Genomic DNA, 113170 nt, shown 5'->3' with positions numbered 1-113170 from the left:
CGGACCTGCTGGAGGCTCTGCGCGCGGCGGGGCTGCGGGTGCTGCTGCCGGTGGTGAACCGCCGCCAGCCGCTGGAGTGGGCCGACTACACCGGCCCGGACTCGCTGCGCGAGGCGGGTTTCAACCTGCTGGAACCCGCAGGTCAGCGGCTCGGCGCCGCCGCCGTCGGCGAGGCCGGGGCGCTGCTGGTCCCGGCGCTGGCCGTGGACCGGCGGGGCGTGCGGCTGGGGCGCGGCGCGGGCTACTACGACCGGTCGCTGCCGATGGCCGATCCGGCGGCGCCGCTGATCGCGGTGGTCCGGGACGAGGAGTTCGTGCCCGAGCTGCCCGGGGAGCCGCACGACGTGCGGATGACCGGGGTGCTGACCCCGCAGCGCGGTGTCGTGTCGCTACCCGTGTGACACAGGCCTGTTTGCGCTGGACACCTCTTCTGAAGCATTATCGGGTTAGCACTCTTGTAGTTCGAGTGCCAGGACGAGATGCCGGAGGTTCGCGGCCGTGCCCACTTACCAGTACGCCTGCACCGAGTGTGACCACCGTTTCGAGCAGGTGCAGTCGTTCAGCGAGGACTCCCTCACCGAGTGCCCGAAGTGCACCGGTCGGCTCCGGAAGCTGTTCAACGCCGTGGGCATCGTGTTCAAGGGCTCCGGCTTCTACCGCACCGACAACCGGTCGTCGAACTCGTCGAGCTCGACCAGCAGCAGCTCGACCTCGTCGAGCAGCTCGTCGTCCGACTCGTCGTCGAGCAGCTCCTCGGCCACGACGGCCGCCGCTTCCTGAGCCCACCGATCTCCGCTCGCCGACCGCCCCGCCGCGGTCGGCGATTTTCGTGTGCGCGGCGAGTGATCACCGGAATTTCGTTCGAGTGATCCGAGTTGTCCACAACGGACCGGTTTGTGCACAGATTTTCGAATCCCCCTCCCGCAGCGGCGAAAAGCTCCCTAACTTCGGACGAGTTCGATCCCCCCGGAGAAGCGGAGCCGACCATGACGCCGAAAGACCGCCTCAGCGCGAGGCCGCACGACCGCATCGCCGCCCTCTTCCGCGCCCGGCGCGGGGTCCTGCTGCTGCGCAGATCCGCCGCAGTCGCCCTGCTGCTGCTCGCGGCCGCGCTGGCCGTCCAGCACCACGGTCCGCCGCAGGCCGGGGTGCCGGTGCTCGTCGCCGCGCGCGACCTGCCGCCCGGCCGCGCCCTGTCCGAAGTGGACGTGACGCGCCGCGAGCTGCCGGTCGAGCTGGTGCCGGACGGGGCGCTGCGGGACTCCCCCGCCGCGCTCGGCCGGGTGCTCAGCGCCGCCGCCCGGCGCGGTGAACCGCTGACCGACGCGCGCTTCAACGGGCCGACCGCGGCCTCCGGCGGCGGGACGGTGTCCGCGCCGATCCGGCTCGCCGATCCGGAGGTGGCCGACTTCCTCGCCCCCGGCAGGCGGGTGGACATCGTCACAGCCGCCGCCCGGTCGGAGGGCGGTTCGGTGCTCGCCGAGAACACCCCGGTGATCGCGGTCCAACCCGAGCAGGACCGCCGCGACCAGGGCAGACTCGTCTTCGTCGGACTTCCGGAGCGGCTCGCGGGCGAGGTGGCCGCAGCATCCCTCAACCAGACGGTCACCGTTACGCTGCGCTGAGTAGCATCCTTACGCCGATTACCCCATCGATTCGGCGTTCATCCGTCCGTGAGCGTCGGATCACCCCTGACTTCGAGAGGAGCATCAAGCGTGTTCAAGGGCTTCAAGGACTTCCTGATGCGCGGCAACGTGATCGACCTGGCCGTCGCCGTCGTGGTCGGCAGCGCCTTCACCGCACTGGTCACGTCCTTCACCAGCAGCATCATCAAGCCGATCATCGCGGCCACCGGCGGCGGCAACGTCACCGGCCTGAGCATCCAGCTACGCGAGGGCAACCAGGCGTCGATCATCGACTTCGCCGCGGTGATCAACGCGGTGATCACCTTCCTCATCACCGCCGCGGTGGTGTACTTCCTGTTCGTGCTGCCCATGAAGACGATCAACGAGCGGCGCAAGAAGGGCAAGGAGGAGACCCCGGAGGACCCGACCGACGTCGAGCTGCTGCTGGAGATCCGCGACCTGCTGCGCCGCGAGCAGGGCCTGCCCGCGGTCAAGGGCCTGGCCAGCCAGCTGGAGAAGGCCAAGGTCTCCGGCGACGGCCACAAGAAGTAGGCAGCAGCACGGCCCTGCGGCCGCCAGCGCCCCGGCGGATCAGCGCGGGTCGTGGTGCGGTGGCCGGTTCTCGCGGTACCAGCGCTCGTCGTCCTCGGCGGGCGTCCGGTCCGGCCGGTCGTCCGAGGTGGTCTCCGGCAGGACGTCGCCGAAGATCTCCGCGAGCTTGCGCCGCCGCTCCCGCTCGTCCCGACCTGTGTCGCCGTTCAACTCCAGTCCTCCCGCCGGCTCCGCGCCCGATCTTCGCAGGTGGCGCACCTCCATCATCCCGCACTCGGGGAGCCGGGCGGGGATACCGCCGACCTCGGGTGTGATGTCGACTACAGTTGAGGGCACGAGGTCCGCAATGCCGCGGGAGCGGCGCCAGGCGTTGGCTCACCGGGCGTCAGCCGCGGGAGGCGAGAAGATGGGATTCCTGGACAAGGCCAAGGAACTGGCGAACCAGGCCAGGGGCAAGGCGGAGGAGCTCGCCGAGAAGGCGGGTCCGAGCGCTGCGAAGGGACTCGACGCCGCAAAGTCGAGCCTGGACAAGGCGACCGGCGGCAAGTACCACGACAAGATCGAGACCGTCAGCGGCAAGGTCGAGGGCATGCTCAAGCGCGACCACCACGACGGCCAACCGCCGAAGGCCACCGACGACAAGGGCCCGGAGCAGCCCGGTTCCCCCGAGGACAAGGGCCCCGGCGAGACCGGCCAGCCACCGAAGACCCCCTGACCGAACAAGAAGCGGTGGCGGCTCCGCCCGGAGCCGCCACCGCTTCTTGTTGTCGGGTCAGCACCGAGTCATGCCGCGCCAGCGACGTCCAACCGCTGGAGGATCCGCCCGTAGTAGTCACCGGCCACCCACTGGACCGATTGCGGCCGCTGGCCCCCGCTCCGGCAGAAATCGCGCAGCGCTTCACGCGCCTGCTCGAAATCGATGACCGTGAACCGGTCGTGGAAGTGCTCGGTGTCGTAGTCGCTGGCCAACAGCGGCGCCTCGAGCGGGGACTCCGGGTTGAACGTGACCCACAAGTGCTGGGCCAGTTCATCGTCATCAGCTTCCTCGGGGGCCACGTTGATGAACCACAGCAACGCAGCGCAGCCCGCGTCGGGATCGGCCACCACTCGCAGCTGGAAGTCCCCGGGCTCGCCGGTCTCGAGATCCCGACCGACCTGCAACCACCCCGGCGTATTTCGATCTCCCCTGTCCAGCGCGGCACCGATCATGCTCTCCACCTCGGCCCACGAGGCGGCATGGCGCCACCCATCGCCGCCGTAAGCAGGCAGATCAGCGCTGAGCATCGTCATGATGTCGGGCTCCCTCCGTGCAGCTCGCATGGTACGGCGGCACCGGGTACCCATACCGTGATCGAGTGCCCACGCGGCAGGATAGCCCGAACAGCCGGAATGCATCCCCAATCACCGCGGCAGATCCCTCGCGGATTGTTGATCACCAGGGTGATGTGCCTGATGCCTCGTTTGCGCATCTCCATCGCGACCTTCATCTCAACGTGGGCAGCTGCAGCTACCGGTACATCCGGTCGACGCTGCTTCGGAAAGTCCGGGCTGTCCCGCAGGAATCGATCGATCTCACGAGCCTCGCCGTCCTGCTTGCTCCGCAGATCGCGATCGGCCAGCGCTCGTCTCCCCTCCTCATCGAATGCAAGACCCACTGTCGGCTTGAGGTGCGCGATTTCCACTGAGGTTTTTCCAACCTCGTTCTGGGTGGCGGTGCCGGTGCCCTTCGCAGCTGCGGTCCACGGCCAGGATGAAAAAGGCTCACTCGTACCGAATCGGCCCATTGAGCAGTGTTGAAGTCGTCCGGGGATAGCTCGTCAACAGGCTTCGAGCGCACGAGCGGAAGGCGGCCACTTTCGCACTGGCCCCCATCCCCCGGGGCACTCGTCCCAGCAACCGACTGACGCCACCCCAGAACGATCTCTCGGACCCTCTCCAGCGCTTGGTGAGCCAGAACGAGATCGTTCGCTGCCTGATCCGCGCAGGGCAGGGCGGACCGAGCAGCATCGTCGACGGAGCCGAGGAGGACTCCCGGGCCCGCTGGTTGTCCCGCTTCATCCAAGCACTCGTGAGCTTGAACGACTCTGTCCTGACCTGCCCTGAGCTTCTCGAGCGCCTCGTCCACGCGCGCGAGGACGAGGCGCTACGGCCGAGACCATCGAACCAGCCTCTTAACTGACCGCAGATCAATCATGACTGTCAGTATTCGCCGGGGTGCAGACAAAAGCGGTGGCGGCTCCGCCCGGAGCCGCCACCGCTTCTTGTTGTCGGGTCAGGCCGTTTCGAGGCCGGACAGCTGTTCGATCACGTGGGTCACCAGGGGCGTCAGGGTGGCCATGCCGTCGCGGATCGACGCACGCGAGCCCGCGAGGTTGACCACCAGCGTGCTGCCGGAGACCCCGACCAGGCCTCGCGAGACACCCGCCTCGACCGCGCCCGCCGCCAGGCCGGAGGCCCGCAGGGCTTCCGCGATGCCCGGGATCGGCCGGTCCAGGACACCGGCCGTGGCGTCCGGGGTGACGTCCCGCGGCGACACACCGGTGCCGCCGACGGTGATCACCACGTCCACGCCGCCGATCACCGCGGTGTTCAGCGCGTTGCGGATGTCCACCGTTTCACCGGCCACCGCGACGGTGCCGTCGACGATGAAGCCGGCCTCCTCCAACAACTCGGTCACCAGCGGACCGATGTTGTCCTCCTGCTCGCCCTGTGCGACCCGGTCGTCCACCACGACCACCAGGGCCCGTCCCAAACGCTGCGCGCTGCGTTCCATGCCGGTAACCGTAGTCCCCAGGGGCGGGCCGGTCAGATCCAGCGAGCCGGTGAGTTCGGCCAACCGGCGCCGCTGCACCACGCCTGTTCCGTCGGACATGTTCCTCCTCATCACGAAGAAGCCGAGCTCCGGCGGGGATTCCCGCCCCGCCCTCGCGAGCTGCAACCGCCACGCAAGTCCAAGCTTCCCGCCGTCGACCGCTCCGGGGGCGCGGAGGGGGCAGGGCCAGCCCGGTGGGCGGCCGACGGCGGGGAACGCGGCCCGGCGGTGCCGGGCCGCGCGTCCGGTCACCCCTGCCCGGCGAGCGTGGCGTCCACGGTGCGATCCCCGCCGCTCCCGCTGATGGTGATCGTGACGCGGTCGCCCGGAGCGTGCGAGCGGACCGCGGCCACCAGCGAATCGGGATCCAGGATCGGCCGGGTGTCCACCTTGGTGATCAGGTCACCGGTGCGGATCCCGGCCTGTTCGGCGGGGCCACCGGGCACGACGTTGCGAACCAGTGCTCCCGGCTGGTTGCCGACGCCGATCAGCACGCCGAGGGTGGTCTGGGTGGCCGAACCTCGGTCCTTGAGCTCGGTGGCGATGCGCCGGGCCTGGTCGATCGGGATCGCGAACCCGAGACCGACCGAACCCGCCTGCCCCTGCCCGTTGCCGGGGCTGTAGATCGCCGAGTTGATGCCGACCACGTTGCCGTCCATGTCGACCAGCGGACCGCCGGAGTTGCCCGGGTTGATCGCCGCGTCGGTCTGCAGCGCGTTGAGCACGGTGTCCTCGCTGCCGGACTCGCCGCCCGCGCGCACCGGGCGGTCCTTGGCGCTGACGATCCCGCTGGTCACGGTGCCGGACAGGCCGAACGGCGAACCGATGGCCACCACCGGGGCGCCGACCGGCAGGTCGTCGCTGCGGCCCAGCTCGGCCGGGGTCAGCCCGGTGATGTCGGCCTTGACCACCGCGAGGTCGGACTTCGGGTCGGTGCCGATCACCCGGACCGGCGCGGAGCGGCCGTCCTGGAACTGCGCGGTGATCTGGCCGCGCGAACCGCCGCCGTCCACCACGTGGTTGTTGGTCAGGATGTAGCCGTCGCTGCTCAGCACGATGCCGGAGCCCTCGCCGGACCCGCGCGCGGTGACCAGCTGCAGCTGGACGACGCTGGGCAGCACCCGCTCGGCGACCTGCTGCACCGAGCCCTGCGGCGCGGTGCTGACGCTGCGCGCCGGGCGCGACTCGTCCAGCGAGGTGACGCCGGGCGCCCGGTCCCCGAACTGGTAACCCACGTACCCGCCGACCCCGCCGCCGACCAGACCGCACACCAGGGCGAGCGCGGCCACGCCCGCGACGAGCCCGCCGCGGCGCCCGTGCGACTGCTGCTGCGTCGGCGGCACGGCGGTGTGCCCGCCCGCCGACGGCCAAGGTGCGTGCGGGAACTGCTGCGTCGAATGCGGCTGCGCTCCCTGCGCCGCGTACGACTGCTGCCCCTCCGACTGGGCCGCGTACGGGTGCGGTGCCTCGGACGGCCTCGCGTACGGCTGCTGCCCCTCGGCCGCGGCGAACGACTGCTGGCCCTCGGACTGCTGCGCCGCGTACGGCTGCGCCGGATCGGGCTGCTGCGCCTGCTGGGACTGCTGCGGCGACACCCCGGCTGGTGGCGTGTCGCCGGTGCCCGCCGGGGTGCCTTCCGGCCGCGGCGTCGGTTCTTCCGGCTGGTTGCCGGAACCCGGGGTGTGATCGGTCATGTCCCCACTCTGCTCCACGCGGCTGAGAACCGCCTGAGACCCCCCTGTGGAGCCACCAATCAAAACCCGCCAGGCCTGTGACCTTCACCGCACAACCGAAGGTCGGTCCGCTGACCTGGCGATGGGTGGCGAGACCGGGGGCGGCCTTGCGATCGGTGGCGAGACCGGGGCGACCCGGCGATCGGTGGTGAGACCGGGGCGGCCTTGCGAGGAGGGGTGACGTTGCGTGGGGGGTTGCTTTTGGGTTCAAAGCGGTGGGTGGTTGCTTTGCGCGGTGTTGCAATTTCAATCGAAATTGCCGTCGTTCTCGACGGAACCTCCAGTGGCGAGGTGAGGCAATTTCAATCGAAATTGCGGACGTCACCACCCCTCGCACGGCCGTGGTCGCGGCGGCGCGGGGGGCGTGGTGAGCCGCCACCGTCAGGCAAGCGGCGCCAGCCGCTGGAGCTCAGGTACTCCGGAGGCGGTCGGCGATTTGTTCCGGGGTTACGTCGTTGATCCAGACGCCCATTCCTGACTCCGAGCCCGCGAGGTACTTCAGCTTGTCCGCGGAGCGGCGGACCGAGAAGACCTCCAGGCGCAGCCAGGACAGGTCGCGTCCTACTCGGACCGGGGCTTGGTGCCAGGCCGCGATGTAGGGGAGGGGGCGTTCGTAGAGGCCGTCCAGGCGGCGCAGGACGTCGAGGTAGGTCTGCGCGAAGTCGTCGCGCTCGGTGTCGGTGAGGGCCGCGATGTCCGGGACCTTGCGGTGCGGCACGAGGTGGACTTCGACCGGCCAGCGCGCGGCGGCCGGGACGTACGCCGTCCAGTGCTCCGAGTCGACGACCACGCGCCGCCCGGCCGCTCGTTCGGCCGCCAGCACGTCGCCCTGCACGTGGCGGCCGTGCTGGGCGAGGTACTCCTCCGCGACCCGCAGCATCTTCCCGGTCTTCGGCGTGACGAACGGGTAGCCGTAGATCTGGCCGTGCGGGTGGTGCAGCGTGACGCCGATCTCCTCGCCGCGGTTCTCGAAGCAGAAGACCTGCTCCACGCCGGGGGTTTCGGCCAGCGCGGCGGTCCGGTCCGCCCAGACGTCCACGACGCTGCGGGCCTGGGCCGGGCTCAGCGCGCTGAACGAGGAGTTGTGGTCGGAGGTGAAGCAGACGACCTCGCACCGGCCGCGCGCGGGCGCGGACGGCACCATCGGCACGCCCTCCACCGCGGAGTCCTCGCCGGGGATCCCCTGCGCGAACGACGGGAACTGGTTCTCGAAGACCACCACGTCGTAGTCGGCTTCCGGGATCTCGGTGGGCCGCCCCGGGGTGCTGGGGCACAGCGGGCAGAGCTCGGCCGGGGGCTTGTAGGTGCGCGACTGCCGGTGCGCGGCGATCGCCACCCACTCGCCGGTCAGCGGGTCCCGCCGCATCTCCGAGGCCGGTGCCTGCGGCGGCAGCTCGCGGGTGTCCTCGGCCTCCCGGACCTTCGCCGGGTCGGCGTCGAAATAGATGATCTCCCGGCCATCGGCCAGCTTCCGCGCTGTGCGCTTCGCTGTTCCGCCTCTCCGCGATTCACGGTGGTGGCCGCGTTCGGCGTTCATCTCGTGCTTCGAGGTTTCTCGTGGCTGAGCTGCGTCGCGGTCCCCTGAGGCGCGGTTGAGATGTGCTGGGGTTGAGTCGAAAGAATCGCGCATCAGTCCTCCTCAGCGCCTTCCTGATCCGCGAGCAGCAGCTCTACGTGCTCGCCCAGCAGCTGCCGGGCTTCGGCGGGCAGGCCCTGGTCGCTGATCAGCAGATCGACCTCGTCGAAGTCGACGATCGTGGAGATCCCGACGGTCGACCACTTGGAGCTGTCGGCGACCACCACCAACCGACCGGCCGCCTCGGCCAGCGCCCGGTTCGTCTCGCCCTCGTTGAGGTTGGGCGTGGTGAAGCCCGCGCGGGGCGCCATCCCGTGCACGCCGAGGAACACCATGTCCAGGTGCAGCGAGCGCAGCGCCTGCACCGCGACCGGTCCGACCAGCGCGTCCGACGGGGTCCGCACACCGCCGGTGAGCACCACCGTGCGGTCGGTGCGCCCGCGCCGCTGCAGGGCGTCGGCGACGCGGACCGAGTTGGTCACCGCGGTCAGGTCCGCGACGTCGTCGAGGTGGCGGGCCAGCGTCCAGGTGGTGGTGCCCGCGGACAGCCCGATCGCGGTCCCCGGCCGGACCTGCTGGGCGGCGAGCGCGGCGATGGCCTCCTTCTCGGCGAGCTGGCGCACCGACTTGGCCTCGAAGCCCGGCTCGTCGGTGCTGCGGCCGACCACCGAGGTCGCGCCGCCGTAGACCTTCTCCACCAGGCCGCGGCGGGACAGCGCGTCGAGGTCGCGGCGGATGGTCATGTCCGAGACGCCCAGGCGCAGCACCAGGTCGCCGACCTGCACCGCACCGGTGCGCCGCACTTCGTCGAGGATCACTTCCTGGCGTTGCCGTGCGAGCACACTCGTCCCCTCAGATCAGCGAAGCGAACAAGAACCAACACTACCCGAACGGGTGATACGCAGAAGTGTGGCGCACGCCTACCACTTTTGGCGCATGGTGTTCATTGCTGTTCGGTTTGCGGAGTGCTGCCCGGGAGGGACATGCGCAGCAGTGCGCCGCCCTCCGGTGCTTCACCCGCCCACACCGATCCGCCGTGCCGCTCCGCGACCTGCTTGACGATCGACAGGCCCAGCCCGGAGCCCGGCAGCGTCCGGGCGTCCGAGGACCGGTAGAAGCGCTCGAAGACGTACGGGCGGTCCACCGGCGCGATGCCGGGGCCGCTGTCGGCGACCTCCAGGAGGATCTGCCCGGAACCGGGGTCCGGCACCAGGTCCACCCGCACCCGGCCCCCGTCCGGGCTCCACTTCGCGGCGTTGTCCAGCAGGTTCAGCACCGCCCGCTCCAGCGCGGTGGCGTCGCCCATCATCACCCAGGGCTGCAGCCGCACGTCGAACTCGATGCGCGGGGCGCGCCGCCGCGCCCGGCTCAGCGCGCGCTCCACCACGTCCACCAGGTCCACCGGCTCGTGCACCGCCTGCGGGGTGTCCTCCCTGGCCAGCTCCACCAGGTCGCCGACCAGCGCGGACAGCTCGGTGACCTGCGCCTGGACGTCGGCGAACATCTCCCGCCGGTCCTCCTCGGCCAGGTTCGGCGCGTCCGGCCGGGCCGAGGCCATCAGCAGCTCCAGGTTGGTGCGCAGCGAGGTCAGCGGGGTGCGCAGCTCGTGCCCGGCGTCGGCGACCAGCCGCCGCTGCCGCTCCTGCGACTCGGCCAGCGCGCTGAGCATGCCGTTGAAGCTGGTCGTCAGGCGGGAGAGCTCGTCGTCGCCGTCGACCGGGATCGGCCGCAGGTCACCGGTCAGCGCCACGCGCTCGGTCGCGGCGGTCAGCCGCTGCACCGGGCGCAGCCCGGCCCGCGCCACCGCCGTCCCGGCCGCCGCGGCGAGCAGGATCCCGGCGCCGCCCATCACCACCAGCACCACGCTGAGCTGGGCGAGCGTGCGCTGGGTGGGGTCCAGCGAGGTGGACATCACCAGCGCGGCGTTCTGCCCGGTCGGCACCGCCACCACGCGGCTGTTGGTGCGCTGGTCGGTGCGCCGCGACTGCGGCACGTCGCCGCGCGCCACCGCGAGTTCCGCGTAGCTCAGCGGCGGCCGCTGGTCCTTCGGGCCGAACTCGGAGCCGTCCGCGCCCAGCACGCTGATCTTGAAGTTCGTCGCGGTGAAGAACGCCACCGGCACCTGCTGCAGGTCGGCGGTGCGCACCAGCGGGCCCTCGGCGGCCTCCACCGCGCGTTCGGTCAGGCTGTCGTCCAGCTGCTGGTAGAGGCTGTCGCGCACGGTGACGAACGCCGCGACCGACACCAGCGCGACCGCACCCGCCACGCAGATCGCGGCCAGCCAGGTGACGCGGTTGCGCAGCGAGACCCGCTGGAACCTGCCCCGGGGGCGGGGCGGGCCCAGGTCCGGCGGGGGCGGAGCGGGGACCGTCACGGCGGGGTCTCCCGGAGCACGTAGCCGACGCCGCGGACCGTGTGGATCAGCCGCGGCTCACCCTCGGCCTCGGTCTTGCGGCGCAGGTAGCCGATGTAGACCTCCAGGGCGTTGCCCGAGGTCGGGAAGTCGTAGCCCCACACGTCCTCCAGCAGGCGGCTGCGGGTCAGCACCTGCTTGGGGTGCGCCATCAGCAGTTCGAGCAGGGCGAACTCGGTGCGGGTGAGGCTGATCGGGCGCTCGCCGCGGCGGACCTCGCGGGTGCCGGGGTCCAGCTCCAGGTCGGCGAAGCGCAGCGCGGCCGGGTGCTCGTCCGGACCGGCCTCCGGCGGGCTGGCGCGGCGCAGCAGCGCGCGCAGCCGGGCGAGCAGCTCCTCCAGCGCGAAGGGCTTGGGCAGGTAGTCGTCGGCGCCCGCGTCGAGCCCGGCGACCCGGTCGGAGACCGCGTCGCGGGCGGTGAGCACCAGGATCGGCAGGTCGTCGCCGGTGCTGCGGAGCCGCCGGGCGACCTCCAGCCCGTCGAGCCGGGGCATCATCACGTCGAGCACCATGGCGTCGGGGCGGCTGGCGGCCAGCTGGTCCAGGGCCTGTTGACCGTCCGCGGCGAGCTCCACCTGGTACCCGTTGAACTGCAAGGACCGGCGCAGGGATTCCCGCACGGCACGATCGTCGTCGACGACGAGGATGCGCATGAGCACAGTCTTACCCGCGGCCCTGAGAACGAGCTGAGAACCTCACCCGTCGTCGCGGACCACCGTGACGACGGTCTCACCTCCGGGCGCGGGCTGATCACCGCGGGTGATCGGCCCGCGCCGAACGGGTCACCGCTGGTGGAAGTGCCGGATGAGGGCGCGCGGCACCAGCTGGCGCTTCCCGTCCACGACGATCGGCACCAGGTCCGGCGCCGCCGCCTTCCACTGCGACCTCCGGTGCCGCGTGTTGGCCCGCGACATCTTCCGCTTCGGGACTGCCATTCCTCGAACTCCTCCTTCGTCGGGGCGGGATCAGCGGGTGCGACCGCCGTAGCGGCGGCGGAACTTCTCCACCCGGCCCTGGGTGTCGAGCACCCGCTGGTTGCCGGTCCAGAACGGGTGCGAGTACGCCGTCACGTCGATCACGATCAGCGGGTAGGAGTTGCCGTCCTCCCACTCGATGCGCGCGTCGGACGTCGCGGTGGACCTGGTCAGGAAGCTCTGCCCGGTGGTGCGGTCCTGGAACACGACCGGCCGGTACTCGGGGTGGATTCCGGGTTTCACGATGTCTCCTCGCGGTGTCGGGGTCGTGCGCTCACGACCGGTTGCCCCGCTCGCCCGCGGCGTCGGCGGAGCGCTCCGCCGGGTCGTCGCCGCAGGGATCGGTGTGCCACTCGCCGAACGGGTCGGCGTACTGCGCCCAGACCTGCTCGCCGGCGGCGAGCTCGTCGTCGGTGAGCAGGGCGCGGCGGAGGGCGCTGACGATGTGCTGCGGGTCGGCCTCGTGGGCGATCACGACCAGCTCCTGCATCCGGTCGCCGTAGTAGTCGTCCCAGTTCAGCGAGGCCCTGACCTGGCGCTCCGGGGAGATCTCGGCCCACTGCTCGGGCGCCAGCGAGGCCAACCACGGGCCGCCGTGCGCGACGCCGAGCCCACCCCCGGCGGACTCGACCCACAGCGCCACGTCGGGCTGGCTGGCCACCCAGACCCGGCCGCGGGTGCGCACCACGCCGTCCAGCAGCACGTCGATGGCCTCGTGCAGGCGTTCCGGGTGGAACGGCCGCCGCTCCTCGAACAGCACCGTCGACACCCCGGCGTCGGTGTCCAGCGACGGCTGGCCGCGCAGCAGCTGGCCGTGCGGCCCGTCGATCTCGCCGCGCCGCGCCCCGGCGGGAATGCGGGCCAGCAGCGCCGGGACGTCCAGGTCGTCGAACCGCGCGGTCGGCGCGGTCGCGGTCAGCCTGGCGATCACGGCCTCGGTGCGCACCTGCGTCCAGCGGTCCTCGGCCTCGCCCAGCAGCACGATCGCGTCGGCGAACTCGACCTGGCCGACCGCGACCTGGGCCACCGTGCGCTCGTCGTCGGGGCTGCCGCCGATGCCGCGCTCGACCAGCTCGTCCTCGCCGGTCGCGTCGGCCAGCCAGCTCGCCGCGTCGACCGCGGTGATCACGGCCTCGACGCGGACGTCGGCGGTGAGCGGGCGGCCGTCCACCTCGACGTGCTGCAGCGCCCAGCAGATCGTGTCCGGTTCCAGGGCCTGGTCGAGCTGCACGACCACCCCGGTCACGTCCGGCGCGGCGGTCAGCCTGCGCAGCAGCGGCAGCAGGTCCTCCCGCAGGGTGCAGGACACGCAACCGTGCGCCAGCTCCAGCACCTCGACCTGCTCGGTGCCGCCGTGGCGGATCAGCCGCCGGACCACGCCCTGGGCGACTTCGCGCAGGTCGTGGTGCACGAGCGCGGTGCCCGCCGGATCGCTGCGCCGGACCGCCTCGGCGGTCGACGCGACCTGGTCCGCGCGGATCCCGGCCACCATGATCAGCGGCATCGCGGACGACTCGGTTTCCATCCCCACCTCAATCGACAACGGTTTTCATCTACGCCGGGCACACGGTACCCTCGGTCGCGTCGTTTTGAAAATGGATGTCATTATCGAGAGGTAGGTCATGTCCATCCGATGCCAGGTGACCGGGATGCAGCCCGGTTACGGCAACCAGGTCTCCCACTCGAACCACCGCACCCGGCGCCGCTGGCTGCCCAACGTCCAGCGCAAGCGCTACTGGCTGCCCTCCGAGGGCCGCTGGGTCCGGCTGCGGGTGTCGACGAAGGGGATGAAGACGATCGAGAAGCGCGGCATCGAGGCGGTCGTCGCCGAGATGCGCGCCCGGGGGGAGCGGTTCTGATGGCCAAGAGCACCGACACCCGGCCGGTGATCAAGCTGCGCTCCACCGCGGGCACCGGCTTCACCTACGTGACGACCAAGAACCGCCGCAACGACCCGGACCGGCTGGTCCTGCGCAAGTACGACCCGGTCGCGCGCAAGCACGTGGAGTTCCGCGAGGAGCGCTGATCGGTCGGCGCTCGTTTCCGCAGCTCAGGAGTCGTGAGTGTGTTGCGGCGCCAGAGCACCCGAAAACACTCACGGGCACCTGCCAGGCAAAACGAGCCCACCGCGGATCGCTTCCCCGTTCTCCTGGAACACGAGAGGAAAGGCCCAGTGGCCAAGAAGTCCAAGATCGCCCGCAACGAGCAGCGGAGGGCGGTCGTCGCCCGGTACGCCGAGCGGCGGGCGGAGCTGAAGAAGATCATCGCCGCTCCGGGCAGCAGCCCGGAGGAGCGCAGCGCGGCCCAGCTCGAGCTGCAGCGCCAGCCGCGCGACGCGAGCCCGGTCCGGGTGCGCAACCGGGACGCCGTCGACGGGCGGCCCCGCGGGTACTTCCGCAAGTTCGGCGTCTCCCGGGTGCGGCTGCGCGAGCTGGCGCACTCCGGTGAGCTGCCCGGCGTGACGAAGTCGAGCTGGTGAGCCGTGCCGAACACCGACCGCCGCAACTTCCGGCGCAAGCCCAACCTGCTCCAGCGCGAAGGAGTCGTCCAGGTGGACTGGAAGGACACCGCGCTGCTGCGCAAGTTCCTGTCCGACCGGGGCAAGATCCGGTCCCGCCGGGTCACCGGCCTGACCGTGCAGGAGCAGCGCGAGGTCGCCAAGGCGATCAAGAACGCCCGCGAGATGGCGCTGCTGCCGTACCCGAGCAACGGCCGCAAGTGAGCCACCGGGGCGGCGGTTCCGCGCGAAAACCGCCGCCCCGGCCGCTCTCCTCACCCTGCCCGCCGCCGCACCGGCCCGGCGGGCAGGATGGACGGCGATGACGATCGCCGGAACCTCCAAGTTGACCGACACCGCCCCCGCCGCCGACCTCTACGAGGTGATCAACCGACGCCGCGACGTGCGCCGCGAGTTCACCGGCGCCGAGATCCCCGAGCCGGTGCTGCGCCGGGTGCTCACCGCCGCGCACAGCGCGCCCAGCGTCGGGCTGTCCCAGCCCTGGGACTTCGTGCTGGTCCGCGACGAGGCCACCCGCCGCGCCTTCCGCGAGCACGTGCTCGCCGAGCGCAGCGTGTTCGCCTCCCAGCTCGACGGGGAGCGCGCCGGGACGTTCGCCAAGATCAAGGTCGAGGGCATCGCGGAGTCCACGCTCGGCATCGCCGTCACCTACGACCCCGGACGCGGCGCGCCGCAGGTGCTCGGCCGCCACGCGATCGCCGACGCCGGGCTGTACTCGGTGTGCCTGGCCATCCAGAACCTGTGGCTGGCGGCCACCGCCGAGGGCCTGGGCGTGGGCTGGGTCAGCTTCTACCGCGAGGAGTTCCTGCGCCGCCTGCTCGGCATCCCGAGCGGGGTGCGCCCGGTCGCCTGGCTGTGCGTGGGCCCGGTGCGCTCGCTGGCCGACGTGCCCGACCTGGAGCGGCACGGCTGGCGGCAGCGGCTGCCGCTGGACGACGTCCTGCACTACGACAAGTACGGGAACGGCCGCAGCCGGTAGCCTGTAGCGCGACAAGACCGCCCGCTCGCGGTTCCACGACGAGGTGCGCCCCCTGCGAGGAAGCGGTGCAGCACGATGACCCGCTGATGGTCGGCCACATCCCGGCCCAGGACCGCCAGGTGCGGTCCCTGCTGGACTCCGGCCGCTTCACCGAGGCCGAGGCGGCTTTCGAGGAGCTGGTCTCGACCGGGGCGAACCGGGTCTCGGAGCAGTGGAACCGCTCCGCGGTGCTGGTGCACCGGGCGTCCCTGGCCTGGCGCTTGAAGCACATCCCGGTCGCGCTGGAGCTGCTCGCCGAGGGCTGGACCGACCTGGACGTGGACCGGCCCGAGGGGGCGGCGGCCGCGCACACCGTCAGCATGCTCGGCTACCTGCTGGAGACCATCGGCCACCGCGGCCCGGCGCTGGAGATGATGGCGCTGTCGGTGCAGCTGGCCCGCGACTGCGACGACACGGCGGCGCTGGCGCACTGCCTGTGCCGCGAGGGCAACGCCCGGATCTTCCGCGCCGCGACGCTGCCGGAGGACGAGCGGTTCGTGCAGTTCTCCCTGGCCCGCGACCTGTTCGAGGAGGCGCGGACGCTGGCCTGGCCGGGCCAGGTGAAGCGCTCGGCGATGGCGGGGCTGGCACGGGCGCTGGTCGGCATCGGCCGCCGGGACGCCGCCGAGCACGTCGCGCAGGAGGCCCTCGCGCTGGCCCGCGCGGCGGACGACTGGTTCACCTCGTCGGTGGCGAACTGGGTGCTGGCGGTGGTGCGCCGCCAGCAGAACCGGCTGGAGGAGGCCCGGACGCTGGCCAGCCGGGCGCTCGACGCCGCGGAGACCATCCGCGACACGATGCTGATGATGCAGTTCTCCCTCGACCTGGCGGCGATCTGCGAGGCGCTGTCCGACCCGGTGGGTGAGTCCGCCGCGCTGCGCCGGACGGTCTCGGCGAGCCGGATGGCGGTCGACGCGCTGCGCGAAGGGCTGGGCCAGGCTCTGGAGCAGCGCCGCGTCGCGGTGCAGGCCCAGCGGATGGCGATGGCCGCCCGCGAGGCCGCGCTCCGCGACCCGCTGACCGGCCTCACCAACCGCCTCGGCTTGGAGCGCCGCGCGCCCCTGCTGCTGGAGCAGACCGCGTCCGCAGGACGGGTGCCGTGGCTGGTGCTGCTGGACGTCGACTGGTTCAAGGACGTCAACGACCTGGCCGGGCACACGGCGGGCGACGTCGTGCTCCAGGAGGTGGCGCACCTGCTGCGCCGCGAGTGCCGCGCCGACGACCTGATCTGCCGCTGGGCCGGGGACGAGTTCGTGGTCCTGCTGGTCGGCTCCAGCGAGGAGTCCCGCGACGCCGGGCCGGTGGTCGCCGAGCGCATCCGCGCGGCGGTGCACAACCACGACTGGCGCCTGGTGCTGGGCCGGATCACCAAAGCGCCGACGGTGAGCATCGGCGTCGCGGCTGGCCCGGCGAACCTGGAGCACCTGTTCGCGGCCGCGGACATCGCCCTGTACCGGGCGAAACGAGCTGGCCGCAACCGCGTGGAGATAGACGAGAGCCCGGCGACGGACCCGTCGACCACGGCGTGAGCGCCCCCGGTACCGGCGCCGCCGCGTACTAGGATGGACCGTCATGCGCACCGCGCGAGAGCACCACCGGGACCCGGGAGAACCCGACCTGACCAGCTACAACGAGCCCGGAAGCCCGGAAGCCCGGAAGCCCGGAAGCCCGGAAGCCCGGAAGCCCGGAAGCCCGGAAGCCCGGAAGCCCGGAAGCCCGGAAGCGGCGGAGCGCGCCGGTCGCTGGGACAGCGCGCCGATCGAGCGACGGGTGCTGGGCGTCGTCCGCACCCTGACGGCGCTGGACCGCCTGCTCGACGTCCTCCCGCTGCTGGCCGACGACATGCGCGTGGAAACCCGCTTCGCGGTCGCGGCCGGATCCGAGTTCGCGGCGAACCTCACCGAACAGCTGCACCTGACCGGAGCCCAGGTGGTCGACTGGGAGACCGCCCTCGGCAAGGACTTCGACTTCGCCGTCTCCCCCAGCGGCAACGGCCCCCTGCACGAGCTCGAAATGCCCGTCCTGACGCTCCCGCACGGCGCTGGCCACAACAAGCTGCGAGCCACCGAATCCGGCGTCGCCGCAGAGGTTTCCGGCCTCTCCCGCACCCAGCTGGTGCACGAGGACCGGGTCGTCCCGGCGGTCGTCGGCCTGTCCCACCCGAGCCAGCTCGCCCAGCTCCGGAGCCAGTGCCCGGAAGCGGCACCGCGCGCCGAGGTGATCGGCGACCCCTGCTACGCGCGCCTGCGCGCCAGCCTGCCGATGCGCGAGCAGTACCGCAGCGCCCTGGCCGGTGACCGCGAGCTGGTGGTGGTGGCGTCGACGTGGGGCCCGGAGTCGCTGTTCGCCAGGTGGGGCGACCTGCCGAAGCGGCTGACCGCCGAACTGCCGGACCACCGGATCGCCCTGGTCCTGCACCCGAACATCTGGCAGAAGTACGAAAGCCTGCAACTGGAAACCTGGCTCAGCACGGCCCTGCACAACGACCTGATCCTGGTCCCCCGCCTGCGGAAGTGGCAGGCAGCCCTGGTCGCCGCGGACGTCGTGATCACCGACCACGGCTCCCTGGCCCTCTACGCCGCAGCCCTGGGAAAACCCCTGCTGCTAGCGGCATTCGGCAACACCGAGGTGGTCCCGAACTCCCCGATGGCGCTCCTCGGCGCCCGAGCCCGACGCCTGGACCCGACAGCCGACATCCGCCCCCAGGTCGAAGCGGCAACCCCGCTCCCGGACCACCAACAACTAGCCGACCTGACCTTCGAGACCAACCCCCACGAACGCCTCCGAGGACTGATCTACCGCCACCTGGAACTCCCCGAACCCCCGTGGCCAGCCCGCCCAGAACCGGTGGAGCTGTTCACCCCTCGCTGAGCTTCCGCCGCACCCGGTCGGCCTTGGGGCTTTGGGCCTGTTCGTAGATCTCCAGGGCTTCTTCGAGGCATTCCCGCGCGCCCGGGCGGCGGAGGGCGGTCAGGGAATCCGCCAGCAGTTCCAGGGGTTCTGCCAGGTCGAAGGACGAGCGCTCGCGCGTTGCCGAGATCGCCTCGCGGAGCAGGGAGACCGCCTGGTCGTGCTGGTCGAGCGCTTGGTGGGCGCGGGCCGCGGCGACGCGGATGCGGCTCGGCGTGCGCTTGTCCTCGGGGAATCCGGCGATGCGGTCCAGCGCTTCGGCCAGCACCTGCAGCGCCTCGTCGTGCCGACCGAGCGCGGAGAGCGATTTGCCGATCAGGTACTCCTGCAACGCCATGCCGCGCTGACGTCCCAGTTCCTCGTTGAGCTGGCGCGCCCGCTCGAAGTTCCCGAGGGCCGCGTCGAACTCCCCGCTGGCGTGCAGTGCCTTGCCCTGGAACTCCAGCGCTGACGCCAGGATCCGCCGGTGCCCGGCGCGTTCGGCGACCGCGACGGCCTCCGCGCACTCCGCGCGCGCTTCGTCCAGCTCACCGCACTCCACCAGCAGGTGGCCGCGCAGGCTGCGCATGCGGGCTTCGGCGACCAGGTCTTCGATCGCCACCGCCGAGGCGATCGCCGCCACCAGGGCGGCCAGGGTGTCGGAGTAGTGCTTGTCCTGGTTGTGCAGCGCCCACAGTGGACCGTCGCAGAGCGCGATCACGTCGACGTGCCAACCGCTCTCGGCGGCCAGCCGGACCATGCCGAGCAGGTTGACGCGCTCGCTGCGCAGCCACTCCAGCGCCCGCTCACGGGTGAACGGGTTCTCCCCGGCGAGGTCGTCGTCGACGACGCGGAGGCGGCTCGGCTCCATCACCGCCCGGTCCGCGAACGCGCCCTGCTGCCGGTACCACGCGACGAGGCGCCTAACCGCGTCGTCGGACGACACGTCGGACATGCCGAGGGTTTCGGCGGCGTGCTCGGCCACCAGGTCGTGGAGCAGGAACTGCTCCTGATCGTTCTCTTCCACCAGACAAATCCTGTGCAGCTGTTCGAGATGGTCTTCGGCGTCGAGCTCGGTGAGGTCGGCTAACGCCGCGACCGCCCCGACAGGCAGCGCCAGCGCGACCCGCCCGAGCAGTCCGTACACCTGCGCTTCGGCCCGCGTCAGCTGTTCGACGGCCAGGTCCAGCTCGGCGAACGCCTTGCGGAAGTGCTTCCGCCGCCTGCGCTTCTCGGACAGCTCCTGCACGGCACGCGCGATGGTCCACGACGTCCGGGTCTTCAGCAGGCCGACCATCACGTTGAGCGCGATCGGGAACCCGCCGGTCCTGGCCACCAGCTCCGCCGCGGCCTCGGGCTCGGCGTCCACGCGTTCCCGCAGGTCTTCCCGCCGCAGGCAGTCGATGGCGTGCTCCGATTCGAGCGGTGTCAACCTGATCGGCTGAGCTCCGTCCGCCGCGAGCTCAGCCCCGTCCTGATGGCTCGTGCACAGCACGACGCTCGCGCCGGAGGCAGGCACCAGCTCCAGGACGTGGTCCAGCACAGCCACGTTCTCGAAGATGAACAGCTGCCTGCGGTCCTTCGTCCAGGTCCGCAGCATCGCCACCTTGTCACCGGTCGCCGGTGGGATCCATTCCGGCTCGACGCCGATCGAGCGCAAGCAGTGCTCTGCGGCGTCACCCAGGCTCCGCTCGCCGCGTTCGAAGTCGAACACGATCTGCCCGTCCGGGAACCTCTGCTGGACCTGATGCGACCACTGCGCGATCAACGCGCTCTTCCCGATGCCGCTGGCCCCGCTGATCACCGCCAGCCCGGCCCGCCCCACCCGGGGCTCGTCGAGCAGATCGTTCAGCACGTCCACCGCAGGATCCCGGTCGACGAAGTGGTCGGAGACGGCGAGCAGCTGCCCCGGAACCTTGAGCAGCTTCTGCTGCGGCGCAGCTTCCGCGTAGAAGTGAATGCCGCCGTGCACCGCCCCGGCCTGCACCAGCTTGTCCGCAGACCCGTGGTTCTCGTTGCCCATACCCACCCCAGTGGCGCCGAACGGTAACGATCACCTGACGATACGCGACGACCCCGACCACCGACCGGTGCCGACGCGCCCCGACCGGCCAGGTACGCTCCAACCAGGCCCTCGTAGCTCAGGGGATAGAGCACCGCTCTCCTAAAGCGGGTGTCGCAGGTTCGAATCCTGCCGGGGGCGCCACCATCGACAGCCGTTCCGGCCTGCGGAAACGCACTGCTTCCGCGTCGGGACCCGGCGGGCGAACTCCTTTCTGGATCAGGCCCGGTGACCGGCAGTAGCGTGTGCGCCGGGAGGCGAACATGCGTCATGAGAGCACCGTGGTGATCTCCGCGTCACCGGGCGAGGTGTGGGCCGTGCTGGCCGACGTGCCCGGCTGGCCCGGGTGGACACCCACCGTCAGCTCGGTCGCGGCGTTGGACGGGGAGCTCCGGGTCGGGCACCGGTTCCGGGTCAAGCAGCCCGGGGTGGCCGCGGCCGTGTGGGACGTGGTCGAGGTCGAGCCCGGCTCGTCGTTCAGCTGGGCCACCCGCTTCGCGGGCGGCCGGATGGTCGCCTCGCACTGGATCCGCCCCGCCGACAGCGGCAGCGAAGTCCGCTTGCAGATCGACTACTCCGGCGGCCTCGCCCCGCTGCTCACGCCCCTGGTGTCGGGCCGCATCCGACGGTTCGTCGAGGCGGAGGCCGCAGCCCTGAAGCGAGAATGCGAATCGCCGACCAGGAACGATCGCTGACACCGGTACCCGGGACCGCGTCGTCTGCTGGACCGTTGGAGAAGCAGGTCAGCGGGAAGATGGTCGGGCAGTCCGAGCGGTGCGAGCTGACCGCTGGTGACGACCGGCTCGGGCTGACCGTCACCTCCGTCGAGGGCAGCAACGTCGACGACGTGCCGATGCCGTGACTCCGGGGTTGCCGGGCGGGAGGTCGCTCGGCGATCATGCCGGGGTGGCAGAGCACGGGCCGGATCCGCTGGTCGAGATGGACGTCGAGTCGCCGAACGCGGCGCGGATGTACGACTACTACCTCGGCGGGAACGCGAACTTCGCGGCCGACCGGGAGGCCGCCGAGCGGTTCCTCGCCGTCGTGCCCACCGGTCGGCAGTGGGCCTACGCCAACCGCTCGTTCCTCGGGCGCGCGGTGCGGTTCATGATCTCGCAGGGCGTGGACCAGTTCCTCGACCTCGGGTCGGGCATCCCGACCGTCGGCAACGTGCACGAGATCGCCCACGACGCCGATCCGAACGCACGCGTCGCCTACGTGGACCGCGAGCCGGTCGCGGTCGCGCACGCCCAGGCGCTGCTCGCCGACACCCCGCGGGTGACCATCACGCAGGCCGACATCCGCGACCCCGAGGCCGTGCTGAGCGCCCCAGGGGTCGCCGGGCTGCTGGACTTCACCCGCCCGGTCGGCGTGCTGGCCGTGGCGATCCTGCACTTCGTGCCCGACGAGGACGACCCGGTGGGCATCATGGGCCGCTACCGCGCGGCGTGCGTCCCGGGCAGCTACCTGGCGCTGTCGCACCTGTCCCCGGTGACCTTCACCGACGACCAGCTCAGCGGCGGCCACGAGATCTACAACCGCACCTCCACGCCCGGCACCCTGCGCCCCCGCGACCAGATCGCCGACCTGCTCACCGGCTACGACCTCGTCGACCCGGGCCTGGTCCTGCTCCCCGACTGGCGCCCGGACGACCCGGTCGACCCCGACGACGCAGCCCGCACCAACAGCTACGCCGCCGTCGGCGTGCTGAGGCAGTGACCGCCCCGCGGCGCCCGTGCGGCGGCCACGACTGATCCCGGCGGACCGGGGATCACCGATTCGAGGAACCGCACTGCGTCGCGGGAACCGCGGTGATCTGGGTGATCGCGAACCGGTCAGGTGAGGTCGACGACGACCTTGACGTCGTCGGTTCGGCGGTCGAGGGCGGCGGGCCAGTTCGCGAGCGGGACCCGGCGGTTGAGCAGCCGGTGGAGCCAGTCCTGGTCCGCTGCGGCGAGGGCGGCACCGGCCTGCTCGTAGTGACGGCGCGCGGCGTTCACCGAGCCGAGGACGACCCCGTTCCGCAGGACCAGCCGGTTGTTCAGCTCATCGCCGGGCAGGACTGCGCGGGTGCCGGTGCTGATCCCGGTCAAGCAGATCACCGCGTTGGGCGCGACCAGGTTCACCAGGTCCGCTAGCAGGCTCGCCGCCCCGGTGGCTTCCACGACCGCGTCGGGGCGCACGGGCAGGTCGCTCGCCTCACCGCAGTGGTACGTGCCGCCCAGGGCTCGCACCAGGTCGGGCTTGGTGCCGCCTTCGACGCGGTCGTAGACGTGGGTCTCGTAACCGCGCTGCACGGCCAGCAGCGCTGCGAGCAGGCCGATCGGCCCGGCACCGGTGATCAGCGCGGTGCGGCCGTCGTGACCGCTGCGGCCGCGGATGTGGTCGATCTGCTCCCACGCCTTGGCCACGACGCTGGTGGGTTCCAGCAGCACCCCGGTGTCCGCGAGGTCCGGGGCGACGCGGACCAGGTACTCGGCCGGGGCCCGCCACCGCTCGCTGCCGTAGCCGTGCGCGCCCTCGATACCGCGCTCCAGGTAGTTCCCGGTGCGGCAGAAGTCCCAGTTGCCCGCCCGGCAGCAGGAGCAGTCGTCGGGGCGCCGGACGATGCCGACCACCAGGTCGCCGACGGCGATGTCGCCGTCCGGCGCCGACAGCACGCGGCCGAGGGATTCGTGGCCCAGCACCAGGTTCCGCTGCCCCGGCGGCGGGCTGCCGTGCCCGCCGCGCACGATCTCCCGGTCGGTCGCGCAGATCCCGACCGCGAGACCTTCGACCAGCACGTCGCCGTCGTCCGCACCGGGCTCGGGCAGCCAGCTGGTGGCCGCGGTGTCGGGCCGACCGGGTACGACCGTCATCGCCTGCACAGGAGCTCTCCTCTCGTCGTCGGGCCGTGGTCGTGAGTGCGTAACAGTGTTCGAACGCTGTTACGCACTCACGACCACCTAGTACCGCGCGGCGTAGCGGGTCGGGGTTTCGCCGAACAGGGCCTTGAAGTCGCGGACGAGATGCGCCTGGTCGGCGTAGCCGAGTTCGGCCGCCAGCGCCGCCCAGTCCAGCTCCGCTCCGGTCGCCATCCGCTCGGTGACCTCGTGCAGGCGGTAGCGGCGGATCACCCACTTCGGGCCGATGCCCACGTACTCCGCGAACAGCCGCTGCAGCTGCCGGACGCTGGTGCCGAGCTCGGCCGCCAGCGCATCGACCCTGGTGATCTCGGGTTTCGCGGCGATCAGCGCGACGACGTCCGCGGCCTGCTCCGCCTTCGGATCGGGCTCCGGCGCGTGCTCCCGGAGCAGCCGCTCCACGGCCGGGACGTCGGGTGCCTCCGGCAAGGCCGGGCCGAAGACCTCGCGGGCGTCGATCGACCGGTCCGTGATGGACGAGACCGGAGCGCGCAGGAACGGGCGGAAGCAGCCGGGCCGGAACGCCACGCCGAACACGCCGCCGCGCCCCGACAGCACCCGCACCTGGTGCCCGCTGGAGACGCCGGTGATCGTCGCGCGCCCGTCCTGGAAGGTCAGGTGCACGTTCGGGTAAGGCACGATCAGCTGCCGGTACGGCTCCGGGTAGTCCCACGAGACCACCCAGTAGCGGGCCGCGTACCGGGCCAGGTCCGGTGAGGGCTGCGGGAAGGAGTGGCGCTGGAAACGCCGCCAAGCCCCGCCGACCTCCCGAACGTCCCTGGACACGGTCGGAGTGTATGTCGCGTTCGTTCAAGACACCGGCGTCGCGCGGTGGTTGGCTGCGCACCATGTCCGAAGCACAGCACCTGAACCGCGCGGCCTCCGCCCTGGCCGGGATCGTCGAAGGCATCGCCCCCGACCAGCTCGCCGCGCCCACCCCGTGCACCGAGTACGCGGTGCGCGACCTGCTGAACCACCTGCTGTTCTGGGGCCCGTCCCTGGAAGCCGCGGCCCGCAAGGAAGCGGTCCCACCACCGGCCGCCGCCGAATCGGACGTGACCCTCCCCGACGACTGGAAGCACGACCTCGCCCAACAGCTGGACCGCACGACGCGAGCCTGGAGCACGCCGGACGCGTGGACCGGCACCACGCACATGGGCGGCCCGACCGAAATGCCCTCGCCCCTGGTCGGCGGCATGGTCGTGCTCGAGTACGCGGTACACGCCTGGGACCTGGCACGAGCGACCGGCCAACCCCTGCACCTCGACGAAAACCTCCTCGAATTCGCCCGCGGCGAAGCCGCGAAAACGGCGGAGCAAGGCCGCGCGATGGGTGTCTTCGCCGCCGAGGTGCCGGTCCCGAACACCGCCCCACCCCTGCACCGCCTCCTGGCCCTGACAGGCCGAAACCCCACCTGGACGCCCTAACACCCCAGACCACGACCACAACTGTCCGAGGGGCGATCAGGGTTCCCGACCGTGCGTCGTGGTGCGTCAGCTTTGCCGCCCCGGAACACCTGGCCAGTTACAGCCAAAACTGGCGCACCACCCCACGACTGAACCGCGCGCGTACAAGATGACCACCCCCGCGCACGACGAAGAGCCGCACCTGCGGACCCACGCCGGTCACGAATGGCCCTACGTGCTGCGCGGACGGCTCCGGGTGAAGCTCGGCGACCACGACTTCGTGATGGGAGCGGGCGAAGCGGCGGAGTTCGACTGCCAGATCCCGCACTGGTTCGGCGCCGCCGGGCGCGGCAGCGTCGAAGTCCTCAGCCTCTTCGGCAAGCAGGGCGAACGCATCCACCTCCGCACCTTGCGACGGTGATCCCCGGGCCGTCCCGGATGCTGATCGCCAGGCCGTTCCTGGAGATTCTGTCGTCCGGGCTCGTGAGTGTTTTCTGGGTCTATAACCCCACAAAACACTCACGAGCGCACGCTCAAAGCTCCAGCGCCGTCTGCACGCCCGCCGCGTTGCGCCGCTCGAAGTCCAGCAGGCTCCGCTTGCGCTCGATCCCGCCGCCGTAGCCGGTCAGGTCCCCGTTGGAACCGACGACGCGGTGGCACGGCACGATGATGCTGATCGGGTTCTTGCCGTTGGCCAGCCCGACCGCCCGCGACGCGCTGGGCCGCCCGATCCGCTCGGCCAGCTCGCCGTAGGAAACCGTTTCGCCGTACGGGATCTCGCGCAGCGCGGTCCACACCCGCTGCTGGAACGGGGTGCCGACGAGATCCAGCGGCAGCTCGAACTCGGTGAGCCGCCCGGCGAAGTACTCGGCCAGCTGCTCGATCACCGCACCAAACGGCGAGGCGTCGAGCTCCCCGAACTCCTCCTCCGGCGGCCGGTGCCGCTGCTTCTCCATGTAGACGCCGGTCAGCGCACCGCCGACGGCGACCAGGGTCAGCGGACCGACGGGACTATCGACGATGGTCTTCACCGGCTGCACTGGAACATCCTCTCCTCCACCGGCGGCCGAGCGGCCACCGCATACGGCACCAGCATCGCCCCTGGTCCAGGGACGGCGCTGGCGGAAATCCGACATCGCCAGGAGAGGCCGTGGGTGCCGGAGATCCCGGCGGCGACCAGAGCGCGCCGCCTGTGCTCGATCGCCGCGGAAACGGCGGGCACGGCCGGACCGCCCAACGCAGCCAGGGCCTTGATCCGCGACCGGTGCTTCCGCAGCTCGCCGACAAGTACTCGTGAGCGGCGATGGCCGCCCTTACGGCCATCCCCGCTCACGAACCCTGACCAGCCACACCAAGAAAAAGGAGCACCAACCCTCATGCTCTGGATCCAGCTCAGCACCTTCGTCCTGTTCAACGTCCTGCTCCTCGCGATGATCGCCACCCAGGTCCCGTTCAGAGGTCTGAGATTCGCAGCGGGTCAACACGCGGGAACAGGAGACGGCGAATACACCGTCTGGCACCTCATCGCCGACATCGAAAACGAACGCACCACCGCCGCCGCCACCTCCGCAGGTGAAAGAGGTCGTGAGTGCATAAACCGCCTCCAACCGGTTTACGCACTCACGACCCACCCACCACCCAACGCCAGCCGAACCCAGCGAGCTGACCTGGGCTGACGAGCCACTGGATCAGGCGTGTATTGACCGGTGGTATGCGAGGTACTCGACGTCGATCCGGTGGCTGACGTCCACGCGCAGTTGAACATCTTTCCCGTTGCGGGAAACCGTGAGGTCATCTGCGATCAAGATCGCACCCTTGTCGAAGAGGACGTGGCAGTTCGCGCAGAGGCACAGGATGTTCTCCGGAACGTCGGGCCCGTTGTGCGGAGTTCCCAGCGGCTTGATGTGCGCTCCTTCTGCATAGGCGTAGGCCCCGATCTCCAATCGCACTGCACAGACCTGGCACCGATAGTCGTGGATCTTCTTGACACCTTCCGCAACTCGGGTCGACCGAACGATCCGCTGCTGCTTGATTAGGCGCCGTCCAGGGCTTTCATTGCCCTTCGGCAGTTCTCCCGAGACAGACGTCTCGAGATCCGCCACCGACGAGTCGCTGCCACACTTCTCCAAGCGATAGCGGCAAATTCGGTACCCGCGGACTCCCTCTCCTAGCCACGCGTCCACTACGTTGAACAGCCCGTCGTACCGGTACCCCTCCGCCTTGCTCCCGCGGATCACCCGTACTGGTTCGCCGGTGAACGCGCTGGTGCGCAAAGCAGCGTTCTTCGTGTCTTCGAAGCTCTGGTGACCGGTTTGCCGCCCTTTGCTGTCCTGCGCCCCACGACCGGTATAGATGATGACGGTGCCGTGGTCCTCGTCATCCTCGTAACCTCCGGAGAGGACGATGGACTCCGCGCCTCGATCCTTGGTGCCCACGATCCCGTCCTGCAGTGCCCGGTGCACGCCAGCGTCGTACAGCTCCCGCCGGTCCGCGAAAACTCGGCCTTCTTCGACCCCGGTGACCTCACCGAAGTTGGCCGCGTCGACCAAAGCCCTGGCCACCGTCGGTTGGACGGCCGTCAGGCCGAACGAGCGCATCAGTTCCGCCATCCCCGCCTCACGCGCGGAGAGCTGCTTCGAGTCGACCGGGGATCCGGTGATGATCTGGTGCGCACCCGCGACGATCGAGGCGACGTCGTAGAGATTGCGGCCTTCGACGATCGCCAGTTCATTCGAAGGCTTGACGTCGTACTTCCGGCAGAACTTCCGCTTCCCCAGCTCATCGTGTTCCGCCATCGCGGCGACGACGGCGTCCCTGGTCAGATCGCGAAGCCCCATGCCCTCACCTTAAAGAGCGAACGCCTCAAACGGGTGGAATTGGGCCAGCCTGGCAACGCCGGCATGCCGCATTCCAGGGTCATCCCGCGGGTTGGCTTGGTGGCGATCACCAGGAGCCCCTTGATGTTCCGGCAAAAAGCTCACACCTTCTCTGCTGAGCCTGCCTTGCCAGGTAGGACGAACGACGCAACCAGAGCTGCTGCCGAGATCACTGTCGCGACGACCAGGGCCGTGGTGAAGCCGGCGGGGTCCGACGCTCCGTCGGGGGTGCCTTTGGCTACTAGGCCGGAGAGGATTCCGATGCCTACGGAGGCTCCGAGGTTGAACATCGTGGCGTTCAGGCCTGGGAGGATTCCGGGCGATTCCTTCGGGGCGTAGATGACTCCCATGCCGTTCAGGGCCGTTGCTGCGCAGGCTGCGTACGACACGCCCATCAGGGCTACCAGCGCGAACAGGAGCCAGGGCGAGCTGACCGCGAAGGTCGTTGCTGCGATCAGCAGCAGGTTGCCCACCAGGCCGATCCTCAGCATGTTTCGGTAGCCGATCCGAGGTGCCCAGGACCCCGCCAGCGGGGCGAGGATCCAGCCCGCTAGGGCGTAGGGCATCAGGAACATCAGGGCCGTTGTTGTTCCGTCGTAGGCGAAGCCTGCCGTTGCGTGTTGGGCGAGGGTTGGGTAGACGAAGGTCAGGACCGCGAAGATCGAGGCCATCGTGCAGAACGTCGTCAGCAGGAGGCCCCAGACTCCCCTGCTGCGCAGGGCTCGGAGGGGCAGCAGGGGGTCCGGCTGGTTTCGCTCCACCAGCCAGAAGGCCGGGAGCAGCGCCGCGCCCACCACCAGGCACGCCAGGGGCCAGCCGGTGAACCAGCCCATCGTCGGGCCGAGGGTCAGCCAGGCGTTGATGCCCAGCAGGGCCAGGCAGATCACCGCCGCTCCCCGCCAGTCCATGCGGGCGCCGGTGCGCGCCGAGTCCGGGACCCAGGCTCCGATCATCACCACCGCGATCACCTCCAGGACGAAGGTGAGGCCGAAGATCCCCCGGAAGCCGATGGTGTCCGTGATGAGGCCGCCGAGGAGGGTGTCCACGCCCGCCACGCCGCTGTTCACCGCCGTCAGGATTCCCAGGTAGCGGCCGAACTGCTCGGTCGGGAGGATGTCGCGCAGCGTGAGGATGCCCAGCGAGATCGTGGCGCCGCAGGCCCCTTGGAGGGCTCGGCCGACCATCAGGACCTCGACGTTCGGGGCCAGGGTGGCGATCAGGCTGCCCGTCGCCATCACCGCGATCGAGCCGAACAGGACCCGGCGGCGGCCGATGATGTCGCTGTAGCGGGGCAGGACCACGCCCGCCAGGCCCGCCACGAACAGGAACACCGTGGCGCTCAGGCCGATCGTGCCCACGTCCGTGCTCAGGGACTTGGCCATGTCGTCGATGGCGGGCGACAGCATGGTCGCGTTCATCTGGAAGCTGGCCACCGCGACCAGCAGGGCGGTCAGCACCAGGGGCGGGCGCACCCGCGGGGCAGTCAGGGTCACGCCATCTCCCGGACCGGGGTCGTCGGGGTCGCCAGGAGGTTCTTGATGTAGGCGTAGAACGCCGGGGCGTCGATCTCCTCGATCACCGTCGCGTTCGGCTCCAGGCCGTGCACTCCCCAGGACATCGCCGCGTAGCCGCGGGTCAGCTCGCCCGCCGTTTCCACGTCCACGTGGTAGCGGGCGCTGCGGGTGACCAGCTCGGGGTGCAGGAGGACCGCCGCGGTCAGCGAGTCCGGGTGGGTGGTGCCGTCGATGCCGACGCTGCGGTCGAACTCCAGGGTCGCCGCGCAGACCTTGGTGAAGAAGTCGGCCAGCGGGGTGGCCAGGGCCGCGATCTCGTCCAGCTTCGGCTGGTCGAACACCGCCTGGTCGAGGGTCAGCGGGGCCCACGGGACCACCACGATCTCGAAACCGGCCGCGAACACCGTCTTCGCCGCCTCCGGGTCCACGTAGAAGTTGAACTCCGCCGCCGCGGTGATGTTGCCGCGGGCGTTGTTGGAGCCGCCCATCACGTAGAGCGTCTTGACGTTGCGGACGAAGTCCGGGTCCTTGACCACCGCGGTCGCGATGTTGGTCAGCGGGCCGATCGCCACGATCGACAGCTCGCCGGGGTTCTCCGCGGCCAGCCGGATCAGCGCGTCCACCGCGTGCTCGGGCTCCGGTTCGCAGCCGGTCAGGTCCATCGTCAGGCCGCCCGCGCCGTCGCCGTGCACGTTCTCCGCGCTCTCCCACGGGCGCACCATCGGGCGGCGGCAGCCCAGGTGGATCGGCACCTCGCCGAGGCGGCCCGCGACGTTGCAGGTCAGGTGGGCGTTGCGGACCTGGTGGTCGAAGTCGACGTTGCCCGCCACCATCGTCACGGCGCGCAGGTCGGCGCGCGGGTCGAGCAGGCCCGCGAGCAGGGCGATGCAGTCGTCCTGCGCCGTGTCGGTGTCGATCACCAGCGGGGTGGTTTCGGGCATCGCATCTCCTGCACGACGGCATATGTTCATTGATTTGTCCACTCAGTGGAGCCGCACGTACTGTAAGTCGACCCAGATAGGGCGTCAATCGAGGCATTCAGCGCGAGGTTGCGCAGGCCACATATGTACACTGTTGTACATCCAGGGAGGTGCCATGCGGATCGCTGTTGTGGGCAGCTACGGCACGGGCATGACGATGCGGGCCGACCGGATTCCCGGCCGCGGCGAGACGCTGGGCGGGGCCACCTTCTCGCTCGGGCCGGGCGGCAAGGGGTCCAACCAGGCCATCGGCGCGGCGCGGCTCGGCGCCGAGGTCGCGCTGCTGACCGCGGTCGGCGACGACGTGCTCGGCGCGCAGGGCCGGGAACTCTGGCAGCGCGAAGGCGTGGACGCCAGCGCGGTGGCCACTGTGGACGCTCCGACCATGACCGGCGTGATCCTGGTCGAGCAGGACGGGGAGAACCGGATCATCGTCGCGCCCGGCGCGCTGGACCTGCTCACCCCGGCGCACGTCGCCGGGTTCGCCGAGGTCATCGCGGCCGCCGACCTGCTGATGGTGTGCAACGAGATCCCCGCCGACACCGTCGCCGCCGCGCTGCGCACCGCCGCCGAGCACGGCACGCCGACCCTGTTCAACCCGGCTCCCGCCCGCGACCTGCCGCAGGACGTGGCGGCGCTCGTCGACGTCCTCACCCCGAACCTCACCGAGGCCCAGGTGCTGACCGGGTTGGACGCCACCGACCCCGACGTCCTGCTGGACGCGCTGCGCCGCCGGTTCGCCGCGAAGATCGTGCTGACCTGCGGAACCGACGGCGCGCACGTCGACGACGGCGTCGAGCGCGCGCACATCCCGCCGGTGCGCGCCGCGCAGGTCGTGGACACCACGGGCGCGGGCGACGCGTTCAACGCCGCGTTCGCCGTCGCCTGGTGCCGCGATCGGGACCTGCGCCGCGCGGCCCGGTACGCGGCGGCGGCCGGTGCCTTCGCCGTGGCCCACCACGAGGTGGTCCCCGGCCTCCCCCGCTCCGAAGACCTCGAAGAAAGGTGATCGACGTGTCCGCTTACTCGGCCGCCGAACCGGCCTCGCTCGCCCCGTTCATCCAGCACACCGCCATCGAGATCGGCCTCACCCGCGAGGACTTGGTCCGGCACTGCGAGGAGGCCGTGCAGTTCGGCTTCAACGCCGCGATGGTCCCGGCCTCCTGGGTGCCGCTGGTCGCCGAGCGATTGCGCGGCAGCGGGGTGCAGGTCGCCAGCGCGCTGGACTTCCCCACCGTCGGCTCGATGACCACGGCGGGCAAGGCCGCCGAGGCGCGGGCGATCGCCGAGGCCGGTGCCGACCAGCTCGACATGGGTGTGCAGGTGGGGTGGCTGCGCAGCGGCATGGAGCAGGAGTTCCGCGATGACATCGCCGCCGTGGTGGAGGCCGCCGGGATCCCGGTGAAGGTCATGCTGGAGCTGCCGAAGTTCACCCCGGCCGAGCGGGAGCGCGCGGTGCAGCTGGCGATGGACGCCGGGGCGGCGTACCTGAAGAACGCCAGCAGCGGCGCGGTCGAGGTCGCCAACCCGGACAGCATCGCCTACCTCGTCGAACGCGCCCGCCCGGGCGTGCGGGTGAAGGCGTCTGGTGGGATCAAGACCGCTGAGCAGGCCGTGGCGCTGCTCGACGCGGGGGCGTCGCTGCTGGGCACCAGCGCGGGCATCGCGATCGTGACCGGCGGCGCGGCGGCTTCGTCGTACTGACCGCAGCGCGGTCGTGAGTGCGTAACAGTGTTCGAACACTGTTACGCACTCACGACCCGCAGAACCCGAAGGGGGCCAGGTGGCAGCGCGGATCTCGCGGGACGCTCCGGAGCCGCTGCACGTGCAGATCGCGGCGTCCTTCCGCGAGGACATCCTCGGCGGGCGCTGGCCCGCGCACTACAAGCTGCCGCCCGAACCCGCGCTGGCCGAGCAGCTGGGGGTCAGCCGCGGGACGCTGCGCAAGGCGCTGGCGGTGCTCATAGAGGAAGGGCTGCTGGTGCAGACCCGCGGTCGCGGCACGTTCGTGACCGCGGGCGTGCTGGAGCCGCGGATCGCCCAACGCCTGCACTCGCTGTCCGAGGACTTCCGCGCGCAGGGGTACGCGCTGGACGTCCAGGTCGTCAGCGCCCGGCTGGAAGGGCTGCAGATGGCGGTGCAGGCGCTGCTCGGCGCCCCGCCGGGAACTCCCGGACTGCGGCTGGTCCGGGTGTTCCGGGGCGCGCAGGGACCGCTGGCGTACCTGGTGAACTGGGTGCGGGCGGATCTGTGCCCGGGGATCGAGGACGTCGACTTCGAGCGGAACTCGCTGTTCGACGTGCTGGAGAAGTCCTACGGGCTGCCGGTGACCGAGGGACGTCGGACGTTCAGCGCCGCCCCCGCCCGCGAGGACGTCGCGGAGGCGCTGGAGGTCCCCACCGGGACGCCGGTGCTCTACCTGGAGCAGGTGACCTACACCCGCGACGGGCAGGCCGTGGAGTACTCCGACGTCTGGATCAACAGCACCGCCGTGAAGGTCACCTCGCTGCTGACCCGCTGAGGCCCCAGGCGAACGGTTCGAGCTGCTCGTCCAGCGGCGCGTCGACGAGCCGGTTGGCCAGGGTGGACGTGGTGTAGGCGCCGATGCCCAGGACCACCTCCAACGCGTTCTGCTTGGTGAAGCCGTGCGCGAGGAATGCTTGCAGGTCTTGGGTTTCCACCGCCCCCGCGTGTTCCACGAGCTGCAGCGCGAAGATGCGGATCGCTTCGAGGCGCTGGTCGTCCAGCGGTCGCTGGTCGCGCAATGCCGCTATGAGCTCGGGAGACGCGTTCAACCCGGCGAGCTTCGCGGAGTGCATCGCGACGCAGACGTGGCACCCGTTGCGGGTCGCGATCGCCATGATGACGACTTCACGGGCTAGCGGGTCCAGGGTGGTCGCCTCGAACATGGCGCTGAGCTTGAGGAATCCGTCGAGCAGGTGCGGTGATTCGGCGAGCCGCGCGACGGGCGCGGGCAGGTAGCCGAGCCGGTCGGCGGTGGCTCGCATGGCGCGGCGGGACGCTTCGGGGGCGGTCTCGGTGGTGTGGTCGACGAACAACGGGGTCTCCTAGAATCGACAACGTGGTTGACGAAAAAGTAAACGAGGTTGTCGAAATTGGCAAGGGCTTCGAGCTGCCGCTGCTGCTGTTCGCGGGCTTCCGGTCGTTGATCGACCAGCTGCACGCCGAGCTCGCCGAGCAGGGCCACCCCGACGTGCGCCCGGCGTACGGGTTCGCGATGCAGGCCATCGGCCCGGACGGCGCGACCGCCAGCGAGCTGGGCCGACGGCTCGGGATCTCCAAGCAGGCGGCCGGGAAGACCGCCGACCGCCTGGAGAAGCTGGGCTACGTCGAACGCGCCGACGACCCCGGCGACGCCCGGCGCAAGCTGCTCCGGCTCACGGACCGGGGCGTCGACGCGCTGGCCCGGTCCGCGGCGATCTTCGACGACCTGCGCGCGCGGTGGGCGGAATCGCTGGGCGCGAACCGGCTGCGCGACCTGGAGACCGGCCTGCGCGAAATGACCCCGAACAGCTCCTTCCGCCTGGACGCCCCGGGCTGGTTCGGCACCTCTTCGTAGGTCGCCCCGCTTGTGGACAGATCCTGTCCTGAAGGGCCTCTATGGTCGAGCGCAGATCGACCGAGGAGGAGTTGGATATGGCGAACTACGTGCTGGTTCCGGGCGCTTGCCACGGTGGTTGGTGGTACGAGCAGATCGCGGCGGAGCTGCGCGCCGCTGGCCACAGCGCGCACCCCGTGACGCTGAGCGGACTGGGCCCCGGGGAATCCGCCGCGGGCATCAACCTGGACACCCACATCGACGACGTGGTGCGGTTGCTGGAATCCGAGGACCTGCGCGACGTCGTCCTCTGCGGGCACAGCTACGCGGGCATGGTGATCACCGGCGTCGCCGACCGGGCACCGGAGCGGATCGCGACGCTGCTCCACGTCGACGCATTCGCCCCCGAGGACGGCGAATCGGTCTGGTCGCTGACCGACGACTACTGGCACGAGTGGTACGCGGGCGGAGCGGGCGCCGACGGGTTCGCGTTCGCCCCGCTGCCGGTCCTGGACGAGCGCGCGGTCCCGCACCCGCTGGCCACGATCACCCAGCAGATCCGCCTGACCGGAGCGCACCGCCAGGTGCCGCGCCGCGAGTACGTCTACTGCTCGGCGTTCGAGAACTCCCCGTTCACCGCGACCTACGAGCGACTGAAGGACGACCCGAACTGGCACGTCCGCGCGCTGCCGATCGGGCACAACATCGTCCGGGAAGCCTTCGACGACTTCCGCAAGATCCTCCTCGACGCCGCCTGATCTCGCGCGAGGTCGACCATCACCCGGTGAGCATGTCCGTCTACTTGGGACTGTAAGCGCGGAGGAAGGCCCGGACCCCGGCCGCGACGATGTCGTCCAGCTCCGCCTCGTCGAGCGGCTGCGCGCCGTAGTAGGTGCGGAGCTGGGCCTCCGCGCTCACCAGCGCGATGAAGTGCATGGCCACGCGGTGCGGGTCGTCGACCGCGAGCAGTCCGCGCTCGCCGAGCTCGGCCATCCGGTGCGCGAGCGCCTCGTGCACGCGGCGCGGCCCCACCTCCTGCCAGGCCTCCAGGACGTCGGCCGGGATGTGGCCGACGTCGGCGTTGATCTGCCGCACCAGCGCGAAGTGCGCGCCGAAGTCGCTCGCCGTCAGGACGAACGCGCGGCCGAGGTCGGCCAGGTCCGACTCCAGGTCCGCGATCTTGCCCAGGTGCCTGTCCAGATCGGACAGCTGGGCCTCGCGGACCTCCGCCGCGCTCTCCAGGACCACTTCGCGGAACAGCTCCGCCTTGTCCGCGAAGTGGTTGTAGATGGTGCGCGTCGACACCTCGGCCACCTTGGCGATGGCGTCGATGCTGGCGCGGGTGTAGCCGTCGCGCCCGAACACCTCCCGCGCCCCTTCGAGGATGGCCCGCCGCTTCTCCACCCCTCGACGCGAGGCGTTCTCCCTGCTCACAGCACTCTCCCAAAATTAAGTACAACGATCATTGCACTAAGTGCATTACACGTTGTACTTTACCTCGCGTCCACCTCCGCACGCATCCGAGGAGCGAAGATGTCCGCACTGCGACTGGCCGTGATCATCGGGAGCACCCGGGAGGGCCGCTTCGGGCCGACCGTCGCCAGCTGGTTCGCCGAGCAGGCGGCGCAGTTCGGCGACGTCGACGTCATCGACCTGGCCGAGATCCCGCTGCCCACCACCATCGACTTCGGCGCCCCGCCCGACCCGCACGTCACCGCGCTGGCCGGGCGGCTGGCCGCGGCCGACGCCTACGTCGTCGTCACGCCCGAGTACAACCACAGCTTCCCCGCCGCGCTGAAGAACGCGATCGACCTCTACCGCGCGGAGTGGCAGGCCAAGCCGGTCGGTTTCGTCTCCTACGGCGGGATGGGCGGCGGCCTGCGCGCCGTCGAGCAGCTGCGGCTGGTCTTCGCCGAACTGCACGCGACGACCGTCCGCGACACCGTCAGCTTCCACAACGCCTGGGACCGCTTCGACGAGCGCGGCGCCCCGCTGGACGAGGGCTGCAACGCCGCGGCGAAGGGAATGCTGACCCAGCTCTCCTGGTGGGCTCGCGCGCTGCGCACCGCGCGGACCGCCGAGCCTTACGCCGCATAGGAGAACGACCGTGAAGAACAAGCTGACCCTGCTGTTCGTGCTGCTCGGCTACCTGCTGCTGCCGATGTCCATGTCCGGCACCACCGGTGCGCTGCCGCAGATCGGGACCGCGCTGAACGCCTCCGGCGGCGCGCTGCAGTGGGTGGTGACCGGGTACTTCCTCACCGCTTCGTCGTTCATGCTCGTCGCCGGGTCGACCGGCGACCTGCTCGGGCGGCGGCGGATCTACCGCTTCGGCGCGGCGACGTTCGCGGTCGGCAGCCTGGTCGCCGCGCTGACGCCGAGCATCCTGGTGCTGGACGCGGCCCGCACGGTGACCGGTGTCGGCGCCGCCGGGGTGATGGCCGGTGGCGGCGCCATCCTGGCGACCACGTTCAGCGGTGCCGAGCGGACCAGGGCGTTCGCCGCGATGGGCACCACGGCGGGCGTCGGGCTCGCGATCGGTCCGACGCTGGCCGGGTGGCTGGTCGGCGCGCTCGGCTGGCGGGCCACCTTCGGCGTCTTCGCCGCGGGCGGAATCCTGCTGCTGGCGGGCACTTTCGCGATGACCGAGTCGCGCGCCGCGCAGCGACCGCGTGCCGACCGGCTCGGCGCGGTGACCTTCATCGGCGGGCTCGCCGCGGCGATGTTCGCCATCACCCAGAGCTCCCGGGCGGGCTGGACGAGCCCGCTCGTGCTCGGCCTGCTCGCCGCCGGTGCCGGGCTGCTGATCGCGTTCGCGCTCGTCGAGCGGCGCAGCGCGCACCCGGTGCTGGACCTGTCCCTGCTGCGCAACCGGCAGTTCGTCGGCTGGGTGCTCGCCGGGGTGGTGATGGTGCTGGGCTTCGGCGGGGTGACCTCGTTCCTGCCCACCTACCTGCAGGGCGCGAACGGGCTGTCGGCCCGCGATTCCGGTCTGGTCATGCTGATGTCCACGGCACCCATGCTGGTCCTGCCGCTGCTGGGCGGACGTCTGGTGAACCGGGGCGCCTCGCCGCGGCTGCTGATCGTCACCGGGTTGCTGCTGATCTCGGCGGGCAACGCGTGGTTGACCTCGCTGCACCAGGGCATCGGGGCGTGGCAGCTGCTCGGGCCGCTGCTGACCACCGGCATCGGGGTCGGGTTGGCCAGCGGGCTGATCGACGCGCAGGCGATGAACCAGGTGGACCAGTCGCGCGCCGGGATGGCCGCCGGACTGCTCAACACCGTGCGCGGCGGTTCCCAGACGCTGGTGCTGGCGCTGTTCGGATCGGTCCTGATCAGCCTGCTGACCGGGCGGATCGGCGCGGAGCGGGCCGGTCAGGTGGCGACCGGGAAGCTCGCCGGGCCCGGGCACGACGTCCTGGCCGGGCACCTCACCGAGTCCTGGCAGATCCTGCTCTGGGCGATCGCGGCCCTGACCGCGCTCGGCGCGGTGGCCGTGGCGGCCCTGCTCAGCCCGAGCCGGACGCCCTGCCCGCAGCGCGCGCCAGCGGTCCCGGCCGCAGCCTGAGGTGGTCGTGAGTGCGTAACGGTGTTCGAACACTGTTACGCACTCACGACCCCCGGGAGACCATGCAACTCGCACTGCTTCAGCAGCCCCACTGTGCATTACGCCCACTGACGATGGGTTGACCAGGGCTTACGGTGTCCGCCAACCGCCTGAGCCAACCCGAGGAGCTCGTCATGGCTTCATCCGTCGGGGTCGACGACTACGCGCTGACCAGAGTGCCCGACCGCGCCCGCTACTCCTGGTGGTCGGTGGCCGTGCAGCGGTTCGGCCAGATCTCCGCGCTGAGCCAGTTCCTGCTCGGCGCCACGCTCGGCTTCGGCATGAGCTTCTGGGACGCCTTCCTCGCGCTGACCTTCGGCGCCGTGATCCTGGAGGTCGTGGCGATCTTCGTCGGCATCATGGGCGCCCGCGAGGGCCTGTCCACCTCGATGCTGGCGCGCTGGACGGGCTTCGGCCGCGCCGGGTCGGCGCTGATCGGGCTCGCCATCGCGATCAGCCTGATCGGCTGGTTCGGCATCCAGTCCGCGGTGTCGGCCAAGGGCCTGGTCGCGCTGATCGGCGGGCTGCCCGAGTGGGGCTGGTCGCTGCTGTTCGGCCTGCTGGTCACCGCGATCGTGCTGCGCGGCTTCCGCTCGATGGCCTGGGTCGCCTACGTGTCCGTGCCCGCCTTCCTGGTGCTGGTCGGCTGGTCGATCGGGGTGGAGCTGACGCAGCACGACCTCGGCGCGCTGATGGCCTCCGCACCGCCCGGACCGCAGCTGTCGCTGCTGGAGGGCACCACGCTGGTCGCGGGCGGGTTCATCACCGGCGCGGTGATCACGCCCGACATGACCCGCTTCAACCGCACCGTCGGCGACGTGGTCAAGCAGACGCTGGTCGGCATCACCCTCGGCGAGTACGTGATCGGCCTGGCCGGGGTGCTGCTCGCGCACGCCGTGCGCTCGGCCGACATCACCACCATCGTCACCTCGTCGGTCGGCTGGGTCGGCATCCTGGTCATCGTCGCGGGCACCCTGAAGATCAACGACTGGAACCTGTACTCCTCCGGGCTGGGCCTGGTGAACTTCGTCGGCACGGTGTTCGGCAAGAAGCTCAACCGCGGCGTCGCGACCGCGGTGTTCGGCCTGATCGGCAGCGTGCTGGCCGCGGTCGGCATCCTCGACCAGTTCACCGACTTCCTCACCGTGCTCGGGGTGGCGTTCCCGCCGATCGGCGGGATCATGGTCGCCGAGTACTTCATCGTGCGGCGCTGGCGCGGCGAGCTCGACGCCTCGCGGGCGCGGGGCGAGATCCCCGCCTCCTCGCCGAACTGGGTGCCCGCGACGCTGGTCATCTGGCTGGTGGCGGCGCTGGTCGGCGGATTCGTGGAGATCGGCCTGCCGAGCATCAACTCGCTGGTCCTCGCGTTCGCGCTCTACGTCGTCGCCGGGAAGCTCGGCCTGGTCCGCGGCGTCGGCAGCACCAACCCGGCAACCGACGTCGTGAGCGCGAGAAGTCTTTGAGGCCACGATGGGAAATGGCTTCACCGAGTTCTCCTCGGCTACCGCAGCCGCGACGCGCGACCGGCACCGACCTGGCAGGCGCATAACCCACCCCCGCAACCGGCACCGCCGCGGGTTCTCAGCGTCCGCCTGGCGAGGACGGCCCAGCCGCCGTGTATTGGCATACATAAGGCTGGGCATCCGCAGTCCAGGCGGGCGCTGAGGTTCCGCCACCCGCACCGCCACGCAAAACGAGCGTGGAAAACCTCGCTCTCGAAAGGAGCTCCGCCTTGCGCATCGGCATCGATGTCGGTGGCACCAACACCGACGCCGTCCTGCTGGACGGCACGAAGGTGCTCGCCGCCGTCAAGATGAGCACCACCAGCGACGTCACGTCCGGGATCGTCGCCGCCATCGACGGTCTCCAGCAGCAGCACGCGTTCGACCCGGCCGGGGTGCGCGCGGTGATGATCGGCACCACGCACTTCATCAACGCGCTCGTCGAGGCCCGCCGCCTCGCCCCGACCGCCGCGGTGCGGCTGAGCCTGCCCGCCGGGGCGTCGCTGCCGCCGATGGTGGACTGGCCGCAGCGGCTGGTCGACGCGGTGTCCGGGCGCAGCTACCTGTGCCACGGCGGGCACGAGTTCGACGGTCGGCACATCGCCGAGCTGGACGAGGCCGAACTGCGCAAGGCCATCGACGACATGGGCCGCAACGGGGTGCGCAGCGTCGCGATCACCTCGGTGTTCTCCCCGGTCAACCACGACTTCGAGCAGCGCGCGGCGGAGCTGATCGCCGCCGAGCTGCCGGACGTGGCCATCTCGCTGTCCCACGAGATCGGCCGGATCGGCCTGCTGGAGCGGGAGAACGCCACGGTCATCAACGCCGCGCTGCGGGAGCTGGCGGCCAACATCGTGGACGGCCTGGCCGCGTCGGTGACCGGGGCGGGCATCACCGCGCCGCTGTACCTGAGCCAGAACGACGGCACCCTGATGGACGTCGACTTCGCCCGCCGCTACCCGGTGGCGACCTTCGCCTCCGGCCCGACCAACTCGATGCGGGGCGCCGCCGTGCTGTCCGGCCTGGACACCTGCGCGGTGATCGACGTCGGCGGCACCACCAGCGACGTCGGCGTGCTCAACCAGGGCTTCCCGCGCGAGGCGACGACCGCGGTCAGCGTCGCCGGGATCCGCACCAACTTCCGGATGCCGGACGTGCTGTCCATCGGCATCGGCGGCGGCAGCCTGGTGCGCGGCGAGCCGGTGGCCGTCGGCCCGGAGTCGGTGGGCTACCAGCTGACCTCGAAGGCCCTGGTGTTCGGCGGCGACACGCTGACCGCGACGGACATCGCGGTGGCCGCCGGGCGCGCCGAGATCGGCGATCCCTCCCTGGTCGCGCACCTCGACAAGGACATGGTGCGGGCCGCGCTGGAGCGCATCGCCGCGGACAACGCGGACGCCGTCGAGCGGATGCGGACCTCCGCCGAGCCGCTGCCGGTGGTCGCCGTCGGCGGCGGTTCGGTGCTGCTGCCGGACGAGCTGGGCGACGCGGGCGAGGTGCACCGGCCGGAGAACTACGCGGTGGCCAACGCCATCGGGGCCGCGATCGCGCAGATCGGCGGCGAGGTGGACCGGGTGTACGCGATCGAGCCGGGCCGCCGCGAGTCGGTGGTCGACGAGGCCAAGCAGGAGGCGGTGGACCGGGCGGTGGCCGCGGGCGCGAGTCCGTCCACGGTGGACATCGTGGACTTCGACGAGGTGCCCATCCCGTACCTGCCGGGCAACGCGACCCGGATCCGGGTGAAGGCCGTCGGCGACCTGCAGCTGGAGGCGTGAGCATGCGCGAGATCGCACTGTCCGACCTGGACGACATCGCCCGCGGCGCGGCCGTCCTGGGCACCGGCGGTGGCGGCGACCCGCACATCGGCCGGCTGCTGGCCAGCGCCTCGCTGCGCGAGCACGGCCCGGTCTCCCTGACGCCGCTGGACGAGGTGCCGCCGGACGCCGCGGTGCTGCCGGTGGCGATGATGGGCGCGCCGACCGTGATGGTCGAGAAGCTGCCGTCGATCGAGCAGATCGGGCTGGCCGCCCGCACCCTCGCCGACTACCTCGGCCGCGAGCTCACGCACATCGCGTGCGCCGAGGCGGGCGGGGTCAACTCGCTGATCCCGGTCGCCGCCGCGGCGCAGCTGGGCCTGCCGCTGATCGACGGCGACGGCATGGGGCGCGCGTTCCCGGAGATCCAGATGGTGCTGCCGACGCTGTACGGCGTGCGGGCCACGCCGATGGCCATCGCCGACGAGAAGGGCAACCGCGGGGTGCTGGACACCGTGGACAACCACTGGGCGGAGCGGTTGGCCCGCAGCGCCACCATCGACATGGGCTGCTCGGCGATGATCAGCAGCTTCGCGATGACCGGCGAGCAGGCCCGCGATTCCCTGGTGCCGGGCACCCTGACGCTGTGCGCGGAGCTGGGGCGCCTGGTGCGCACCGCGCAGGCCGAGCACCGCGATCCGGTGGACGCCGTGGTCGAGCGGCTGGGCGGCCGTCGGCTGTTCACCGGCAAGGTCGTCGACGTCTCGCGGCGCACCGTGTCCGGGTTCGCCCGCGGTGACGCGCGGCTGGTCGGCATGGACGGCGACAGCGGTTCCGAGCTGGTGCTGCGGTTCCAGAACGAGCACCTCGTCGCCGAGCGCGACGGGACCGTGCTGGCCTCGGTGCCGGATCTGATCTGCGCCCTGGACCGGGAGTCCGGCGAAGCGATCACCACCGAGGCGATGCGCTTCGGCCAGCGGGTGGCGATCATCGCCGCGCCCGCCGATCCGCGCTGGCACAGCCCGGAGGGGCTGGAGCTGGCCGGACCGCGCTACTTCGGCTACGACATCGATCCGGTGGGGGTCCGGCAGTGAGCTGGCAGCTGACCGAGGAGCACCTGACCGACCTGGCCCGCGGCGCGGCCGTGCTGGGCACCGGGGGCGGCGGCGACCCGTACGTGGGGCGGTTGCTGGTGCAGCAGGCGATCCGCGAGTTCGGACCGATCACCGTGCTCGATCCGTCCGAAGTGGACGACGAGGCGCTGGTGATCCCGACCGCGCAGATGGGCGCGCCCACGGTGGTGCACGAGAAGATCCCCAGCGGCGAGGAGCCGGTGACCGCGCTGCGCGCGCTGGAGTCCCACCTCGGTGCGCGGGCGAGCGCCACGATGCCGATCGAGTGCGGCGGGATCAACTCGATGATCCCGCTGGTGGTGGCCGCCCGCACCGGGCTGCCGGTGGTGGACGCCGACGGCATGGGCCGCGCGTTCCCGGAGCTGCAGATGGAGACCTTCGGGGTCTACGGCGTGACCGGCTCGCCGATGGCGGTGGCCGGGGAGCGCGGCGAGACCGCGGTGATCGACGCGGGCACCGACAACGCGCGGATGGAGTGGCTGGCGCGCGGCGTCACCATCCGGCTGGGCGGGGTCGCGCACATCGCCGAGTACTCGATGAGCGGGGCGGACGTGAAGCGCACCGCCATCCCGCGCACCCTCACGCTGGCGCACACCGTCGGCCGGGCCATCCGCGAGGCGCGCGAGCGCAACGCCGACCCGGTCGCGCACCTCGGCGAGGTCTTGAAGGGCACCTTGTACGGGAACCTGCGGGTGCTGTTCCGGGGCAAGGTCTCCGACGTCGAGCGGCGCACCGAGGCCGGGTTCGCGCGCGGGCGCGCGGCGGCGGTGTCCTTCGACGGCGAGCACAAGCTCGACCTGGAGTTCCAGAACGAGAACCTGGTCGCGCTGGTCGACGGCGAGGTGCGGTGCGTGGTCCCGGACCTGGTGTGCGTGCTGGACGCCGAGCAGGCGGAGCCGATCACCACCGAATCCCTGCGCTACGGCCAGCGGATCACGGTCGTCGGCATCTCCACCCCGGACCTGATGCGCACCCCGGAAGCCCTGGCGGTCTTCGGGCCGAAGGCCTTCGGCCTCCCCCACGACTTCCGCCCCGTCGAGGAGCTCAACTGACCCTCGCGGGTGGCGGTGGCGCTCCCCTGCCACCCGCGAGCACCGAACTCGCCCTTGACTCGGGCTGGCGGTCGAGCCACCCTGACTGAACCCGAATTGTCTTCATGTTTTAACACGTGGAGGAGCGGTTCATGACGGGCTTCCCACCGGACTTCACCTGGGGCGTGGCCGCCTCGGCCTACCAGGTCGAGGGCGCGGCCAGCGAGGACGGGCGCACCCCGTCGATCTGGGACTCCTTCGCCCCCACCGCGGACGGCTCCACCGGCGACGTCGCGTGCGACCACTACCACCGGTTCGCCGAGGACGTGGCGCTGATGGCCGAGCTCGGAATCGACTCCTACCGGCTGTCGGTGTCCTGGTCGCGGGTCGTCCCCGACGCCTCCGGGAAGCCGAACCCGGCCGGGCTGGACTTCTACGACCGGTTGCTGGACGCCTTGGCGGACAACGGGATCAGCCCGGCGGTGAACCTCTTCCACTGGGACCTGCCGCAGTGGGCGCAGGACGCGGGCGGCTGGCAGCAGCGGGACACCGTCGCGCGGTTCGCCGAGTACGCGGAGGTCGTCGTCCGGCGGCTGGGCGACCGGGTCGGCACCTGGTCCACGATCAACGAGATGTTCGAGCACTTCGCGCTCGGGCACGTCACCGGCGAGCACGCGCCGGGGCTGTCCCTGCCGCTCGACCGGGCCGCCGCGGTCGCGCACAACCTGCTGCTGGCCAGCGGCCGCGCCGCGCAGGTGCTCCGCGAACACGGCCGCCTGATGGGGATCACCAGCTACGCCCCGGCGCGCCCGCACACCGACTCGGACGCCGACCGCGAGGCGGCCGCGCTCTACGACGTCCTGCAGAACCGGCTGTTCACCGACCCGGTGCTGCTCGGCCGGTACCCCGCTGAGGTCGAACCGCTCGTCGAACCGTTCATCGCGGAGGGCGACCTGGCGGTCATCAACACACCGCCGGACCTGTGGGGCGTCAACTACTACTCGATCAACTCCGTCCGGGCCACCGGGGGCGAGGTCCCCCTCGAAGTCCTGGCGCCGGAGGGGTTCCCGCGCACCGCGTTCGGCTGGGCCGTCGCCCCGGAGGGGCTCACCGAGGTCCTGACGACGCTGCACGAGCGCTACGCCGAACACCTCCCACCGCTGGTGATCACCGAGAACGGTTGCGCCTACGACGACACCGTCGACGCCGAAGGCCGGTGCGACGACCTGGAACGCGTCGTGTACCTGGACGAGCACCTGAACGCGGTGCGCGCGGCGATGAACGCCGGGGTGGACGTGCGCGGGTACTACGTGTGGTCGTTGCTGGACAACTTCGAGTGGGCGGAGGGCTGCACCAAGCGGTTCGGGCTGGTGCACGTCGACTTCGAAACCCAGCGGCGCACCCCCAAGACGTCGTTCGGCTGGTACCGCGACCGGATCGCCGCATCGCGATGACCCCGGACGGCCTCGGCGAACCGACCGAACCGGTGCCGACCCGCTGGGTGCTCGCGTTCTCGCTGGCAACCGCGGGCACGTTCGTCGGCTGGTACGGGCCGTTGCAGATCCTGCTGGCGAAGCAGGCCGACGCGTTCTCGCCCGGCTCCAAGGAAGCCGTGCTCGCGGTCGCGGCCGGGGTCGGCGCGCTGTGCTCGATGCTGGCCAACCCGGTCTGGGGCGCGCTCTCGGACCGCACCGCTTCCCGCTTCGGCAGGAGGATCCCGTGGGTCGCGGTGGGCACGCTCGGCGGAGTCGCCGGGCTGCTGCTGATGGCCGCGGCGCGGGACGTGGTGGGCATGATCGCCGGGTGGTGCCTGGTGCAGACCGCGCTGAACGCGCCGTTCGCCGCGCTGTCGGCCGCCGTCCCGGACCAGGTCCCGCAGCGGCAGCGCGGCACCGCGGCCGGTTGTTTCGGCGTCGCGCAGACGATCGGGATCATGGCCGGTACCGGGCTCGCGGTCGCGGGCGGCGGGATCGTCGGCGGATATCTCGCGTGCGCGGTGTTCGTCCTGCTCGCGCCGGTGCCGTACGTGCTGCTGCGGCGGGACCGGGTGCTGCCCGCGGAACTGCGCCCGCCGTGGAGCTGGCGCGCATTCTTCGCCGGGTTCTGGCTCGATCCGCGGCGCCACCGCGACTTCGGGTGGGCGTGGCTGACCCGGTTCCTGATCAACCTGAGCAACTCGATCACGCTGCTGTACCTGCTGTTCTACCTCCAGGACGCGGTGGGCCTGCCCGATCCGGACGGGGGCGTGCTGGTCCTGACCGCGATCAACGCGGTGACCGTGCTGATCTCGGTGCTGGTCGCCGGGATCTGGTCGGACCGGATCGCCAACCGGCGCGCCTTCGTGGCCTGGTCCGGCGGAATCATGGCCGCCGCCGGGTTCCTGCTCGCCGGTTGGCAGACCTGGCCGAGCGCGGTCGTCGCGGCGCTCGTGCTCGGGGTCGGGTTCGGCGCGTACACGTCCGTCGACTTCGCGCTGATCACCCAGGTGCTCCCGGAGGCGCTGGACCGGGGCAAGGACCTCGGCGTCATCAACATCGCCAACTCGCTCCCCCAGGTGCTGGCACCGGCCGTCGCCGCGCCGATCGTCGCGCACCTCGGCGGCTACGCCGCCCTGTACATCACCGCCTCCGCCATCGCGCTCGTCGGCGGGGCGCTGGTCTACCGGGTCAAGAGCGTTCGCTGAGCCCGTCCGCGCCTGGTTTGCGCTGATGGGGCAGGCTGTGGGCGTGCAGATCGGTCTTGCGGACGTGCCCGCGCTGGAGCGGGGCGTTTCGCTGCTCGGATCCGGTGGTGGCGGCGACACCGTCACCGCCGCCGCGCTGCTGCGCGGGCGGCTCGCCGCTGGCGACCGGGCCGCGATCACGCCGGTCAGCGCGTTGGCCCGCGATGCTCAGGTCCTGCCGATCGGCGTGATCGGGGCGACCGCGGTGTTCGCCGAGAAGCTGCCCAGCGGTGCGGAGTTCCGAGCCGCCATCGCCGCGGTCGAGCGGTGGACCGGGTGCCGCACCGATGCGCTGGTCTCGATCGAGGTCGGCGGGCTCAACGGGGTCGTGCCGCTGGTCGTGGGTGGTCAGCTCGGCCTGCCGGTGGTGGACGCGGACCTGTCCGGGCGCGGTGTGCCCCGGCTCGACCAGCTCTCCGTCGCCGCCGCGGGCAAGGGGCTGACCCCGCTCGTGCTGGCCGAGCCCGGCGGGCAGGTGCTGGTCCTCGCCGAGGCGACGGCGACCGAGGTCGAGCGCACCGCGCGCGCCTTCCTCGCCGGTTCCAGCGGCTCGGCGGTCCTCGCGCTGGCGCCGATCCCCGCGTCCGAGCTGCCGGACTGCGCGATCCCGGACTCCATGAGCTCCGCGCTCTCCCTCGGCAGGCAAGCACTTTCGGCCGACGCCGAGGAGCTCGCCGATTCCACCGGCGGCCGGGTGCTCGGGCTGGGCCGCGTGGTCGAGGTGTCGCGGCGGCCGGGGCCCGGTGAGCACGGCCGGATCGGGTTCGCGCGCGGCAGCGCGACGGTCCGGGACCACCGGTCCCGATCGCTGCTCCGGCTGGAGATGGAGAACGAGTACCTGTTCGCGATGCGCGACGGCGAACCGGTCGCGTCCACACCGGACGTCCTCGCGGTGCTCGACAACCGCACCGGCGTGCCGATCCACTGCGACGTCGTCCGCCAGGGCATCGAGGTCGCCGTCCTGCAGCTGCCCGCCGCCGGGTTCTGGACCGACCCGCGCCGCCTTCCGGTGCTCGCGCCGCGCGCCTTCGGCATCGACTGCGACCCGGTCCTGCTGGAGGTGCGGCGATGAGCACCAGCGTGCGCCGCCTGCTCGCGGTACCGGAGTGGCGCGACTCGGTGCGGGTGCTGGCGGGCGACGTCGACCGCGTCGTGCACCTGGTCCGAGCGATGGCCGACCGCACCGTCGAACCCGGCGAGCTCGTCGTGGTGGTGCAGCCGATCCCGGCCACCGACTGGCGCATCGACGCGCTGCTCCGCCGGGTCGCCGACGCCGGTGGCGCCGGGGTGCTGCTGCCGGAGGGCGGCCTGCTGGAGACGACCCGCCTGCTCGCCGAACGGCTCGACGTCCCGCTGCTGGCCGCCACCGCTCCCCCGCTGGACCTGCTGATCTCGGCCCGGCTGCTGCTGGCCGCCCCGGGGCTCGACCGCGCGGACCTGGTGCTGGCCACCCACGACGCGCTCGGCCCGCGCATCCGACCGCCGGAGGAGATCGTCACGACCTTGCGCGGACTGCTGGACGCACCGGTCGCCCTGCTCGACGACAGCGGCGCGCTGATCGCCGGAGAACTCCCGCACGCCACCGAAGTCCGCACGCACGAACCAGTTCCGCAACGTGCCGAGCTCGACGACGGCGTGCTCCTCGCGCACCCGGTGCTGCTGGACGCGCCCCGCCCGACGCTGTGGCTGGCCACCGAGCTGCCCGGCCGCAGCGCGGCGCGCGCCGACGTCGTGCCGCAGGCGCTCTCGGTCGCCGCAGCAGCGGTGCAGCGCTGGCTGCTCGCCAACCGGCTGGAGCTGGAGCGCGACGCCCGGTCCCGGGCCGCGCTGCTGGGCGATCTCCTGCGCCTGGACGACGAACCGACCGCCGACCTGCGCCGCCGCGCGGCCGACGCGGGCTGGAGCCTCGGCGGCTGGCACGTCGGCATCCGGATCGGCGCGCAGTCCGCAGTGGACACCGTGGCGCGCAGCCGGGAGGTCGAGCGGGTGCTGCGCGCCGAGGGCGTCGATGCGGTGGTGGTCGAGCACGGCGACGGCTGGACCGGCTGGGTGACCTCCGAGCAGGAGCCGACCGCCGACCGGGTGCGGTCGCTGGCCGCGCAGCTGCGCGCCGCCACGCGCGAGCTCCGGCGAACCCTGGACGTGCACGTGGGCGTCGGCCGCCCGCACCCGCAGGCGGACGGGCTGGCGACCACCATCGCCGAGGCCACCGACGCCGCGCGGATGGCCCGGACCCGCCCCGAATCCGGCCGCTTCCTGCACGTCGACCAGCTCGGCATGGCCCAGCTGCTGCTGGAGTGGACCCGCACGGACACCTTCGAGCCCGCGGCCCGCACCCTCATCGCCCCGCTGCGCGGCCAGCCCGGCGACCTGGTCCGCACTCTCGCCGCGTACCTGGACGCGGAGTCGTCGATCGCGGAGACCGCGGCGGTGCTCGGCGTGCACCGCAACACGGTCGCGGCCCGCATCGAGCGGATCGAGCGCCTCCTCGCGGTCGACCTGGGCCACCGCGACGAGCGCTTGGCGCTGCACCTCGCCTGCCGCGCGGTCACCCTCGCCGAGGACCAGCCGTGAGCGTTTTCCGGTGCCATAGCCCCACAAAACGCTCACGGGCCGCCACCTGCGGAAATGTCCCGGGCCACCCGAGCGGCACCACCAGGGTGGGCGGTCTGGCTCCCCGTGATCGGCCGGGCACGCGCGCGGTGGAAAACTACCCGCGGAAAGCCGTTCAACCGGACAAGGATGCCTATGACGACCGCAAGCAGTGTCCGCGCCGATGCGGTGCTGTCCGTGCTTCGACCGGACGTGCGCGAGCTGACCGCGAACGTCGACGCCGCGGTGCTCCGCCCGGCCGAATCCGCCCTGGACCGGGCCGACCGCGCCCGGATCGCGCTCCGCGTCGCGCTGGTGAACGACCAGCCGGACGACGAGCTCGCGGCGGAGCTCGACGCGCTGGTCGGCGACGGTGCCGCCGACGTCGTCCGGGACACCGACCGCTGGGACGAGCTGTCCGAGGCGCAGCAGGCGCTGCTCGCGCACTGCGAGCTGGTCGCGCTCGACCCGGCCGACGTGACCGTCGCCGAGATCGGCGAGCTGCGGGCGCAGGGCTTCAGCACCGCGCAGATCGTCGCGGCCGCCCAGGTGGTGGCGGCCACCAGCTTCCGCATCCGGTTGCTGCGCGGGCTGCAGCTGGTCGCCGAGCCCGACACCACCCCGGATGCGGAACCGGCGAACACCATCGCGGTCGGGGCCACAGCGGACGGCTGCGAGCTGCCGACGCCGGACGAGGCGTTCCCGCAGATGCGCTGGGTGCCGTGGGTGGAGGCGGACTCCTTCGACGAGGCGCTGCAGCACGACCCGGAAGCCCTGGAGGCGTGCAGCGCGCTCTACAACGCGATCATGACCGACCCGGGCGAGCTGGCCACCGCCGAGCGGGAGCTGGCCGCGCTCGCCGCGTCCCTGCGCACCGGCTGCGAGCTCTCCTCGGGCGTGCACGGCCGCCGCCAGGTCGAGCTGTCCGACGACCGGGTGACCTCGGTGGCCCTGGCGGAAGCCGGTCCGGCGGCGGTGCCCGACCAGCGCCAGCGCGCCATCGTCGACGCGGCCGCCGCGCTCGCCCCCACCCCGACGGCCCTGACCTCGGCGCACATCGGCCGCCTCCGCGCCGCTGGCGTCAGCGCCGAAGGCATCCGCGACCTGATCGCGGTCGCGGCCATGACGGCCTGGACCAACCGCCTGGCGATGACCCTCGGCAACGCGACCACCCGCGACACGGACTGGTGACCGCCGGACCCGCGATTTCGACGAGGCTCTTCCAACCCCGTCCTGCGTGGCGGTGCGGGTAGCGGAACCTCAGCGCCCGCCTGGCTGTGGTGCGAGCCGTCCTCGCCAGGCGAACGCTGAGAACCCACCGCGGCGCCAGCTGCGCAGGTGGGCTCTGCGCCTGCGACACCTGACGATCGGTGCCGGTCACCCTTCGCGGCTGCTGCCCGCAGACAGGATGAACAAGTTCAATGGAAATCGGAGGTCCGATTTCCATTGAAATCGCGGGTCCGCTCCAATCCTCCGAAGCGGCTGATCTCGCGGGGCCCCGTCCTCCGGCGGACAGTGGGGGGTGGACGCCCGGCGTGTCGGGTTCCGCGCGCCGGGGTAGCCGGAGCTTGCGGAACTCGAGGAGGCTCACATGGTTCAAGTCGCGACCGAGCCGGTGATCGTCAAGACCCCCGGGGGCGACCTCGAAGGGGATCTCGTCGTGCCACCGCCTGCCCGGGCGGTGGTTCTGTTCGCGCACGGTTCCGGGAGTTCCCGGCACAGCCCCCGCAACCGCGCCGTCGCGGAATCGCTGCAGAACGCCGGGTTCGGCACCATGCTGCTCGACCTGCTCACCCCCGAGGAGGCCAAGCGCGACCAGCGGACCCACGAACTGCGCTTCGACATCGACCTGCTCGCCGACCGCCTGGTGCCCGCGATCGACGAGCTCGGCGCCTGGTCGGCGACCCGCGGCATGCCGGTCGGGCTGTTCGGCGCCAGCACCGGTGCCGCCGCCGCGCTGAAGGCGGCCGGGCGCCGACCGGACCGCGTCGCCGCCGTGGTGTCGCGCGGCGGACGCCCCGACCTGGCCGGGGACGGGATGGACTCGGTGCAGGCCCCGACGCTGCTGATCGTCGGCGGCGACGACCGCGAGGTGCTCAACCTCAACCGCCAGGCGGTCGAGCTGCTCACCGCGCTGCCGCTGACCGACGTCAAGATCGAGATCGTGCCGCACGCCGGTCACCTGTTCGAGGAACCCGGCGCGCTGGAGCGGGTCGCGGAACTGGCCGCCGACTGGTTCCGCACCTACCTCGGCGCGGGTGTCGAGCACCCGACCGGCCCGGACGGCGGTCACTGGAAACCGCCGGAACCCCGCCGCCGACCGCCGACGTAGTCCTGCACAGCTGAATAGCCCGGAACACCGGACGCCACCGGCGAACCGTCGCGCACGGCGCGCGCGGCAGTCACCGCGCCGTGCAGGGCGGCGCGGTAGAGCAGCGAGCCCGTGCTCACCCTCCGGACGCCGAGCGCGGCGAGTTCGCCGATGCGCTGCCCCGGCTGGAAGAGGACGTTGACCGGAACGAGGACCGCGTCCACCACGGCGCGGATGTCGTCGACGGCGGTCATCCCGGGCACGAAGACGCCGTCCGCACCAGCCGCCGCGTAGCGCACCACGCGGTCGATCGTGTCCTCCAGCGACGGCGCCTCGCCGAGCCAGTAGGTGTCGGTGCGCGCGTTGAGGAACAGATCCGGTGCGCGCCGCTTCACCTCGGCGATGACCTCCTCCTGGTGGGCGGTGTCCCCGAGGCCGTCCTCCAGGTTGATTCCGGCCACCCCCAGCTCGGCGAGCTCGGCGGCGATCCCGCCCGGATCGCCGAACCCCGCCTCCACGTCGACGCTGATCGGCCGAGGCAACTCGACCAGACGAGCGGCGAGCTCAACAGTCTGCGCCCGAGTACACCCCTCCCCGTCCAGCTCGCCGTGCGCGGCAGCCACCCCGAGACTGGTCGTCCCGATCGCGGCGAAACCCTCCGCAACGAGCGCTGCGGCGGACGCGAAGTCCCAAGCGTTCGGCAGCAGCAACGGCGCCTCAGCCCGGTGAAGTGCGTGGAATTCTCCCGACATGCCGCCACGGTAGAACCACAACGCTTCGGCACCCACCGAAGTGTCCTCGACGCAGAATGACTACGACACCCCCTCGTGTCGAGTCCTGCTCAACCGCACCTCAGGGGACCGTGATGCAACCCAGCCACCGGAAACCGCGAAACGCGAGATCAATCCCCAACGCAACCACCACTGTGAATCGCGGAGAGGCGGTACTGCTGCTGGACGGGCGGGCGTGGACGGCGACCGAACTCGCCGGGCACGCGGGCGTCGCGGCCTCGACGGCCAGCGAACACCTGAACCGGCTGGTCGAGGGCGGCCTGCTCGCCGAGCGCCGCCAGGGGCGGCACCGCTACGTGCAGCTGGCGAACGAGCAGGCGGCCGACCTCCTCGAAGCGTTCATCAGCCACCTGGGCCCGCCCCAGCGCCCGGTGACCGGGCTCCGCACGGTCAGCGCCTCGGTGGCGCTGGCCCGCGGCCGCACCTGCTACGACCATCTCGCGGGCCGCCTCGGCGTGGCGATCACCGACGGCATGACCGCGGCCGGACTGCTCGACCAGACCGACGGGTTCGCCATCACCGACACCGGCCTCACCTGGCTGACCGACGGCCTGGGCATCGCCGAATCGGACCTCCGCAGCACCCGGCGCCCGCTGGCGCGCGCCTGCCTGGACTGGACCGAGCGCCGCTCCCACCTGGCTGGCTCTGCGGGCGCGCACCTGCTGCGCAGCTTCCTCGCCAACGGCTGGATCAAGCGCATCGGAACCGGCCGCGCGGTCCGCCTCACCCAGACCGGAACCACCGCCCTCCGCGACCACCTCGCCGTCGACGCCCACGACCTGACCTGACCGCAGTTTCAATTGAAACCGCGGTCCGTGCCGCGTGGAATCCGCGAGTTTCAATTGAAACTGTGCGTCCTCCGTCGCATCGAACGCCCGACACGCCGGAGGTGTGGACAGCTCGTCCGCCCTGCGGCGAACCTTCCGCGATTTCAATGGAAATCAGACCTCCGATTTCCATTGAAATCGCGGCACCCCGGTCGCGACTAGCGGGGCATGCGGCGCCAGATGGGCTGCGGGACCAGGCGCATCGCCGCGAACACCCAGCGCAGGATCGGCGGCACCCACACCACGCGGCGGCCTCGCCGCAGCGCCGCGACGGTCGCGTCCGCGACCTGGTCGGGCGTGCTGGACCACGGGGCCGGGCTCATGCCCTTGGTCATCCGCCCGATGACGAAGCCCGGCCGCACGATCAGCAGCTCCACACCGCTGCCGACCAGCGCGTCCGACAACCCGTTGGCGAACCCGTCGAGCCCGGCCTTCGCCGACCCGTACACGTAGTTCGCGCGGCGCACCCGCACCCCGGCCACCGAGGAGAACACCACGATCCGGCCGCTCCCCTGCTCCCGCAGCAGGTTCGCCAGGTGCGTCAGCACGCTGATGTGCGCGACGTAGTCGGTGTGCACGATCTCGATCGCGTGCGCCGCATCGCGCTCCGCGCGCGCTTGGTCGCCGAGCAGCCCGAAGGCGGTCACCGCCACGTCGATCGGGCCGTGCTCGTCGACGATGCCGCGCAGCAGCTCGGCGTGGCTGCTCACGTCGTCCGCGTCGAACTCCGCCCGCACCACGTCGGTCGCGCCCACCTGGCGGAGCAGCGCCTCCTCGGCGTCGAGGTCCGCGGACCGCCGCGCCGCCAGCACCACCTTGCCGCGCCCCTGCTTGACGAGGCGCTCCGCCACCGCCACGCCGATCTCACTGCGGCCCCCGAGGACCAGTACCGCTCCGCTCATCGCGGCAAGTCTGCCACCGCCGCACGTCGGTGCGCGCACGTACTGTCTCGAAGACGGCAAAGGACCGACGACGCCCTGTGTCGAGTCCTGCTCAACCGCACCTCAGGGGACCGTGATGCAACCCAGCCACAAGAAACCGCGAAACGCGAGATCCCTCTCGGGCGCAGTCACCACTGTGAATCCCGGAGAGGCGGACTGGTGACCGTCCTGACCCAGCGCCAGCTCAACCGCGCGACGCTGCACCGCCAGCTCCTGCTGCGCCGATCGGAGATGTCCGCGCTGGAGGCGGTGGAGCACCTGGTCGGGATGCAGGCGCAGGCGCCGTTCCCGCCGTACTTCGGGCTGTGGACGCGGCTCGCCACCTTCCGCCCGGACGACCTGGCCGACCGGCTGCTGGACCGCAGCGCGGTCCGCATCGTGCTGATGCGCGGCACGGTGCACCTCGTCTCCGCCGAGGACTGCTTGCTGCTGCGGCCGTTGATGCAGCCGTTCCTGACCCGGACCGTGCTCAGCAACACCCAGCACCGCGACGAGCTCACCGGCCTCGACCAGGACGAGCTCACCGCCTTCGGCCGGAAGCTCCTGGACGAGCAGCCCCGCACCGCGGCCCAACTGCGCCCGCTGCTCGCCGAGCGGTGGCCCGACCGGTCCCCGGCGGCGCTGGCCTTCGCAGTGCGGAACCTGCTGCCGCTGGTGCAGATCCCACCGCGCGCGATCTGGGGCCGCAGCGGCCAACCGGTCTACGCGACAGCCGAGACCTGGCTCGACCGCCCGCTCGCCACCGAACCGTCGCCGGGCGACGTGCTGCGCCGCTACCTCGCCGCGTTCGGCCCGGCCACCGTCGCGGACATGCAGACCTGGTCGGGGCTGCGCGGGCTCAAGGAGGTCGTGCGCGAGATGGACCTGCGCAGCTTCCGCGACGAGAACGGGCGCGAACTGCTCGACCTGCCGGACGCCCCGCTGCCGGACCCGGACCTGCCGAGCCCGCCGCGCTTCCTCCCGCCGTTCGACAACATCCTGCTCTCCCACCAGGACCGATCCCGCGTGATGTCCGCGGAGGACCGGAAGCGGTTGTTCAGCGCGAAGAACGCGGTGCTGCCCGGCACGGTCCTGGTGGACGGCTTCCTGCACGGCACCTGGCAGATCACCCGAAAGCGGGACGTCGGAACGCTGGACGTCACCGCTTACCAGGCGCTGTCCAGCGCGGACGAGGAGGCGATCGCGCAGGAAGGCCGCCGCTTGCTGGCCTTCGCCGAGCCCGATGCCGCCGAGCACGCCGTGCAGATCACCGAAGCCGAGCGGTAACGGGTGTTTACCCGATCAACCCCGGGACATACCCTGAGCTAGATCGTTTCCCCCGGACCGAGCGGACCACGCCATGGCAGATGTTGACCGGCCGCAGATCGACACCACCAAGCCCAGCATCGCGCGGGTCTACGACGCATTCGTCGGCGGCAAGGACAACTTCGAGGTGGACCGCCAGGTCCTCCGGCAGATCCAGCAGATCGCCCCGGAGGCCATCGAGGTCGGTCGGCTGTGCCGGGCCTGGCTGATCCGGGTGGTCCGCTTCCTGGCCGGCAGCGCCGAGATCGACCAGTTCCTCGACCTGGGATCCGGCCTGCCCACCGCGGAGAACACCCACCAGGCGGCGCAGCGGCTCAACGCCGAGGCCAAGGTCGTCTACGTGGACAACGACCCGTCGGTGGCCGCGCACGGCCGCGCGCTGCTGGAGGAGAACGAGTACACCCACTTCGTGATGGGCGACCTCCGCGACCCGGCGGCGATCCTGAGCGACCCGCTGGTCACCAAGCACCTGGACCTGACCCGCCCGGTCGCGCTGATCCAGTGCAACACGCTGCACCACGTCACCGACGAGGAAGACCCGCAGCAGCTCATGCAGACCTACGTCGACGCGCTGGCCCCGGGCTCCTACGTCGCGATCTCGCACCTGTACAACCCGGACGACGGCAGCGCCCACGCGAAGCTCGCGGTGGAGTCCCAGGCGCGCTTCAACGAGATGATGGGCAGCTGCTACTACCGCCGCCGGGAGGAGATCGCCGCCCTCTTCCGCGACCTGGAGATGGTCGAACCGGGCTTGGCCTACCTCTTCGACTGGTGGCCCGACGGCCCCCGCCTGCGCGAACCCAGCGCCGAAGCCCACAACCTCCTCGGCGGGGTGGCCCGAAAGCCCTGATCGTGAGTGCGCAACACCCTTGTGCACTCACGACCCCGGACACGCGAAACGGCCTGCGCACCGGAGTGCGCAGGCCGTTCTCGTCGCAGCGCGCAGATCAGCCCATCTGGCGCGAAGTCCAGTGGCGCATCGCGTGCTCCACCAGCGCGATCAGCGTGCGCTTGGTGGATTCGCGGTCCCGGGCGTCGCACGGGCCGATCGGCACGTCCGGGCCGATCGCCATCGCCTCGCGGACCTGGTCGATGGAGTGCAGCATCTTCCCGTCGAAGAGGTTCACCCCGACCAGGTAGGGCAGCCCGCGGTCCTCGAAGAAGTCGATCGCCGAGAACGAGTCGGCCAGCCGCCGGGTGTCCACCAGCACGACCGCGCCGATCGCGCCCTTCACCAGGTCGTCCCACATGAACCAGAACCGCTGCTGGCCCGGGGTGCCGAACAGGTACAGGATCAGGTCGGAGGCCAGCGTGATGCGGCCGAAGTCCATCGCCACCGTGGTGGTCGCCTTGTTCGGCGTCGCGCCCAGGTCGTCCACGCCGCGGCTCGCCTCGGTCATCACCGCCTCGGTGGTCAGCGGCACGATCTCCGACACCGAACCGACAAAGGTCGTCTTGCCGACGCCGAAACCACCGGCCACCACGATCTTCGCCGAGGTCGACGTGGTGCCGGCGCGATTCGCGGGCTGCGGCGGGGAGCCGGGCCGGGGCGCGCTATAGCCGACGGAGTCCACTCAAAACCCTTTCCATCAACACCATGTGTGGTGCGCTACCGCTTTCGCTCACCGTCTGGTGCACGGTGATCAACCCCAGTTCGGCCATGTCCGCCAGCAGCACGCGGGCCACCCCGATCGGCACCGACAACAGCGCCCCGACTTCCGCGACCGACCGGGGTTGCTGGCACAGCTCGGCGATCGACTGGTGCTCCAGCCGCACCGCAGTGCCCGGCCGGTAGCCCTCTCCGACCGAAACGAGGGTCTCCAGTTCCAAATTGTGGGTGGACCGGGTGCGCCCACCGGTCCAGGTGTAGGAGCGGATGCTCGACGCGGCCGGCGCAGCGGGCTCCTCCACCGGGTCGTCCACGTAGGACTCCTCGGGGGCCTCGTACCGCTCGTCCCGCGGGTCATCGTACCGCTCGGCCTCGTCGCGCCCCTTGCGCTTGCGCTTGCCGCTGCCGAAGGTGAACCCGTTGACGACGTCGGCGAAGCCGTTGTCCCCGCTGCTGTCGCGTCTTCGCCCCCGCGCCGGGTACTCCGATCTCCTGCTCATCGCATCCTCACACGAGTGCGCCGGTCGAGCCCTGCAGCTGCGAGCGGATCTCCGGGGTCAGCATCTGCCCGACGCGCTCCACGAGCATGGTCATCTCGTAGGCGATCAGCCCCATGTCGCACTGCGGGGCGGCGAGCACGGTCAGGCAGGAACCGTCGCTGATGCCCATCTGCAGCAGCGTGCCGCGCTCCATCTCCACGATGGTCTGGACGACACGACCGGCCTCGAAGCACTTCGCCGAACCCTGCGTGAGGCTCAGCAGACCCGACGCGACGGCCGCCAGCTGGTCGGCCCGGTCCCGGGGCAGCGTCGCCGAAGCGGTCAGCACCAGTCCATCGGCGGAGACCACGATCGCGTGCGCCACACCGGCCACGCGCTCGGTGAAGTCGGTGATCAGCCAGCCGAACCTGCGGGAAATCATCTGAGCAGTCATGCAACCTCCTGTTCGTCGCCGAGGTGATCACGCCTTCGCGCTGCGGACACCATGTCAATCCTCGTCGGTTGCTCGGTGCCGACCACGGCTGACACCGCTCTGGAAGTCGGCCAGCCGACCGCGGAGCTTGTCCGCGTCGCGCTGGAACGTCCCGGTGCTGGTCGGCTCGGAATTCGCCACGCTACCCGGAACCAGGTGCGCCTTCGGGGTGCGGCGCGGCAGCCCGGCCTGCGTGAACGAGCTGGGCTGCGGGTTGGCTGCGGCCTCGGCCGCCTCGCGCGCCTTGTCGGCGGCGAAGTTCCACGCGCTGTCGGCCCCGGGGTCGTGCGACGTCCACGGCTCGGGTTCCGACGCCGGTTCGACCGGGTTGAGCCGGGAGTCGGTGGATCCGCCGAACTGCACCCCGTTCTGGGCCAGCTGGCGGCTGATGTCCTCCGCGCTCCGGGACGGCTTGGCCTCCGGTTCGGTCGCGCCGCGCGGTGTGCGGCGCGGCAGCCCGGCGTCGGTGAGCGGCGGGGCTTCCGGTTGCGCGGCCGGCGGTTCCGGTTCCCGGGGGAATCCGTCCGCCTCGTCCTCCGCGCCGGGCCAGCTGAACTCGCCGGTGTCGGACTGCGCCTTCAGGTACGGGTTCTCACTCGCTGGTTGGAACCACTGGGTGGAGACTTCCTCGAAGATGGGCGACTCCTCCTCCGGCCGTTCGGCGGGCGGTTCGACGCCTGGCCAGTCGAATTCGCCGGGAATCGCCCGCGGTTGCTGCGGGATGTCCAGCGGCGCGTCGAACAGGTGCGCCGTCGGCGATTCCTCCGGTTCCGGGGTGTGCGACTCGAACAGGCTCGACGACCCCGGCTCCTGCCAGGGCGACTTCTCCGCCGGGGTCCGGCGCGGCAGCTCACCGGACGTCGGCAGCTCGGTGTGCGCGTGGCCGTTGCGGCGGCTGGGCTGCGGTGCGGCGGGCAGCACCGGCCCGGACTCGACCGACACCACGTGCTCGGCCGGGATCATGACGGTCGCGCGGACGCCCTCCACGTCCGGGCCGCCGTGCAGCTCGACGCCGACGCCGTGCCGCACCGCCAGGCGACCGGCCACGAACAGCCCCATCCGCCGGGAGGTGGCGAGGTCGTCCTCGTCGACCGTGGCCAGGCGCTCGTTGGCCCGCGCCAGCTCCGCCTCGCCCATGCCGATGCCCTGGTCGAGGACGTCGAGCACCACCGTGCCGTCCCCGGCCTGGTAGCTGGACACCGTCACCGTGGTGTCCGGGGCGGAGAAGTTGGCCGCGTTGTCCAGCAGCTCGGCCACCAGGCGCACCAGGTCGCTGGCGGTGTGGCCGCGCAGCTTCACCGCGGGCGGCGGCTGCACCACCACGCGCGGGTACTGCTCGATCTCGGAGACCGCGGCCCGCAGCACGTCGGCCAGGTCGGTGGGCTGGGTGAAGCGCCGCGCCAGGTCCTGGCCGGAGAGCACCATCAGGTTCTCGTTGTTGCGGCGCATCCGGGTGGCCAGGTGGTCCAGCTGGAACAACCGGGCGAGCTGGTCCGGGTCCTCCTCGTCCTGCTCCAGCTCCTCGAACAGCCGCAGCTGCCGCTCCAGCAGGCTCTGGCTGCGCCGGGACACGCTGACGAACATGTCGTTGTAGCCGCGCCGCAGGTCGGCCTGCTCGACCGCGAGCCGCAGCGCCTGCTCGTTCACCTCGTCGAAGGCGCGGGCCACCTGCCCGACCTCGTCGGTGGTGTCCACCGGGACCGGGCTGACCGCGGCGTCGGCCCGCTTGCCCCGCCGGATCGCCTCGACCGCCGCGGGCAGCTCGTAGTCGGCGGCGTCGAGCGCGCTGTCGCGCAGTTCGCTCAGCGAGCTGAGCAGCTGGCGGGCGATCATGATGATGATCGCGGCGGCGACGATCAGCGCCGACAGCAGCAGCACCGAGTCCCAGCCCGCGGTGTCGCTGGCCTCGTCCTCCAGCTGCGCCGCGATCGACCGCACCTCGCCGGCGAGCTCGTCGCGACCGCCGTTGATCGTCTGGACCGATGCGTCGCTGCCGCGGTTCCACTCGTCCCGCGTGACCGAGTAGCCGCCGCTGTAGATGTTGTCGGTGCTCTCCTTCAGCAGCAGGGCCACCATCCGGTTGCGTTCCACGATCGGCGGGGTGACCAGCGTGTCGTCCAACCGCTTCACCCAGCGCTCGCCGACCGTGGCGCGGGCGTCGGCGATCTTGCCGAGCAGCCGGGCGTGCGAACCCTGCAGGCTGCTCAGCGCCTGCGTGGAGAGGCTGCCCTCGCTCAGACCGGTCAGCACCCACACCTGCTGCAGCCGGACCTCTTCGATCAGGGCCAGCATGTCCTGCATCGCGAACGCCGTGCTGGACAGGCTCCGGTCGGCGACGCTGCCGGTCAGCGCGCGGTTCAGCGACATCACCGAGCTGATCACGTCGCTGTAGGCGCCGATGGCCTGGTCCGCCCGCAGCTGGTGGTTCTGCACCTGCTGGCGCAGACCGGCGAGCCCGTCGAGCTTCGGCCGGAGCTCCCGGTAGCGGTCGGCGACGATCGGCCCGAAGTCCTCGGACGAGGCGACGAGCCCGCCGAGCTCGTCGGCCGACCGGTGCACCACGGCGATCTCCCGCTCGAGGGCACCGATGTCGCCGTCACCGACCAGGAACTCGACGGCGCTGTTGCGCTCCCGCTGCAAACCGTCGACCAGCGGCTCGATCCGGTCCACCGCGTCGAGCACTTCCGCGACGCGGCCGAACTCCGCGGCCCGGTCGACCTGCCAGCGGATCTGCCCGATGCCGAGCGTGATCGCGAAGATGACCGGGACCAGGACGACGGCGCCGAGCTTGACCGGCAGGGACCAGTTGCGCCACTGGACCACGGCGCTGCGCAGACGCCCGAACCTCCCCTCGCTCACGGGCGCCCTCCTGGCGTCGAGCTCGGGACTCCGCGCTGGTCAGTCGCGGTACGGAGCCTCTCGGGCGAACAATGGGTGGGCGAACGGCGCATGCGTGCGGTCCCGCAATCGTCGTCTGGGCGGTCGGGGGCGAAATCCAGCTGCGGTCGGGGGGCTCCGGGCGACAGGAAACACCATGCGGTACTGCGCTGTACCGATGGGACTCCGGTGGCACTCAGCGTCACCATTAGCATCTCCGGCCGGCGCATTCGCGACACCGGTACCGAACCGTTACCTTTCCCGTTGAGCCGCTGTCTTTCGGTGCCCAAGCACTATAAGCCCCTGGTGACGGGATAGCACCGGGGCTTTTTCCCATTCGACTACGCCAAACAGGCCATGTCACGCCGAGTGGTCGAAGTCGGCGAAGAACCGCCACCGATTTCACTCGTTCAGCCCAACGCGGGGCGGATCTCTCCGCCGGATCCGGGGCGAAAGGCCAGGTCGATCCTCGGCAACCAGGCATATCGGGCCGCTGACCTGGCAGTACCAGACAGTAACCACGATTCGCGGGGAACCCGCCGACGGCCGCCGAACGGCACCTGAGACCCTGGAAATCAACGGCCCGCGTGGTGATCACCACACTGTTGATCCGGCGCGGGAAGTGGTTAGAATTCCCCGCCTCCGCCGGCCCGCGCGCGCCCGGCGGGCCCACCGCGAAGTCCCAGGAAGGATGCATGAGCAACGCAACGCAATCCGCGCTGCGCGGCAGCCCAGGTGACCAGCCCGGAAATCCGCGGTCGGCCTTCGGCGGAATCGACAAGAGCGCGGTTCGCGCCACCCCGGAACGCCTCGATTTCACCGCTATCGAGCAGAGCGAGGAATTCCGCTCGCTGCGCCGGCGGCTGAAATGGTTCGTTTTCCCGGCGACCGCGTTTTTCCTGATCTGGTACATCGGCTACGTGGCGGTCGCCGCCTACGCCCGGGAATTCATGGCCCGCCCGCTGATCGGCGAGGTCAACGTGGGCCTGGTCCTGGGCGTCGCCCAGTTCGTCACCACGGTCGGGCTGACCACGCTCTACCTGCGGTTCGCCCGCCGCCGCATCGACCCGAAGGTCGACGAGATCCGACAGGACGCGGGAGAGCTCCAGCGATGAACGACCAGCAGCTGATCCCCGCCGACAACTCGATCATCAACACCGCCGTCTTCGCGGCGTTCGTGCTGGTCACGCTGTTCATCGTGTACCGGGTGAGCAGCCGCGGCAGCTCCAGCGACTACTTCGTCGCGGGCAGCTCGTTCAGCGGTGCGCAGAACGGCATCGCGCTGTCCGGCGACTACCTGTCGGCGGCGTCCTTCCTGGGCATCGCCGGGGCCATCGCGGTCTACGGCTACGACGGCTTCCTGTACTCCATCGGCTTCCTGGTCGCCTGGCTGATCAACCTGCTGCTGGTGGCCGAGCGGATGCGCAACACCGGCCGCTTCACCATGGGCGACGTGCTCAGCTTCCGGATGCGGCAGCGCCCGGTGCGCGCGGCGGCGGCCGCCTCCACGCTGGCCATCACGATCATCTACATGATCGCCCAGATGGCCGGTGCGGGCGGTCTGGTCGCCCTGCTGCTGGACGTGCACAGCGGGTTCGGCCAGGCGCTGGTGATCGCCGTGGTCGGCCTGGTGATGATGGTCTACGTGCTGGTCGGCGGCATGAAGGGCACCACCTGGGTGCAGATCATCAAGGCCGCGATGCTGCTGCTGTGCGTGGCGCTGATCACGATCTTCCTGCTCGGCAAGTTCGGCTACAGCATGACCGACCTGCTGCTGCGGGCCGCGGAGAACAACCCGCACGGCCGGGAGATCTTCGCCCCGGGCGTGCAGTACGGGAAGTCGGAGCTGACCCAGCTGGACTTCGTGTCGCTGTCGTTGGCGCTGGTGCTGGGCGTCGGCGGTCTGCCCCACGTGCTGATGCGGTTCTACACCGTGCCCAACGCCCGCGAGGCGCGCCGCTCGGTGGCGTGGGCGATCTGGGTGGTCGCGGCGTTCTACATCTGCACGCTGATCATCGGCTACGGCGCGGCCGCGCTGGTGGGCACCGAGGCCATCCAGTCCGCGCCGGGTGCGGAGAACTCGGCGGCGCCGCTGCTGGCCTACCGCATCGGCGGCACCGTGCTGCTGGGCATCGTCGCCGCGGTCGCCTTCGCCACCATCCTGGCCGTGGTGGCCGGGCTGACGCTGACCGCCTCGGCGTCGTTCGCGCACGACATCTACGCCAACGTGATCCGCCGCGGCGACGTCGACTCCGACGACGTGGTGAAGGTGGCCCGGGTGACCGCGCTGGTGATCGGCGGGGCGTCGATCCTGGGCGGCATCCTGGTCAACGGCCAGAACATCGCGTTCCTGGTCGGCCTGGCGTTCGCCTTCGCCGCCTCGGCGAACCTGTCCACGCTGCTGTACTCGCTGTTCTGGAAGCGGTTCAACACCACGGGCACGCTGTGGGGCATCTACGGCGGCCTGGGCTCCTGCCTGCTGCTGGTGATCTTCTCCCCGGTGGTCTCCGGGGCGTCGGACTCGATCCTGCCGAGCGTGGACTTCGCGTTCTTCCCGCTGAAGAACCCGGGCATCGTGTCCATCCCGATCTCGTTCATCTGCGGCATCATCGGCACCTTCCTGGGCCGCCGCGACGAGGTGGACGAGGAGCGCCGGGCGGAGATGGAGGTCCGGTCGCTGACCGGGATCGGCTCGCGGCTCGGCTGACGCACATCCCTGCGAGGCCCCGGGACGAGCAGTCCCGGGGCCTCCGCCGTTTCCGGCACGCACCGCGTCGAGCGCGCACCGCGGCTCCCCCACATGTGGTGCGCGGCGGCCTGACGCCGTCGCGGACCGTCACCGGCCGTCCGACCGCCGCGCACGAATTCGCTCTACCCAATCGGATACTGCCGGGCCCCCGGAATTCTCCATAAAATGGAGGTGCACCCGCCGAAAAAAGATCGCCCCCGCAAAAGCAGGGGGAAATGGGGCGATCCGGCTGGCGCAGTGGGGGGACACGATGCGCACCGCCATTCGCAATGCGCTGCTGAGCGCGTTCTTCGCCGCCGCCCTGCCGCTGTCCGGGCTGGGCGCGCACCTGGGCACGATCGCCGCCGGTATCAAGGACGCGCTGGCCAAGACCGCTGATCAGACGCAGGTCAGGGACTTCGCGGAGCCCGGTGTGCTGATCCGCTCGGCACCCAGCACGGCCGCCGCCGCGCGCGGATCCGGAGCCCCCGGCGACCGCGTCTCGGTCCGCGGCTCGGCACCCGGGGAAACCATTCGCTGCGCGGACGGGTCGAACAATTCCGAATGGTTCGAAATCACGAATCGGCGCACCTCGGTCAGCGGTTTCGTCAGCGCGTGCTACCTCTGATTCCGGACCCGTTCGCGCCGAGAGCCCCGCCCGGGGGCCGCCGCTCGCTCAGAAGTCCTGGTCGGAGCCCCGCAGCCCCGGCGGGCGCAGCCGCCGCAGGTGCACGAACCGGCTCAGCCGGATCACCGGGCGGATCGCCAGCTCGCAGCTGCCGAGCAGGAACAGCCACGTCCCGGCGGTCGCGGTGGAGTCGTGGAAGAACAGCAGGCTGCCGATGATGAACCAGAGCGCGATGAGGAAGTCGTTGACGATGCCGACCACTTCGTAGCGCTGCCGGACCACCAGCTCCTCGTGCCCGATCCGCAGCACCCACGGGCCCGACTCGGCGGGATCGCTCATCGCCCGATTGTCGGCCCCGGGCGCGGAACCCGCAGGGCCCGCCGCCGGGCTCGCCAGGCGGCGAAGTCCACCCGGTCGGGGTGTATCCAGCTTATCTGCTGGCATTCCGATCCGGACTTCGGGAATCTTGTTCCCAGCAGGCCGAATCCGGCCGCAATCTCCTGATTTTCCCAGCAAGGAAGGATTTTCGCATGTCTTCGTTCAGCACCACCGCCCCGAACCGGCTCGGCGCGCGCTCGCCCTGGGGCCTGCGGGCGGTCCTCGCCGCACTGCTGGCGGTGGCCGCCGTGCTGCTCGGCGCCAACCACGCGCACGCCGCCGCGCCACCGGAAAACCCGTGCCCGGACGGCAACTTCTGCGTGTGGACCGAGCAGAACCACGCCGGGGAGCGGCACGACGTCAGCATCCACAACTCCACCTTCGAGATGGAGCGTTGCGTCGCGCTGGAGCACCCGGGCGAGGCACTGTCCTTTGTGAACAACACGGGCCACCAGGTCACCGCGTACCAGGACCCGCACTGCGACACCGAGGCCGACTTCGCGACCTACCCACCCGGGGCGCAGGCACCGCAGTCGACGTTCGTGGTCCGCGCCATCAAGGTCTGGTCGCACTGAGGGAGCGGTTCAGGACGCGGTGCGAGACCCTCCTGGCCGGGCAACCCCGATGCCTCGCCGCGAGCCAGCACCGCAGCTCGGGAACCACTCACGCAGTCGCTCAGCGGACCAGGTCCCGCATCAGCTCGAGCAGCCGTCGGGCGGAGTTGTTCCAGGTGAACTCCGCCGCCTGACCGCGAGCGGCGGCCACCAGGTCCGCGCGCACCCGGTCGTCCTCCACCCGGCGCACCGCAGCGGCGAAGTCCTTCGACGACCCCGGGTCGAAGAACTCCGCGTGGCCACCGGTGACCTCGTGGAAGATCTCCAGGTCGCTGCAGACCACCGGCGTCCCCGCGTTCATCGCCTCGATGATCGGCAGTCCGAACCCCTCGTCCCGAGAAGCGGTGACCAGCGCGCTGGCCCGACCGAGCAGCCGCTGGTAGTCGCTCTCCCCGATACCCCGCCAGAAGACCACGTCCGCGCCCGGCGGCAGCTGCGCCCGCAGCTCCGCTTCCCGCTGCGGCGCGATCCGGCTGACCAGGTGCAGCCGGTACCCGGGAAGGAGAGCCATGCCCGAGATCAGGGTTTCCACGTTCTTGTACGGCATGAACGAACCCATGTACACAAGTTCCCGAGGGCCGCCCTCGGCCGCTCCGGCCGCGTCCGGCCCGTCGCCCTCCGGCAGCGGTGACGGTGCATTGTGGACGACCGTGACCGGGCGCCGGGTGAGCCGGTGCTCGGCGATGAGCTTCCGCGTCGTCTCGCTGACCGTGACCACCGCGTCGGCCCGGTTCAGCATGACGCGCTGCGGCCAGAACGCCTTGTGGTACAGCCGCCACGCGATGCGGACCGGCAGCGGCAGGAACCCCGGCGGCTCCGGGTGCCGGTAGTAGATCAGGTCGTGCAGCGTGAGGACCAGCCGGTACTTGCGGCGGAACCCCCCGATCACCTGCAGCGGGCTGAACACCACGTCCGCGCCGAGCCGGTTCAGCGTGCGCGAGAGCCACAGCTCGCGCGGCGAGAACGGGCTGTTGACCTTCAGGTGCGGAACACCCTCCGGCAGCAACCGCAGCTGCCGCTCGTCGTGGATCAACATCGTCACCGGATGGAGGTGGTGCAATGCTTCGATCAGGCTCGCCCCGTAGCGGCTGATCCCGTCGTGCTGATCGGTGCGCGTCCAACGCGCGTCGACCACAATGTTCATCGTCCCGGCCTCGTCGGCACGCCGCTCGGCGGTGCCTGCTGCCCGTCCCCTGCCCGCGTCGCTCATGGCGTTCCCAGGAAGCGCTGGATCGCTTCGGCCGCCGGACCCGGTGTTTCGTAGTGCACCAGGTGCCCGACGCCCGGGATCACCACGAGCTCGGCGTCGGACATCCGGGCGGCCAGGGCCCGCTGGCCCGCCAGCGGTGCGATCTCGTCGGACTCCCCGGCGATGAGCAGCGTCGGCAGGTGGATGTCGTCGGCGTGCTCGGTGACGGTGTGCGCCGTCGACGCGTCGAAGGTCTCGCTGACCAGGGCGGGGCTGTGGAAGCGGCTGAAGTGGCGCAGGTGGTTGGCGTCGATGAACTCGCGCAGCTGCTTGTCCTTGGTGCGCGTCATCGCCCGGCTCGCCGCCAGCACCACCCAGCGATTGCTCAGCAGCGAGTGCCCGGCCCGGAGCGGCAACCGCTTGCCCAGCGTGTAGTAGGCGGAGGTCAACCCGGACAGCAGCACGCGCGGCCCGCGCAGCGCCGGGGTGGCGATCGGGTTGACCAGCACCAGCCTGCGGACGAGCTCGGGCGCGGTGGCGGCCACCCGGGCCGCGATGATCGAGCCGAACGAGTGCCCGAGCAGCACGACCGGCCGCTGGCCGCCGACCTGCTCGATCAGCTCGGTGATCACCTTCGCGTAACCGGCCACGTCGTGGCGCTGCCCGGTCATCGGCCCGGAGTCCCCGAACCCGGGCAGGTCCGGGATGACCACGCGGTGGTCGGGCAGGCCTGCGGCGATGAGCTCCAAGCCGTGGTGCGTACCGCGCAGCCCGTGCACCATCAGCACCGTGTCGGCGCCGACCGCTCCGTCCTGCGCATCGGCACCGGCGGCGAGGTCGTCGCGGTAGGTCCAGTAGTGCACGTCAGCGCCGCTGATCCGCGCCACCCGCTCGGCGGGGTGGAGTTCCGGGGTGACCACGGCGGCTCAGCTCGCCAGCTCGGTGCGGATCTCGTCGAGCTCCACAGCGCCCTCCGGGTCGATCACGTGGTGGTAGATCGACTCGAACCGGCCGAGGATCTCGTCGATGTCGTGCCGGGAGACCAACCGCTCGCTGGCCCGGCCCATCCGGTCGATCGTGGCGCGGTCGACCAGCACGTCGTCGATGGCCCGGGCCAGCGCGTGCACGTCGCGCGGCGGGTAGAGCCAGCCGTTCTGGCCCGGCTGCACGAGGTGCGGCAGCGCCATGGCGTTGGCCAGCACGACCGGGGTGCCCGCCGACATGGCCTCCATGGTGGCCAAGCTCTGCAGCTCGGCGATGCTGGGCATGCAGAACAGGTCGGCGCGGGCGTAGGCCGCCAGCAGCTCCTCCTCGCTGAGGTAGCCGTGGAAGTGCACCTGGTCGGCGATCCCGAGCTCGGCGGCGAGCTGCTCGAAGGCGGCGCGGCGGCTGCCGTTGCCCACGATCTCCAGCCGGGTCGGGGCCTTGGTGCGCAGCAGCGACATCGCGCGGAGCAGGTCGTCGATGTGCTTCTCCTCGTCGAGGCGTCCGACGAAGAGCACGGTCCGGGTCTCCGGGTCCGGGTTCTGCGCGCGGTAGCGCTCGGCGGGCCGCCGGTACCGCTCGACGTCGATCCCGCAGGAGACCGGGAGCGCCACGTCGGTGAACCCGTTGTCCTGCAGCAGCTGGACGGCGCGGGGGGTCGGCGCGGTGACCAGCTGCGCCTTGCTGTAGTGCTTGACCAGGTTGCGCCACAGCAGGCGACCGGCCGCGTCCTGCAGCGCCTGCGGGACCTTGATGTAGCCGAAGATGTTCTCCGGCATGAAGTGGTTGGTGGCCACCAGCGGGAGCTCGCGCTGCCGGGCCGAGTTGATCAGCCCGCGGCAGATGAAGAAGTGCGACTGCACGTGCACGACGTCGGGCTGGATGTCGGCCAGCAGCTGGTCGGCGCGGCGGGCCTGCCACGGCATGATGCCGCGGATCGACGGGTGGAACGGCGAGCCGTAGGAGGGCACCCGGTGCACCGTCACGCCGTCCTCGACCTCGATGTGCTCGGTGCGGTCGGACGAGTGGCAGACGACGTGCACGTCGTGGCCGCGGGCGGACAGCCCGGTCGCCAACCGGTGCCCGAAGTTCGCCGCGCCGTTCACGTGGGGCGGGTAGGTGGTCGCACCGACCACGATCCGCAGCGGTCGGCTGTGCGGTTGCGAAGTCAAGAGGAACTCCCGTCAGGACGATCTGTCGAACTCGGTCCGGCAAGATCACTGCTGCCGGTCACCGGAGCGGGCACGCGCCGCTCCTGGGTGTCGGGGTGGTAGCGCGCGAGCGCGAACACCCCGATGCAGGCCACCACCGCGCAGAGGGCCTGACCGGTGGCGGTCCAGGCGCTGACCTGGTCGGCCTCGCCGAGCAGGCCGATGCCCAGGCCGACCGCGACGATCGGGTCGATCACGGTCAGGCAGGCCACCACGAGGTCCGGTGGGCCGCTGGCGTAGCCGTGCTGCAGCAGCCAGCCGCCCACGACCATCGCCACGGCGATGCCGAGCAGTGGAAGGGGGTTGATGTCCAGCAGGTCGGTGGTGCCGAGCTGCTGCGCGACGGCGCGCATCAGCAGCGACACGTACCCGTAGGCGATGGCGCACCCGGCGGCGAAGAGGATGCAGCGCACCTTCGACCGGGTCAGCACGGCCAGCACGCCCACCGCCAGCACGGCGGCGGCGACCAGCTGGGTGGCCAGCAGCTGCACGTCCCCGGCCACCGGGGTGGCGGTCGCGCTGCCGGCGGCGAGGAAGACGAACGCGGCGACACCGCCGGTGGCCGCGGTCACCGCGAGCAGGACGTTGGGGCTCAGGTCGCGGACCCGGGTGCCCTGCTGGCGGACGTTCAGCAGCACGGTGATCGGCAGGGCCAGCACGCCGATCGGCTGGACCACGCTGAGCGGGGCGAGGCCGAGCGCGCAGGCGTGCAGCACCGCACCGGTGCCGAGCGAGGCGAGGCCGACCAGCCAGCGCGGGTTGCGGACGAGCTTCGACTGGACCCGCAGGCCCAGGCCGGAGCCGTCCATCGTGTCGTGGACCGCGGCGTGCTGCATCCGCGCCCCGACCGCGTTCCCGAGGGCCCCCAGGGCAGCGAGCAACACCGCGAGCGCAGTCATCGCGGACCACGCCCAGTCGTCGGGTTCGGGTGGAGCTGCACGACCGGGTCAGTCCTCTTCAGCAGGCTGCGGGAACGTTCGACTACCGAACACCCTAGTCGGCGACCCATGTCACGTCCCGCTGTCGAGCCTCGCGGCGTCCGCCGCTCCGGCCTGCTGCCCGCGTCGGGATCCGCCCCCGGCGGTTCCCGCCTCCGCTGTCCGTCCACACCGCTCAATCTCGCGCTTCGCGGGCCCGACTCACATCCGGGGTCGGACCCCCAATTTCCCTGAGACGTTCCAGGCTCGCACTTCGCGGCGCCGAGCGCGCCACTGGGCCGCTGCGCCAGGTGAACGCCTCAACGGCCGTCGCTGACCAGGCGAAACGCGATTCCCGTCCGCGTCCCTGAGCACCTCCGGGGATCTCCGTGCCCACCCTGACCCGAGCACTCGCCGATGCGCTGCGAAACGCTATTGCAGCGCTCCGTGAAACACCGGTCGAATAAGCGTGAACCGAGCCGGTGAACGAAAGCCGACGGCTCGACGAATCGAGCGGAAAGAACCGCGCGGGGTCCGGAATCGCTTCGCCCGCGCACGGTCGAGCTGCGCCGGGCGCGCCCCCCGCGTGCGCTTCTGCGCTGGCCGCCGGATACACGTGGTCGACTCTAGAACAACGATGCTGAGGACATTGTCAGCAACACAACCCGGCCGGGCCCGGCGTCCGCGCGGATTGCCGGACCGGCAAACCCGGCTAATCGAGACCAACCGAGAAAACACCTCGCGAACTGGGAAATCACCCAATTCGAAGATCAACTATTCAGCGCGCGGGCGGTGACCGAGACTACACATCGCCAACATCACCCCGCACCGGCGAACTCGCGCACCGAAACAATTCGGTCACGACCGGTGATCGGCTTCGGTGCCCGCTCCGGATTCACCGCTCGTCCGGGTGAGACGATGCATCCGTGGCCGCCGATTCTGATGCCGTTGCCCGGTCGAAACGACCCGCGGAACCGGATCGCCCCAGCGGCGCCGGAGAACGCGGCGCCACCGGCGCGAAGACCGCCGTGGTGCTCGCCCTCGTCGGCGGCGCCCTGCTGGCCACCCTGATCACCACCGCTTACACCGCGGTGGGCACCATCCCCGGACTGCCCGACCCGCCGACGCTGGTGCGCTTCGGCCTGCCCGCCGCGCGGGTCGTGCTCGACCTGGCCGCGCTGGCCACGGTCGGCCTGAGCATGTTGCCGAAGCTGCTGGGCTTCGACCGCCCGAAGCAGACCGAACCGATCATGGCGCTGGCCCGGCGCGCCACCGTGATCACCGCGCTGCTCTGGATGCTCGCCGCCCTGGTGTCCCTGGTCCTGCAGGCCGCGGAGCTGAGCCCGGACCGCGCGGTGACCTTCCAGCTGATCGTCGACTACGTGGCGAACGTCCCGGCCGGTCCGGGCCTGCTCGCCAGCGCCGGGGCCGGTCTGGCGTGCGCGGTGCTGGGCCTGCTGGCCATCCGGTTCGGCGAGTCGGTGCCCGCCGAGCTGCGCACCATCGTCGCCCTGCTGGGCCTGCTGCCGATCCCGCTGACCGGCCACGCCACGGACTGGCGGTACCACGACTTCAGCATGATCTCGATGGAGCTGCACGTGATCGGTGCGGCGATGTGGACCGGCGGGCTGGCCGCGGTCGCGGTGTTCGTCGCGCCGCGGCGCGGGCTGCTGGCGGAAGCGCTGCCGCGGTTCTCCAAGCTCGCCACCATCGCGTTCGTCGTGGTCGGCGCCTCGGGCCTGTTCAACGGCCTGATGACGCTGCTCATCACGCCGAACGTCGGCCTGCTCGGCCTGGTCACCACCGGTTACGGCCAGATCATCGTGGCGAAGGCGATCTGCCTGGTGGCGCTGGGCGCGGTGGCGGCGCAGATGCGCTTCCGCCTGCTGCCCCGCATCGCCCGCCACCAGCGCACCGCGCTCCTCGCCTGGGCCGCCGCCGAGGTCGCGGTGATGGGCGTGGCCTACGGCCTGGGCGTGGTGCTCTCCCGCGCCCCGGTCGTCGTCTGACCCCGCGAGACGAGCCGCTGCCACACCCCGGTGTCGAGCAGGAACTGCAAGAACCACCACAGCCCGGCGAACAGCACCACCACGTACACCGCCGACCAGTAGTCCGACGGCGGCGCGGCCAGGTAGGTCTGCTGCAGCGACAGCGCCGCGTAGGAAACCGCGGTCACGGCCACCGCGCCGACCAGCGGCCGGATCCGCGCCGCCAGCTGGAACGACAGGTCGATCGCCACCGCCCCGGCCAGCAGGAAGAACGGCACGGTCGAGATCGGGAAGTCGGCGGCGGCCAGCAGCCCCCAAGCCACGCAGCGGAACGCCAGGTAACCGGCGGCGATGGTGGTGGCGGTCCACCTGCTCCCGACCAGCCGCCGCGCCAGCAGCAGCGTGCCGAGCCCGGTGAGCACCGCCCACGACGGGTACACCCAGTCCGGCACCGGCAGCGTGAAGTGCTCGACGGCGACCCGGTCCAGCGGCCGCCCCAGGTCGTCGGCGGCGAACTGCAGCAGGATGTCCTCGGCGTAAGGCGTGCCGCGGTCCCACGCGGCCAGCCCGAGCACGCCGTACTCCTGGTGCTGGTTCAGGAACAGGAAGTTGTCCAGCACCGTGAACCACAGGAAGCAGGTGATCGGGTGGAAGTACCGGTCGCCGCGACCGTGCTGCGCCCAGCCGCGGATCAGCCCGATGCTCATCAGCCCGGTGCCGATGTAGAGCAGCGCGTGCGACGGGCTCCACGCGGTGATGTCCAGCCCGTTGACCCGGTGGTTGATCACGTCCAGCGGGGCGGCCACCAGGAAGATGCCGAGCCCCCACTGCATCCAGCGCAGCGTGGCGCGGTCGACGCCGATCCCGGTGTAGGTGTGGAAGACGACCAGGCCCACCACGATCACGGTGCCGACGGTGTTGATCAGGTGCGGGGGCGCGAGGTCGTCGCGCAGCCACTTGAAGTGCCAGCAGATGTCCCAGGTCGCGCCCGCGATCTTGAAGGCCATCGCGACGACCCACCAGCGGTAGAGCGCGACCACGAGCTCTGAGGGTGCGTCCCGGCCCGGCTCACCGCGCGTCCAGTGGCCGCGGACCAGCTCCGCCATCCCCGCCATCGCGTTCACCTCCGTCTCGCGACGTTCACGCGAAGACGGTAGTGGGGATCCGATCAGCGGAGCCGGTCATCGACGTACCCGGCAGTAACGGTTTGGCAAACGCCGCCGTCAGCGCGGGATCTTCAGCACCTGGCCGACGTAGATCAGGTCCGGGTTGGAGATCCCGTTGACCCGCGCGATCTCCCGCCAGTCCACACCGAGCTTCGCGCCGATCTCGGACAGCGTGTCGCCCGGCTGCACCACGTAGGTCTCCTCCGGCGGCGCCGGCGGCGGGGGCGGCGGCGCGCCCGCCCCGGTGAGCACCTCCAGCGGCACCATCGAGACGTTCAGGTCGGTGTTGCCGCCGATGCCCGGCACCTGCCCGTCGGACGCGTGCTGGTGGATCACCACGCGGTCGGTCAGGTAGCCCGGTTCGCCCGGCGGGCGGCCGTAGTGCGCGACCCACAGGAACACCCCGGGGTCCACCCAGGTGTCGGTGGCCAGCTTGTCCTGGAACCAGGACGCCGAGGCGTACACGACGACCTCGTGGCGGCCGGTGTGCCCGCGGATGGCGTCGATGAAGCCCTTCACCCAGGCGCCGAGGTTCGGCGCGTCGGTCTCGATGTCCAGGCACGGCGGCAGGTTCCCGGCCGCGCTGGAGTTCAGCCGCGCCAGCTGACCGGCGAAATCGGCCGCGTCCTGCTGCGGGGAATTCGTGTCCGGGCGGGCGAAGTGGTAGAGCCCGGTGACCATGCCCGCGCCGCGGGCCCCGGCCAGCTGGGCGTCCAGCGTCGGACTCACGTACCCGACGCCTTCCGTCGCCTTGATGTAGCTGAAGACGTATCCGGCGCCGCGAACCGCTCCCCAATCCGGTTCCCCCTGATATCGCGCCACATCAATGCCGGGAATGCGTTCGGCCATGATCAAACCCCCTGAGCTCGGCCTGCTGCGGTGCCCAAAGATATCGAAGTCGTAGGAACCCGCAGTCCCGCCGTTCAGGTCAAGACAACCACCCGATCGGGGTATCTCAAAACGAGAACCTCCGAATTCTCGAATCGGTAATTGCACGACCGGGTAACCCCACCGGCTGGAATGCACCCGATCAGCCGATCGCGGGCGGAGCGGTGTTCAGCCCCGCGGAGCAACGGCCGACCACGCACCGCACGGCCCCCGAAGGGCGGAGGATGGGGGCGGGAGGCAACCCCTTCGCCGACCGGACGTCTTCAGAACAGCAGAGCAGTGACCGACGGACCCCGCCGACGCGCGGCGGGAACGGGAGGTGGTCGTCGTGACCGCGCACCGACTGCGAACCATCGGACTGCGGACGCTCCAGGCGTCCGGAGCCCTGCTGATCGCGGGGCTGATGACCGGCTGTGGCCAGGCCGCCCAGACCGGCAAGGTCATCACCGAACCCGCCTCGAACCCCCAGCCACCGGCAGCGGCCCTGGAGCTGCAACCGCCCGCCGAGCTGCCCCAACCGCCCGCCACCGAGACCCCCAGCAGCCCTGAGAGCACCGCCGCCCAGGCACCGCCGGAGACGCCGAAGCAGCAGGCCAGCAAGGTGACCCGCTGCCACACCTCGATGCTCACCGGCTCGCTGCAGAACCCGGAGGCCGGGGCCGGGCAGCGCTACGCCGAGCTGACCCTGACCAACAGCAGCGGCGAGACCTGCACCCTGTACGGCTACGGCGGGCTGCAGCTGGTCGACGCCTCCGGCCGCGCGCTGCCGACCGACGCCAAGCGCACCCCGAACCCCGGCCCGTCGCTGATCAGGCTGGCCCCGGGCGAGTCGGCCAGCGCCACGCTGCACTGGACGGCCGTCCCGCACGAGGGCGAACCGACCGACGGACCGTGCGCGCCCACCGCGGCCCGCCTCGAGGTCATCCCGCCCGACGAGACCGACCCGCTGTCGGTCACCTGGAACTCCGGCCCGGTCTGCGGCTTCGGCTCCATCGACGGCACCGCCTACCACCGGTGACCCCGTCGCCGGGCGTGCCGCACCGAGCGCGCCCGGTCCGGCGCGTCGTCGCCGAAACACGGCGCGGCATTTGGCTCGATCGGATGAGTTGTGCTGTGGTGGCAGCATGATCGAGCCAACGGATCGAGAGATCACCGGACGTCACGGCAACCTGGTGGTGCGGGAGTGGGCCGCGACCAACCCCGGCTGGATCGCGCTGATCGCGCACGGTTACGGCGAGCACTCCGGCCGCTACCAGTGGGTCGCCGAGCAGCTGGTGGCCGCCCGCGCCCAGGTCTACGCGCCGGACCACGTCGGGCACGGGCGCTCGGACGGCGAGCGGGTCCGCTTCTCCGACGCCGAGACGATCGTGGCCGATCTGGAGACGCTGCGGCAGCAGGTCGCCGCCGAGCACCCCGGCCTCCCCGTCGTCCTCATCGGACACTCGATGGGCGGCATGCTCGCCGCCCGCTACGCGCAGGAGCACCAGGAGCACCTGGCGGCGGTGGTGCTCTCCGCCCCGGTGCTGGGCACCTGGCACGTGCTGGACCTGCTGGAGCACGACGAGATCCCGGACACCCCGATCGACCCGTCGACGCTGTCCCGCGACCCCGAGGTCGGCGCGGCCTACGTGGCCGACCCGCTGGTCTGGCACGGCCCGTTCAAGCGCCCCACGCTGCAGGCCATCGACAACTGCCTGCTGGCCATCAACGAGGGCCCGACGCTGGACAAGCCGACCCTGTGGGTGCACGGCGAGGACGACGAGCTGGTGCCGGAAGCCGACACCAGGACCGGCATCGACCGCATCCGCGGCCACGAGTTCCACGAGCACATCTACCCGGGCGGCCGCCACGAGCTGTTCAACGAGACGAACAAGGAAGAGGTAATGGGCGACGTACTAACCTTCATCGCCCGCGAGCTGAACTCCTAGTTTTTCGTCGTTGATTCCAGGCTCGTCTTGCTTAGCGGTGCCGGTAGCGGAACCTCAGCGCCCGCCTGGACTGCGGTGTCCCTGACTGATGTATGACCAATACACGGCGTCAGGGCCGTCCTCGCCAGGCGAACGCTGAGAACCCGCGGCGGTGCGAGTTGACAGCGTGGGTTATGCGCCTGGCGGCGCATGCGACGACCTAGCGATCGGTGCCGGTCGCCCGTCGCGGTCGCTGTCTACCGCCGAAAGCGGCTTCGCCGCTTGCCTGACGACGGCCGATCTGCGGAGCCCCCTCGCCACTCTTGCTCGCCTTGCGGCTGCACTCCTGCTCGCCTTGCGGCTGCCGGTTCTGGCCGTGGTCGGTGCTCGTGCGCTCACCTCGCCACCGCTGCTTTGGTCGTGGGGGTTGTTTTGGCTGGTCATGGGTCGTGAGTGCTTTTCGGGGTCAGAGCACCGGAAAGCACTCACGAGTCCTGAGCAGGCTGAACCGTTGCTTTGGCCGTGCGATCAGTGGCGGGCTTGGTGTTGCTGTCGCCCGTCGGGGTCGGCTGGGGTTTTGGCAGCCGGTCTTGATCGCCGGGTTCGCCTGGCTGTCGCGGGTTCCGGTGGGCTGACGCGGGGTGCCAGTTTTGCCTAAAACTGGCACGCCACCACGCTCGGAGCGGCCGGTCAGTTACCGGCAAAACTGGCGCTCCGTCCTTGGGCAGGACTGCTTTGCCGAGGCTCCGCTCTGGTGGGGTTGGGGTATTTCTGGTTGCTATTAACATCCAGAGGTTTGAATCTCGATCATTACTCGATCGGGTGAGGCGTGTCGCTTGCGAAGTTGCAGGTCGGGCGTGGGGCGGGAAGCTTGGGGTGCTGACTGGCGTCGGCCCGCGGGGCGGACCTCCCGCCCGGCCGGGGGTGGATCGAGTGAGGCAGCCATGGACGTCGAGCGCGCTCAGGACCTGATCGGCACACCGGTGTTCGACCGCAACGGCAACCGGGTCGGGCGGGTCGGCAACGTCTACGTCGACGACGTGACGCAACAACCGGAGTGGGTCACCGTCCGGATCGGGCTGCTCGGGGTGCGGGAGACCTTCGTCCCGCTCACCGGTGCGACCACCGAGGAGAACCGGCTCGACCTCGACGTGGACAAGGACCGGGTGAAGAACGCCCCGCGCGTCGAGGCCGAGCACGGCCACCTCACCCCGGAGGAGGGCCGCGACCTCTACCACTACTACGGCGTCGACCAGGGCAGCGCCGAGCAGCCCTCGGAGTAGCGCTTGGTCCGGACGGTCGAATCGCCTTGACCCGCAGCTGATTCCAGCGACGCGGCGGCGCTCGGAACAGCACCGCTATGACGCCGGACACAGCCGCTCGGAGATGATCGCCGCTCGCCCAACCGGTCGGCGGTGCGGGACAATTCACCCGCGATGAAGAACAACAACGAGCTCGAGCTGCTGATCACCGTGGTCGTCGGGGCCGATGACGAGCGTTCGGCGCGCGCCGCCTGCCGCGACCTGGTGCAGACCGTGGGCGGCCGGGTCGTGGCCTCCGGCGACTGCTCCGACGAGGAGCCGGGCTGCTGGTCGGTCACCATCAGCCGGGACTGCGCGGAGACCGGGCAGCACGTGGCCGGGCTCTCCCGCGCGGTGCGCAACTTCCTGCGCGAGCTGGGTCCCGACTACGCCCGCCACCGGGTGGCCTGCGAGCCGCCGACGGCGTGGACCGTGGTGGACCACCCCGAGCTGGTCGGCGCCCTGGTGCGCGGCGGCGAGCGGCTGCTGGTCGAGGCGTGGGCCGGTGGCTCGCTGCTGTTCGGCCGCGCCGAGCCCGTCGACCCGGACGAACCTCCCGCGCCGACCCCGCCGGTGGTCGGCGAGCTCGACGAGCACGGCCGACCGCGGCTCCGGCTGGCGCTGGTGGTGGACGTCGTGACCGACCGCCGCGCGGGCGCGGAGTGGCCCGCGCGCGCCGTCGCCAGCCGCCTGTCCCGCACCGCCGACATCGCCGGGTACTCCGTCGAGCCGCCGGTGGTGCGGGTTTCGCTGGACCTCGGGCCCGCGGTGGGAGAACCGGCGGAGATCGTCCACGGCGCGATGTCGGTCCTCGGCGGGAACGGCTGGTCCCGCGTGTCGACCGGCGCGGGCGGCGCGACCGCCCGGTGGGCCGCGGCGCCGATGCCGCCGTCGGGCGTCGCCGCGATCGAGGTCACCGCGAACTCCACAGTGGACGCCGCCGACCGCTCCTGACCCGAGGCTCCGCGATTTCAATGAGGTTTTTCCAACCTCATTCTGAGCGACGGTGCCGGTGGCGGAACCTCAGCGCCCGCCTGGACTCCGGGGTCCCTGACCTATGTATGACCCGATACACGGCGTCAGGGCCGTCCTCTCCGGAAGGAACCCCAGAGGGGTGGGCACCGTGAACCCGCGGCGGTGCGAGTTGCGAGGGTGGGCTATGCGCCTGGCGGCGCATGCGACACCTGCCGGTCGGTGCCGTTCGCCCTTCGCAGCTGCGGTCCACCGACAGGATGCGATTTCAATGGAAATCGGAGGTCTGATTTCCATTGAAATCGCAAGGGAATGTGGAAGCCGCTCGGGTTTCGTCGCCCCCTCGGGTGATCAACGGTCCAGGTGATCACGCACCGCGATCAGGCCGTGATCAACTTCATGCCCCTGCCTGCGCCCCCGGTCGAGCGGGCAGCTAACTTGTGGACCGTTACAGCACCGCCCACCCCGGAGGACCGGACCCACATGGCAGGCGTGGAAGAAGTTCGCGCAGGCATTTCGTTGGCCAACCAGAAGATGCAGGAGGGCATCGCCGCCCTGCAACAGGCGAACCTCGTGCTGGAAGAGGCCCAATCCGCGCTCGTCTCCGCCACCCAGGGCAGCGCTCAGGAGGACATGCAGCACGCGCACGGCATGCTGGCCGAGGTGATGCAGGCGATCAACGGCGCGCAGGGCCAGATCCAGGCCACGATGTCCTCCGCCGAGGCCTACGCGGGTCGGCTGTAGCACCGTGTCCGCCCTCGAGGAGCTCGCCCAGGCGCTCGGTGTCGTCGAACAGCACCTGACCGACGCCGGTGCCCACCTGGGCACCACCCGGACGTCCCTGGGCGAGGCCGAGAAAGCGCTGGTCAAGCTCGACCCGGAGCACCCGGAGACGGTGGTGCCGCCGAGCCTGCACCGCGCGGATGACCAGATCGAGCGAGCTCAGGACATGCTCAACCAGGTCCTGAACACGCTGCGCGATTTCATCACCCGCCTGTAGAGCCTGTCCGGCGAGCTCATCTCGCGCCGCGGTGCCGGTACGCACCCAGGTGCGGAAAACCTGTTCGGCGGTTGGTTTCCGGCTCGGTGGATGCGTCAGATGGGTTCTGCCCGGTCATCTGCCGGGTGGTACGTTGATCACGGTCAGTAACTCTGCTTCCGAGGTGGGGTGTGGGTAAACGCAACGAGCGGCGGAGCCGCGTCGAAGCAGCCTTCGAGCGCCTGCGCTCCAGCATCGCCACCGCGCTCGGCGCCGCCGACAACGAGCGCGCCCGCGTCCTCGCCGAATGCGCGCAGCAGGAGTTCGCGCTCCGCATCGCGCAGGCCGGGACCGCGGCCGCGGAGCGCGACCCGCAGGAGATCGGCGACCCGGCCGACCCCGCCTTCCGGGCCGCCATGCGGGAAGCGCTGGACCAGCGCGCCGAGATCTACGCCGAGTGGACCGACGGCGGTCCGGAGCAGCTCGCGCAGCTGGTGGCCGAGGTCGCGCCCGGTTCGGCCGGGCTGCCCTGGTCGGAGTGGCTCGGCCAGGTCGGGGCGCGGGAGTCGTCCGCCCCGCCGCCCGAGCTGTGGCGCCTCGGCACCGCGATCGTGCCGGACTCGCCGGACCCGCAGCCCTTCCCCGCCGCCGTCCCGCTGCTCGACGAGTCGCACCTGCGGATCACCACCGACGGCAACCCGGAAGCGGCCGAAACCCTGGTGCAGAACCTGCTGCTGCGGCTGCTCAGCCACTTCCAGCCGGGCGCGGTGCGCCTCCACGTCTGGGACGTCGCGCAGCTGACCGGCACGCTGCCCGGGCTGTACCCGCTGACCCGCGCCGGACTGCTCACCGCGCACGACCCGACGCGGCTGGACGAGATGCTGGACGCGCTGTCCGACCACATCCGCCGGATCCACACCAGCGCGCTGCTCGGCGGGCACACCTCGCTGCGGGCGCTGGCCGACGAGAAGGGGCACCGCTCCGAGCCGTGGCGCATCGGGGTGCTGTTCGGCAACGGCGAGCCGCTGCGCGAGGAACAGCAGCAGCAGTTGCAGCGGATCGCCCGCAGCGGACCGGCCTGCGGCATCCACCTGATCGTCGTGGACCTGTCCCTGTCGGTGAACAGCGCGATCGAGTCGGTCCGGCTGATCGGCGACGACCGCGCGCGCACCAGCACCACCGGCCCGGAAGCCGTGGTGCAGCTGGACGAATCGCCCTCGCGCAACGAGGTCACCAAGGCGTGCTCGGCGATCGCGGAGGCGTTCCTGGCCCGCCGCGCGCGGGTGCGGACCTTCGAGGACCTGGTGCCGGAGCAGTACTGGGCGCACAGCTCGCGGTCCGGGCTGCAGGCGCCGGTCGGGTTCAACGAGGGCGAGCCGGTGTGGGTCACGCTCGGCGACAGCAGCCCGCACACCCTGATCGGCGGGCCGAGCGGGTCCGGCAAGACGAACTTCCTGTACGGCATGCTCGGCGGGCTCGCCGCCCGGTACTCGCCGGACGAGCTGGAGCTCTACCTGCTGGACTTCAAGGAGGGCGTGTCCTTCGCCCAGTTCACCCCGGGCAAGCGGGATCCGAGCTGGCTGCCGCACGCGCAGCTGGTCGGGGTGAACGTCAACACCGACCGCGAGTTCGGCCTGGCGCTGCTGCGTTTCCTGGCCGACGAGATGCGGCGGCGCGCGGCGGCGGCGAAGGAGCACGAGGTCACCAAGCTCGAAGAGCTGCGCGCCGAGGACCCGGGCGGCCGGTGGCCGCGGATCGTCGCGGTGATCGACGAGTTCCAGTACCTGTTCGCCGAGCGCGACAACGTCACCGCGCAGGCCACCGCGCTGCTGGAGGACGTGGCGCGGCGGGGCCGCTCGCAGGGCATCCACCTGGTGCTGGCCAGCCAGGACGTGTCCGGGATCGAGGCGTTCTGGGGCAAGCCGGCGATCTTCGAGCAGTTCATCCTGCGGATCGCGCTGCCCAAGGCGCGCCGGGTGCTGGCCGAGCAGAACCTGGCCGCGATGGAGCTGCCGCGCTGGCACGCGGTGGTCAACCACGAGTCCGGCGTCAAGCACGGCAACGAGATCGCCCGCATCCCGGACGCCACCGCGCGCAACACCTTCGACGCGCTGCAGCTGGAGCTGTGGAAGCAGCTGGACGAGTCGGCCGTGCCACCGCGCCTGTTCGACGGCTCGATCCTGCCCGCGCTGTCCACTCTGGACGACTACCGGCAGCTGTCCGCACCGGTGTCCACGCCGAAGGTGCTGCTCGGCCAGATCATCGACGTGGCCGGGACCGCCGCCGCGGTCCGCCTGAGCCGCTCGCCGGGGCGCAACATCGCGGTGATCGGCTCGGTCCGGGTGGACGCGGTGAGCGTGCTCGGGGCGGCGGCGCTCTCCCTCGCGCGCCAGCACGTTCCGGGTGACATCAAGTTCACGATCGCGGGTCTGCTGGACGACGTCGATGACGACGTCCGGCGCGTCTTCGACGAGCTGCGCGCGACCGGCCACGATGTCGACCTCGTCGGGCTGGACGGCATCGCGGAGGCGCTGTCCGCGGCGGCCACCTCGATCGACGGCCGGTCCGGCGCCGACGTGCCGCACTGCCTGGTGCTCTACGCGGCGGACGCGGCGCAGACGACCTTGGAGCGCAAGGAGCCGGGACACCCCAGCGGCCTGGACAACCTGCGGAAGATCCTCAAGCAGGGCCCGGAATCCCGGGTGCACGTGATCGGCTGGTGGCGCAGCGTCCAGCGGGTGAAGAACACGCTCGGCATGGGCCCGGTGGACGACATCGGCGCGTGGGTGGCCTTCGACGTGCACGGCCAGGAGCTGGCCACCTTCGCCGCCGGGCAGGTGGTCAGCTGGTCGCCGCGGGCCCGGCGAGGCCTCTTCTTCGACCGAGCGGTGCACTCCCGCCCCGAGGTGATCCTCCCGTTCGACCTCGGCGAACCGGACACCCCGCAGGTCCCGCAGCAGCGAGCCGCCGAGCACGTCGAGGTCTGGGAGGAAGCCGGTGACTGACCAGGTTCCGGCGTCGATCCGGTACAAGGAGCTGACCGCCCTGGCGACCACCGCGGCCCAACAGCTCCGCAAGCACGAGCGAGCCCGAGCGGCCGAGCTCGGCGAAGCGGTCGCAGCAAGCCAACAGCGCAAGGACGAGGCGGAGGAACGGCGCCAGCAGGTCGTCGAAGACGTCCGAGTGCGCTGGAAGGCCGCGATGGAAGCCCTCTGGGACGAGCGCTGGATGCAGGTCAAGGGCATGCCCGAACCCGACCGCTCGGCCCCGCCCGCAACCCCGGAGGAGTCCCGCCGAGACCTCCAGGACGCGTTCATGGACCTCTACAACGCCCTGGAGAAACCCCGCTTCGGCGCAGGCCTCCTCCCCCGCCGCAAGAAGTCCTCCTGATTTCTGCTCAACGACCGGGTTTTTCGCGTCCGAACCACTTCTGCAGCTGGTCGCGCAGGTCCTGCTGGTCGTCGCCGACCCACGCCACGTGGCCGTCCGGGCGCAGCAGGACGGCGGGGACGTCGAGCTCGTCGCTGACGTCCACGACGTGGTCGACGCGGTCCGCGGCCCCGGGGCCGTGGACATCAGCTCGACCTGCGCGCGGGTGTTGGTCAGCACGTCGGCGGCCACCGGGTGCCGTTCGGCGTGGTAGCTGTCCAGCAGCCCCTCCGGCGCCCAGCCGTCGATCTCGGCGGCCAGCTTCCAGCCCAGGTTGACCGCGTCCTGGACGCCGAGGTTGAGGCCCTGCCCGCCGGTCGGCGGGTGGACGTGCGCCGCGTCGCCCGCCAGCAGCGCGCGGCCGGGCCACGGCTTGTCGATCCCGGCGAAGTAGCCACTCCTCACGTGCTTCCGGCCCCGCGCGAGGAAGCGGTCCAGCAGACCGCGCTGGTCCATCAGCTCGATGCTGCGCACGTGCAGGCCGCCCGCGCGGACGATCTCGGACGGCACCACGTCCCGCTCCAGCACGACCACGTCCACGTCGTGCAGTCGCAGTTCGGCGGCCAGCGTCGATCCGGTCGGCCCAGCGCCGACCACGATCACGTCGATCATTCGCAGAACACCCCGTCCGAGGAGAGCCGGTCCAGGCACCGCACCCCGGCCCTCGAATGCTCCTGCGGTTTCGAGGGCGCGGGTTTTCGCTGGTCCTGGCTTCGGACGAGGATTATGCGGCACGCCAGGGGTCTTGCCGCAAGCCCCGTGGCGCGCTATACCTTGAAAAGGGCGGGGAGAATTCCGCGTTCTCCGTCCTGATTGGACGCCTCAGTCCCCCAGCAACGACTCCGCGATGGCCTTGGCCCGGTGGGCCGGGGCTGCTGTGCGCTCGCGGAGGGCCGTGACGTTGGCGCCGTCGATCAGGAGCATCAGCTGCTCCGCCAGCTCGCGGTGCCGCGCTTTCCCCTCCGCCGCCAGGAGACCGTCCAGGTAGTCGATGACCTTCTCCTTGTGCTCGGCTGCGACCTGGTGCGCCGGGCTGCTCGGGTCGGCCATCTCCACCATCGTGTTGATCGAGGCGCAGCCCCGGAAGTCCTCGGCCTCGAAGCGGTCGGCGAGCGCGTCGAACACCGCCAGCGCGTTGCCGCCGCGGGCTTCGACCGCCTCCGCCAGCCAGGTGCGGAAGCGCTCGTCGTAGCCGCGCAGCATGGTCACCACCAGGTCGTCCTTGCTGGTGAAGTGCCGGTAGAACGAGGCGCGGCCGACCCCGGAGACGGCGACCAGGCGTTCGACGCCGACCGCCCGGATGCCCTCGCCGTAGAAGAGCTGCTCCGCGGCCTCGACGAGGCGTTCCCGAGCACGTGTGGCCATGCCGACACGGTATCCCACCTTGCGCCAAAACGGAAACGATCGGTACCGTCCACCAACATGGAAACGATCGGTACCGTTTTGGGGAGTCCCGTTGACCACGACCGCTGAACCCGCCACCCGCGTCCCGTTCCGGGTGGCGGTGCTGGCGCTGGGCACCTTCGCAGTGGGCACCGACGCCTTCGTCGTCGCCGGGGTGCTGCCCGAGATCTCGACCGACCTCGGCGTCGGCATCGCCCAAGCGGGCCAGCTGGTGACCGTCTTCGCCATCGCCTACGCCGTGCTCTCCCCGATCCTCGCGACGCTCACCGGCACCTGGTCGCGGCGCGCCGTCCTGCTCACCGCGCTCGCCGTCTTCGTGCTCGGCAACATCGCCACCGCGCTCGCGCCGAGCTACGCCGCCGTGCTGGCCACGCGGGTGATCGCCGCCGCCGGGGCGTCGATGTTCACCCCGATCGCCGGGGCCGCCGCCGCCTCGCTGGCCCCGGAATCCCAACGGGCGCGCGCGATCTCGCTGGTCGTCCTGGGCCTGACCGTCTCGACCGCGCTCGGCGTCCCGCTGGGCACGCTGCTCGGGTCGGTCACCAGCTGGCGCGGCACGATGTGGTTCGTGGCCGCGCTCGGCGCCGCCGCCGGGGTCGGGGTCGCCCTGCTGCTCCCGACCATCCCGGCACCGCCCGCGGCGGGCCTGCGCGAACGCCTCGCCCCGCTGCGCAACGGGAAGATCACCGCGATCCTGCTGACCACGGTCGCGTTCTTCATCGGCATCTTCATCGTGAACACCTACATCAGCGTGATCGTCAAGCCCGCCACCGGCGACGACGGCGCGCTGCTCGCGGTGCTGCTGTTCCTGTCCGGCGTCGCGGGCACCGTCGGCAACCTCGTCAGCGGCGGTTGGACCGACAGGTTCGGCGCGCGGCGGGTGATCGCGGTCGCGATGGTGCTCGCCCTCGTCAACTGCCTGCTGATGCCCATCACCGCGGAGACGATGGTCGGCGCCGTCCCCGCGGTGCTGCTGTTCGGGCTGACCGCGTGGAGCGTGACCGTGCCGCAGCAGCACCGGCTGATCGAAGCCGCGCCCTCGGCGACCTCGCTGGTCATCTCGCTCAACGCTTCCGGCGGATACCTGGGGTCATCGCTGGCCGGGGTGATCGGCGCCGCCGCCCTGGAGGTCTCCCCCACCGCGCTGCCGCTGGTGGCGGCGGTGTTCATCGTCATCGGCCTGGCCGCGTCGGAGCTGGCGCAGCGGATCGGAGCGCGCTCATGACCTCCGCGGTGGACACCGCCCCGAGCCGGTGGGCGGTCCCGGTGCTCGGCTTCGGCACCTTCGCCGTGGGCACCTGCGAGTTCCTGCTCGCCGGACTGTTGCCGCAGCTCAGCAATGCCCTTGGCGTGTCGATCGGCACCGCCGGGCAGGTGGTCACCGCGTTCGCGCTGACCTGCGCCCTGCTCGCACCGGTGCTCGCGACCGCCACCGCGAGCTGGCCGCGGCGCCGGGTGCTGCTGCTCGCGACCGGCGTCCACCTGCTCGGCAACGTCGCGACCGCGCTCGCGCCGTCGTTCCCGCTGGTGGTCGCCTCGCAGGTGGTCGCGGCGGCGGGCGCCGGGCTGTTCGTGCCGACCGCCGCGGTCACCGCCTCCGCCCTGGTCCCGAAGGACCGGCGCGGGCGGGCGATCGCCGCCGTGACAACGGGTTTCACCGCTGCCACCGCGATGGGCGCGCCGCTGGGCACCGCGCTGGGGGCGGTGTTCGGCTGGCGGGTCACGATGTGGTTCGTCGCCGGGCTGGCGGTGCTGGGCCTGCTCGGGGTCGCCCGGCTGGTCCCGGCCCGGGTCGCGACCCCGGCGGTGGAGGGGCTGCGCCAGCGGCTGGCCCCGCTCGCCGACCGGCGGGTGCTGGTGGTGCTGGCGACCACGCTCATCGCGTTCACCGCCGTCTACCTGCCCTACACCTACATCGGCGCGGTGTTCGGCCCGGCGACGGGCGGCAGCGGGGTCCGGCTCGCGGTGCTGATGTTCCTGCTGGGGGTCATCGGCACCGTCGGCAACTACCTCGCCGGGATGCTCGCCGACCGGTTCGGCAGCGGCCGGGTGGTGGCCTTCGCGCTGGTCTGGCTGGTGGTCGGCCTGCTGGTGCTGCCGCTGACCACCGGCGAGTTCGGCTGGGCGGTGGCCGAGATCGCGTTCTACGGCATCGCCGCCTTCGCGATCACCACCCCGCAGCAGCACCGCCTGATCACCCTGGCGCCGGAGTCGGCCCCGGTCCTGGTGTCGCTCAACGCCGCGATCCTCTACCTGGCGATCGCGCTCTCCGGCGTCCTCGGCGCGGCGGGCATCGCCTGGTGGGGCCCGCAGCTGCTCGGCCCGATCGCGGCCGCCTTCGCGGCCACCGCCCTCCTCCTGTCCACCCGAACCCGCTGACCGGTGCGGCGAAGTCATCCGACCGGTGGAGACCTTCCGCGATTTCAATGGAAATCAGACCTCCGATTTCCATTGAGGTTTTTCCAACCTCGTTCTGCGTGGCGGTGCCGGTGGCGGAACCTCAGCGCCCGCCTGGACTCCGGGTGCCCTGACTTGTGTATGACCAATACACGGCGTCAGGGCCGTCCTCGCCAGGCGAACGCTGAGAACCCGCGGCGGTGCGAGCTGCGAGGGTGGGCTATGCGCCTAACGGCGCATGCGACACCTGCCGACCGGTGCAGTTCGCCCTTCGCAGCTGCGGTCCACGGGCAGGATGAAAAAGGCTCATTGAAATCGCGTGGTCCCCGCCGGGCGACGCGGGGTGAGCGCGTGGTCCGGTCCGGTGGTGAGCATGCTGCACGTCACGGGAAATTCACTTCCCGGCACCACCCCGGCCGGGCACCATCGGTGCATGCGAGAGCTCCGTTCCGCCACCGATGTCGGCAACGCCACCGATGACCTGCTGGTCCGCTGGGCCGCGCAGGCGCTGGTCGCGGGCTACCCGCACCCCGGCGGGGCCGCTTGGCAGCACCGCAGCGCGGTCGCGGTGCACGCGCCGAAGCTCAGCCGCAACGACCGCGTGGTCTTCAGCGGTTCGGCCGACGACTGTGCCGAACTGCTCGCCGAGGTGCTGCCGACGCTGCGCGGCGAGAAGCTGCGCCCGCTGGCCCGGACCGCGCTGGCGCACCGGGTCGCCAACCGCCTGGGCCTGGAGGTGCGGGCGACGTTCGGCTGGATGGAGCTGTCCGCGGCACCGCCGACCGCGCCGACGCCGAACGCCGGGTGGCTCGACGACGACCAGGCCGTCGAGAGCCTGCTGCGCAAGGCGAACCCGCGCGCGTACCTGTTCCCCGACGACCCCGGGGCCCGCCGCTGGGCGGGCATCCGGGGGACCGACGGGACGGTGCTCTCGGTGGGCGGCGACTGCTGGGCGGCGCCGGGCGTGCGCTTCATCTCCGGCGTCGCCACCCACCCCGACCACCGCGGTGCGGGGCTGGCCGCGGAGGTCTGCGCGTTCCTGACCCGCGAGCTCGCCCGCGAGGGGGACGTGGCGCTGATGGTCGATGCGGACAACGAGCCCGCGCTCAAGGTGTACCGCAGGCTCGGCTACCGCTACCACTCGGTCAGCGCGCTGGCCGGATGAGCTTGCCGGGGTTGAGGATCCCGGTCGGGTCCACCGCCTGCTTGGCCGCGGCCAGCACCGATTCGCCGACCTCGCCGATCTCGTCGACCAGCCACGGCAGGTGGTCGGCGCCGACGGCGTGGTGGTGGCTGATGGTGCCGCGCCCGGCGATGGCGTCCGACGCCGCCTGCTTGGCCCGCTGCCACTGACCGAGCGGGTCCTGCGCGCTGCGCGTCGCCAGGACCGTGAAGTACAGCGAGGCACCGGTCTCGTAGGCGTGCGAGATGTGACACATCACGATCGGCTTCTTGCCGCCGGACCGCAGGCTGCGCACCAGCGCGTTGCGGACCGCGGAGCGCAGCTCGCTGATCCCGGTCCAGTGCGTCGCGGTCTCCAGCGTCTCCACGCACACCCCGCGGTCCAGCAGCGCGTCGCGCTGGCGGGGCCCGGAGAACCGGTGCGACCGCCAGGACTCGCCGACGGCGCGGCCCAGCCGCACCGCCCGCGTGCCGCGCAGCACCCGCAGGGTCGCCTTGCGGCGCTGGTCGAGCTCCGCCCGCGAGCCCGCGTCCCAGCCCAGGACGAGCAGGCATGGCTGGCGGATCCCCCTGCTGCGCAGCAGGAACTGCAGGGCCTTGACCTTCAGCGCCCCGGCCAGCTCGAACTGCACCTCGGTCTCGTCCACATCGGACAGCCGGGTCACGTCGGCGAGCACGCGGTTCTGCGCGAGCGCCTGCACCGCGTCGACCCCGCCCTGCCAGCCGTCGACCACGAACGCCTCGTAGCGGCTGCGCACCGGCACCGGCCGGACCCGCACCGCCACTTCGGTGATCACGCCGAGCGCGCCCTCGCTGCCGACCGCGAGCTGGCGCAGGTCGGGGCCCGCCGCCGACGCCGGGGCGACGCCGAGCCGCCACTCCCCGGCCGGGGTGGCCAGCCGGACCCCGGCCACCATGTCCTCGAAGCGGCCGTAGCCGGAGGAGGCCTGCCCGGCGGACCGGGTGGCGGCGAACCCGCCGATGGTGGCCCGCTCGAAGGACTGCGGGAAGTGCCCGAGCGTGAAACCCTGCGCGGCCAGCAGCGATTCGGCCTCGACCGCGCGCATCCCCGCCTGCAGCACGGCGATCCGCGAGCTCGGGTCGAGCGAGACCAGCCGGTCCAGGCGGGCGAGGTCCAGCGACACCACCGCGTCCTTGGACCCGCGCAACGCGTCGACGCCGCCGACCACCGAGGTGCCGCCGCCGAACGGGACCACCGCGACGTCGTGCCGCACGCAGATCTCCAGAACGGCCTGCACCATCTCGGGGTCGGCGGGCAGCAGCACGGCGTCCGGCACCGCGAGCTCGGCGGCGCTGCGGCGGCGCATCAGGTCGGTGTAGGACATGCCGCCCGCGCGTCCCAGCCTCGCGGCGGGGTCGGTCAGCACGTGCTCCGCGCCGAGCAGCGCCACGAGCTCCTCGCGGGCCGCGTCCGGCAGGGCGCTGTCCGGGACCTCCAGCAGCGACGCCGGGACGGCCGGGGTCGTGGTCTCGGCGAGCCCGATGCGCGCCCGCAACCAGCGCAGAGCTCGGGGGGACAACGGCGCGGCGGAGGCCCCCGATGGGGTCCAGGTGCCGCGCAGGGTGTGTTCGATCAGCCCGCTCACCAGTACAGTGTTACACATGACGTCGCAATGTCACAGCGACTCGCACGGCACGCGAGCGCGCTCCGCCCCGAACCGGGTCGGCGATGCCGAGCTGCTGCGCGCGGCCCGGGAGTGCGTGCTCGCCCACGGCGTGCGGCGGACCACGCTGACCGAGATCGCCCGCCGCGCCGGGGTCAGCCGGATGACCCTGTACCGCCGGTTCCCGGACGTCGACAGCGTGGTCACCGCGCTGATGACCGTGGAGTTCGGCGAGATCCTGCACCTGGCGCGCGCGGCGGAGCGGACCGGCAACGTCCGGCAGCGGCTGGTCAGCGCGACCGTCCACGGCGTGCAGCTGCTGCAGACCGCACCGCTGCTGCAACGCGTCCTGGAAGCCGACGCCGAACTGCTGCTCCCCTACCTCGTGCAGCGGTTGGGCAGCACGCAGCTGGCCGCCGAGGGATTCCTCCGCGAGTACCTCGTCGCGGGTCACGCGGACGGCTCGATCCGGCCCGGCGACCCGGCGGTCCAGGCGCGGTCGCTGCTGCTGCTCGTGCAGTCGTTCGTCGTCACCGCCGGGCCCGCCACCAGCGACATCAGCGCCGACGCCCTCACCGCGGAACTCACCAAGCTCCTCGACGGAGCCCTCCGCCCGGAGCCCGCCGATGCCTGACCTCCGCCCGGCAATCCCGCAGTTTCAATTGAAACTGCGGACCACCGATCTCCCGCCGAACCACTCGGAGTTGCGATGATCACCACACCGTTGCCCGCCGGTTCGCTGCGCGCGACCTCGCTGAACGCCGCGCGCCGGGCCGCCGATCTGTCCGAAGTGGCCGAGACCGAGCTCGACCTGCTGGTGGTCGGCGGCGGGGTCACCGGGGCCGGGACCGCGCTCGACGCCGCCGCCCGCGGGCTGTCCGTCGCGCTGGTCGAGGCCGAGGACCTCGCCTGGGGAACCTCCCGCTGGTCCAGCAAGCTCGTGCACGGAGGCCTCCGCTACCTCGCGCACGGCGACGTGGCGTTGGCGCACGAGAGCGCCGTCGAGCGCAACGTGCTGATGACCCGCACCGCGCCGCACCTGGTGCGCACTATGCCGCAGCTGATCCCCCTGCACCGCAACGTCTCCCGCCGCTCCGAGCTGGTGCTGACTGCGGGCCTGCACGCGGGTGACGCGCTGCGCCGCGCCGCGCGCACACCGTCGGACGTCCTCCCGCCACCCAGGCGCATCCCCACCCCGGAAGCCCTCGCCCTGGTGCCGGGACTGCGCACCACCGGGCTGCGCGGCGGGCTGCTCGGCTACGACGGCCAGCTGATCGACGACGCGCGGCTCGTCGTCGCGCTGGCGCGCACCGCGGCGGGCTTCGGCGCGCGCGTGCTCACGCACGTGCGCGCGCAGCAGCTCGACGGCAACGGCGCCGACGTCGTGGACCAGCGCACCGGCGAGTCGCTGCGGATCCGCGCCCGCTCGGTGGTCAACGCGGCCGGGGTCTGGGCGGGCGAGCTCTCGCCGGACGTCAAGCTGCGGCCGTCGCGCGGATCGCACCTGGTGGTCGACGCCGACGCGGCGGGCATCGCCGGAACAGCGCTGGTCGCGCCGATGCCGGGCACCTCCGGCCGGTTCCTCCTGCTGCTGCCGCAGGCGGACGGCCGCGCCCTGCTCGGGCTGACCGACGAGCCGGTGCCCGGGCCGATCCCGTCGGTGCCCGAGGTCCCGGAGCCCGATGTGGACTTCCTGCTGGCCGGGGTCCGCGACGTCCTCGGCCAACCGCTGGGGCGCGAGCACGTGCTCGGTTCCTTCGCCGGGTTGCGCCCGCTGCTGGAGCAGGCGCGGCGCAAGGAGTCGGCCGACCTGTCCCGCAAGCACGCCGTGCTGACCTCGCCGGAGGGCGTGGTGACGGTGGTCGGCGGCAAGCTCACCACCTACCGGAAGATGGCCGCCGAAGCCGTCGACGCCGCGGTGCGCGCGGGCGGCCTGTCCGCCGGGCCGTCCAAGACCTCCGCCGTCGCGCTGGTCGGCGCTGCGCCCCGGCGCCACCTGACCGATGTGGAGGCCCCGGCCCGCCTGATCGCGAAGTACGGCACCGAGGCCGCGCGCCTCGCCGCGCTGGCGGAGTTCGACCCGGACCTGGCGGAACCCGTCGCCGAGGGCACCTCGCTCACCGCTGCCGAAGTGCTGTGGGCGGTGCGGCACGAAGGTGCGCTCGACGCCGACGACGTCCTGGACCGGCGCAGCCGGATCGGCCTGAACCCCGCCGAGCGAGCAACAGCACAGCCCGCAGTCGCCGAACTCGTGGGCCGAGCGCTGGAAGGTGTGCTGAAGTAGACGCACTGGGGGACGGCTGAGCATCTGCGAACGCAGTTTGGTTCTCGTCTTTGAAGCGGCGCAGCCGCTTGGCCCACCCTCGCAGCTGGCACCGCCGCGGGTTCACGGTGCCCACCCCGCTGGGGTTCCTTCCGGCGAGGACGGCCCTGACGCCGTGTATTGGACATGCACAAGTCAGGGCACCCGCAGCCAGGCGGGCGCTGAGGTTCCGCCACCGGCACCGCCAGGCAAGACGAGCTCGTCAGACAGAGAAGGGGGCGATCGGTGACTGATCGCGTGCTGGAGGTCGATCGGATCTCCAAACGCTACGGCGATGTCACGGCGCTGCAGGAGATGACGTTCAGCGTTCGCGCGGGCGAGATGTTCGGCTTCGTCGGCAGCAACGGCGCCGGGAAGACCACCACGATGCGGATCGCCCTCGGCGTGCTGGCGGCCGATTCCGGCCAGGTGCGCTGGAACGGAGCGCCGCTGGACCTCACCACCCGTCGCCGCATCGGCTACATGCCGGAGGAGCGCGGCCTGTACCCCAAGATGAAGGTCGCGGAGCAGCTCGCCTACCTCGGCGAGCTGCACGGCATGTCCGCCGCCGACGCCCGGGCCGCCGCGACGCGCTGGACCGAGCGGCTCGGCCTGGCCGAGCGCCGCGACGAGGAGGTGCAGAAGCTCAGCCTCGGCAACCAGCAGCGGGTGCAGCTGGCCGCCGCGCTGGTGCACGACCCGGAGGTGCTGATCCTCGACGAGCCGTTCTCCGGGCTGGACCCGGTCGCGGTCGACGTGATGAGCGCGGTGCTGCGGGAGAAGTGCGACTCCGGGGCGCCGGTGGTGTTCTCCAGCCACCAGCTCGACCTGGTGCAGCGGCTGTGCGACCGCGTCGGCATCGTCCGCAGTGGACGGATGGTGGCCACCGGCACGGTCGCCGAGCTGCGCGACCAGGGGCCGGTGACGCTGGTCGTCGACGCGCCCGACGCCGCGCCCGGCTGGGCCGACGACGTGCCCGGCGCGCAGGTCGTGTCGGTCGACGGCAGCCGCACCACCCTCCAGCTGGCCGAGGACGCCGACGACCAGGCGGTGCTGAAGGCCGCGCTGGTCACCGGTCCGGTCCGGGAGTTCTCCCGGCACCGGCCCAGCCTCACCGAGCTGTTCCGCAACGTCGTCACCGAGGAGGCCGCCGGATGAGCCCCTTCTGGTTGGTCGCCCGCCGCGAGATCCGCACCCGGGTGCGCACCCGCGGATTCGTCATCGGCACCCTCGCCATCATCGCGATCATGGGCGGGTACGCCGCGCTGATGGCGTTCATCGGCCAGCAGGCCAGCACCACCAAGCTCGGCGTCGCGCCGGAGGTGGCGGCCATCGGCGAACCGCTGCGGGCGGCGGGCTCGGCCTACGGCCAGTCGTTCCAGATCAGCACCGTGCCGGTCCCGGCGGGTGAGCAGCAGGTGCGCGACGGCGACCTGGACGCGCTGGTCACCGGCACGCCCGAGGAGCCGCGCCTGGTCGTCAAGCGGTCGCCGGACAGCTCGGTCGAGGCCGCGCTGAACGCGATCGTGCAGCAGCAGGTGCTGGACACCGAGCTCGCGCGCTCCGGCTTGGACCCCGCCGCGGTCCGGGCGGCGGCCGGGAACGCCCACGTCGCCGTCACCAGCCTGGAGATCGACGACCCGCACCGCGGGGAGCGGATCGGGCTGGCCATCGCGGCCGGGATCGTGCTCTACATGTTCCTGATCATGGGCGGGCAGATGATCGCGCAGGGCGTGGTGGAGGAGAAGTCCAGCCGCGTCGTCGAGCTGCTGCTGTCCACCATCAAACCGGCCCAGCTGCTCGCCGGGAAGGTGGTCGGCATCGGCCTGACGAACCTGCTGCAGCTGGTGGTGATCGCCGGGGCGGCGCTGGCCGCGGCGGGCTTCGGCGGGGTGCTGACGCTGCCGTCGGCGGCGCTGACCAGCACGCTGGTGTGGGCGCTGGTGTGGTTCCTGCTCGGCTTCTTCACCTACGCGACGGTGCTCGCCGCGGCGGCCTCGCTGGTGTCCCGCCAGGAGGACCTGCAGAACGTGATCAGCCCGGTGATCATGCTGCTGGTGGTGCCGTTCGTCATCGGCGTCTCGCTGCTGCCGGGCTCGCCGGACAACGCCCTGGCCGGGATCCTGTCGATGGTCCCGGGCTTCTCCCCGACGCTGATGCCGATGCGGATCGCCCTCGGCGTGGCGGCCCCGTGGGAGATCGCGGTGTCGCTGGTCCTGAGCGCCCTGGCCTTCGCGCTGCTGCTCCGCCTCGGCGGCCGCATCTACTCCAACGCGGTGCTCCGCACGGGCTCCCGCGTCAAGCTCCGCGACGCCCTCCGCGCCGCCTGAGCAGGACAGCAAAAGGCCCGTGAGCACTTCGTAGCGATGTCACACCACGAAGTTGTTCACGGGCCTTGATCCCGCGCCACCGATGCAGGAGCGGCGAACCGAGCTCAGCGCGGCCCCACCGTCAGGCGGCGGTAAGCAGCTATCGCGACGGGCGACCGGCGCCGATCGCAAGGTGTCGCATGCGCCGCCAGGCGCATAGCCCGCCCTCGCAGCTTGCACCGCCGCGGGTTCTCAGAGGTTTTCTCGCGAGGACAGCCCGTTTGCCGTGTATTGGTCATACGCAAAAACGGGATCCCGCAGCGAGAAAGCCTCTGAGGTTCCGCTACCGGCACCGCCGTGCAAGGCGACCACGTGCCCCCTAAAAAGGATTCAGGTTTCGATTCAGCGCTCGTTGATCGGCTGGTAGGCGCGCTCCGGGGAACCGGTGTACACCTGCCGCGGGCGGCTGATCTTGCGGGCCGGGTCCTCCAGCATCTCCCGCCAGTGCGCGATCCAGCCGGGCAGCCGGCCGAGCGCGAACAGGACGGTGAAGTACTTCGTCGGGAAGCCCATGGCCTTGTAGATCAGGCCGGTGTAGAAGTCGACGTTCGGGTAGAGCTTGCGCTCGATGAAGTAGTCGTCGGCGAGCGCCTTCTCCTCCAGCTTCAGCGCGATGTCCAGCAGCGGGTCGTTCGCACCCAGCTTGCCGAGCACCTCGTCGGCGGTCTTCTTGATGATCGCCGCGCGCGGGTCGTAGTTCTTGTAGACCCGGTGGCCGAAGCCCATCAGCCGGACGCCGGGCTCCTTGTTCTTGACCCGGTTGACGAACGAGTCGACGTCGCCGCCGTTGGCCTGGATGCCCTCGAGCATCTCCAGCACCGCGCTGTTCGCGCCGCCGTGCAGCGGGCCGAACAGGGCGTTGATGCCCGCCGAGATGCTGGCGAACAGGTTGGTCTCGGCCGAGCCGACCATCCGCACGGTCGAGGTCGAGCAGTTCTGCTCGTGGTCGGCGTGCAGGATGAACAGCAGGTCCAGGGCGCGGGCCAGGGTGGGGTCGACCTCGTAGGGCTCGGCGGGGAAGCCGAAGGTCATCCGGAGGAAGTTCTCCACCAGGCCCAGCGAGTTGTCCGGGTACAGGAAGGGCTGGCCGACCGACTTCTTGTAGGCGTAGGCCGCGATGGTGGGCAGCTTGGCCAGCAGCCGGACGGTGGACAGCTCCACCTGGTCCTTGTCGAAGGGGTTGAGGCTGTCCTGGTAGAAGGTGGACAGCGCGGACACCGCGGAGGACAGCACCGGCATCGGGTGCGCGTCGCGCGGGAAGCCGTCGAAGAACTGCTTGAGGTCTTCGTGCAGCAGGGTGTGCCGCCGGATCCGGTCGGCGAAGTCGTCGTACTGCTGCTGGGTGGGCAGCTCGCCGTAGATCAGCAGGTAGCTGACCTCGATGAAGTTCGACTTGGCCGCCAGCTCCTCGATCGGGTAGCCGCGGTAGCGGAGGATACCGGCGTCACCGTCGATGTAGGTGATGTCGGAAAGGCAGGCCGCCGTATTGACGAAGCCCGGGTCCAACGTCACCAAACCGGTCTGGGCCAACAACTTGCCGAGGTCCACGCCAGGCGCACCCTCGGTCGGCTGCGTCACCTGCATCTCGTGCTCGCCGGCGTCATAGCGCAGCGCGACGGTACGTTTGGCGGTCACGTCGTCGGGCATTCGGGAACCTCTCGCGCTCGTCGGGGTGCGTGTGGTGACGACCGCGGGTGCCCGGCCGAGCGGCAGGGCTGCGTGTGTCGCCCGCGCGCGGCCCGGGGTGTCCGAACCGCCGCAGCACCACCCCGTTGGGGTCCTGTCAGTAGTCACGCTAGACCGCAGTGGGCCCCCGGCGCAGCAATCGCGTTTCGGCTTTTTGGCAGGTGGGACCACGATCACATCACATCGGGCGGCTTTCGCCGGAGATTTTTCGACGCTCCGGAGCCGGACGGGCCGGTCATAGTGACCAACCGGGCCATCCGGACGGCGCAGCGGCGGTTCGGCCGACCGGATGGTGGGCGGTTGAGCTCACAGGGTGTCCTCGGGCACGTCCGCCCAGTTCAATCGGTCGGCAGCTCGCCGATCCACGGCGGTTCGGCGCCCGGCCGGGACACGGTGATCGCGGCGGCGGCCGCGGCGAACCGCAGCGCCCGCTCCCACTGCTCGCGGTCGAGCCCGCGCACGCCCGCGGCGGAGAGCGCGTCGTTGCGGTGCAGCCACGCCAGCAGCGCGGCCTGCACGGTGTCGCCCGCGCCGATGGTGTCGGCCACCTCCACTCGTTCACCCGGCACGGTGACCTCGCCGTCGGCGGTCACCGCGGTCAGCCCGTCCGCGCCGCGGGTCAGCACCACCGCGGCCGGGCCCTGGCGCTGCCAGTCGCGGGCCGCGGCGAGCACGTCGCCGCCGTCGGCGAGCCATTCGGCGTCGTCGTCGGAGACCTTCAGCAGCCCCACCGAGGGCAGCCAGGAGCGGAACCGGGCCCGGTAGGCGTCGGCGTCGGTGATCAGGTCGGCGCGGATGTTCGGGTCCAGCGCGATGAACCGGCCGCGCCCGGCTTCCCGGAACAGCGCCTCCTCGTACACCGAGGCGCCGGGTTCCAGCACCATGCCGAGGGTGCCCAGGCAGAGCGCGGTGGTGCGCTCGGGCAGCTCCCGCGCGGTGACGAAGCGGGTCGCGGTGCCCTCGGTGTGGAAGCTGTACCGCGCCGAGCCGTCCTCGGCGAGCCCGACGACGGCGAGCGTCGTCGGCTCCGGGCCGCGCTGCACCAGCTCGACGTCGACGTCGGAGGCCAGCAGCCGCTCGACCAGCTTGTCCCCGAACTGGTCGGTGGACACCTTGGCGTAGAACGCGGCCGGGACGCCGAGCCGCCCCAGGGCGATGGCCACGTTGTACGGCCCGCCGCCCAGCAGCGGGTGCAGCGGCCCGAGCTCGCCCTCCCCCGTGGCGGGGTCCGGGACGAGGTCGACCAGGGCCTCACCGCCGATGACGATCACTTCTCCTCCTCGGTTCTCTCCGGCGCGGCGGCGAGTCCGCCGAGCAGGAACTGCGAGAGCTCGGCGAACGCGGCCGCGTCCGAGAGCCCGGTCCGCTCGCCGATCTCACCGCGCTGGATGCCTGCGATGGCGTGGCCGACCAGCTCGCCGACGAATCCCGCGTGCACCTCCCGGAACACGCCCTGCCGCACGCCCTCGCCGATGAAGCCGCGGATGCGGTCGGCGGCGGCGTGCGCGTTGGCCTCGTAGGTGGCGCGGGTGGACAGGTTGGCGGCCATGTCGTCGATGAACTCCCGGGACGCCGGGCGCAGCGCTTCCGCCGCGGCGTCCAGGTAGACCCGGACCTTCTCCCGCACGTCGGGGACCGCTTCGACCCGCTGCTCGATGCTCCGGGTCGCACACTTGAAGTAGTGCGCCACCACGCGGACGGCGAGCTGCTCCTTGCTGCTGGCCAGCGTGTACAGCGTCGACTTCGAGCAGTGCAGCCGGGCCACCAGGTCGTCGAGCGTGAAGTGCGCGAACCCTTCCGCGAGGAACAGGTCGCGCAGCTGGTCCAGCAGCTCGGCCCGCCGCGCGTTGGCCGGTCGGCGGCTTTGGGAGGTGGTCATCGCTGGAAGCCTGCCACAGGGCTCTCGGGTGGTTGTGCGGGTTCTCCCCCGCTGAGACTTCCACAGTACTGAAGTACGTCCTACAGTACTGGCGACAGTACTACCGGCAGTTGTCACACCGGCATCAGGAGCGCGATCCGCCATGTCCGTCCAACGCCTGCTCCCCACCCCCGAGGCCACCGATCTGCTCGCGCTGACCAGGGAGATCGCCCGCGACGAGCTCGCCGCGCGCGCCGCTGGTGACGAGGCCGCGGAGAAGTTCCCGCGCGACGTCTTCCGCCTGCTCGGCGAGTCGGGCTTCCTCGGCCTGCCCTACGCCGAGGAGCACGGCGGCGGCGCGCAGCCGTACGAGGTCTACCTCCAGGTGCTGGAGGAGCTGAGCAGCGCGTGGATGACCGTCGGCGTCGGCCTGTCGGTGCACACCATGAGCTGCTTCCCGCTGGCCCACTTCGGCACCCCGGAACAGCGCTCCCGCTGGCTGCCGGACATGCTCGGCGGCGACCTGCTCGGCGCCTACGCGCTCTCCGAGCCGCACGCGGGTTCTGACGCGGCCTCGCTGAGCACGCGTGCTGTGCGCGAGGAGGACGCCTACGCCGTCACCGGCGCCAAGGCGTGGATCACGCACGGCAACGTCGCGGACTTCTACACGCTCATGGCCCGCACCTCCGACGACGGCCCGCGCGGCATCAGCTGCTTCCTCGTCGACGGATCGACCTCGGGGCTCTCGGCAGGCCCGCCGGAGCACAAGATGGGCCTGACCGGCTCGCCCACCACGCCGCTGTACTTCGAGGACGCCCGGGTCCCCGCGGACCGGCTCATCGGCGAGGAGGGCGACGGCCTGAAGATCGCGCTCTGCGCCCTGGACTCCGGTCGGCTGGGCATCGCCGCCTGCGCGGTCGGACTGGCCCAGGCCGCCCTGGACCTGGCGGTGGACTACGCCAAGCAGCGGACCCAGTTCGGGCGGCCGATCATCGAGTTCCAGGGCCTGGAGTTCCTGCTCGCCGACATGGCGGCGGCGGTGCAGTCGGCCCGCGCGAGCTACCTCGACGGGGCCCGCCGCCGCGACGCGGGCCTGCCCTTCGGCCAGCAGGCGTCGGTGGCGAAGCTGGTGGCGACGGACGCGGCGATGAAGGTGACCACCGACGCCGTCCAGGTCCTCGGCGGAGCGGGCTACACCAGGGACTTCCCGGCGGAGCGCTACATGCGCGAGGCCAAGATCCTCCAGATCTTCGAGGGCACCAACCAGATCCAGCGCATGCTCATCGCCCGAGGCTTGAAGCAGGGATCGGCCTGAGGTGGGGAGCCCGCCTCACGTTGCGCAGGCGGCCCGTGAGCACCTTCTGGTGCCATAGCCCCACCACATGCTCACGGGACCGCACCAGGCAAAACCTGATCGCAGTCCGGGCACCGGCTCAGACCGGGCTGAGGCCCCAGTGGGCGATCCAGGTCTCGCCGGGGTGGAGGGTCAGCAGGTCGGTGCCGGTGTTGAGGGCGTTCGGCGGGCAGGTCATCGGTTCGATCGCGATCGCGCGGCCGCGCCCGGGGAAGTCGTCGGGCGTGTAGACCTGCACCCACTTGAACACCGGGTCCGCCCACAGCTGGACGCCGCTGCCGTCCGGACCGGTGAGGGTGTGCCGGACGAACTCGTCGCCGGGCGCCGGGGCCGCGCCGCCGAAGGCGGTGTCCAGCAGCAGCCCGGCCAGCGGGCGCCCGGTGCGGAAGTCGAGCTCGTCGCCCTGCAGCGCGCGCGGCGGGCGCACCGGGACCATCCGGTCGGCGTCCACCGGCAGCAGCGTCGACGCCGACAGCCGGAGCGAGCAGTCGTCGGTCGCCGCAGCACCCGCGCGCGGGTACGGGTGCACGCCGAGCCCGAAGGGCGTGGCCCGCGACCCCAGGTTCTCCATCGTGTGCGTCACGGTGAGCCCGCCAGCACCCACGGAGTAGCCGACCGACGTCAGCAGCGGCACCGGCCACCCCGGCTGCGCGGCCACCATCGCCTGCAGGACCACTGTGGACTCGGCGTGCTCGACCACGGTCCACGCGGTGTGCCGCAGCAGGCCGTGGATCGCGTTGTGCCGCGCGGGTTCGGTCAGCGGGAGCTGCTGCGGTTCCCCGTCGAGCACCCACTGCCCGTCCGCCACGCGGTTCGGCCAGGGCACCAGCACCGCACCCGCGCCGCCCGGCGGCAGCCGGTCCGGGTCGTAGGTCTCGACGTGCGGCACCCCGTCGACGTCGAAGGCCCGCAGGGCCGCCCCCACCTCGGTGACCACAGCGCGCATCGGACCGGACGAGATCTCGAACTGCCGACCGGTCGCGGGAACAGGTTCGTGCACCAGGCCACCTTAGAGCCTGTCGGCGAAGCCGTCCTCGCTTGTGCAAGCGGCGCCAGCCGCTTCGAGTAGTCATGCAGGGTGACCACCGGCGGGTTCTGAGCGGTTTCCCGGCGAGGACGGCCCCTCCGCCGTGCATTGGACATACATCAGGAGGGGCACCCGCAGTCCGGGGACGCGCTCAGGTTCCGCCAAGCGACCACCTGAGCAACGCAACCACCCACAGGCTTCTAGAAGCAGGAAGCCCCTCGTGCCGCTGGTTCCGGCACGAGGGGCTCCCGCTCAGGGGGTCACTTCCCCAGCTTGGCGGCGTCGAACTCCTTCTGGCCGCCGAACAGGAAGTTAATGCCCCAGAAGATCACGCCGATGCCCAGCAGGATCCCGGCGATGATGTACTCCGTGGCCGGTCGCCCGGACAGCGGGCTGGCGAAGAACGCGCAGGTCAGCGCGCCCAGCACGGGGACCCAGGTGGGCGCCTTGAAGTGCTCGTGCTCGACCTTGTCCTTGCGCAGGACCAGGACCGCCACGTTGACCACCGCGAACACCACCAGCAGCAGCAGCGAGGTGGTGCTGCCCAGGTCGGAGATCTCCAGCGAGCTCACCAGGACCACCGCGATGAGGCTGGTGAACAGGATCGACACCCACGGGGTGCGGCGGGTGCGGTGCACCAGGCCGAACTGCTTCGGGACGATGTTCTCCTGCGACATGCCGTAGACCAGGCGGCTGGCCATCAGCATGTTGATCAGCGCGGTGTTGGTCACCGCGAACAGCGCGATCAGCGAGAACAGGATCGGCGGGAACCACGGGGCGGCGGCCTGCACGACCAGCAGCAGCGGGCCGTCGGACTCGGCCAGCTTGTCCGTGGGCACCAGCGTCGAGGTGATCAGCGCGATCACCAGGTAGATCGAGGCGGTGATGGCCATGCCCAGCAGCAGGGCGCGGGGGAAGGTCTTGGTCGGGTTCTTGGTCTCCTCGGCCATGTTCACCGAGTCCTCGAAGCCCACCATCGCGAAGAAGGCCAGCGCGGTCGCCGAGGTGATCGCGACCAGCGGCGTGGAGTCGGTGTTGAACTCCAGCAACCGGCTCGGGTCCGGGTCGACGTCGGCGCTGTGCGTGCCGGAGACCAGCGCGAAGAGGCCGAAGAAGATGACGATGGCCAACCCGGTGAGCTCCACGCAGGTCAGCACCACGTTCATCTTCACCGACTCGCCGACGCCCCGGAAGTTGACCGCGGCCAGCAGCAGCAGGAAGCCGATCGCCACCACCCAGGCCCACGGGGCGATGCCCTCGCCGACGATGGCCTCCAGGTAGTCACCGCTGAAGGCCTGCGCGGCCGACGAGGCGGAAGTGATGCCCGAGCACATCACCGCGAAGGCGATGATGAAGGTCAGGAAGTGCACGCCGAACGCCTTGTGCACGTACAGCGGGGCGCCGCCCGCCTTGGGGTACTTCCCGACCAGCTCCAGGTAGCTGAACGCAGTCAGGAAGGCGACCACGAACGCGACCAGGAAGGGAACCCACAGCGCGCCGCCGACCTTGCCGGCGACCTTGCCGGTCAACGAGTAGATCGTGGTCCCGAGGATGTCCCCGACCACGAAGAAGAGCAGCAGTTTCGGGCCCATCACCTTCTTGAGGCCAGGCTCCTGCGCACCGCCGGGCGCGTTGTCGTTCACGGTCGTTTCGTTGGCCATAGCTGGAAAGTGTGCAGGGTGGTTCGGAGGCCCGTCTGCCCACCCCTGGTCGAACCGCACTGCACCGAGCGGGGTAGGCGTGGCGAACTGCACAATCCGGGAGCTCAGCCGTCGTCGGAAGTGGGGGCGCGGTACCGCCAGAAGGCGGGCAGCAGGGCCGCCGAGACCACCGCGCCGACGACCACCAGCACCCCACCGGCCACCACCGACGTCGTGGTGCCCACCGCGGCACCGGCCAGGCCGTGCACCGTGTCCGCCAGCCTCGGCCCACCGGCCACGACCACGGTGAACACGCCCTGGACGCGCCCGCGCATCTCGTCGGTCGCCGCCGCCTGCATGATCGAGCTGCGGTAGACCGCGCTCACCAGGTCCGCCCCGCCGCCCAGCGCCAGGAAGAGCACCGCCAGCCAGAGCGAGTCCGCCAGCCCGAAGCCGATCACCGCGAAGCCCCAGGCGATCACGGCCACCGTGACGCCCACGCCGTGCCGGGCGATCCGGTGCAGCCACCCGGAGAACACGCCGAAGACGAACGCGCCGAGCGGGATCGCGGCGAACAGCCACCCCAGCGAGGCCCCGCCGCCCGGCGGGTCGCCGAAGGTCCGCTCGGCCATCTCCGGGAACAGCGCGCGCGGCATGCCGAACACCATCGCGACGATGTCCAGCACGAACGACGCCAGCAGCACGGAGTGCAGGGCCAGGTAGCGGAACCCGTCCAGCACGGTGCGCAGACCGGCCTTCTTCGGCGCGCCTTCCTGCGGCGGCAGCGGCGGCAGCCGGAGCACCGCCCAGAGCGCGGCGCACAGCGCCACCGCGTCGACCAGGTACAGCAGCGAGAGCCCGGCCACCGGCAGCAGCACGCCCGCCAGCAGCGGCCCGGCGATCGACCCGAGCTGGAACACGGTGCTGCCCAGCGCCTGCGCGGACGGCAGCAGGTGCGCCGGGATCAGCCGGGCGATGGCGGCGCCGCGGGTGGGCATGTTGACCGCGAAGAACGTCTGCTGCGCGGCGAAGAGCACCAGCACCAGCCACACCGACCGGATGCCGGAGGCGGCGACCAGCCACAGCAGGACGGAGGTGATCGCCAAGCCGCCGTTGGTGACCAGCAGCAGTCGGCGGCGGTCGACGGTGTCGGCGATCGCACCGCCCCACAGCCCGAACACCAGCAGCGGCACCAGGCCGAAGATCCCGGCGAGGCCGACGTAGGCGGACGAGCCGGTGATGTCGTAGAGCTGCTTGGGCACCGCGACGGCGGCGAACTGCGCGCCCACGGAGGTGACGATGTTGGACAGCCACAACCGGCGGTAGGCCGGGTACTGCAGCGGCCGGGTGTCCAGGAAGACCTTGCTCAGCAGGGACTTCAAGGATCGACGGTTCGCTGTCGGAGTTCCGCTGCTGGGCCGCACGAGAGCCAGAGCCTAGCCGTTAGCACCCCTAACAGCACTCGAAAAAACCGCCGTGTGACCGAAGTCAACCAGCAACGCGGGCCGAACGAGCGAATCCCCGACCGAGCAACGACCGCTCCGCCAACCCCGACCACCGGAACGGCGAAAACCCCTGCCGCGCGCGGAGCCGGGACGGGCGATCACGGGGCGAGGCGCTCGACCGTCCAGGACGCGTCGGTGCGGCGGAAGCGGAGCCGGTCGTGGAGGCGGTCCGGGCGGCCCTGCCAGAACTCCACCGAGTCCGGCCGGATCCGCCAGCCGCCCCAGTGCGGCGGCACCGGAACCTTCTCCGCGTCGGCGAACCGGCGCTCGATGCCGCTCAGCGAGGACTTCAGCGCATCCCGGTTGGCCACTACCCGGGACTGCGGCGACGCCCAGGCGCCGAGCTGCGAGCCGCGCGGGCGGACCTCCCAGTACTCCGCGGTCTCGGCCGGGGACACCTTCTCCACGGTGCCGCGCACGTTGACCTGGCGCTGCAGGCCCAGCCACGGGAACGTGGCCGCGGCGACCCGGGTGGACTTCAGGTCGTGGCTCTTGGCCGAGGTGTAGTTGGTGAAGAACACCACGCCCCGCTCGTCGAAGCCCTTGCACAGGACCGTGCGCGAGGACGGGATCCCGTCGGCGTCGGCAGTGGCCAGCACCATCGCGTTCGGCTCGACCAGGTCGGCCTGCACGGCTTCGTCGAACCACAGCTGCAGCTGCTCGTGCCAGGTGGCCGCGAGCGAGGACTCGTCCAGCGCTCCGGCCTCGTATGACACCCGCATCGACGGCAGCGCGACGTTGGCCTCCGACATCCTCTTCCTCCCTGACTCGCCCGGCAGCGGCACGACTCGAACTTCTCCGGCTGCGCGAGCCGGACGGTACGGGTTGGACCGGCCGGCGCGACAGGACCAGGTGGCGCCAGCCACGTACGACGGTAAACGGGATCGGAACGGACGCCGAATCGGCGGTGCTTCGCAATCGATTCCGCAACCGATGCAGTGATCGTTCCCACACCCGTTCGGACGCGAGCCGGTCACCCTTCCTCGTGAAACACCACCAACCGTGCGCAAAGACCATACCGGCCAGAGCGCCGCAAACCAGGCCCGCGATCCGGCGGGATCACGGGCGGGCGGTCCCGGTGCGGTGCAGCCGGTGCAGGTCGGCGGTCCACATCGCCAGCACGAACGGGAACGTCGTCGGCACCAGCCCCAGCGCCTCGACCCCGCCCTGCAGGAGCAGCACCGCCGGGACCGCGACCAGGCAGGACCGCCAGGTGCGCCCGGTGGTCAGCAGGCCCACGACGACCAGCGCGGCGTTGAAGCCGTACACGCCGCTGGCGACGTCCGGCGGGGTGTGCGGCAGCAGCTCGACCGCGGCGAGCGCCACCGCCGCGCCGCAGAACGCGCCCACCGCCAGCCGGAACCGCACGATCGCCAGCCCGATCAGCATCACCAGCCCCGGCAGCCAGCCGCTCATCAGGAACACCTCGGCCTCCGCGCTGAACAGGGCGAGCGGATCGCCGTCCAGCCCGAGCACCGGCGACACCGGGCTCGGCGACGCGCGGATCCAGTCGAAGTGGTGTCCGATGTAGACGATCAGCCAGTAGGTGAGCACGAACGGGGCGGTGCGGGCAGGAACCGTGAGGAGAAGGTCCGCGACGCGCGCCAGCACCGTCGCGACGACCGCCCCCGCGATTCCGACCAGCAACGCCGGGCCGAGCGGCTGGAAGGACGCCACCGTCCCCAGCACCACCAGCGTGGCGTTGAAGCCGAACAGGCCCTGGGATATTCGCTCCCGGGGCACGCGCAGCGCGGTCGCGGTGAGCACCCCGACCGCGCTGCCGACCAGGCCCGCGAGCGCGAACTCCGGACCGGCCAGCGCGAGCGCGACCAGGAACGCGATCCCGGCCGGCACGCTTTCCTGCAGGTACACCTGCGAGACGCCCGCGGGCACGGCGCGCAGCAGCTCCAGCGCGCCGTGCCGCACCGGCGGCGACTTTGCCGCTGCGGTGTCGTTCACCAGCTCCGAACCTCTAGTTCCTTCGCATCCGGGTGGTGCGAAACGGCCTCGGCGAGCCGCCGCTCGGCGGCCACCGCGTCGTCGGCCACGGCGGTGGCCAGCGCCCCGCCCGCGGCCAGCGGCGCCAGCGACCACCAGTCGCCGCTGCTCGGCTCGACCGGATCGCTGTCCCACACCACGGTTTCGGTGACCAGCACCCGCGCCCCGGCCAGGTAGCTGGCGCTCGCGGTGAGCCGCTCGTCACCGATGTCCAACCGCTGCCGCAGCAGCGGGATGCCGCCTCGCACCACGTGCGTCGTGGTGGCCAGCCGCCCCGCCCGCTCGCCGTACCGGCCGAGCACCAGCGTCTCCCGGCAGCGCAGCCGCGCGCCCTCGCCGAGGACGACCGACATCTCCGCCTGGTGGTCGGCCCGCGAGCTGATCACGGTGGCCTCGGGCAGGTACTCGACCGTCCCGCCGTCGGCGACCTCGATGTGCACGGTGGACCGGCTGTGCCCGGCGTGCTGCCCCGGCAGCGCCACGGTCGCGGCGGTGCCGCGCAGCAGCAGCCGCGCGCCGGGGCCGACGTGCACGCGCAGGTCGACCAGGTCACCGCCGACCGGGGTGGCCGCCGAACCGACGAGGTGCACGACCGCGGTGCCGTCGGCGCTGGTGGCGGCGGCCCGGCGGGGCACCATCGTCATCGGGGACTGCGACCGCAGCTCCCGGACGACGCTGCGCCCGCCGCGCCCGAGCTCAACGCTCAGCAGTGCACTCGCGCGCACGCCGCACCACCTCCCGCCGAGCGCAGTTTCAATCGAAACTGCGAACGCGAAGCCACGGCGGACCGCAGTTTCAATCGAAACTGCACGTCACGCACCGACGCCGACCTTGAGCTGCTCGCACACCCAGGCCGACACGTCGGGCGCGTTGGGGGTGCGGGTCAGGGACTGGGTGATCACCGGCAGCTCGCCGCGCATCCGGTGCGCGTCGGAGACCATGACCTCCATGTCCGCCCCGACCAGCTCGGCCAGGTCGATCTTGTTGATCACCAGCAGGTCCGCGGTGGTCACGCCCGGCCCGCCCTTGCGCGGCACCTTGTCGCCGCCCGCGACGTCGACCACGAAGATCTGCTTGTCCGCCAGGCCGCGGCTGAACACCGCGGTCAGGTTGTCCCCGCCGCTCTCCACGATGACCAGCTCCAGGCCGGGGTGGCGCTCGCTGAGCCGGTCGACGGCGTCGAGGTTGGCGGTGATGTCGTCGCGGATCGCGGTGTGCGGGCAGGCGCCGGTCTGCACCGCCTCGATCCGGTCGGTGTCCAGCACGCCGTTGCGGCGCAGGAAGTCGGCGTCCTCGGTGGTGTAGATGTCGTTGGTCACCACGGCGAGGTTGATCTCCTGGCCCAGCGCGCGGCACAGCGCGGCGGTCAGCGCCGTCTTCCCGCTGCCGACCGGGCCGCCGATGCCGAGGCGGAACGGCCGCCCGTGCTGGGGTTCGGCGGTGAACGGGTCGGGTTCGGTGGCGGTCGGGTCGAAGTTGACCGGATGCGTGTGCCCGTGACCGTGTCCGTGGCCGTGTTCAGGAAGCAAAGAGACGCACCTCTTCCCGGTGATGACGATCGTGCGCTTCGGCGAGCAGGTCCAGCACCGGGGCACCGGGGGCGGGCAGGTCGGCCGGGTCGAGCCCGGCGGTCGCCGCCGCCTCGGCGGCGATCCGGTCCAGGTCGTCGGACAGTTCGGTGACCACGGCGTTGGCCGCGAACGGGTCCATGCCGAGCAGCCGGACCACCGCGGAGGACGGCCCGCTCACGGACAGGTACCCGGCGATCAGCGCCGCTTCCTGCGGCCCGGCACCGGCTGTCGCGGCCAGCACGCCGAGCACGATCGGGTGGTGTGGCCGCGGGTTCGCGGCCACCAGTTCGGCTAGCACCGGCGACGGCCAGGCCGCCTTGCCGGCGCGGATCATCCCCTTCCCCTGCGCGCGCGAGGCCTCCCGCTGCGCCGGGGACGGGGTTCGGGCGTCGAGCTCGACGTCCAGCTCCCGCCAGTGTCCGCTCCGGACCCGGCGGGTGGCGGCGTGCGCCGCGGCGGCGGCGAACACCGCCTGCAGGGCACCTGCGGCGCGCAGCCGCCCGTGCAGGAATTCGCGCAGGTCGCCGATCCCGGTGATCAGCCCCCGCGCGGCGGCCTCCTCGACGCCGCCGGAGTGCACGTGCCCCCCGCCGGGGAACCGGGAATCGGCCAGTGCCAGCACCGCCAGACCGGCTCGCACCGCACTCCCCCCTTCCGAACAGGCGATCTCCGCCCGTTCCAGCGATGTGTCCGCGATTTCAATGGAAATCAGACCTCCGATTTCCGTTGAAATCGCGCTGACTCCGGTGCCCCGGCGGCTCAGAACAGGAAGTAGCGCTGCGCCATCGGGACCTCGGCGACCGGGTCGGGCTCGACCAGCTCGCCGTCGATGTGCACGGCGAAGCTGTCCGGGTCCACCCGGATGTCCGGGGTGGCGTCGTTGAGCCGCATGTCCGCCTTGCCGACGTTGCGGGTGTCCTCGACCGCGACCATCCGCGAGCTCAGCTGCAGCTGCTCCGGCAGCTGCGCGTCCAGCGCCACCGGCGCCACGAAGAACACGCTGCTCGCCGCCGCCGCGCGCGGCTGCGCGCCGAAGCTGGGCCGCGCGATGTAGGGCTGCGGCGTGGGGATCGACGCGTTCGCGTCGCCCATCGCCGCCCACGCCGCGAACCCGCCCTTGAGCACGATGTGCGGCCGGACCCCGAAGAACTTCGGGTCCCACAGCACCAGGTCGGCCATCTTGCCGACCTCCACCGAACCCACGTGGTGCGAGATGCCGTGCGCGATCGCCGGGTTGATCGTGTACTTCGCGACGTAGCGCTGCGCGCGGTGGTTGTCCGCGCGGCCGTCGCCGGGCAGCGGGCCGCGGCGGCGCTTCATCACGTGCGCGGTCTGCCAGGTGCGCATGATGACCTCGCCGATGCGGCCCATCGCCTGAGCGTCCGAGCTCATCATCGAGATGGCGCCGATGTCGTGCAGGATGTCCTCGGCGGCGATGGTCGACGGCCGGATGCGGCTCTCGGCGAATGCCAGGTCCTCGGGCACCGCCGGGTTCAGGTGGTGGCAGACCATCACCATGTCGAGGTGCTCGTCGATGGTGTTCACCGTGTGCGGCCGGGTCGGGTTGGTCGACGAGGGCAGCACGTTGTCGTGCTGGGCCAGCCGGATGATGTCCGGGGCGTGCCCGCCGCCCGCGCCCTCGACGTGGAACGCGCTGATCGAGCGCCCGTTGATCGCCTCCAGCGTGGACTCGTAGAACCCGGCTTCGTTGAGCGTGTCGGCGTGCAGCGCGATCTGGACGCCGGACTCCTCGGCGACGCGCAGCGCGCTGTCCAGCACCGCCGGGGTCGCGCCCCAGTCCTCGTGGATCTTGAAGCCGCCCGCGCCCGCGCGCAGCTGCTCCCACAGCGCTTCGCGGCGCATGGTGCTGCCCTTGCCGAGCAGCAGCACGTTGACCGGCATGTAGTCCACCGACTGCATGACCATCCGCAGGTTCCAGGCACCGGGCGTGACCGTGGTGGCCTTGCTGCCCTCGCCCGGCCCGGTGCCGCCGCCGATCAGCGTGGTCAGCCCGGAGGCCAGCGCGGTGTCCACCTCCTGCGGGCAGATGAAGTGCACGTGCGAGTCGATGCCACCGGCGGTGAGGATCTTTCCGTTGCCCGCGATGACCTCGGTGGACGGGCCGATCACCAGCGAGCTGTCCACGTCGTTGTTGGCGCTGGGGTTGCCGGCCTTGCCGATGCCGACGATGCGGCCGTCGCGGATGCCGACGTCGGCCTTGATCACGCCCCAGTGGTCCAGGATCACCGCACCCGTGATCACCACGTCCGGCGTGCCCTCGGCGCGGATCGCGGCGGACTGGCCCATCGACTCCCGGATCACCTTGCCGCCGCCGAAGACGACCTCGTCGCCGGAGCCGGTGGGCCCCTGGCTGCGGTCCTCGGTGACCTCGATCAGCAGGTCGGTGTCGGCCAGCCGGATCCGGTCGCCGGTGGTCGGGCCGAACAGCTCGACGTACTGGGAACGGTCAATGGACGATGTGCTCACCGTGGTGTCCCTCGCCTTTCTCGCCGTAGGTGAACGGGGTGGGTTCGTGGTCGCGGGCGTCGAGCTCGCCCGCGTACTCCAGGCGCAGGCCGCGCACCAGTCGGCTGCCGCCGACCGGCACCAGGTCGACCTCGCGCGCCACGCCCGGCTCGAACCGCACGGCGGTGCCCGAGGGCACGTCCAACCGGTGGCCCCAAGCAGCGGCCCGGTCGAACTCGAGACCGGGGTTGACCGCGGCGAAGTGGTAGTGCGAGCCGACCTGCACGGCGCGGTCGGCTCGGTTGACGACGGTGATGCGGATCCGGTCTCGCCCCGGGTTCAGCGGGATCGGGTCCTCGGCGGTGATGATCTCCCCAGGACGCATGGACAACTCCCCAAACGATGTGTGTTGAGCGGGTCGAGCCCGCGGGTGGCGCCAGATCGCTCAGGTGATCGGGTCGTGGACGGTGACGAGCTTGGTGCCGTCCGGGAAGGTCGCCTCGACCTGCACGTCGTGGATCATCTCGGCGATGCCGTCCATCACCTGGTCGGCCCGCAGCACCTGGCGGCCGCTCTGCATGAGCTCGGCCACCGTCCGGCCGTCCCGGGCGCCTTCCACGACGTGGTCGGTGATCAGCGCGACCGCTTCCGGGTAGTTGAGCTTCAAACCGCGATCCAGCCGTTCGCGCGCCAGCCCGGCCGCCACGTGGACGAGCAGCTTGTCGCGCTCGTGAGGAGCAAGATGCATGAAACTTCTTTAACACACCCGTTTTGGGAACGCCCGGGCTGCCTGCGGTTTTAATGTTGTCTAATTGCCCTGTTGCAACCATTTTTCCGGACTTTTACGCGACTAACGGATTTTTTGAAACTGCTGTGATGCAGTTCATGATGTGACCTTTACCGGCGGCGGGATTGTGCGCCGTCGCGGGCGGGTGCACTGTGGTCCGGACGCCCTGCACCCCGCCACGTCCCGCGCGTCCGCGCACCCGCGCGCACGCGACCTGCGATCGAGACGAGGCAAACATGAGCAGTGCAGCTCAGTCCGAGTTCCGCCCCGGCCTGGAGGGCGTGGTCGCCTTCCGCACCGAGATCGCCGAGCCCGACCGCGACGGCGGCGCGCTGCGCTACCGCGGCGTCGACATCGAGGACCTGGTGGGCACGGCCTCCTACGGCGACGTGTGGGCGTTGCTGGTGGACGGCCGCTTCGGCGACGGCCTGCCCGCAGCCGACGGCACCCCGGTACCGGTCCGCACCGGCGACGTGCGCGCGGATGCGCAGGCGTCCCTGGCGATGCTCGCGCCCGCCCTCGGCTTCGCGCCGCTGCTCGACGTCGACGAGGCCCAGGCCCGCGACCAGCTCGCGCGCGCCTGCGCGCTCGGGCTCTCCTTCGTCGCGCAGTCCGCGCGCGGCGACCAGCCGCCGGTCCCGCAGTCGCGGATCGCCGAAGCGACCACCGCCACCGAGCAGTTCCTGGTGCGCTGGCGCGGCGAACCCGACCCCGCGCACGTCCGGGCCCTCGACGCGTACTGGGTGTCCGCCGCCGAGCACGGCCTGAACGCCTCCACCTTCACGGCACGGGTGATCGCCTCCACCGGCGCCGACGTGGCGGCCTGCCTGTCCGGTGCGGTGGGCGCGATGTCCGGGCCGCTGCACGGCGGCGCCCCGGCCCGCGTGCTGCCGATGATCGAGGAGGTCGAGCGCGTCGGCGACGCCCGCCGCGTGGTGGAGTCGATCCTGGACCGCGGCGACCGGCTGATGGGCTTCGGGCACCGCGTCTACCGCGCCGAGGACCCGCGGGCCCGGGTGCTGCGCAACACCTGCGACCAGCTCGGCGCCCCGCGCTTCGAGGTGGCCCGCGAGCTGGAGCAGGCGGCGCTGGCCGTGCTGCGGGAGCGGCGCCCGGACCGGCAGATCGAGACCAACGTGGAGTTCTGGGCCGCGGTGGTGCTGGACTTCGCCGAGGTGCCCACCGCGATGATGCCCGCGATGTTCACCTGCGCCCGGCTGGCGGGCTGGTCGGCGCACATCCTGGAGGAGAAGCGCACCGGCCGGCTGGTGCGGCCGTCCGCCCAGTACATCGGCCCGGACCCCCGCTCCCCGCAGGACGTCCCGGGCTGGGGCCAGCTGAACCAGCTCATCGCCCCGGTGTGACGCAGGTGGAAGTGCCCCGCCGCCCGGTTCCACGCACCTCTTCCCGGCGTCTCGGCGGGGCATCGACACGGACGATAGCGTGGAGTGGTGGCAGCTCCACCCACCGAAGCCCGACGACGCCAGCTGAACATCGAGTACGCCGAGGCGCTCGAAGCCGACGCGGAGATCAGCGGCCAGCGCTGCGACGACCTCGTGGAGGCGGCGGGGTACTGGCACTTCGCGGAGGAGCACGAACGCGAGGAGCAGGCGCTGGCCACGGCCGCCGAGATCGACGACGGGCACAACGTGCTCAGCGGACGGGCCGCGTACGCCTCGTTCCTGCTGACCCATGGCCGCCTCGAAGAGGGCGAGCGCGCCATGGCGCAGCTGATGCGCGAAGGCTCGGAATGCCCGTGGGCGTACGGGGAAGCCGCCGCGGGGTATCACGCGATCGGCGCTCAGCAGGAAGCGCTGCGCTGGCTCAACATCGGCGTCCAGCGGTTCATCCCGGACGTCGATGCCGCCGTGGAGGTGGGCGATCCCGGCTTCGAGCTGCTCCGCGAACGCGCTGAGCTGCGCCGCGAGCTCGGCCTCCCCCAGGACCAGTACGACGAGCTGCACGCCCGGTCCCAGGAGCGCTCCCACGAGGTCTACGCCCAGATCGAGGAGGTCAGCAGGCAGCGGCAGGCGGCCACGGCGGTCCTCTACTGGCCCGAGGCGGAGTTCGCCGAGGTCCAGCGCCGGTACCCGACCTGGTACCCGGACACCGCGCACGTCGAGCACCGTCGGGAGGTCCAGCGGTCACTCGGGCACCACCCGGGCGCAGTGATCGCCACCGGGGAGCTGGACGCCCTGCTCGCCTTCGCCGAGTCCCGCGAGCGCCCGCCGGACGAGCCGTCGACCCGCGCGGAGTTCGCCGCCGAAGCCGCCCGGCTCGGGCGGACCGTCCCGTGGCCGCCGGGCCGCAACGACCACTGCTGGTGCGGCGCGGGCCGCAAGTACAAGAAGTGCTGCGGCGCCCCGGGCTTCGCCTGAACCTCCCGACCTGCGGTGATCGTGGAACCGCCGCGCAGCGGCCCCCGAACCCGGTGCTGGCCAACCGGCGCGAGCCGCAGTAAGTTGCGGTGCGGCTGTTCGCAGCAGGTACCCGTCACCTGCCGGAAACCCTGCTGCAACACTGGAGCCGAACCGGCAACGGCGCCGGTCAGCAGGCCACTGGCGCGCGGGGGCGAGGTCTTGTCCCCGCACGATCACCACGACAACGCCCGGAGGCGCCGGCATGACGCAGGCCGAGACCATCGACCCGACGACCCTGAAGCTGCCCGACGAGTTCAAGCCCGCCGACGGCCGGTTCGGCTGCGGCCCGTCCAAGGTGCGCAGCGAGCAGCTGGCCCGCCTGGCCGGTGAAGGTGCTGCCGTGATGGGCACCTCGCACCGCCAGAAGCCGGTGAAGTCCCTGGTCGGTCGGGTCCGCGAAGGGCTGCGCGAGCTGTTCTCGCTGCCCGACGGCTACGAGGTCGTGCTCGGCGTCGGCGGCACCACGGCGTTCTGGGACGCGGCGACCTTCGGCCTGATCCGCGAGCGCTCCCTGCACCTGACCTACGGCGAGTTCTCCTCGAAGTTCGCCAAGGCCGCCAAGACCGCCCCGTTCGTGGGCGACCCGGTGGTCGTCTCGGCCGAGCCGGGCGACGCGCCGGAGCCGGTGTCGGACCCGAGCGTCGACCTGATCGGCTGGGCGCACAACGAGACCTCCACCGGCGTGATGCTCGCGCCGACCCGCCCGGCGGGCTCGGAGCACGCGCTGATCGCGGTGGACGCGACCTCCGGCGCGGGCGGCCTGCCGTTCGACGCCGCGGACGTCGACGTCTACTACTTCGCGCCGCAGAAGTGCTTCGCCGCCGACGGCGGGCTGTGGCTGGCCGCGATGAGCCCGGCCGCCATCGAGCGGATCGGCGAGATCGGCTCCTCGGACCGCTGGGTGCCGGAGTTCCTGTCGCTGCCCACCGCGCTGGACAACTCCCGCAAGGACCAGACCTACAACACCCCCGCGGTGGCCACCCTGTTCCTGCTCGCCGACCAGATCGAGTGGATGAACGGCCAGGGCGGTCTGGACTGGTGCGTGCAGCGCACCCGCGAGTCCTCGCGGCGCCTGTACGAGTGGGCCGAGGCCTCGGAGTACGCGACGCCGTTCGTGACCGACCCGGCGAAGCGCTCCCAGGTGGTCGGCACCGTCGACTTCGCCGACTCGGTGGACGCCGCCGCGGTGGCCAAGGCCCTGCGCGCCAACGGCATCGTGGACACCGAGCCGTACCGCAAGCTGGGCCGCAACCAGCTGCGCATCGGCATGTTCCCGGCGATCGAGCCGGACGACGTCACCGCGCTGACGAAGTCCATCGACTGGGTGGTTTCTCAGCTCTCCTGACGACGCAGCGCTGCCGGGGTCCGCACGGGCCCCGGCGGCACCGCTCCGAACACCACAACACCGAGTGAAAATCAACCACTCTCGGTGATATTCACCGAATATGAGTGGTTTTACTCGTTCGCTCGGGCAGCACCTTTCCGGCAAGATCGAAGCCGGGAGGAACGACCAACAGACACGACGTGCCCGGCGTGCCTCCCGCGTCAAGGCGGCGCGCCGGGTTACCGTCACAGCTTGGTGACATGTAGGTCGGTGGGAGGCACGCGTATGCGAGCGCTGCGAGTGGTCGGGCTCGACGAGGACGGTGAATCCGTCATCTGCGAGGACCCGGAGAACGGCGAGCGCTTCACCGTGCCCGCCGACGAACGACTGCGTGCCGCGGCCCGCGGTGACCTCACCCGGCTCGGCCAGGTCCAGATCGAGATGGAATCCCAGATGCGGCCGCGCGAGATCCAGGCCCGCATCCGCTCCGGCGCGTCCGTCCAGCAGATCGCCGAGTCCTCCGGCATCCCCGAGCACCGCGTCGAGCGCTACGCCTACCCGGTCCTGCTCGAACGCCGCCAGATCGCCGAGATGGCCCAGCGCGCGCACCCGGTCCGCGAGGACGGCCCCGACGTGCAGACCCTCGGCGAGGTCGTCGCGCACACCTTCGGCATGCGCGGCCACGACTACGCCGAAGCCGACTGGGACGCCTGGCGCGGCGAGGACGGCAAGTGGGTCGTGCAGCTGACCTGGCAGGCGGGCCGCTCCGAGAACCTCGCCCACTGGGTGTTCCACCCCGGCGCGCACGGCGGCACCGTCGCGGCCCTCGATGACCACGCGGCCGACCTCCTCGACCCGTCGCCCAACCGCCCGCTCCGCACGGTCCGCCCGGTCACCGAGCTGGCGCGCGAAGCGCTCCAGCTCGACCACCAGGAACGGCCCGAGGAACCGCCAGCGGCCCCGACGCCGCCGGAGGCCCCGGTGGCGGCAGCGCCGCCGCTCGCGGAAGCACCGACGCTCGACCTGGACACCGGAGCACCGGAGCGACCGGCGGAGCCGGGAGCCCCGGACACCGAGCAGCCCGCGGCGGAGAGCGCCGAAGGCGCGACCGCCGAGGAGGCGGAGGACGACGCGGCGCGCAAGGCGGAGCCGCGCCGCGGGCGGAAGAGCCACCCGATCGTCCCGTCGTGGGAGGACGTCCTCCTCGGAGTCCGCTCCCACCGCTGACCGCAAGACCCGACGAGGCCGGGGCGAGCACCACGCTCACCCCGGCCTTTCGCTGTCCGCACCCCACCGTGTCACCGCACCCCACCACAGGCGCCGAGGCCCACCACAGGGTTCCGAGGCCCTGGTCGTACACAGTTTCAATTGAAACTGTGGTTCCTCCGGGGTGTCGGAACCCGACATGCCGGAGGCTGCGGGGAACTTCCGCAATTTCAATGGAAATCGGACCTCCGATTTCCATTGAGCCTTTTTCATCTTGTTTCGTGTTGGAGGGTGAGGATGGCTTGGGCGAGGGTGCTGACTTGGTGTGGGCAGCAGCGGACGCGGTCGAGGACGTGCCAGTTTTTGAGGGTGGCGAAGCCGCGTTC

Annotated in this window: 111 protein-coding genes, 1 tRNA gene and 4 pseudogenes (1 of these 116 cut by a window edge); 64 read left to right on the top strand and 52 right to left on the bottom strand. The window is 71.4% G+C overall.

Translation table 11 applies throughout. From position 1 onward, the window contains the following. From F1721_RS03620 to mscL, 4 genes and pseudogenes are all read left to right on the top strand, one after another. On the top strand, positions 1 to 401 hold the 3' portion of the coding sequence (locus F1721_RS03620) for a 5-formyltetrahydrofolate cyclo-ligase (RefSeq protein ID WP_246154177.1). The gene continues 196 nt to the left of window position 1, outside the view; the window shows 401 of its 597 coding nt (coding positions 197–597); the start codon falls outside the window, past its left edge; it ends in the stop codon at positions 399 to 401. Positions 402 to 498: 97 nt separating this feature from the next. After that, positions 499 to 639, top strand: a pseudogene (locus F1721_RS35495) (FmdB family zinc ribbon protein); the annotation flags it as partial. 347 nt (positions 640 to 986) lie between these two features. Then, complete coding sequence (locus tag F1721_RS03610; protein ID WP_150065099.1) at positions 987 to 1625, top strand: SAF domain-containing protein; 639 nt, start codon at positions 987 to 989, stop codon at positions 1623 to 1625. A gap of 90 nt (positions 1626 to 1715) precedes the next feature. Next, positions 1716 to 2177, top strand: coding sequence for a large conductance mechanosensitive channel protein MscL (mscL, locus tag F1721_RS03605; RefSeq protein ID WP_150065098.1), 462 nt, complete (start codon positions 1716 to 1718; stop codon positions 2175 to 2177). Positions 2178 to 2216: 39 nt separating this feature from the next. Here the strand turns inward: mscL and F1721_RS34290 are convergent, their stop codons facing one another. Then, positions 2217 to 2387 (bottom strand): hypothetical protein, encoded by a 171-nt coding sequence (locus tag F1721_RS34290; RefSeq protein ID WP_170210205.1) that lies wholly within the window; start codon positions 2385 to 2387, stop codon positions 2217 to 2219. Positions 2388 to 2583: 196 nt separating this feature from the next. Here F1721_RS34290 and F1721_RS03595 point away from each other — a divergent pair, with 196 nt between their 5' ends. Then, the gene (locus tag F1721_RS03595) at positions 2584 to 2892 is read left to right on the top strand and encodes an antitoxin (protein ID WP_150065096.1); all 309 of its coding nucleotides are present in this window, start codon (positions 2584 to 2586) and stop codon (positions 2890 to 2892) included. A 68-nt stretch (positions 2893 to 2960) separates the two neighbouring features. Here the strand turns inward: F1721_RS03595 and F1721_RS03590 are convergent, their stop codons facing one another. The 11 genes from F1721_RS03590 to mrf all read right to left on the bottom strand — a co-directional run bounded on the left by F1721_RS03590 (position 2961) and on the right by mrf (position 13210). Then, complete coding sequence (locus F1721_RS03590; RefSeq protein ID WP_150065095.1) at positions 2961 to 3467, bottom strand: Imm1 family immunity protein; 507 nt, start codon at positions 3465 to 3467, stop codon at positions 2961 to 2963. After that, positions 3464 to 3961, bottom strand: a complete 498-nt coding sequence (locus F1721_RS35585) for a DddA-like double-stranded DNA deaminase toxin (RefSeq protein ID WP_150065094.1) — start codon at positions 3959 to 3961, stop codon at positions 3464 to 3466. Before F1721_RS35585 ends, F1721_RS03590 begins: the two co-directional genes overlap by 4 nt. Before the next feature lie 488 nt (positions 3962 to 4449). Continuing rightward, a complete protein-coding gene (locus F1721_RS03580) occupies positions 4450 to 4950 on the bottom strand; it encodes a MogA/MoaB family molybdenum cofactor biosynthesis protein (protein ID WP_150065532.1) in 501 nt (166 codons plus the stop codon). Positions 4951 to 5237: 287 nt separating this feature from the next. Beyond that, the gene (locus F1721_RS03575; protein WP_211840322.1) at positions 5238 to 6683 is read right to left on the bottom strand and encodes a trypsin-like peptidase domain-containing protein; all 1446 of its coding nucleotides are present in this window, start codon (positions 6681 to 6683) and stop codon (positions 5238 to 5240) included. A gap of 448 nt (positions 6684 to 7131) precedes the next feature. Then, complete coding sequence (galT, locus tag F1721_RS03570; protein ID WP_150065093.1) at positions 7132 to 8259, bottom strand: galactose-1-phosphate uridylyltransferase; 1128 nt, start codon at positions 8257 to 8259, stop codon at positions 7132 to 7134. 92 nt (positions 8260 to 8351) lie between these two features. Further along, positions 8352 to 9140 carry a DeoR/GlpR family DNA-binding transcription regulator gene (locus tag F1721_RS03565; protein ID WP_150065092.1) on the bottom strand — a complete coding sequence of 263 codons (789 nt, stop codon included), beginning with the start codon at positions 9138 to 9140 and terminating at the stop codon, positions 8352 to 8354. 101 nt (positions 9141 to 9241) lie between these two features. Beyond that, on the bottom strand, positions 9242 to 10672 hold the full coding sequence (locus F1721_RS03560; RefSeq protein ID WP_150065091.1) for a HAMP domain-containing sensor histidine kinase: 1431 nt from the start codon (positions 10670 to 10672) through the stop codon (positions 9242 to 9244). Further along, positions 10669 to 11364: a response regulator transcription factor gene (locus F1721_RS03555; RefSeq protein WP_150065090.1), complete on the bottom strand. Its 696-nt coding sequence runs from the start codon at positions 11362 to 11364 to the stop codon at positions 10669 to 10671. Before F1721_RS03555 ends, F1721_RS03560 begins: the two co-directional genes overlap by 4 nt. A gap of 129 nt (positions 11365 to 11493) precedes the next feature. Then, entirely contained in the window at positions 11494 to 11646 is a 153-nt protein-coding gene (rpmF, locus tag F1721_RS03550) for a 50S ribosomal protein L32 (protein ID WP_150065089.1), read from the bottom strand. A gap of 30 nt (positions 11647 to 11676) precedes the next feature. Beyond that, positions 11677 to 11928: a type B 50S ribosomal protein L31 gene (locus tag F1721_RS03545; RefSeq protein WP_150065088.1), complete on the bottom strand. Its 252-nt coding sequence runs from the start codon at positions 11926 to 11928 to the stop codon at positions 11677 to 11679. 31 nt (positions 11929 to 11959) lie between these two features. Further along, positions 11960 to 13210, bottom strand: a complete 1251-nt coding sequence (gene mrf, locus F1721_RS03540; RefSeq protein WP_150065087.1) for a ribosome hibernation factor-recruiting GTPase MRF — start codon at positions 13208 to 13210, stop codon at positions 11960 to 11962. Between the two features lie 97 nt (positions 13211 to 13307). Between mrf and rpmB the strand changes: the two genes are divergently transcribed. The 7 genes from rpmB (at position 13308) to F1721_RS03505 (ending at position 18092) form a co-directional block, all read left to right on the top strand. Then, positions 13308 to 13544 carry a 50S ribosomal protein L28 gene (gene rpmB, locus F1721_RS03535; RefSeq protein ID WP_150065086.1) on the top strand — a complete coding sequence of 79 codons (237 nt, stop codon included), beginning with the start codon at positions 13308 to 13310 and terminating at the stop codon, positions 13542 to 13544. Then, positions 13544 to 13711, top strand: coding sequence for a 50S ribosomal protein L33 (rpmG, locus tag F1721_RS03530; protein WP_150065085.1), 168 nt, complete (start codon positions 13544 to 13546; stop codon positions 13709 to 13711). Before rpmB ends, rpmG begins: the two co-directional genes overlap by 1 nt. A 147-nt stretch (positions 13712 to 13858) precedes the next feature. Then, positions 13859 to 14164, top strand: coding sequence for a 30S ribosomal protein S14 (gene rpsN, locus F1721_RS03525; RefSeq protein ID WP_150065084.1), 306 nt, complete (start codon positions 13859 to 13861; stop codon positions 14162 to 14164). 3 nt (positions 14165 to 14167) lie between these two features. After that, the gene (gene rpsR / locus F1721_RS03520) at positions 14168 to 14407 is read left to right on the top strand and encodes a 30S ribosomal protein S18 (RefSeq protein ID WP_150065083.1); all 240 of its coding nucleotides are present in this window, start codon (positions 14168 to 14170) and stop codon (positions 14405 to 14407) included. Between the two features lie 97 nt (positions 14408 to 14504). Continuing rightward, positions 14505 to 15182 carry a 5,6-dimethylbenzimidazole synthase gene (bluB, locus tag F1721_RS03515; protein WP_150065082.1) on the top strand — a complete coding sequence of 226 codons (678 nt, stop codon included), beginning with the start codon at positions 14505 to 14507 and terminating at the stop codon, positions 15180 to 15182. 65 nt (positions 15183 to 15247) lie between these two features. Continuing rightward, positions 15248 to 16750 (top strand): GGDEF domain-containing protein, encoded by a 1503-nt coding sequence (locus F1721_RS03510; protein ID WP_342782915.1) that lies wholly within the window; start codon positions 15248 to 15250, stop codon positions 16748 to 16750. Positions 16751 to 16793: 43 nt separating this feature from the next. Then, the gene (locus F1721_RS03505; RefSeq protein WP_246154172.1) at positions 16794 to 18092 is read left to right on the top strand and encodes a hypothetical protein; all 1299 of its coding nucleotides are present in this window, start codon (positions 16794 to 16796) and stop codon (positions 18090 to 18092) included. Here the strand turns inward: F1721_RS03505 and F1721_RS03500 are convergent. Next, on the bottom strand, positions 18079 to 20133 hold the full coding sequence (locus tag F1721_RS03500) for a tetratricopeptide repeat protein (RefSeq protein WP_150065081.1): 2055 nt from the start codon (positions 20131 to 20133) through the stop codon (positions 18079 to 18081). The two genes, F1721_RS03505 and F1721_RS03500, sit on opposite strands and share 14 nt — an antisense overlap. Positions 20134 to 20240: 107 nt before the next feature. Here F1721_RS03500 and F1721_RS03495 point away from each other — a divergent pair. The 4 genes from F1721_RS03495 to F1721_RS03485 all read left to right on the top strand — a co-directional run bounded on the left by F1721_RS03495 (position 20241) and on the right by F1721_RS03485 (position 21891). After that, positions 20241 to 20316: transfer RNA gene (locus F1721_RS03495), tRNA-Arg, on the top strand. Between the two features lie 119 nt (positions 20317 to 20435). Then, the gene (locus F1721_RS03490; protein WP_150065080.1) at positions 20436 to 20867 is read left to right on the top strand and encodes an SRPBCC family protein; all 432 of its coding nucleotides are present in this window, start codon (positions 20436 to 20438) and stop codon (positions 20865 to 20867) included. A 35-nt stretch (positions 20868 to 20902) separates the two neighbouring features. Further along, positions 20903 to 21034 carry a hypothetical protein gene (locus F1721_RS35270; protein WP_281288737.1) on the top strand — a complete coding sequence of 44 codons (132 nt, stop codon included), beginning with the start codon at positions 20903 to 20905 and terminating at the stop codon, positions 21032 to 21034. 44 nt (positions 21035 to 21078) lie between these two features. After that, positions 21079 to 21891, top strand: coding sequence for an SAM-dependent methyltransferase (locus F1721_RS03485; protein WP_246154168.1), 813 nt, complete (start codon positions 21079 to 21081; stop codon positions 21889 to 21891). 116 nt (positions 21892 to 22007) lie between these two features. Here the strand turns inward: F1721_RS03485 and F1721_RS03480 are convergent, their stop codons facing one another. Next, positions 22008 to 23030 (bottom strand): glucose 1-dehydrogenase, encoded by a 1023-nt coding sequence (locus tag F1721_RS03480; RefSeq protein ID WP_246154166.1) that lies wholly within the window; start codon positions 23028 to 23030, stop codon positions 22008 to 22010. A gap of 87 nt (positions 23031 to 23117) precedes the next feature. Then, positions 23118 to 23861 (bottom strand): helix-turn-helix domain-containing protein, encoded by a 744-nt coding sequence (locus tag F1721_RS03475; RefSeq protein ID WP_150065078.1) that lies wholly within the window; start codon positions 23859 to 23861, stop codon positions 23118 to 23120. 62 nt (positions 23862 to 23923) lie between these two features. Here F1721_RS03475 and F1721_RS03470 point away from each other — a divergent pair, with 62 nt between their 5' ends. Together F1721_RS03470 and F1721_RS03465 are read left to right on the top strand one after the other, a co-directional pair. Further along, positions 23924 to 24502 (top strand): TIGR03086 family metal-binding protein, encoded by a 579-nt coding sequence (locus tag F1721_RS03470; RefSeq protein ID WP_150065077.1) that lies wholly within the window; start codon positions 23924 to 23926, stop codon positions 24500 to 24502. Positions 24503 to 24635: 133 nt separating this feature from the next. Further along, a pseudogene (locus F1721_RS03465) lies at positions 24636 to 24902 on the top strand (cupin domain-containing protein); the annotation flags it as partial. Between the two features lie 112 nt (positions 24903 to 25014). Here the strand turns inward: F1721_RS03465 and F1721_RS03460 are convergent. Continuing rightward, positions 25015 to 25521 (bottom strand): methylated-DNA--[protein]-cysteine S-methyltransferase, encoded by a 507-nt coding sequence (locus F1721_RS03460; RefSeq protein ID WP_170301340.1) that lies wholly within the window; start codon positions 25519 to 25521, stop codon positions 25015 to 25017. 336 nt (positions 25522 to 25857) lie between these two features. On the opposite strand from F1721_RS03460, the gene F1721_RS03455 reads away from it, so the two are divergent. Further along, the gene (locus F1721_RS03455; protein ID WP_150065075.1) at positions 25858 to 26157 is read left to right on the top strand and encodes a hypothetical protein; all 300 of its coding nucleotides are present in this window, start codon (positions 25858 to 25860) and stop codon (positions 26155 to 26157) included. Positions 26158 to 26169: 12 nt separating this feature from the next. Here F1721_RS03455 and F1721_RS03450 read toward each other — a convergent pair whose 3' ends face one another. The 3 genes from F1721_RS03450 to F1721_RS03440 all read right to left on the bottom strand — a co-directional run bounded on the left by F1721_RS03450 (position 26170) and on the right by F1721_RS03440 (position 29812). Continuing rightward, entirely contained in the window at positions 26170 to 27318 is a 1149-nt protein-coding gene (locus F1721_RS03450; RefSeq protein ID WP_211840320.1) for a YDG/SRA domain-containing protein, read from the bottom strand. A 140-nt stretch (positions 27319 to 27458) separates the two neighbouring features. Then, complete coding sequence (locus F1721_RS03445; protein ID WP_150065074.1) at positions 27459 to 28850, bottom strand: MFS transporter; 1392 nt, start codon at positions 28848 to 28850, stop codon at positions 27459 to 27461. Further along, a complete protein-coding gene (locus F1721_RS03440) occupies positions 28847 to 29812 on the bottom strand; it encodes a nucleoside hydrolase (protein ID WP_150065073.1) in 966 nt (321 codons plus the stop codon). The genes F1721_RS03445 and F1721_RS03440 overlap by 4 nt, the downstream gene beginning before the upstream one ends. Positions 29813 to 29966: 154 nt before the next feature. On the opposite strand from F1721_RS03440, the gene F1721_RS03435 reads away from it, so the two are divergent. The 3 genes from F1721_RS03435 to F1721_RS03425 all read left to right on the top strand — a co-directional run bounded on the left by F1721_RS03435 (position 29967) and on the right by F1721_RS03425 (position 32372). After that, the gene (locus F1721_RS03435) at positions 29967 to 30860 is read left to right on the top strand and encodes a ribokinase (protein ID WP_150065072.1); all 894 of its coding nucleotides are present in this window, start codon (positions 29967 to 29969) and stop codon (positions 30858 to 30860) included. A gap of 5 nt (positions 30861 to 30865) precedes the next feature. After that, on the top strand, positions 30866 to 31555 hold the full coding sequence (gene deoC, locus F1721_RS03430) for a deoxyribose-phosphate aldolase (protein WP_211840319.1): 690 nt from the start codon (positions 30866 to 30868) through the stop codon (positions 31553 to 31555). A 79-nt stretch (positions 31556 to 31634) separates the two neighbouring features. Then, positions 31635 to 32372, top strand: a complete 738-nt coding sequence (locus F1721_RS03425; RefSeq protein ID WP_150065070.1) for a GntR family transcriptional regulator — start codon at positions 31635 to 31637, stop codon at positions 32370 to 32372. On the opposite strand, the gene F1721_RS03420 is transcribed toward F1721_RS03425, so the two are convergent. Next, positions 32350 to 32910, bottom strand: coding sequence for a carboxymuconolactone decarboxylase family protein (locus F1721_RS03420; protein ID WP_211840318.1), 561 nt, complete (start codon positions 32908 to 32910; stop codon positions 32350 to 32352). The two genes, F1721_RS03425 and F1721_RS03420, sit on opposite strands and share 23 nt — an antisense overlap. 14 nt (positions 32911 to 32924) lie before the next feature. Here F1721_RS03420 and F1721_RS03415 point away from each other — a divergent pair, with 14 nt between their 5' ends. After that, a complete protein-coding gene (locus F1721_RS03415) occupies positions 32925 to 33431 on the top strand; it encodes a MarR family winged helix-turn-helix transcriptional regulator (RefSeq protein ID WP_150065526.1) in 507 nt (168 codons plus the stop codon). 77 nt (positions 33432 to 33508) lie between these two features. Further along, positions 33509 to 34168, top strand: a complete 660-nt coding sequence (locus tag F1721_RS03410) for an alpha/beta fold hydrolase (RefSeq protein ID WP_150065068.1) — start codon at positions 33509 to 33511, stop codon at positions 34166 to 34168. A gap of 40 nt (positions 34169 to 34208) precedes the next feature. Here F1721_RS03410 and F1721_RS03405 read toward each other — a convergent pair whose 3' ends face one another. After that, on the bottom strand, positions 34209 to 34844 hold the full coding sequence (locus F1721_RS03405) for a TetR/AcrR family transcriptional regulator (protein ID WP_150065067.1): 636 nt from the start codon (positions 34842 to 34844) through the stop codon (positions 34209 to 34211). Positions 34845 to 34943: 99 nt separating this feature from the next. On the opposite strand from F1721_RS03405, the gene F1721_RS03400 reads away from it, so the two are divergent. From F1721_RS03400 to F1721_RS03345, 12 genes are all read left to right on the top strand, one after another. Beyond that, entirely contained in the window at positions 34944 to 35507 is a 564-nt protein-coding gene (locus F1721_RS03400) for an NADPH-dependent FMN reductase (RefSeq protein WP_150065066.1), read from the top strand. A gap of 10 nt (positions 35508 to 35517) precedes the next feature. Continuing rightward, positions 35518 to 36978: an MFS transporter gene (locus tag F1721_RS03395; RefSeq protein WP_150065065.1), complete on the top strand. Its 1461-nt coding sequence runs from the start codon at positions 35518 to 35520 to the stop codon at positions 36976 to 36978. Between the two features lie 173 nt (positions 36979 to 37151). Further along, entirely contained in the window at positions 37152 to 38480 is a 1329-nt protein-coding gene (locus F1721_RS03390; RefSeq protein WP_150065064.1) for a purine-cytosine permease family protein, read from the top strand. Between the two features lie 269 nt (positions 38481 to 38749). Next, positions 38750 to 40294: a hydantoinase/oxoprolinase N-terminal domain-containing protein gene (locus F1721_RS03385; RefSeq protein WP_150065063.1), complete on the top strand. Its 1545-nt coding sequence runs from the start codon at positions 38750 to 38752 to the stop codon at positions 40292 to 40294. A 2-nt stretch (positions 40295 to 40296) separates the two neighbouring features. Then, entirely contained in the window at positions 40297 to 41367 is a 1071-nt protein-coding gene (locus F1721_RS03380; protein ID WP_211840317.1) for an S-methyl thiohydantoin desulfurase family protein, read from the top strand. After that, positions 41364 to 42458, top strand: coding sequence for an S-methyl thiohydantoin desulfurase family protein (locus F1721_RS03375; protein WP_150065061.1), 1095 nt, complete (start codon positions 41364 to 41366; stop codon positions 42456 to 42458). The genes F1721_RS03380 and F1721_RS03375 overlap by 4 nt, the downstream gene beginning before the upstream one ends. A gap of 131 nt (positions 42459 to 42589) precedes the next feature. Next, positions 42590 to 43891, top strand: a complete 1302-nt coding sequence (locus F1721_RS03370) for a GH1 family beta-glucosidase (RefSeq protein WP_150065060.1) — start codon at positions 42590 to 42592, stop codon at positions 43889 to 43891. Further along, positions 43888 to 45120 (top strand): MFS transporter, encoded by a 1233-nt coding sequence (locus F1721_RS03365; RefSeq protein WP_150065059.1) that lies wholly within the window; start codon positions 43888 to 43890, stop codon positions 45118 to 45120. The genes F1721_RS03370 and F1721_RS03365 overlap by 4 nt, the downstream gene beginning before the upstream one ends. A gap of 43 nt (positions 45121 to 45163) precedes the next feature. Next, complete coding sequence (locus F1721_RS03360) at positions 45164 to 46231, top strand: DUF917 domain-containing protein (protein WP_211840316.1); 1068 nt, start codon at positions 45164 to 45166, stop codon at positions 46229 to 46231. Next, a complete protein-coding gene (locus tag F1721_RS03355; RefSeq protein ID WP_150065058.1) occupies positions 46228 to 47733 on the top strand; it encodes a PucR family transcriptional regulator in 1506 nt (501 codons plus the stop codon). The genes F1721_RS03360 and F1721_RS03355 overlap by 4 nt, the downstream gene beginning before the upstream one ends. A 174-nt stretch (positions 47734 to 47907) precedes the next feature. Then, entirely contained in the window at positions 47908 to 48942 is a 1035-nt protein-coding gene (locus F1721_RS03350) for a peroxidase-related enzyme (RefSeq protein WP_170301339.1), read from the top strand. Between the two features lie 400 nt (positions 48943 to 49342). Then, positions 49343 to 50083, top strand: coding sequence for a dienelactone hydrolase family protein (locus F1721_RS03345; protein ID WP_150065056.1), 741 nt, complete (start codon positions 49343 to 49345; stop codon positions 50081 to 50083). Here F1721_RS03345 and F1721_RS03340 read toward each other — a convergent pair. Beyond that, complete coding sequence (locus tag F1721_RS03340; RefSeq protein ID WP_150065055.1) at positions 50041 to 50814, bottom strand: isocitrate lyase/PEP mutase family protein; 774 nt, start codon at positions 50812 to 50814, stop codon at positions 50041 to 50043. The genes F1721_RS03345 and F1721_RS03340 overlap by 43 nt on opposite strands. Before the next feature lie 173 nt (positions 50815 to 50987). Here F1721_RS03340 and F1721_RS03335 point away from each other — a divergent pair, with 173 nt between their 5' ends. Then, positions 50988 to 51641, top strand: a complete 654-nt coding sequence (locus F1721_RS03335) for an ArsR/SmtB family transcription factor (protein WP_211840315.1) — start codon at positions 50988 to 50990, stop codon at positions 51639 to 51641. Between the two features lie 197 nt (positions 51642 to 51838). Here the strand turns inward: F1721_RS03335 and dprE2 are convergent, their stop codons facing one another. After that, the gene (gene dprE2 / locus F1721_RS03330) at positions 51839 to 52582 is read right to left on the bottom strand and encodes a decaprenylphospho-beta-D-erythro-pentofuranosid-2-ulose 2-reductase (protein ID WP_150065054.1); all 744 of its coding nucleotides are present in this window, start codon (positions 52580 to 52582) and stop codon (positions 51839 to 51841) included. Between the two features lie 198 nt (positions 52583 to 52780). On the opposite strand from dprE2, the gene F1721_RS03325 reads away from it, so the two are divergent. Beyond that, positions 52781 to 53887, top strand: coding sequence for a winged helix DNA-binding domain-containing protein (locus F1721_RS03325; RefSeq protein WP_246154163.1), 1107 nt, complete (start codon positions 52781 to 52783; stop codon positions 53885 to 53887). Between the two features lie 73 nt (positions 53888 to 53960). Further along, positions 53961 to 54776 carry an SAM-dependent methyltransferase gene (locus F1721_RS03320; RefSeq protein ID WP_150065053.1) on the top strand — a complete coding sequence of 272 codons (816 nt, stop codon included), beginning with the start codon at positions 53961 to 53963 and terminating at the stop codon, positions 54774 to 54776. A gap of 97 nt (positions 54777 to 54873) precedes the next feature. On the opposite strand, the gene F1721_RS03315 is transcribed toward F1721_RS03320, so the two are convergent. Genes F1721_RS03315 through F1721_RS03300 form a run of 4 tightly spaced genes read right to left on the bottom strand, consistent with a single transcriptional unit; the run spans position 54874 to position 59366 of the window. Then, positions 54874 to 55500 carry a GTP-binding protein gene (locus F1721_RS03315; RefSeq protein WP_150065052.1) on the bottom strand — a complete coding sequence of 209 codons (627 nt, stop codon included), beginning with the start codon at positions 55498 to 55500 and terminating at the stop codon, positions 54874 to 54876. Further along, positions 55481 to 56035, bottom strand: a complete 555-nt coding sequence (locus F1721_RS03310; protein WP_150065051.1) for a DUF742 domain-containing protein — start codon at positions 56033 to 56035, stop codon at positions 55481 to 55483. Before F1721_RS03310 ends, F1721_RS03315 begins: the two co-directional genes overlap by 20 nt. A gap of 7 nt (positions 56036 to 56042) precedes the next feature. Further along, complete coding sequence (locus F1721_RS03305) at positions 56043 to 56468, bottom strand: roadblock/LC7 domain-containing protein (RefSeq protein ID WP_093155918.1); 426 nt, start codon at positions 56466 to 56468, stop codon at positions 56043 to 56045. A gap of 54 nt (positions 56469 to 56522) precedes the next feature. After that, positions 56523 to 59366 (bottom strand): sensor histidine kinase, encoded by a 2844-nt coding sequence (locus F1721_RS03300; protein ID WP_150065050.1) that lies wholly within the window; start codon positions 59364 to 59366, stop codon positions 56523 to 56525. A 713-nt stretch (positions 59367 to 60079) separates the two neighbouring features. On the opposite strand from F1721_RS03300, the gene F1721_RS03295 reads away from it, so the two are divergent. The 3 genes from F1721_RS03295 to F1721_RS03285 all read left to right on the top strand — a co-directional run bounded on the left by F1721_RS03295 (position 60080) and on the right by F1721_RS03285 (position 62740). Then, positions 60080 to 60499: a DUF485 domain-containing protein gene (locus F1721_RS03295; protein WP_150065049.1), complete on the top strand. Its 420-nt coding sequence runs from the start codon at positions 60080 to 60082 to the stop codon at positions 60497 to 60499. Then, positions 60496 to 62091, top strand: a complete 1596-nt coding sequence (locus F1721_RS03290; protein ID WP_150065048.1) for a solute symporter family protein — start codon at positions 60496 to 60498, stop codon at positions 62089 to 62091. The genes F1721_RS03295 and F1721_RS03290 overlap by 4 nt, the downstream gene beginning before the upstream one ends. Positions 62092 to 62383: 292 nt before the next feature. Further along, the gene (locus F1721_RS03285) at positions 62384 to 62740 is read left to right on the top strand and encodes a hypothetical protein (protein WP_150065047.1); all 357 of its coding nucleotides are present in this window, start codon (positions 62384 to 62386) and stop codon (positions 62738 to 62740) included. 48 nt (positions 62741 to 62788) lie between these two features. On the opposite strand, the gene F1721_RS03280 is transcribed toward F1721_RS03285, so the two are convergent. After that, positions 62789 to 63079, bottom strand: coding sequence for a YrhK family protein (locus F1721_RS03280; RefSeq protein ID WP_150065046.1), 291 nt, complete (start codon positions 63077 to 63079; stop codon positions 62789 to 62791). Between the two features lie 191 nt (positions 63080 to 63270). On the opposite strand from F1721_RS03280, the gene F1721_RS03275 reads away from it, so the two are divergent. Further along, the gene (locus tag F1721_RS03275; protein WP_150065045.1) at positions 63271 to 63693 is read left to right on the top strand and encodes a peptidase inhibitor family I36 protein; all 423 of its coding nucleotides are present in this window, start codon (positions 63271 to 63273) and stop codon (positions 63691 to 63693) included. 100 nt (positions 63694 to 63793) lie between these two features. Here the strand turns inward: F1721_RS03275 and F1721_RS03270 are convergent, their stop codons facing one another. Genes F1721_RS03270 through F1721_RS03255 form a run of 4 tightly spaced genes read right to left on the bottom strand, consistent with a single transcriptional unit; the run spans position 63794 to position 68000 of the window. Then, positions 63794 to 64942 (bottom strand): glycosyltransferase family 4 protein, encoded by a 1149-nt coding sequence (locus tag F1721_RS03270; protein ID WP_246154161.1) that lies wholly within the window; start codon positions 64940 to 64942, stop codon positions 63794 to 63796. Then, positions 64939 to 65841, bottom strand: a complete 903-nt coding sequence (locus F1721_RS03265; RefSeq protein ID WP_150065044.1) for an alpha/beta fold hydrolase — start codon at positions 65839 to 65841, stop codon at positions 64939 to 64941. Before F1721_RS03265 ends, F1721_RS03270 begins: the two co-directional genes overlap by 4 nt. 6 nt (positions 65842 to 65847) lie before the next feature. Further along, a complete protein-coding gene (locus tag F1721_RS03260) occupies positions 65848 to 67077 on the bottom strand; it encodes a glycosyltransferase (protein ID WP_150065043.1) in 1230 nt (409 codons plus the stop codon). After that, the gene (locus F1721_RS03255; protein WP_246154301.1) at positions 67074 to 68000 is read right to left on the bottom strand and encodes a DMT family protein; all 927 of its coding nucleotides are present in this window, start codon (positions 67998 to 68000) and stop codon (positions 67074 to 67076) included. Before F1721_RS03255 ends, F1721_RS03260 begins: the two co-directional genes overlap by 4 nt. A gap of 959 nt (positions 68001 to 68959) precedes the next feature. On the opposite strand from F1721_RS03255, the gene F1721_RS03250 reads away from it, so the two are divergent. Next, positions 68960 to 70042 carry a copper resistance D family protein gene (locus F1721_RS03250; protein ID WP_150065041.1) on the top strand — a complete coding sequence of 361 codons (1083 nt, stop codon included), beginning with the start codon at positions 68960 to 68962 and terminating at the stop codon, positions 70040 to 70042. On the opposite strand, the gene F1721_RS03245 is transcribed toward F1721_RS03250, so the two are convergent. Together F1721_RS03245 and F1721_RS03240 are read right to left on the bottom strand one after the other, a co-directional pair. Continuing rightward, positions 69997 to 71136, bottom strand: a complete 1140-nt coding sequence (locus tag F1721_RS03245) for a hypothetical protein (protein ID WP_246154155.1) — start codon at positions 71134 to 71136, stop codon at positions 69997 to 69999. The two genes, F1721_RS03250 and F1721_RS03245, sit on opposite strands and share 46 nt — an antisense overlap. Positions 71137 to 71244: 108 nt before the next feature. Then, complete coding sequence (locus F1721_RS03240) at positions 71245 to 72036, bottom strand: GH25 family lysozyme (RefSeq protein WP_150065040.1); 792 nt, start codon at positions 72034 to 72036, stop codon at positions 71245 to 71247. A 367-nt stretch (positions 72037 to 72403) separates the two neighbouring features. On the opposite strand from F1721_RS03240, the gene F1721_RS03235 reads away from it, so the two are divergent. The 8 genes from F1721_RS03235 (at position 72404) to F1721_RS03200 (ending at position 80624) form a co-directional block, all read left to right on the top strand. After that, the gene (locus F1721_RS03235) at positions 72404 to 73093 is read left to right on the top strand and encodes a DUF4232 domain-containing protein (RefSeq protein ID WP_246154147.1); all 690 of its coding nucleotides are present in this window, start codon (positions 72404 to 72406) and stop codon (positions 73091 to 73093) included. Between the two features lie 106 nt (positions 73094 to 73199). Beyond that, positions 73200 to 74003, top strand: a complete 804-nt coding sequence (locus tag F1721_RS03230; protein WP_150065039.1) for an alpha/beta hydrolase — start codon at positions 73200 to 73202, stop codon at positions 74001 to 74003. A gap of 923 nt (positions 74004 to 74926) precedes the next feature. Further along, entirely contained in the window at positions 74927 to 75265 is a 339-nt protein-coding gene (locus tag F1721_RS03225; protein ID WP_150065038.1) for a PRC-barrel domain-containing protein, read from the top strand. A 153-nt stretch (positions 75266 to 75418) separates the two neighbouring features. After that, entirely contained in the window at positions 75419 to 76237 is an 819-nt protein-coding gene (locus tag F1721_RS03220; protein ID WP_150065037.1) for a hypothetical protein, read from the top strand. Positions 76238 to 76738: 501 nt separating this feature from the next. Continuing rightward, positions 76739 to 76999 (top strand): hypothetical protein, encoded by a 261-nt coding sequence (locus tag F1721_RS03215; protein WP_150065520.1) that lies wholly within the window; start codon positions 76739 to 76741, stop codon positions 76997 to 76999. Between the two features lie 4 nt (positions 77000 to 77003). Then, positions 77004 to 77255 carry a hypothetical protein gene (locus F1721_RS03210; RefSeq protein WP_150065036.1) on the top strand — a complete coding sequence of 84 codons (252 nt, stop codon included), beginning with the start codon at positions 77004 to 77006 and terminating at the stop codon, positions 77253 to 77255. Positions 77256 to 77425: 170 nt separating this feature from the next. Then, positions 77426 to 80239, top strand: coding sequence for an FtsK/SpoIIIE domain-containing protein (locus F1721_RS03205; protein ID WP_150065035.1), 2814 nt, complete (start codon positions 77426 to 77428; stop codon positions 80237 to 80239). Continuing rightward, the gene (locus F1721_RS03200) at positions 80232 to 80624 is read left to right on the top strand and encodes a hypothetical protein (RefSeq protein WP_150065034.1); all 393 of its coding nucleotides are present in this window, start codon (positions 80232 to 80234) and stop codon (positions 80622 to 80624) included. The genes F1721_RS03205 and F1721_RS03200 overlap by 8 nt, the downstream gene beginning before the upstream one ends. Before the next feature lie 7 nt (positions 80625 to 80631). Here the strand turns inward: F1721_RS03200 and F1721_RS35580 are convergent. The 3 genes and pseudogenes from F1721_RS35580 to F1721_RS03190 all read right to left on the bottom strand — a co-directional run. After that, positions 80632 to 81026: pseudogene (locus F1721_RS35580) on the bottom strand (FAD-dependent monooxygenase); the annotation flags it as partial. 78 nt (positions 81027 to 81104) lie between these two features. Continuing rightward, positions 81105 to 81275: pseudogene (locus F1721_RS35575) on the bottom strand (FAD-dependent oxidoreductase); the annotation flags it as partial. A gap of 210 nt (positions 81276 to 81485) precedes the next feature. Next, a complete protein-coding gene (locus tag F1721_RS03190) occupies positions 81486 to 82028 on the bottom strand; it encodes a TetR/AcrR family transcriptional regulator (protein WP_150065033.1) in 543 nt (180 codons plus the stop codon). Positions 82029 to 82119: 91 nt separating this feature from the next. On the opposite strand from F1721_RS03190, the gene F1721_RS03185 reads away from it, so the two are divergent. The 3 genes from F1721_RS03185 (at position 82120) to F1721_RS03175 (ending at position 85629) form a co-directional block, all read left to right on the top strand. Continuing rightward, complete coding sequence (locus tag F1721_RS03185) at positions 82120 to 83292, top strand: MFS transporter (RefSeq protein ID WP_211840314.1); 1173 nt, start codon at positions 82120 to 82122, stop codon at positions 83290 to 83292. Beyond that, a complete protein-coding gene (locus tag F1721_RS03180) occupies positions 83289 to 84446 on the top strand; it encodes an MFS transporter (RefSeq protein WP_150065031.1) in 1158 nt (385 codons plus the stop codon). Before F1721_RS03185 ends, F1721_RS03180 begins: the two co-directional genes overlap by 4 nt. A gap of 451 nt (positions 84447 to 84897) precedes the next feature. Beyond that, a complete protein-coding gene (locus F1721_RS03175) occupies positions 84898 to 85629 on the top strand; it encodes a GNAT family N-acetyltransferase (protein WP_170301338.1) in 732 nt (243 codons plus the stop codon). Here F1721_RS03175 and F1721_RS03170 read toward each other — a convergent pair. Then, entirely contained in the window at positions 85610 to 87253 is a 1644-nt protein-coding gene (locus F1721_RS03170) for an FAD-binding oxidoreductase (RefSeq protein ID WP_150065029.1), read from the bottom strand. The genes F1721_RS03175 and F1721_RS03170 overlap by 20 nt on opposite strands. Positions 87254 to 87269: 16 nt before the next feature. On the opposite strand from F1721_RS03170, the gene F1721_RS03165 reads away from it, so the two are divergent. From F1721_RS03165 to F1721_RS03150, 4 genes are all read left to right on the top strand, one after another. Continuing rightward, complete coding sequence (locus F1721_RS03165) at positions 87270 to 87905, top strand: TetR/AcrR family transcriptional regulator (RefSeq protein WP_150065028.1); 636 nt, start codon at positions 87270 to 87272, stop codon at positions 87903 to 87905. 75 nt (positions 87906 to 87980) lie between these two features. After that, positions 87981 to 89555 (top strand): glycerol-3-phosphate dehydrogenase/oxidase, encoded by a 1575-nt coding sequence (locus F1721_RS03160; RefSeq protein ID WP_150065027.1) that lies wholly within the window; start codon positions 87981 to 87983, stop codon positions 89553 to 89555. Between the two features lie 264 nt (positions 89556 to 89819). Next, positions 89820 to 90731 carry an ABC transporter ATP-binding protein gene (locus F1721_RS03155; protein WP_246154143.1) on the top strand — a complete coding sequence of 304 codons (912 nt, stop codon included), beginning with the start codon at positions 89820 to 89822 and terminating at the stop codon, positions 90729 to 90731. Further along, entirely contained in the window at positions 90728 to 91903 is a 1176-nt protein-coding gene (locus F1721_RS03150; RefSeq protein ID WP_150065026.1) for an ABC transporter permease, read from the top strand. The genes F1721_RS03155 and F1721_RS03150 overlap by 4 nt, the downstream gene beginning before the upstream one ends. Before the next feature lie 381 nt (positions 91904 to 92284). Here the strand turns inward: F1721_RS03150 and F1721_RS03145 are convergent, their stop codons facing one another. From F1721_RS03145 to F1721_RS03135, 3 genes are all read right to left on the bottom strand, one after another. After that, a complete protein-coding gene (locus tag F1721_RS03145) occupies positions 92285 to 93589 on the bottom strand; it encodes a citrate synthase (RefSeq protein ID WP_150065025.1) in 1305 nt (434 codons plus the stop codon). Between the two features lie 377 nt (positions 93590 to 93966). Then, a complete protein-coding gene (locus tag F1721_RS03140; RefSeq protein ID WP_150065024.1) occupies positions 93967 to 94899 on the bottom strand; it encodes a carbohydrate kinase family protein in 933 nt (310 codons plus the stop codon). Further along, positions 94896 to 95507: a TetR/AcrR family transcriptional regulator gene (locus F1721_RS03135; RefSeq protein WP_150065023.1), complete on the bottom strand. Its 612-nt coding sequence runs from the start codon at positions 95505 to 95507 to the stop codon at positions 94896 to 94898. The genes F1721_RS03140 and F1721_RS03135 overlap by 4 nt, the downstream gene beginning before the upstream one ends. A gap of 142 nt (positions 95508 to 95649) precedes the next feature. Here F1721_RS03135 and F1721_RS03130 point away from each other — a divergent pair, with 142 nt between their 5' ends. Then, the gene (locus tag F1721_RS03130) at positions 95650 to 96801 is read left to right on the top strand and encodes an acyl-CoA dehydrogenase family protein (RefSeq protein WP_150065022.1); all 1152 of its coding nucleotides are present in this window, start codon (positions 95650 to 95652) and stop codon (positions 96799 to 96801) included. Positions 96802 to 96919: 118 nt separating this feature from the next. Here the strand turns inward: F1721_RS03130 and F1721_RS03125 are convergent, their stop codons facing one another. The 11 genes from F1721_RS03125 to F1721_RS03075 form a co-directional block, all read right to left on the bottom strand. Next, positions 96920 to 97840 carry an aldose 1-epimerase family protein gene (locus F1721_RS03125; protein ID WP_150065021.1) on the bottom strand — a complete coding sequence of 307 codons (921 nt, stop codon included), beginning with the start codon at positions 97838 to 97840 and terminating at the stop codon, positions 96920 to 96922. Positions 97841 to 98127: 287 nt separating this feature from the next. Next, positions 98128 to 99528: an APC family permease gene (locus F1721_RS03120; RefSeq protein ID WP_150065020.1), complete on the bottom strand. Its 1401-nt coding sequence runs from the start codon at positions 99526 to 99528 to the stop codon at positions 98128 to 98130. Between the two features lie 104 nt (positions 99529 to 99632). Further along, positions 99633 to 100889, bottom strand: coding sequence for an MFS transporter (locus tag F1721_RS03115; RefSeq protein ID WP_246154140.1), 1257 nt, complete (start codon positions 100887 to 100889; stop codon positions 99633 to 99635). Positions 100890 to 101110: 221 nt separating this feature from the next. Next, the gene (pdxH, locus tag F1721_RS03110; protein ID WP_150065018.1) at positions 101111 to 101764 is read right to left on the bottom strand and encodes a pyridoxamine 5'-phosphate oxidase; all 654 of its coding nucleotides are present in this window, start codon (positions 101762 to 101764) and stop codon (positions 101111 to 101113) included. Positions 101765 to 102071: 307 nt separating this feature from the next. Beyond that, positions 102072 to 102971: an urea transporter gene (locus tag F1721_RS03105; RefSeq protein ID WP_170301337.1), complete on the bottom strand. Its 900-nt coding sequence runs from the start codon at positions 102969 to 102971 to the stop codon at positions 102072 to 102074. After that, complete coding sequence (locus tag F1721_RS03100) at positions 102968 to 103735, bottom strand: urease accessory protein UreD (RefSeq protein WP_150065016.1); 768 nt, start codon at positions 103733 to 103735, stop codon at positions 102968 to 102970. Before F1721_RS03100 ends, F1721_RS03105 begins: the two co-directional genes overlap by 4 nt. Before the next feature lie 87 nt (positions 103736 to 103822). Further along, a complete protein-coding gene (ureG, locus tag F1721_RS03095; RefSeq protein ID WP_150065015.1) occupies positions 103823 to 104539 on the bottom strand; it encodes an urease accessory protein UreG in 717 nt (238 codons plus the stop codon). Continuing rightward, positions 104529 to 105221 carry an urease accessory protein UreF gene (locus F1721_RS03090; RefSeq protein WP_150065014.1) on the bottom strand — a complete coding sequence of 231 codons (693 nt, stop codon included), beginning with the start codon at positions 105219 to 105221 and terminating at the stop codon, positions 104529 to 104531. Before F1721_RS03090 ends, ureG begins: the two co-directional genes overlap by 11 nt. A gap of 119 nt (positions 105222 to 105340) precedes the next feature. Further along, entirely contained in the window at positions 105341 to 107068 is a 1728-nt protein-coding gene (locus F1721_RS03085) for an urease subunit alpha (RefSeq protein ID WP_150065013.1), read from the bottom strand. Next, positions 107049 to 107432: an urease subunit beta gene (locus F1721_RS03080; RefSeq protein ID WP_150065012.1), complete on the bottom strand. Its 384-nt coding sequence runs from the start codon at positions 107430 to 107432 to the stop codon at positions 107049 to 107051. Before F1721_RS03080 ends, F1721_RS03085 begins: the two co-directional genes overlap by 20 nt. Positions 107433 to 107492: 60 nt before the next feature. Continuing rightward, entirely contained in the window at positions 107493 to 107795 is a 303-nt protein-coding gene (locus F1721_RS03075) for an urease subunit gamma (protein WP_150065011.1), read from the bottom strand. 275 nt (positions 107796 to 108070) lie between these two features. Between F1721_RS03075 and F1721_RS03070 the strand changes: the two genes are divergently transcribed. The 4 genes from F1721_RS03070 to sepH all read left to right on the top strand — a co-directional run bounded on the left by F1721_RS03070 (position 108071) and on the right by sepH (position 112805). Next, complete coding sequence (locus F1721_RS03070) at positions 108071 to 109198, top strand: citrate synthase 2 (protein WP_150065010.1); 1128 nt, start codon at positions 108071 to 108073, stop codon at positions 109196 to 109198. A gap of 87 nt (positions 109199 to 109285) precedes the next feature. Continuing rightward, positions 109286 to 110212, top strand: coding sequence for an SEC-C domain-containing protein (locus tag F1721_RS03065; protein WP_150065009.1), 927 nt, complete (start codon positions 109286 to 109288; stop codon positions 110210 to 110212). A 244-nt stretch (positions 110213 to 110456) separates the two neighbouring features. Next, complete coding sequence (gene serC, locus F1721_RS03060; protein WP_150065008.1) at positions 110457 to 111599, top strand: phosphoserine transaminase; 1143 nt, start codon at positions 110457 to 110459, stop codon at positions 111597 to 111599. A gap of 264 nt (positions 111600 to 111863) precedes the next feature. Then, positions 111864 to 112805 carry a septation protein SepH gene (gene sepH / locus F1721_RS03055; RefSeq protein WP_150065007.1) on the top strand — a complete coding sequence of 314 codons (942 nt, stop codon included), beginning with the start codon at positions 111864 to 111866 and terminating at the stop codon, positions 112803 to 112805. Positions 112806 to 113170: the final 365 nt, after the last annotated feature.

Origin of the sequence: Saccharopolyspora hirsuta (genome assembly GCF_008630535.1) — a bacterium.
In the GTDB taxonomy this organism is placed as follows: domain Bacteria; phylum Actinomycetota; class Actinomycetes; order Mycobacteriales; family Pseudonocardiaceae; genus Saccharopolyspora; species Saccharopolyspora hirsuta.
This window is presented reverse-complemented; position numbering and strand designations above follow the sequence as displayed.

What these genes read in the sequence shown, in the direction of transcription:
- mrf (WP_150065087.1), bottom strand. Translation starts at nt 13,210, where the DNA reads ATGGAAACCGAGTCGTCCGCGATGCCGCTGATCATGGTGGCCGGGATC.
- sepH (WP_150065007.1), top strand. Translation starts at nt 111,864, where the DNA reads ATGCGAGCGCTGCGAGTGGTCGGGCTCGACGAGGACGGTGAATCCGTC.
- F1721_RS03130 (WP_150065022.1), top strand. Translation starts at nt 95,650, where the DNA reads ATGTCCGTCCAACGCCTGCTCCCCACCCCCGAGGCCACCGATCTGCTC.
- F1721_RS03610 (WP_150065099.1), top strand. Translation starts at nt 987, where the DNA reads ATGACGCCGAAAGACCGCCTCAGCGCGAGGCCGCACGACCGCATCGCC.
- F1721_RS03190 (WP_150065033.1), bottom strand. Translation starts at nt 82,028, where the DNA reads ATGGCCACACGTGCTCGGGAACGCCTCGTCGAGGCCGCGGAGCAGCTC.
- F1721_RS03150 (WP_150065026.1), top strand. Translation starts at nt 90,728, where the DNA reads ATGAGCCCCTTCTGGTTGGTCGCCCGCCGCGAGATCCGCACCCGGGTG.
- F1721_RS03295 (WP_150065049.1), top strand. Translation starts at nt 60,080, where the DNA reads ATGAGCAACGCAACGCAATCCGCGCTGCGCGGCAGCCCAGGTGACCAG.
- F1721_RS03320 (WP_150065053.1), top strand. Translation starts at nt 53,961, where the DNA reads ATGGCAGATGTTGACCGGCCGCAGATCGACACCACCAAGCCCAGCATC.
- F1721_RS03595 (WP_150065096.1), top strand. Translation starts at nt 2,584, where the DNA reads ATGGGATTCCTGGACAAGGCCAAGGAACTGGCGAACCAGGCCAGGGGC.
- F1721_RS03350 (WP_170301339.1), top strand. Translation starts at nt 47,908, where the DNA reads ATGACGACCGCAAGCAGTGTCCGCGCCGATGCGGTGCTGTCCGTGCTT.
- F1721_RS03490 (WP_150065080.1), top strand. Translation starts at nt 20,436, where the DNA reads ATGCGTCATGAGAGCACCGTGGTGATCTCCGCGTCACCGGGCGAGGTG.
- rpmB (WP_150065086.1), top strand. Translation starts at nt 13,308, where the DNA reads ATGTCCATCCGATGCCAGGTGACCGGGATGCAGCCCGGTTACGGCAAC.
- F1721_RS03075 (WP_150065011.1), bottom strand. Translation starts at nt 107,795, where the DNA reads ATGCATCTTGCTCCTCACGAGCGCGACAAGCTGCTCGTCCACGTGGCG.
- F1721_RS03505 (WP_246154172.1), top strand. Translation starts at nt 16,794, where the DNA reads ATGCGCACCGCGCGAGAGCACCACCGGGACCCGGGAGAACCCGACCTG.
- rpmF (WP_150065089.1), bottom strand. Translation starts at nt 11,646, where the DNA reads ATGGCAGTCCCGAAGCGGAAGATGTCGCGGGCCAACACGCGGCACCGG.
- F1721_RS03345 (WP_150065056.1), top strand. Translation starts at nt 49,343, where the DNA reads ATGGTTCAAGTCGCGACCGAGCCGGTGATCGTCAAGACCCCCGGGGGC.
- F1721_RS03245 (WP_246154155.1), bottom strand. Translation starts at nt 71,136, where the DNA reads ATGGCGGGGATGGCGGAGCTGGTCCGCGGCCACTGGACGCGCGGTGAG.
- F1721_RS03270 (WP_246154161.1), bottom strand. Translation starts at nt 64,942, where the DNA reads ATGAGCGACGCGGGCAGGGGACGGGCAGCAGGCACCGCCGAGCGGCGT.
- F1721_RS03240 (WP_150065040.1), bottom strand. Translation starts at nt 72,036, where the DNA reads ATGGCCGAACGCATTCCCGGCATTGATGTGGCGCGATATCAGGGGGAA.
- F1721_RS03280 (WP_150065046.1), bottom strand. Translation starts at nt 63,079, where the DNA reads ATGAGCGATCCCGCCGAGTCGGGCCCGTGGGTGCTGCGGATCGGGCAC.
- F1721_RS03435 (WP_150065072.1), top strand. Translation starts at nt 29,967, where the DNA reads ATGCGGATCGCTGTTGTGGGCAGCTACGGCACGGGCATGACGATGCGG.
- rpmG (WP_150065085.1), top strand. Translation starts at nt 13,544, where the DNA reads ATGGCCAAGAGCACCGACACCCGGCCGGTGATCAAGCTGCGCTCCACC.
- F1721_RS03370 (WP_150065060.1), top strand. Translation starts at nt 42,590, where the DNA reads ATGACGGGCTTCCCACCGGACTTCACCTGGGGCGTGGCCGCCTCGGCC.
- pdxH (WP_150065018.1), bottom strand. Translation starts at nt 101,764, where the DNA reads ATGTCGGAGGCCAACGTCGCGCTGCCGTCGATGCGGGTGTCATACGAG.
- F1721_RS03225 (WP_150065038.1), top strand. Translation starts at nt 74,927, where the DNA reads ATGGACGTCGAGCGCGCTCAGGACCTGATCGGCACACCGGTGTTCGAC.
- F1721_RS03080 (WP_150065012.1), bottom strand. Translation starts at nt 107,432, where the DNA reads ATGCGTCCTGGGGAGATCATCACCGCCGAGGACCCGATCCCGCTGAAC.
- F1721_RS03555 (WP_150065090.1), bottom strand. Translation starts at nt 11,364, where the DNA reads ATGCGCATCCTCGTCGTCGACGACGATCGTGCCGTGCGGGAATCCCTG.
- dprE2 (WP_150065054.1), bottom strand. Translation starts at nt 52,582, where the DNA reads ATGAGCGGAGCGGTACTGGTCCTCGGGGGCCGCAGTGAGATCGGCGTG.
- F1721_RS03575 (WP_211840322.1), bottom strand. Translation starts at nt 6,683, where the DNA reads ATGACCGATCACACCCCGGGTTCCGGCAACCAGCCGGAAGAACCGACG.
- F1721_RS03215 (WP_150065520.1), top strand. Translation starts at nt 76,739, where the DNA reads ATGGCAGGCGTGGAAGAAGTTCGCGCAGGCATTTCGTTGGCCAACCAG.
- F1721_RS03145 (WP_150065025.1), bottom strand. Translation starts at nt 93,589, where the DNA reads ATGCCCGACGACGTGACCGCCAAACGTACCGTCGCGCTGCGCTATGAC.
- bluB (WP_150065082.1), top strand. Translation starts at nt 14,505, where the DNA reads ATGACGATCGCCGGAACCTCCAAGTTGACCGACACCGCCCCCGCCGCC.
- F1721_RS03580 (WP_150065532.1), bottom strand. Translation starts at nt 4,950, where the DNA reads ATGGAACGCAGCGCGCAGCGTTTGGGACGGGCCCTGGTGGTCGTGGTG.
- F1721_RS03380 (WP_211840317.1), top strand. Translation starts at nt 40,297, where the DNA reads ATGCGCGAGATCGCACTGTCCGACCTGGACGACATCGCCCGCGGCGCG.
- F1721_RS03305 (WP_093155918.1), bottom strand. Translation starts at nt 56,468, where the DNA reads ATGACTGCTCAGATGATTTCCCGCAGGTTCGGCTGGCTGATCACCGAC.
- F1721_RS03590 (WP_150065095.1), bottom strand. Translation starts at nt 3,467, where the DNA reads ATGACGATGCTCAGCGCTGATCTGCCTGCTTACGGCGGCGATGGGTGG.
- F1721_RS03340 (WP_150065055.1), bottom strand. Translation starts at nt 50,814, where the DNA reads ATGTCGGGAGAATTCCACGCACTTCACCGGGCTGAGGCGCCGTTGCTG.
- serC (WP_150065008.1), top strand. Translation starts at nt 110,457, where the DNA reads ATGACGCAGGCCGAGACCATCGACCCGACGACCCTGAAGCTGCCCGAC.
- F1721_RS03440 (WP_150065073.1), bottom strand. Translation starts at nt 29,812, where the DNA reads ATGCCCGAAACCACCCCGCTGGTGATCGACACCGACACGGCGCAGGAC.
- F1721_RS03470 (WP_150065077.1), top strand. Translation starts at nt 23,924, where the DNA reads ATGTCCGAAGCACAGCACCTGAACCGCGCGGCCTCCGCCCTGGCCGGG.
- F1721_RS03070 (WP_150065010.1), top strand. Translation starts at nt 108,071, where the DNA reads ATGAGCAGTGCAGCTCAGTCCGAGTTCCGCCCCGGCCTGGAGGGCGTG.
- F1721_RS03355 (WP_150065058.1), top strand. Translation starts at nt 46,228, where the DNA reads ATGAGCACCAGCGTGCGCCGCCTGCTCGCGGTACCGGAGTGGCGCGAC.
- F1721_RS03135 (WP_150065023.1), bottom strand. Translation starts at nt 95,507, where the DNA reads ATGACCACCTCCCAAAGCCGCCGACCGGCCAACGCGCGGCGGGCCGAG.
- F1721_RS03410 (WP_150065068.1), top strand. Translation starts at nt 33,509, where the DNA reads ATGGCGAACTACGTGCTGGTTCCGGGCGCTTGCCACGGTGGTTGGTGG.
- F1721_RS03450 (WP_211840320.1), bottom strand. Translation starts at nt 27,318, where the DNA reads ATGGGGCTTCGCGATCTGACCAGGGACGCCGTCGTCGCCGCGATGGCG.
- F1721_RS03175 (WP_170301338.1), top strand. Translation starts at nt 84,898, where the DNA reads ATGCGAGAGCTCCGTTCCGCCACCGATGTCGGCAACGCCACCGATGAC.
- F1721_RS03455 (WP_150065075.1), top strand. Translation starts at nt 25,858, where the DNA reads ATGCTCTGGATCCAGCTCAGCACCTTCGTCCTGTTCAACGTCCTGCTC.
- F1721_RS35585 (WP_150065094.1), bottom strand. Translation starts at nt 3,961, where the DNA reads ATGGGCCGATTCGGTACGAGTGAGCCTTTTTCATCCTGGCCGTGGACC.
- F1721_RS03400 (WP_150065066.1), top strand. Translation starts at nt 34,944, where the DNA reads ATGTCCGCACTGCGACTGGCCGTGATCATCGGGAGCACCCGGGAGGGC.
- F1721_RS03165 (WP_150065028.1), top strand. Translation starts at nt 87,270, where the DNA reads ATGACGTCGCAATGTCACAGCGACTCGCACGGCACGCGAGCGCGCTCC.
- F1721_RS03365 (WP_150065059.1), top strand. Translation starts at nt 43,888, where the DNA reads ATGACCCCGGACGGCCTCGGCGAACCGACCGAACCGGTGCCGACCCGC.
- F1721_RS03480 (WP_246154166.1), bottom strand. Translation starts at nt 23,030, where the DNA reads ATGACGGTCGTACCCGGTCGGCCCGACACCGCGGCCACCAGCTGGCTG.
- F1721_RS03220 (WP_150065037.1), top strand. Translation starts at nt 75,419, where the DNA reads ATGAAGAACAACAACGAGCTCGAGCTGCTGATCACCGTGGTCGTCGGG.
- F1721_RS03275 (WP_150065045.1), top strand. Translation starts at nt 63,271, where the DNA reads ATGTCTTCGTTCAGCACCACCGCCCCGAACCGGCTCGGCGCGCGCTCG.
- F1721_RS03290 (WP_150065048.1), top strand. Translation starts at nt 60,496, where the DNA reads ATGAACGACCAGCAGCTGATCCCCGCCGACAACTCGATCATCAACACC.
- F1721_RS03310 (WP_150065051.1), bottom strand. Translation starts at nt 56,035, where the DNA reads ATGAGCAGGAGATCGGAGTACCCGGCGCGGGGGCGAAGACGCGACAGC.
- F1721_RS03160 (WP_150065027.1), top strand. Translation starts at nt 87,981, where the DNA reads ATGATCACCACACCGTTGCCCGCCGGTTCGCTGCGCGCGACCTCGCTG.
- F1721_RS03120 (WP_150065020.1), bottom strand. Translation starts at nt 99,528, where the DNA reads ATGGCCAACGAAACGACCGTGAACGACAACGCGCCCGGCGGTGCGCAG.
- F1721_RS03390 (WP_150065064.1), top strand. Translation starts at nt 37,152, where the DNA reads ATGGCTTCATCCGTCGGGGTCGACGACTACGCGCTGACCAGAGTGCCC.
- F1721_RS03500 (WP_150065081.1), bottom strand. Translation starts at nt 20,133, where the DNA reads ATGGGCAACGAGAACCACGGGTCTGCGGACAAGCTGGTGCAGGCCGGG.
- F1721_RS03230 (WP_150065039.1), top strand. Translation starts at nt 73,200, where the DNA reads ATGATCGAGCCAACGGATCGAGAGATCACCGGACGTCACGGCAACCTG.
- galT (WP_150065093.1), bottom strand. Translation starts at nt 8,259, where the DNA reads ATGAACGCCGAACGCGGCCACCACCGTGAATCGCGGAGAGGCGGAACA.
- F1721_RS03180 (WP_150065031.1), top strand. Translation starts at nt 83,289, where the DNA reads ATGACCTCCGCGGTGGACACCGCCCCGAGCCGGTGGGCGGTCCCGGTG.
- F1721_RS03285 (WP_150065047.1), top strand. Translation starts at nt 62,384, where the DNA reads ATGCGCACCGCCATTCGCAATGCGCTGCTGAGCGCGTTCTTCGCCGCC.